Annotated in this window: 97 protein-coding genes, 2 tRNA genes and 3 pseudogenes (2 of these 102 only partly in view); 36 read left to right on the top strand and 66 right to left on the bottom strand. The window is 66.6% G+C overall.

What is annotated here, in order from left to right:
- Both AC5Y4N_RS15020 and AC5Y4N_RS15015 read left to right on the top strand, forming a co-directional pair.
- On the top strand, positions 1-452 hold the 3' portion of the coding sequence (locus tag AC5Y4N_RS15020; RefSeq protein ID WP_499911147.1) for a phosphoadenylyl-sulfate reductase. It extends 250 nt beyond the left edge of the window; 452 of the gene's 702 nt are visible here — the last part of the coding sequence; its start codon lies off the left edge, out of view; it ends in the stop codon at positions 450-452.
- Complete coding sequence (locus AC5Y4N_RS15015; RefSeq protein WP_499911148.1) at positions 449-1159, top strand: sirohydrochlorin chelatase; 711 nt, start codon at positions 449-451, stop codon at positions 1157-1159. Before AC5Y4N_RS15020 ends, AC5Y4N_RS15015 begins: the two co-directional genes overlap by 4 nt.
- Here the strand turns inward: AC5Y4N_RS15015 and AC5Y4N_RS15010 are convergent.
- The 6 genes from AC5Y4N_RS15010 to AC5Y4N_RS14985 all read right to left on the bottom strand — a co-directional run bounded on the left by AC5Y4N_RS15010 (position 1156) and on the right by AC5Y4N_RS14985 (position 5508).
- Complete coding sequence (locus AC5Y4N_RS15010; protein ID WP_499911149.1) at positions 1156-2211, bottom strand: sulfate/molybdate ABC transporter ATP-binding protein; 1056 nt, start codon at positions 2209-2211, stop codon at positions 1156-1158. The two genes, AC5Y4N_RS15015 and AC5Y4N_RS15010, sit on opposite strands and share 4 nt — an antisense overlap.
- A 19-nt stretch (positions 2212-2230) precedes the next feature.
- A complete protein-coding gene (gene cysW / locus AC5Y4N_RS15005; RefSeq protein WP_499911150.1) occupies positions 2231-3043 on the bottom strand; it encodes a sulfate ABC transporter permease subunit CysW in 813 nt (270 codons plus the stop codon).
- The gene (gene cysT, locus AC5Y4N_RS15000; RefSeq protein ID WP_499911151.1) at positions 3040-3912 is read right to left on the bottom strand and encodes a sulfate ABC transporter permease subunit CysT; all 873 of its coding nucleotides are present in this window, start codon (positions 3910-3912) and stop codon (positions 3040-3042) included. The genes cysW and cysT overlap by 4 nt, the downstream gene beginning before the upstream one ends.
- A gap of 31 nt (positions 3913-3943) precedes the next feature.
- The gene (locus tag AC5Y4N_RS14995; protein WP_499911152.1) at positions 3944-4981 is read right to left on the bottom strand and encodes a sulfate ABC transporter substrate-binding protein; all 1038 of its coding nucleotides are present in this window, start codon (positions 4979-4981) and stop codon (positions 3944-3946) included.
- Positions 4982-5093: 112 nt separating this feature from the next.
- Positions 5094-5186, bottom strand: coding sequence for an Ms4533A family Cys-rich leader peptide (locus tag AC5Y4N_RS14990; RefSeq protein ID WP_499911153.1), 93 nt, complete (start codon positions 5184-5186; stop codon positions 5094-5096).
- A gap of 139 nt (positions 5187-5325) precedes the next feature.
- Positions 5326-5508, bottom strand: a complete 183-nt coding sequence (locus tag AC5Y4N_RS14985) for a hypothetical protein (protein WP_499911156.1) — start codon at positions 5506-5508, stop codon at positions 5326-5328.
- 110 nt (positions 5509-5618) lie between these two features.
- Between AC5Y4N_RS14985 and AC5Y4N_RS14980 the strand changes: the two genes are divergently transcribed.
- Both AC5Y4N_RS14980 and AC5Y4N_RS14975 read left to right on the top strand, forming a co-directional pair.
- Positions 5619-6806, top strand: a complete 1188-nt coding sequence (locus tag AC5Y4N_RS14980) for an FAD-dependent oxidoreductase (protein WP_499911268.1) — start codon at positions 5619-5621, stop codon at positions 6804-6806.
- 33 nt (positions 6807-6839) lie between these two features.
- Positions 6840-8831: a glycoside hydrolase family 15 protein gene (locus AC5Y4N_RS14975; RefSeq protein WP_499911159.1), complete on the top strand. Its 1992-nt coding sequence runs from the start codon at positions 6840-6842 to the stop codon at positions 8829-8831.
- Positions 8832-8903: 72 nt separating this feature from the next.
- Here AC5Y4N_RS14975 and lepA read toward each other — a convergent pair whose 3' ends face one another.
- Complete coding sequence (gene lepA, locus AC5Y4N_RS14970) at positions 8904-10739, bottom strand: translation elongation factor 4 (protein ID WP_499911270.1); 1836 nt, start codon at positions 10737-10739, stop codon at positions 8904-8906.
- A 64-nt stretch (positions 10740-10803) separates the two neighbouring features.
- Between lepA and AC5Y4N_RS14965 the strand changes: the two genes are divergently transcribed.
- Entirely contained in the window at positions 10804-11364 is a 561-nt protein-coding gene (locus tag AC5Y4N_RS14965) for a type II toxin-antitoxin system PemK/MazF family toxin (protein ID WP_499911160.1), read from the top strand.
- Positions 11365-11410: 46 nt separating this feature from the next.
- Here AC5Y4N_RS14965 and AC5Y4N_RS14960 read toward each other — a convergent pair whose 3' ends face one another.
- Positions 11411-11839, bottom strand: a complete 429-nt coding sequence (locus AC5Y4N_RS14960; protein ID WP_499911162.1) for a CBS domain-containing protein — start codon at positions 11837-11839, stop codon at positions 11411-11413.
- A 101-nt stretch (positions 11840-11940) separates the two neighbouring features.
- Here AC5Y4N_RS14960 and AC5Y4N_RS14955 point away from each other — a divergent pair, with 101 nt between their 5' ends.
- Positions 11941-12783 carry a ribonuclease Z gene (locus AC5Y4N_RS14955; protein ID WP_499911164.1) on the top strand — a complete coding sequence of 281 codons (843 nt, stop codon included), beginning with the start codon at positions 11941-11943 and terminating at the stop codon, positions 12781-12783.
- On the opposite strand, the gene AC5Y4N_RS14950 is transcribed toward AC5Y4N_RS14955, so the two are convergent.
- The gene (locus AC5Y4N_RS14950) at positions 12776-13642 is read right to left on the bottom strand and encodes a TIGR03560 family F420-dependent LLM class oxidoreductase (RefSeq protein ID WP_499911167.1); all 867 of its coding nucleotides are present in this window, start codon (positions 13640-13642) and stop codon (positions 12776-12778) included. The genes AC5Y4N_RS14955 and AC5Y4N_RS14950 overlap by 8 nt on opposite strands.
- Positions 13639-14328, bottom strand: a complete 690-nt coding sequence (locus AC5Y4N_RS14945; protein WP_499911169.1) for a hypothetical protein — start codon at positions 14326-14328, stop codon at positions 13639-13641. Before AC5Y4N_RS14945 ends, AC5Y4N_RS14950 begins: the two co-directional genes overlap by 4 nt.
- A 78-nt stretch (positions 14329-14406) precedes the next feature.
- Between AC5Y4N_RS14945 and AC5Y4N_RS14940 the strand changes: the two genes are divergently transcribed.
- A complete protein-coding gene (locus tag AC5Y4N_RS14940) occupies positions 14407-14877 on the top strand; it encodes a MarR family winged helix-turn-helix transcriptional regulator (protein WP_499911171.1) in 471 nt (156 codons plus the stop codon).
- On the opposite strand, the gene AC5Y4N_RS14935 is transcribed toward AC5Y4N_RS14940, so the two are convergent.
- The 3 genes and pseudogenes from AC5Y4N_RS14935 to AC5Y4N_RS14925 form a co-directional block, all read right to left on the bottom strand.
- Positions 14874-15713: a transglutaminase family protein gene (locus AC5Y4N_RS14935; protein WP_499911173.1), complete on the bottom strand. Its 840-nt coding sequence runs from the start codon at positions 15711-15713 to the stop codon at positions 14874-14876. The genes AC5Y4N_RS14940 and AC5Y4N_RS14935 overlap by 4 nt on opposite strands.
- 31 nt (positions 15714-15744) lie before the next feature.
- Positions 15745-16722, bottom strand: coding sequence for an alpha-E domain-containing protein (locus tag AC5Y4N_RS14930; RefSeq protein ID WP_499911175.1), 978 nt, complete (start codon positions 16720-16722; stop codon positions 15745-15747).
- A 15-nt stretch (positions 16723-16737) separates the two neighbouring features.
- Positions 16738-18382: pseudogene (locus tag AC5Y4N_RS14925) on the bottom strand (circularly permuted type 2 ATP-grasp protein).
- 151 nt (positions 18383-18533) lie between these two features.
- Here AC5Y4N_RS14925 and rpsT point away from each other — a divergent pair.
- Complete coding sequence (rpsT, locus tag AC5Y4N_RS14920; RefSeq protein WP_499911181.1) at positions 18534-18794, top strand: 30S ribosomal protein S20; 261 nt, start codon at positions 18534-18536, stop codon at positions 18792-18794.
- Between the two features lie 7 nt (positions 18795-18801).
- On the opposite strand, the gene holA is transcribed toward rpsT, so the two are convergent.
- Genes holA through AC5Y4N_RS14905 form a run of 3 tightly spaced genes read right to left on the bottom strand, consistent with a single transcriptional unit; the run spans position 18802 to position 22123 of the window.
- On the bottom strand, positions 18802-19725 hold the full coding sequence (holA, locus tag AC5Y4N_RS14915; RefSeq protein WP_499911272.1) for a DNA polymerase III subunit delta: 924 nt from the start codon (positions 19723-19725) through the stop codon (positions 18802-18804).
- Positions 19616-21265 carry a ComEC/Rec2 family competence protein gene (locus tag AC5Y4N_RS14910; protein WP_499911274.1) on the bottom strand — a complete coding sequence of 550 codons (1650 nt, stop codon included), beginning with the start codon at positions 21263-21265 and terminating at the stop codon, positions 19616-19618. The genes holA and AC5Y4N_RS14910 overlap by 110 nt, the downstream gene beginning before the upstream one ends.
- A gap of 12 nt (positions 21266-21277) precedes the next feature.
- Complete coding sequence (locus AC5Y4N_RS14905) at positions 21278-22123, bottom strand: ComEA family DNA-binding protein (protein ID WP_499911182.1); 846 nt, start codon at positions 22121-22123, stop codon at positions 21278-21280.
- Between the two features lie 141 nt (positions 22124-22264).
- Between AC5Y4N_RS14905 and AC5Y4N_RS14900 the strand changes: the two genes are divergently transcribed.
- A complete protein-coding gene (locus AC5Y4N_RS14900; protein ID WP_499911184.1) occupies positions 22265-23320 on the top strand; it encodes an NAD(P)H-dependent amine dehydrogenase family protein in 1056 nt (351 codons plus the stop codon).
- A gap of 2 nt (positions 23321-23322) precedes the next feature.
- Here AC5Y4N_RS14900 and AC5Y4N_RS14895 read toward each other — a convergent pair whose 3' ends face one another.
- The 5 genes from AC5Y4N_RS14895 to nadD are packed head-to-tail and all read right to left on the bottom strand — an operon-like array spanning position 23323 to position 26566.
- The gene (locus AC5Y4N_RS14895; protein ID WP_499911186.1) at positions 23323-24162 is read right to left on the bottom strand and encodes a DegV family protein; all 840 of its coding nucleotides are present in this window, start codon (positions 24160-24162) and stop codon (positions 23323-23325) included.
- Positions 24163-24167: 5 nt separating this feature from the next.
- Positions 24168-24914 carry a diglucosylglycerate octanoyltransferase gene (gene octT, locus AC5Y4N_RS14890; RefSeq protein ID WP_499911188.1) on the bottom strand — a complete coding sequence of 249 codons (747 nt, stop codon included), beginning with the start codon at positions 24912-24914 and terminating at the stop codon, positions 24168-24170.
- Positions 24904-25572: a glucosyl-3-phosphoglycerate phosphatase gene (gene gpgP / locus AC5Y4N_RS14885; protein ID WP_499911190.1), complete on the bottom strand. Its 669-nt coding sequence runs from the start codon at positions 25570-25572 to the stop codon at positions 24904-24906. Before gpgP ends, octT begins: the two co-directional genes overlap by 11 nt.
- Positions 25569-25937, bottom strand: a complete 369-nt coding sequence (gene rsfS / locus AC5Y4N_RS14880; protein WP_499911191.1) for a ribosome silencing factor — start codon at positions 25935-25937, stop codon at positions 25569-25571. The genes gpgP and rsfS overlap by 4 nt, the downstream gene beginning before the upstream one ends.
- Positions 25934-26566, bottom strand: a complete 633-nt coding sequence (nadD, locus tag AC5Y4N_RS14875) for a nicotinate-nucleotide adenylyltransferase (RefSeq protein WP_499911193.1) — start codon at positions 26564-26566, stop codon at positions 25934-25936. Before nadD ends, rsfS begins: the two co-directional genes overlap by 4 nt.
- Positions 26567-26947: 381 nt before the next feature.
- Here nadD and AC5Y4N_RS14870 point away from each other — a divergent pair, with 381 nt between their 5' ends.
- Positions 26948-29053: an Ig-like domain-containing protein gene (locus AC5Y4N_RS14870; protein ID WP_499911194.1), complete on the top strand. Its 2106-nt coding sequence runs from the start codon at positions 26948-26950 to the stop codon at positions 29051-29053.
- 5 nt (positions 29054-29058) lie between these two features.
- Here AC5Y4N_RS14870 and AC5Y4N_RS14865 read toward each other — a convergent pair whose 3' ends face one another.
- The 3 genes from AC5Y4N_RS14865 to AC5Y4N_RS14855 are packed head-to-tail and all read right to left on the bottom strand — an operon-like array spanning position 29059 to position 32643.
- Positions 29059-30489 (bottom strand): vWA domain-containing protein, encoded by a 1431-nt coding sequence (locus AC5Y4N_RS14865; protein WP_499911196.1) that lies wholly within the window; start codon positions 30487-30489, stop codon positions 29059-29061.
- Positions 30489-31391, bottom strand: coding sequence for an AAA family ATPase (locus AC5Y4N_RS14860; protein WP_499911198.1), 903 nt, complete (start codon positions 31389-31391; stop codon positions 30489-30491). Before AC5Y4N_RS14860 ends, AC5Y4N_RS14865 begins: the two co-directional genes overlap by 1 nt.
- 10 nt (positions 31392-31401) lie before the next feature.
- The gene (locus AC5Y4N_RS14855; RefSeq protein ID WP_499911201.1) at positions 31402-32643 is read right to left on the bottom strand and encodes a glutamate-5-semialdehyde dehydrogenase; all 1242 of its coding nucleotides are present in this window, start codon (positions 32641-32643) and stop codon (positions 31402-31404) included.
- A 23-nt stretch (positions 32644-32666) separates the two neighbouring features.
- Here AC5Y4N_RS14855 and AC5Y4N_RS14850 point away from each other — a divergent pair, with 23 nt between their 5' ends.
- Positions 32667-33515 carry a ribokinase gene (locus AC5Y4N_RS14850; RefSeq protein WP_499911205.1) on the top strand — a complete coding sequence of 283 codons (849 nt, stop codon included), beginning with the start codon at positions 32667-32669 and terminating at the stop codon, positions 33513-33515.
- Between the two features lie 82 nt (positions 33516-33597).
- On the opposite strand, the gene AC5Y4N_RS14845 is transcribed toward AC5Y4N_RS14850, so the two are convergent.
- The gene (locus AC5Y4N_RS14845) at positions 33598-35640 is read right to left on the bottom strand and encodes an NAD(+) synthase (protein WP_499911276.1); all 2043 of its coding nucleotides are present in this window, start codon (positions 35638-35640) and stop codon (positions 33598-33600) included.
- Positions 35641-35698: 58 nt separating this feature from the next.
- Here AC5Y4N_RS14845 and AC5Y4N_RS14840 point away from each other — a divergent pair, with 58 nt between their 5' ends.
- Genes AC5Y4N_RS14840 through AC5Y4N_RS14815 form a run of 6 tightly spaced genes read left to right on the top strand, consistent with a single transcriptional unit; the run spans position 35699 to position 44189 of the window.
- Positions 35699-36238, top strand: coding sequence for a cysteine hydrolase family protein (locus AC5Y4N_RS14840; protein WP_499911206.1), 540 nt, complete (start codon positions 35699-35701; stop codon positions 36236-36238).
- A 40-nt stretch (positions 36239-36278) separates the two neighbouring features.
- Positions 36279-40418, top strand: coding sequence for a SpoIIE family protein phosphatase (locus AC5Y4N_RS14835; protein ID WP_499911209.1), 4140 nt, complete (start codon positions 36279-36281; stop codon positions 40416-40418).
- Positions 40415-40729, top strand: coding sequence for an STAS domain-containing protein (locus AC5Y4N_RS14830; protein ID WP_499911212.1), 315 nt, complete (start codon positions 40415-40417; stop codon positions 40727-40729). Before AC5Y4N_RS14835 ends, AC5Y4N_RS14830 begins: the two co-directional genes overlap by 4 nt.
- A gap of 3 nt (positions 40730-40732) precedes the next feature.
- Positions 40733-41536, top strand: a complete 804-nt coding sequence (locus AC5Y4N_RS14825; protein WP_499911214.1) for an ANTAR domain-containing protein — start codon at positions 40733-40735, stop codon at positions 41534-41536.
- Positions 41533-42357, top strand: coding sequence for an NAD-dependent protein deacetylase (locus tag AC5Y4N_RS14820; protein WP_499911278.1), 825 nt, complete (start codon positions 41533-41535; stop codon positions 42355-42357). The genes AC5Y4N_RS14825 and AC5Y4N_RS14820 overlap by 4 nt, the downstream gene beginning before the upstream one ends.
- Positions 42354-44189: a carboxyl transferase domain-containing protein gene (locus tag AC5Y4N_RS14815; protein WP_499911215.1), complete on the top strand. Its 1836-nt coding sequence runs from the start codon at positions 42354-42356 to the stop codon at positions 44187-44189. Before AC5Y4N_RS14820 ends, AC5Y4N_RS14815 begins: the two co-directional genes overlap by 4 nt.
- Before the next feature lie 4 nt (positions 44190-44193).
- Here AC5Y4N_RS14815 and AC5Y4N_RS14810 read toward each other — a convergent pair whose 3' ends face one another.
- The 3 genes from AC5Y4N_RS14810 to AC5Y4N_RS14800 form a co-directional block, all read right to left on the bottom strand.
- Positions 44194-44643: an ATP-binding protein gene (locus AC5Y4N_RS14810; protein WP_499911217.1), complete on the bottom strand. Its 450-nt coding sequence runs from the start codon at positions 44641-44643 to the stop codon at positions 44194-44196.
- Positions 44644-44689: 46 nt separating this feature from the next.
- On the bottom strand, positions 44690-45058 hold the full coding sequence (locus AC5Y4N_RS14805; RefSeq protein WP_499911218.1) for an STAS domain-containing protein: 369 nt from the start codon (positions 45056-45058) through the stop codon (positions 44690-44692).
- A gap of 339 nt (positions 45059-45397) precedes the next feature.
- Entirely contained in the window at positions 45398-46195 is a 798-nt protein-coding gene (locus AC5Y4N_RS14800) for a DUF8548 family protein (RefSeq protein ID WP_499911221.1), read from the bottom strand.
- 254 nt (positions 46196-46449) lie between these two features.
- On the opposite strand from AC5Y4N_RS14800, the gene AC5Y4N_RS14795 reads away from it, so the two are divergent.
- Positions 46450-47418 carry an Acg family FMN-binding oxidoreductase gene (locus AC5Y4N_RS14795; RefSeq protein WP_499911222.1) on the top strand — a complete coding sequence of 323 codons (969 nt, stop codon included), beginning with the start codon at positions 46450-46452 and terminating at the stop codon, positions 47416-47418.
- A gap of 15 nt (positions 47419-47433) precedes the next feature.
- Positions 47434-47661, top strand: a complete 228-nt coding sequence (locus AC5Y4N_RS14790; RefSeq protein ID WP_499911224.1) for a DUF1918 domain-containing protein — start codon at positions 47434-47436, stop codon at positions 47659-47661.
- Between the two features lie 14 nt (positions 47662-47675).
- Here the strand turns inward: AC5Y4N_RS14790 and AC5Y4N_RS14785 are convergent, their stop codons facing one another.
- A complete protein-coding gene (locus tag AC5Y4N_RS14785) occupies positions 47676-48560 on the bottom strand; it encodes a universal stress protein (protein ID WP_499911226.1) in 885 nt (294 codons plus the stop codon).
- A gap of 88 nt (positions 48561-48648) precedes the next feature.
- Here AC5Y4N_RS14785 and AC5Y4N_RS14780 point away from each other — a divergent pair, with 88 nt between their 5' ends.
- From AC5Y4N_RS14780 to AC5Y4N_RS14765, 4 genes are all read left to right on the top strand, one after another.
- The gene (locus AC5Y4N_RS14780; RefSeq protein WP_499911228.1) at positions 48649-49605 is read left to right on the top strand and encodes a 1-phosphofructokinase family hexose kinase; all 957 of its coding nucleotides are present in this window, start codon (positions 48649-48651) and stop codon (positions 49603-49605) included.
- A 30-nt stretch (positions 49606-49635) separates the two neighbouring features.
- Complete coding sequence (locus tag AC5Y4N_RS14775; RefSeq protein WP_499911230.1) at positions 49636-50472, top strand: universal stress protein; 837 nt, start codon at positions 49636-49638, stop codon at positions 50470-50472.
- A 29-nt stretch (positions 50473-50501) separates the two neighbouring features.
- The gene (gene dosR, locus AC5Y4N_RS14770; protein WP_499911233.1) at positions 50502-51149 is read left to right on the top strand and encodes a hypoxia response regulator transcription factor DosR/DevR; all 648 of its coding nucleotides are present in this window, start codon (positions 50502-50504) and stop codon (positions 51147-51149) included.
- A 70-nt stretch (positions 51150-51219) separates the two neighbouring features.
- A complete protein-coding gene (locus tag AC5Y4N_RS14765; protein WP_499911280.1) occupies positions 51220-52890 on the top strand; it encodes a GAF domain-containing sensor histidine kinase in 1671 nt (556 codons plus the stop codon).
- Positions 52891-52895: 5 nt separating this feature from the next.
- Here AC5Y4N_RS14765 and AC5Y4N_RS14760 read toward each other — a convergent pair whose 3' ends face one another.
- From AC5Y4N_RS14760 to AC5Y4N_RS14710, 11 genes and pseudogenes are all read right to left on the bottom strand, one after another.
- Positions 52896-53891, bottom strand: a complete 996-nt coding sequence (locus AC5Y4N_RS14760; RefSeq protein WP_499911235.1) for an Acg family FMN-binding oxidoreductase — start codon at positions 53889-53891, stop codon at positions 52896-52898.
- Positions 53892-53972: 81 nt separating this feature from the next.
- Positions 53973-55082, bottom strand: coding sequence for a glutamate 5-kinase (gene proB, locus AC5Y4N_RS14755; RefSeq protein WP_499911237.1), 1110 nt, complete (start codon positions 55080-55082; stop codon positions 53973-53975).
- Positions 55079-56527, bottom strand: a complete 1449-nt coding sequence (obgE, locus tag AC5Y4N_RS14750) for a GTPase ObgE (protein WP_499911239.1) — start codon at positions 56525-56527, stop codon at positions 55079-55081. The genes proB and obgE overlap by 4 nt, the downstream gene beginning before the upstream one ends.
- An 83-nt stretch (positions 56528-56610) precedes the next feature.
- Positions 56611-56868 (bottom strand): 50S ribosomal protein L27, encoded by a 258-nt coding sequence (gene rpmA, locus AC5Y4N_RS14745; RefSeq protein WP_499911241.1) that lies wholly within the window; start codon positions 56866-56868, stop codon positions 56611-56613.
- Positions 56869-56884: 16 nt separating this feature from the next.
- Positions 56885-57193: a 50S ribosomal protein L21 gene (rplU, locus tag AC5Y4N_RS14740; RefSeq protein ID WP_499911243.1), complete on the bottom strand. Its 309-nt coding sequence runs from the start codon at positions 57191-57193 to the stop codon at positions 56885-56887.
- A 184-nt stretch (positions 57194-57377) separates the two neighbouring features.
- Positions 57378-59909 (bottom strand): annotated as a pseudogene (rne, locus tag AC5Y4N_RS14735) (ribonuclease E); the annotation flags it as partial.
- Between the two features lie 250 nt (positions 59910-60159).
- Positions 60160-60567 (bottom strand): nucleoside-diphosphate kinase, encoded by a 408-nt coding sequence (ndk, locus tag AC5Y4N_RS14730; protein WP_499911245.1) that lies wholly within the window; start codon positions 60565-60567, stop codon positions 60160-60162.
- A gap of 10 nt (positions 60568-60577) precedes the next feature.
- Positions 60578-60925: a DUF4233 domain-containing protein gene (locus AC5Y4N_RS14725; protein WP_499911282.1), complete on the bottom strand. Its 348-nt coding sequence runs from the start codon at positions 60923-60925 to the stop codon at positions 60578-60580.
- A gap of 35 nt (positions 60926-60960) precedes the next feature.
- Entirely contained in the window at positions 60961-62364 is a 1404-nt protein-coding gene (gene folC, locus AC5Y4N_RS14720) for a bifunctional tetrahydrofolate synthase/dihydrofolate synthase (protein WP_499911248.1), read from the bottom strand.
- Positions 62361-65015, bottom strand: coding sequence for a valine--tRNA ligase (locus tag AC5Y4N_RS14715; RefSeq protein WP_499911250.1), 2655 nt, complete (start codon positions 65013-65015; stop codon positions 62361-62363). Before AC5Y4N_RS14715 ends, folC begins: the two co-directional genes overlap by 4 nt.
- 69 nt (positions 65016-65084) lie before the next feature.
- Positions 65085-66341 (bottom strand): saccharopine dehydrogenase family protein, encoded by a 1257-nt coding sequence (locus tag AC5Y4N_RS14710; RefSeq protein WP_499911251.1) that lies wholly within the window; start codon positions 66339-66341, stop codon positions 65085-65087.
- 23 nt (positions 66342-66364) lie between these two features.
- On the opposite strand from AC5Y4N_RS14710, the gene AC5Y4N_RS14705 reads away from it, so the two are divergent.
- The gene (locus AC5Y4N_RS14705; RefSeq protein ID WP_499911253.1) at positions 66365-67531 is read left to right on the top strand and encodes an FAD-dependent oxidoreductase; all 1167 of its coding nucleotides are present in this window, start codon (positions 66365-66367) and stop codon (positions 67529-67531) included.
- Positions 67532-67580: 49 nt separating this feature from the next.
- Here AC5Y4N_RS14705 and AC5Y4N_RS14700 read toward each other — a convergent pair whose 3' ends face one another.
- The 5 genes and pseudogenes from AC5Y4N_RS14700 to AC5Y4N_RS14680 all read right to left on the bottom strand — a co-directional run bounded on the left by AC5Y4N_RS14700 (position 67581) and on the right by AC5Y4N_RS14680 (position 72793).
- Positions 67581-68066, bottom strand: coding sequence for a transglycosylase family protein (locus tag AC5Y4N_RS14700; protein ID WP_499911284.1), 486 nt, complete (start codon positions 68064-68066; stop codon positions 67581-67583).
- Between the two features lie 179 nt (positions 68067-68245).
- Positions 68246-68479: pseudogene (locus AC5Y4N_RS14695) on the bottom strand (transglycosylase family protein); the annotation flags it as partial.
- A 712-nt stretch (positions 68480-69191) separates the two neighbouring features.
- On the bottom strand, positions 69192-69770 hold the full coding sequence (gene mobA / locus AC5Y4N_RS14690) for a molybdenum cofactor guanylyltransferase (protein ID WP_499908730.1): 579 nt from the start codon (positions 69768-69770) through the stop codon (positions 69192-69194).
- Positions 69763-70860, bottom strand: a complete 1098-nt coding sequence (locus tag AC5Y4N_RS14685) for a 2-oxoacid:ferredoxin oxidoreductase subunit beta (RefSeq protein WP_499908732.1) — start codon at positions 70858-70860, stop codon at positions 69763-69765. The genes mobA and AC5Y4N_RS14685 overlap by 8 nt, the downstream gene beginning before the upstream one ends.
- Positions 70853-72793 (bottom strand): 2-oxoacid:acceptor oxidoreductase subunit alpha, encoded by a 1941-nt coding sequence (locus tag AC5Y4N_RS14680; protein WP_499908734.1) that lies wholly within the window; start codon positions 72791-72793, stop codon positions 70853-70855. The genes AC5Y4N_RS14685 and AC5Y4N_RS14680 overlap by 8 nt, the downstream gene beginning before the upstream one ends.
- Positions 72794-73077: 284 nt before the next feature.
- Between AC5Y4N_RS14680 and AC5Y4N_RS14675 the strand changes: the two genes are divergently transcribed.
- On the top strand, positions 73078-75384 hold the full coding sequence (locus AC5Y4N_RS14675; RefSeq protein WP_499908736.1) for a YVTN family beta-propeller repeat protein: 2307 nt from the start codon (positions 73078-73080) through the stop codon (positions 75382-75384).
- A gap of 4 nt (positions 75385-75388) precedes the next feature.
- Here the strand turns inward: AC5Y4N_RS14675 and AC5Y4N_RS14670 are convergent, their stop codons facing one another.
- A complete protein-coding gene (locus tag AC5Y4N_RS14670; protein ID WP_499908738.1) occupies positions 75389-76522 on the bottom strand; it encodes a YeiH family protein in 1134 nt (377 codons plus the stop codon).
- Between the two features lie 249 nt (positions 76523-76771).
- Here AC5Y4N_RS14670 and AC5Y4N_RS14665 point away from each other — a divergent pair, with 249 nt between their 5' ends.
- From AC5Y4N_RS14665 to AC5Y4N_RS14655, 3 genes are read left to right on the top strand one after another with little or no spacing between them, the layout of a single operon-like run.
- The gene (locus AC5Y4N_RS14665; RefSeq protein WP_499908740.1) at positions 76772-78406 is read left to right on the top strand and encodes a fatty acyl-AMP ligase; all 1635 of its coding nucleotides are present in this window, start codon (positions 76772-76774) and stop codon (positions 78404-78406) included.
- Positions 78407-78427: 21 nt separating this feature from the next.
- On the top strand, positions 78428-79255 hold the full coding sequence (fdhD, locus tag AC5Y4N_RS14660) for a formate dehydrogenase accessory sulfurtransferase FdhD (RefSeq protein ID WP_499908742.1): 828 nt from the start codon (positions 78428-78430) through the stop codon (positions 79253-79255).
- Complete coding sequence (locus AC5Y4N_RS14655) at positions 79252-79713, top strand: pyridoxamine 5'-phosphate oxidase family protein (RefSeq protein ID WP_499908744.1); 462 nt, start codon at positions 79252-79254, stop codon at positions 79711-79713. Before fdhD ends, AC5Y4N_RS14655 begins: the two co-directional genes overlap by 4 nt.
- Before the next feature lie 194 nt (positions 79714-79907).
- On the opposite strand, the gene clpX is transcribed toward AC5Y4N_RS14655, so the two are convergent.
- The 5 genes from clpX to AC5Y4N_RS14630 form a co-directional block, all read right to left on the bottom strand.
- A complete protein-coding gene (clpX, locus tag AC5Y4N_RS14650) occupies positions 79908-81188 on the bottom strand; it encodes an ATP-dependent Clp protease ATP-binding subunit ClpX (protein ID WP_499908746.1) in 1281 nt (426 codons plus the stop codon).
- A 272-nt stretch (positions 81189-81460) separates the two neighbouring features.
- On the bottom strand, positions 81461-82111 hold the full coding sequence (clpP2, locus tag AC5Y4N_RS14645) for an ATP-dependent CLP protease proteolytic subunit ClpP2 (protein WP_499909308.1): 651 nt from the start codon (positions 82109-82111) through the stop codon (positions 81461-81463).
- Between the two features lie 8 nt (positions 82112-82119).
- Entirely contained in the window at positions 82120-82782 is a 663-nt protein-coding gene (locus tag AC5Y4N_RS14640) for an ATP-dependent Clp protease proteolytic subunit (RefSeq protein ID WP_499908748.1), read from the bottom strand.
- Positions 82783-82823: 41 nt separating this feature from the next.
- Positions 82824-84233 carry a trigger factor gene (gene tig / locus AC5Y4N_RS14635; protein ID WP_499908750.1) on the bottom strand — a complete coding sequence of 470 codons (1410 nt, stop codon included), beginning with the start codon at positions 84231-84233 and terminating at the stop codon, positions 82824-82826.
- 36 nt (positions 84234-84269) lie between these two features.
- A tRNA-Pro gene (locus AC5Y4N_RS14630) sits at positions 84270-84343 on the bottom strand.
- 78 nt (positions 84344-84421) lie between these two features.
- On the opposite strand from AC5Y4N_RS14630, the gene AC5Y4N_RS14625 reads away from it, so the two are divergent.
- Positions 84422-84492 (top strand) — tRNA-Gly (locus AC5Y4N_RS14625).
- A 122-nt stretch (positions 84493-84614) separates the two neighbouring features.
- Positions 84615-85412 carry a DUF1542 domain-containing protein gene (locus AC5Y4N_RS14620; protein WP_499908752.1) on the top strand — a complete coding sequence of 266 codons (798 nt, stop codon included), beginning with the start codon at positions 84615-84617 and terminating at the stop codon, positions 85410-85412.
- 7 nt (positions 85413-85419) lie between these two features.
- Here AC5Y4N_RS14620 and AC5Y4N_RS14615 read toward each other — a convergent pair whose 3' ends face one another.
- Positions 85420-86376: a cation diffusion facilitator family transporter gene (locus AC5Y4N_RS14615; protein WP_499908754.1), complete on the bottom strand. Its 957-nt coding sequence runs from the start codon at positions 86374-86376 to the stop codon at positions 85420-85422.
- A gap of 131 nt (positions 86377-86507) precedes the next feature.
- Between AC5Y4N_RS14615 and AC5Y4N_RS14610 the strand changes: the two genes are divergently transcribed.
- Together AC5Y4N_RS14610 and AC5Y4N_RS14605 are read left to right on the top strand one after the other, a co-directional pair.
- Complete coding sequence (locus AC5Y4N_RS14610) at positions 86508-87548, top strand: LamG-like jellyroll fold domain-containing protein (protein ID WP_499908756.1); 1041 nt, start codon at positions 86508-86510, stop codon at positions 87546-87548.
- A gap of 1 nt (position 87549) precedes the next feature.
- Complete coding sequence (locus tag AC5Y4N_RS14605) at positions 87550-89745, top strand: hypothetical protein (protein WP_499908758.1); 2196 nt, start codon at positions 87550-87552, stop codon at positions 89743-89745.
- On the opposite strand, the gene AC5Y4N_RS14600 is transcribed toward AC5Y4N_RS14605, so the two are convergent.
- The 4 genes from AC5Y4N_RS14600 to AC5Y4N_RS14585 form a co-directional block, all read right to left on the bottom strand.
- Entirely contained in the window at positions 89742-90536 is a 795-nt protein-coding gene (locus AC5Y4N_RS14600) for an Fpg/Nei family DNA glycosylase (protein ID WP_499908760.1), read from the bottom strand. The two genes, AC5Y4N_RS14605 and AC5Y4N_RS14600, sit on opposite strands and share 4 nt — an antisense overlap.
- Positions 90536-91009: a ribose-5-phosphate isomerase gene (locus AC5Y4N_RS14595; RefSeq protein WP_499908762.1), complete on the bottom strand. Its 474-nt coding sequence runs from the start codon at positions 91007-91009 to the stop codon at positions 90536-90538. Before AC5Y4N_RS14595 ends, AC5Y4N_RS14600 begins: the two co-directional genes overlap by 1 nt.
- A gap of 17 nt (positions 91010-91026) precedes the next feature.
- Entirely contained in the window at positions 91027-91635 is a 609-nt protein-coding gene (locus AC5Y4N_RS14590) for a mycothiol-dependent nitroreductase Rv2466c family protein (protein ID WP_499908764.1), read from the bottom strand.
- Between the two features lie 201 nt (positions 91636-91836).
- Positions 91837-95661, bottom strand: a complete 3825-nt coding sequence (locus AC5Y4N_RS14585) for an Ig-like domain-containing protein (RefSeq protein WP_499908766.1) — start codon at positions 95659-95661, stop codon at positions 91837-91839.
- A gap of 10 nt (positions 95662-95671) precedes the next feature.
- Here AC5Y4N_RS14585 and AC5Y4N_RS14580 point away from each other — a divergent pair, with 10 nt between their 5' ends.
- Together AC5Y4N_RS14580 and pepN are read left to right on the top strand one after the other, a co-directional pair.
- Positions 95672-96088, top strand: a complete 417-nt coding sequence (locus AC5Y4N_RS14580) for a hypothetical protein (protein WP_499908768.1) — start codon at positions 95672-95674, stop codon at positions 96086-96088.
- 396 nt (positions 96089-96484) lie between these two features.
- A complete protein-coding gene (pepN, locus tag AC5Y4N_RS14575) occupies positions 96485-99058 on the top strand; it encodes an aminopeptidase N (RefSeq protein ID WP_499908770.1) in 2574 nt (857 codons plus the stop codon).
- A gap of 118 nt (positions 99059-99176) precedes the next feature.
- Here the strand turns inward: pepN and AC5Y4N_RS14570 are convergent, their stop codons facing one another.
- Genes AC5Y4N_RS14570 through AC5Y4N_RS14560 form a run of 3 tightly spaced genes read right to left on the bottom strand, consistent with a single transcriptional unit; the run spans position 99177 to position 100451 of the window.
- A complete protein-coding gene (locus AC5Y4N_RS14570) occupies positions 99177-99644 on the bottom strand; it encodes a DUF5130 domain-containing protein (RefSeq protein WP_499908772.1) in 468 nt (155 codons plus the stop codon).
- On the bottom strand, positions 99631-99864 hold the full coding sequence (gene ctaJ, locus AC5Y4N_RS14565) for an aa3-type cytochrome oxidase subunit CtaJ (RefSeq protein WP_499908774.1): 234 nt from the start codon (positions 99862-99864) through the stop codon (positions 99631-99633). Before ctaJ ends, AC5Y4N_RS14570 begins: the two co-directional genes overlap by 14 nt.
- 26 nt (positions 99865-99890) lie before the next feature.
- Positions 99891-100451, bottom strand: coding sequence for an HNH endonuclease (locus AC5Y4N_RS14560; protein ID WP_499909310.1), 561 nt, complete (start codon positions 100449-100451; stop codon positions 99891-99893).
- 149 nt (positions 100452-100600) lie between these two features.
- Here AC5Y4N_RS14560 and AC5Y4N_RS14555 point away from each other — a divergent pair, with 149 nt between their 5' ends.
- Positions 100601-101008, top strand: a complete 408-nt coding sequence (locus AC5Y4N_RS14555) for a globin (protein ID WP_499908776.1) — start codon at positions 100601-100603, stop codon at positions 101006-101008.
- Positions 101009-101012: 4 nt separating this feature from the next.
- The gene (locus tag AC5Y4N_RS14550) at positions 101013-102575 is read left to right on the top strand and encodes a glycoside hydrolase family 13 protein (protein ID WP_499908778.1); all 1563 of its coding nucleotides are present in this window, start codon (positions 101013-101015) and stop codon (positions 102573-102575) included.
- A gap of 13 nt (positions 102576-102588) precedes the next feature.
- Here the strand turns inward: AC5Y4N_RS14550 and AC5Y4N_RS14545 are convergent, their stop codons facing one another.
- From AC5Y4N_RS14545 to AC5Y4N_RS14515, 7 genes are all read right to left on the bottom strand, one after another.
- Positions 102589-103224 (bottom strand): DUF8010 domain-containing protein, encoded by a 636-nt coding sequence (locus AC5Y4N_RS14545; RefSeq protein ID WP_499909312.1) that lies wholly within the window; start codon positions 103222-103224, stop codon positions 102589-102591.
- Positions 103221-103637, bottom strand: a complete 417-nt coding sequence (locus AC5Y4N_RS14540; RefSeq protein WP_499908780.1) for an acyl-CoA thioesterase — start codon at positions 103635-103637, stop codon at positions 103221-103223. The genes AC5Y4N_RS14545 and AC5Y4N_RS14540 overlap by 4 nt, the downstream gene beginning before the upstream one ends.
- Positions 103634-108478 (bottom strand): NAD-glutamate dehydrogenase, encoded by a 4845-nt coding sequence (locus AC5Y4N_RS14535; protein ID WP_499908782.1) that lies wholly within the window; start codon positions 108476-108478, stop codon positions 103634-103636. Before AC5Y4N_RS14535 ends, AC5Y4N_RS14540 begins: the two co-directional genes overlap by 4 nt.
- Positions 108479-108523: 45 nt before the next feature.
- Positions 108524-110200 (bottom strand): energy-dependent translational throttle protein EttA, encoded by a 1677-nt coding sequence (ettA, locus tag AC5Y4N_RS14530; protein ID WP_499908784.1) that lies wholly within the window; start codon positions 110198-110200, stop codon positions 108524-108526.
- A gap of 68 nt (positions 110201-110268) precedes the next feature.
- Positions 110269-110715 carry a single-stranded DNA-binding protein gene (locus AC5Y4N_RS14525; RefSeq protein ID WP_499908786.1) on the bottom strand — a complete coding sequence of 149 codons (447 nt, stop codon included), beginning with the start codon at positions 110713-110715 and terminating at the stop codon, positions 110269-110271.
- Positions 110716-111003: 288 nt separating this feature from the next.
- The gene (locus AC5Y4N_RS14520) at positions 111004-113010 is read right to left on the bottom strand and encodes a bifunctional copper resistance protein CopD/cytochrome c oxidase assembly protein (RefSeq protein WP_499908788.1); all 2007 of its coding nucleotides are present in this window, start codon (positions 113008-113010) and stop codon (positions 111004-111006) included.
- A gap of 324 nt (positions 113011-113334) precedes the next feature.
- Positions 113335-115343: the 3' portion of a glycerol-3-phosphate 1-O-acyltransferase gene (locus tag AC5Y4N_RS14515; protein WP_499908790.1), read on the bottom strand. It continues 340 nt past the right edge of the window; only the last 2009 of its 2349 coding nucleotides appear in the window; its start codon lies beyond the right edge, outside the window; it ends in the stop codon at positions 113335-113337.

Here is a 115343-nt window from a genome sequence, read left to right as displayed (position 1 = left end):
GCGACGCCTACGACATCAACGTGATCAACGTCACCCCCGAGCATTCCGTCGCCGAGCAGGACGCACTGCTGGGCAAGAACCTCTTCGCTCGCGATCCCAACGAGTGCTGCCGACTGCGCAAGGTGGTTCCGCTGGGCAAGGCGCTGCGCGGCTACTCGGCATGGGTCACCGGATTGCGCCGGGTCGAGGCGCCGACGCGCGCGAACGCGCCGCTGGTCACGTTCGACGAGGCCTTCGGGCTGGTGAAGGTCAACCCGTTGGCGGCGTGGACCGACCAGGACATGCAGGACTACATCGAAGCCCACGGCGTGCTGGTGAATCCGCTGGTGTTCGACGGCTATCCGTCGATCGGGTGCGCGCCGTGCACCGCCAAACCGCTCGACGGCTCCGATCCGCGCAGCGGTCGCTGGAAAGGCACCGGCAAGATCGAATGCGGTCTGCACGCCTCATGAGTTCACCGGTTCTGGTTCTCGCTGCACACGGTAGCGCCGACCCCCGCGCGGCGGCGAACACCTATGCCGTCGCCGACGAAATCCGCCGGCAGCGGCGTCGCGTCGACGTGCGGGTGGCGTTCTGTGAACAGTCGACGCCCAACCTTCGCGACGTTGTCGCTGACGTGCCCCGCGCAGTCGTGGCGCCGTTTCTGCTCGCCGACGCGTACCACGCACGCGTCGACATCCCTGCGCTGATTGCCGAGTCCGGTGCATCCCAAGCCGATGTACTGGGTGAAGACGAACGGCTGGTCAACGTGCTGCGCCGGCGCGTGCGCGAACTCGGCGTGTCACGGCGGGACCGCGAGGTGGGTGTGATCGTCGTCGCTGTCGGATCGTCACGGCCGCAGGCCAATTCGCGAACTGCAGCTGTCGCGCCGGCCGTCGCCGCCGGCACCCGCTGGGTGGGAGCCGTCACCGCCTTTGCAACCGGCCCTCAGCCCACCCTCGACGATGCCGCTGAGCAATTGCATGCGATGGGCGCTCGCCGATTGATCATTGCGCCGTGGTTTCTGGCGCACGGCCGGATCACCGACCGTGTCGCCAATTACGCTGCTTCCCAAGGCATCCCGATGGCTGAGCCGCTGGGCGCACACCGACTGGTGGCCGCCACAGTGCTGGACCGCTTTGATGCTGCAGTGGCCGAAGCTGACCGCATCGCGGCCTAGACGTTCTGCGCCTGCGCCAATTCCTCCGCGGCGGGCTGCGGCAACTGGGCGCTTCCCGCGATCTGCGGCACCCGCGTCGCGCGCACGTACACCGTGTCGCCTTCCTTCAACGCCAGCGCCTCCGCGTCGCCGCGGGTGATCTGTGCGGTGAACGGCGCTCCGTTCGATGCGGCCGTCAGCTCCACCCGCACCTCGAAGCCGAGGTAGACGATTCGGTCGATCGTCGCGCGCACCACACCGATGCTCTGCGCGGTGCCATCGCTGGTGGCTACGGCCATCTCCGGGTTGCGGCCCACGCGAATGTCGTGGGGGCGCACCAGGATTCCGTTCAGTGAAGACACTGTACCCAGGAACGACATCACGAACCCGTTCACGGGTTCGTCGTAGACATGGGTCGGCGAGCCGACCTGCTCGATGCGGCCTTTGTTGAGCACGGCGATGCGGTCGGCGACGTCAAGGGCCTCGGACTGGTCGTGCGTCACCAGAACGGTGGTGACGTGAACTTCGTCGTGCAACCGACGCAGCCACGCCCGCAAATCCTCGCGCACTTTCGCGTCCAACGCGCCGAACGGCTCGTCGAGCAGAAGCACTTGCGGATCCACCGCAAGCGCACGCGCCAGGGCCATGCGCTGCCGCTGACCGCCCGACAGCTGACCGGGGTATCGCTTCTGGAAGCCGCTCAGCCCCACGGTCTCCAGAAGTTCGTCGACCTTCTTGTCGATCTCAGCCTTCGGCCGCTTGCGGATTTTCAGGCCGAAGGCGACGTTGTCGCGGACCGTCATGTGTTTGAACGCAGCGTAGTGCTGGAACACGAAGCCGATTCCACGGTGCTGCGGTGGGACGTGAGTGACGTCACGCCCGTTGATCGTGATGGTCCCGGTGTCGGGCCGGTCCAGGCCGGCAATAGCACGCAACAGCGTCGACTTGCCCGAACCGCTCGGGCCCAACAGCGCCGTCAGGGAACCGCCCGGCACGGTGAAGTTGATGTCGTCGAGGGCGGCGAAATCGCCGTAATGCTTGTTCACGTCCCGCAAAACGATTGCGTCGGTCATTCTTTCGCTCCTTGCCGGCCTAAGCTCTCGCCCGCGCTCGCCGGGCGTCCAGGACAACCTGAACGACCAGCACTAGAACCGCGACGGTCATCAACAACGTCGAAATCGCGTATGCGCCATATTCCGCGCCGCGGTTGTAGCGATCCGATACCAACAGTGTCAGGGTCTGCGACGTGCCCGGCAAGTTGGACGACACCATGATCACCGCGCCGTACTCGCCGAGGGTACGTGCAATCGTCAGCACCACGCCGTAGGTCAGGCCCCAGCGGATCGACGGCAGTGTGATCCGCCAGAACGTCTGCCACCATTGGGAGCCGAGCGTCGCGGCAGCTTCCTCCTGCTCCGTGCCGATCTCGTGCAGTACCGGTTCCACCTCGCGAATCACGAACGGCAACGTGACGAAGATGCTGGCCAACACGATCCCGGGCAGCCCGAAGATGATCTTGAAGCCCAAGTCGCGCTCGACGAAACCGAATACGCCCGCCGAACCCCACAGCACGATTAGCGCGACACCCACGACCACCGGCGACACCGCGAACGGCAGGTCGATAATCGCCTGCAGCACACCCTTGCCGCGAAACCTGTTGCGCGCCAACACCAGCGCCGTCGGGATACCGAACAGCACATTGAGCGGCACCACGATCGCCACCACCAACAGCGACAGCTGCAGCGCCGACACCGCTGCCGGCGTGGTGATCTGGCTGAAGAACTCGCCCAGGCCCGGTGAGAACGAGCGCCACAGGATCAAGCCGACGGGCACGATCACCAGCGCGACGAGATACGCGAGCGCGACAAACCGCAGCAAATACTTCACCGGAGGCGCCAGAGTCATGTCGCCAACTCCTCGCGCTTGGCCGCCCGCGAGCCGAGCGCCCGCAGCAGGAACAATACGACGAACGAAATGACAAGCAGCACAATCGAAATCGCAGCGGCACCGGTACGGTCGTCGTTCTCGATCAACGTCCGGATCCACTGCGAGGACACTTCCGTCTTCCCCGGCACCGCGCCGCCGATCAACACCACCGAGCCGAACTCACCGATCGCGCGTGAAAACGCCAGCCCCGCGCCGGAGAACAACGCCGGCGTCAGCGCCGGAAGGATGATCGTGCGGAAGATCGTCCAGCTGCTGGCACCCAGCGACGCCGCCGCCTGCTCAGCTTCCTGGTCGACCTCCAACAGCACCGGCTGGACTGCCCGCACGACGAACGGCAGCGTCACGAACAGCAAGGCCACCGCTACGCCGTATTGGGTGTGCTGGATATGGATGTCGACCGGGCTGTTCGGCCCGTACAGGGCGAGCAGCACCACGCTGGCGACAATCGTGGGCAACGCGAAGGGCAGGTCGATCACGGCGTCCACCAGCCGCTTGCCGCGGAAGTCGTCACGCACCAACACCCAGGCGACCACGATCCCGAAGAACGCGTTGATCACCGTGACGACGGCCGACACCGTCAACGTGACCCGGAAAGAATCGATCGCCGACGGCGACGTCACAGCCGTGACGAACGCATCCCATCCGCCCTTGGCCGACTGCCACACGATCGCCGCCAGTGGCAGCAGCACGATCACCGACAGCCACAGCGTGGCGACGCCGACACGCAGCGACGTCGTGCCGCGGGAGAACAGCCCAGGTGCGGCCGTCTCCGGCTCCGATACCTCCGGCCGGACCGCCTCCGGATTGGGATCGATCGCCGTCGTCATGCGCGATCCGCCTCCGCTTCTCGCTTGCACCTCATCCCGTCGCCTGCTTGTAGATCTTGGTGATCGCGCCGTTGTCTTTGTCGAACAACGCCGGATCAACGCTGCTCCATCCACCTAGTTCGGCGATCGTCCACAACTTCTGCGACGGCTGCGGGAAATCCGCGCTGAACTCCTGAGCTACTCCCGGGTCGACCGGCCGGAAGCCCGCTTGCGCCCACAGCCGCTGGGCGTCCTTGGTGAACTGGAAGTTCTTGAAGTCGGTCGCTTCCTTGAGATGGGCACTTGTGCTCACCACCGCCACCGGGTTCTCGATCTTGAAAGTCTGCGGCGGGATCAGGTGCTGAACGGGCTTGCCCTGCCGTTCGATGTTGATGGCCTCGTTCTCGTAACTGATCAACACGTCGCCGCTGCCCTGCAGGAACACGTCGGTGGCTTCCCGGCCCGAACCCGGCCGAAGCTTGACGTGCTTGCTCACCAGTTCCTGCACGAAATCGATGCCGGCCTGCTGGTCCTTGCCGCCGTTGCTCTTCGCCGCGTAGGGGGCGAGCAGGTTCCATTTCGCCGACCCGGAGCTCAGCGGACTCGGGGTGATCACCTCGATGTCGGGCCGCAGCAAGTCATCCCAGTCCTTGATGTTCTTCGGATTGCCCTGACGCACCACCAGCGCGACCACCGAGCCGAACGGGATGCCCTTGGTGGTGTCGGCGTTCCAGTCCTTGTTGACCTTGTTGGCTTTGACCAGTCGGGTGATGTCGGGCTCGACCGAGAAGTTCACGATGTCCGCGGGCTTGCCGTCGACCACGGAACGCGATTGGTCACCGGATGCGCCGTAGCTCGTGGTGATCGCGATGTCCTTGCCCTGGTCGGTTTGGTTGAACGCCGGTATCACCTTGCTCCAGCCCGGTTCGGGCACGGCATAGGCAACCAGCGTCAGCGTCGCGCGCGCGTTCGACGGGCCCTTGTCGCCCGCGACGTCACTGGACCCGCCGCCGCATGCGGCCAAGACCGCCGCCGTGGCGGCGAGTGCGGCCGCCTGACGCAACCGAAGTACTTTGGTGATGCTCAGCATGGATGACCTTTCGAGGCGGGAACGGAGGGAGAGGGTCCGCTGCGGAAAGGTGACGAATCAAGGCGTGAGCCGATCGACGGCCGCTACCACCAAACCGCACGCGGGCAGGGGCTCATCGACAACAGTGCACGTCTGCGACAGCGCATTCACCGATGGCAATAAGTGCAAGCACGTAGCACTCCTTGCTGCCCCGGGTCGCGTGCATGGCGCGAATGCTAACAGGTTCCGCACCTGGGCGCGCACCGAGCGCGACGGCTACGTCACCGGGTGAGCAGCCACGCGACGAGCACCAGGAGAACCAGGATCACCAGCACCAACGTGACCCGCGACTTGGGCATCTGCGCTCAATCCCTCTGCCGGATCCGCTGAAGCAATTCGATGCCTTTCCCCAGGGCACCGTCGAGCAGTATCGCCACCCCGTAGGCCAGCGCCAGCACCACCGGCATCACGACGATGGTCTGCAGCACGAAGCCCAGCCCGGACAGCCACAACTCGACGCCGTCCCACCAGCTGAGGAAACCGGCCATCAGCTCAGCGTAAGCGTCGGTTCTGCACCGGGCCAACATGCCAAGATTGCCGCGTGCAGCCCAGCGCGGAGTCAGCGAGATGTGTGATCGCCGGCGGTGGCCCCGCGGGCATGGTGCTCGGGCTGCTGCTGGCCCGCGCCGGCGTTCCGGTGGTGGTGATGGAAAAGCACGCCGATTTCCTTCGTGACTTCCGCGGCGACACCGTACACGCGAGCACGCTGCAATTGCTCGACGAACTCGGCCTGGGTGACCGCTTCAACCAGATGCCGCACCGGCTCATCGACAGCATTCACATGCAACTGCAGGACGTCCCGATCGAGATCGTGTTGCGCCGGTTACCCGGCCGCCACAAACACATCGCGTTAGTGCCTCAGTGGGACTTCCTCGAGCTATTGGCAAGCGCCGCAGCCGAAGAGCCCACCTTCACGCTGATGCGCAGCACCGAGGTGCTCGGACCGCTGCTGCACAGCGGCCGGGTGTGTGGGGTGCGGTACCGCAGCGCCGAGGGCCACCCGAGGGAGATGACGGCTGCGCTCACCGTCGCCTGCGACGGCCGCTCGTCGACCCTTCGTTCGTCAATGGGCTTGCACCCCAGAGCTTTTGGCGCTCCGATGGACGTGTGGTGGTTCCGATTGCCCCGACGCGACGACGACCCGCCGGGCCTGAACGGTGTGTTCCGCTCCGGCCACGGCTGCATCGTGATCGACCGGGCCGACTACTACCAGATCGCCTACGTCATCCCGAAGGGTTCGGACGCCGCGCTGCGCGCGGAAGGTATCGACGCACTGCGTGGCCGAGTCGGTGCGCTGATCCCCTGGCTGGGTGACCGCGTCGGCGATCTCGCCTCACTGGACGACGTGAAATTGCTTGACGTGCAGATGAATCGGCTGCACCGCTGGTACACCGACGGCTTGCTGCTGATCGGCGATGCCGCGCATGCGATGTCGCCCGTCGGCGGTGTGGGCATCAACCTTGCGGTGGCCGACGCGGTGGCCGCCGGGACGATGCTGGCCGAGCCGCTGCTCAGTGGCCGCGTCCGCACGACGACACTGGCGAGGGTGCAGGCCCGGCGCTGGCTGCCGACGGTTCTGGTTCAGGCGGTTCAGCGGGCGATCCACGCCCAAGTGGTGGAGACGACGATCACCGACGACACCGCGACCGCGAAAGCGCCGCTGGCCGTGCGGATGATGAGTAAGGCGCCCGCCTTGGGCATGGTCGCCGGATACGGCGTCGCCATCGGGCCGCTGCCCGAGCACGCACCGGCGTTCGCGCGCCGCGGCTCTCCGGCGGTTCAGTAGACGAAAAGTGCGAAAAGAGCCGATGATGAGCAAATGGTTCTGAGCGCCGAGCCGGCTGAAGACGCACACGAGGCACGCTTTTCTGCCACCAGCCCGGTGCCCTACATCCAGAGCAGTTCGACGCGCAACCCGTTCCCGCCGATCGCCGACTACGCGTTCCTGTCCGACTGCGAGAACACCTGTTTGATCAGCTCCAGCGGCTCGGTGGAATGGATGTGTGTGCCCCGGCCCGACTCCCCCAGCGTGTTCGGCGCGATCCTGGACCGCGCGGCCGGCCACTTCCGGCTGGGTCCGTACGGCGTCTCCGTGCCGGCGGCCCGGCGGTACTTGCCCGGCAGCCTGATCCTGGAAACCACATGGCAGACCCACACCGGCTGGCTGATCGTGCGCGACGCGCTGGTGATGGGTCCATGGCATGACATCGAGGCGCGCTCGCGCACCCACCGTCGCACCCCGATGGACTGGGACGCTGAACACATCCTGCTGCGCACGGTGCGTTGCGTCAGCGGCACGGTCGAATTGGTGATGAACTGCGAGCCGTCGTTCGACTACCACCGGATCGGGGCGACCTGGGAGTACTCCGGGCCCGCCTACGGCGAGGCGATTGCGCGCGGGCGGCGAGACCCCGATTCGCACCCGCAGTTGAAGCTCACCACGAACCTGCGGATCGGTCTGGAGGGCCGCGAAGCGCGCGCCCGCACGCGGCTCAAGGAGGGCGACAATGTGTTCGTCGCACTCTCGTGGTCCAAGCACCCGGCGCCGCAGACCTACGACGAGGCCGCCGACAAGATGTGGAAGACCAGCGAGTGCTGGCGCCAGTGGATCAACATCGGTGACTTCCCCGACCACCCCTGGCGGTCCTATCTGCAGCGCAGCGCGTTGACGTTGAAGGGCTTGACGTACTCGCCCACCGGCGCGCTGCTGGCCGCGCCCACCACGTCATTGCCGGAAACGCCTCAGGGCGAACGCAACTGGGACTACCGCTACGCGTGGGTGCGCGACTCCACATTCGCGCTGTGGGGGCTGTACACACTGGGCCTGGACCGCGAGGCCGACGACTTCTTCTCGTTCATCGCCGACGTGTCGGGCGCGAACAACGGTGAGCGACACCCGCTTCAGGTGATGTATGCCGTCGGCGGCGAACGAACACTGGTCGAAGAGGAGTTGCACCACCTGTCCGGCTACGACGGTGCCCGCCCGGTGCGGATAGGCAACGGCGCGTACAACCAACGACAGCACGACATCTGGGGCACCATGCTCGATTCGGTTTACCTACACGCCAGATCGCGCGAGCAGATTCCCGAGACCCTGTGGCCGGTGCTGAAAAACCAAGTGGAAGAGGCGATCAAGCACTGGCGCGAGCCCGACCGTGGCATCTGGGAGGTGCGCGGTGAGCCGCAGCACTTCGTCTCGTCGAAGGTGATGTGCTGGGTGGCGCTGGACCGCGGCGCGAAACTCGCTGAGCTGCAAGGGGAAAAGAGCTACGCCCAGCAGTGGCGGGCAATCGCCGAGGAAATCAAGGCCGACGTGCTCGAGAACGGCGTGGACTCCCGCGGCGTGCTGGTGCAGCGGTACGGCTCCGATGCGCTAGATGCATCGCTGCTGCTGGTGGTGTTGACCCGGTTCCTGCCTCCGGACGACCCGCGGGTGCGCAACACGGTGCTGGCGATCGCCGACGAGCTGACCCAGGACGGGCTGGTGTTGCGCTACCGGGTCGAGGAAACCGACGACGGGCTGTCCGGCGAGGAAGGCACGTTCACTATCTGCTCGTTCTGGCTGGTGTCAGCGCTGGTGGAGATCGGCGAGGTCAGCCGCGCCAAGCACTTGTGCGAGCGGCTGCTGAGCTTCGCGAGCCCGCTGCATCTGTACGCCGAGGAGATCGAGCCGCGCACCGGTCGGCATCTGGGCAACTTCCCGCAGGCGTTCACCCATCTGGCGTTGATCAACGCCGTGGTGCATGTGATCCGCGCGGAGGAAGAGGCCGACAGCACCGGCGTGTTCCAGCCGGCGAACGCGCCGATGTAGCCACGCTACCTGCGAGCAGACACAAAATCGCACTAAATTGCCCGCGGGTATGCGATTCTCTGTCTGGTCGCGCTATTTCTTGGGCTGCTCGGTGGACAGCGCAGCGACGAAAGCCTCCTGCGGAACGTCCACGCGTCCAATGGTCTTCATCCGCTTCTTGCCCTCTTTCTGCTTCTCCAGCAGCTTGCGCTTGCGCGTGATGTCGCCGCCATAGCACTTCGACAGCACGTCTTTGCGGATCGCCCGAATATTCTCCCGCGCAATGATCTTCGAGCCGATTGCCGCCTGCACCGGCACCTCGAACTGCTGACGGGGAATCAGCTCCTTGAGCTTGCCGGTCATCTTGCGGCCGTACTCGGCCGCCTCGTCGCGATGCACGATTGCGCTGAACGCGTCCACGGCCTCGCCCTGCAACAAGATGTCGACCTTGACCAAGTCGGCTTCCTGTTCACCGGCCTCCTCGTAATCCAGACTGGCGTAGCCACGGGTGCGCGACTTGAGCGCGTCGAAGAAGTCGAAGATGATCTCGCCCAGCGGCATCGTGTAGCGCAGTTCTACCCGCTCCGGCGACAGGTAATCCATGCCGCCGAGCTCCCCACGGCGCGACTGACACAACTCCATGATGGTGCCGATGAACTCGCTGGGCGCGATGATCGTCGTCTTGACCACGGGCTCGTACACGGTGCGGATCTTGCCGTCCGGCCAATCCGACGGATTCGTGACGACTATCTCGGTGCCGTCGTCTTTCACCACCCGGTACACCACATTGGGCGACGTCGAGATCAGGTCCAGGCCGAACTCGCGCTCCAACCGTTCACGGGTGATTTCCATGTGCAGGAGGCCCAAAAAGCCGCAGCGGAAACCGAATCCGAGTGCCACCGACGTCTCCGGCTCGTAGGTGAGCGCAGCGTCGTTGAGCTGCAAGCGATCCAGCGCATCGCGCAGATCCGGGTAATCGGAGCCGTCGACCGGATACAGCCCCGAGTAGACCATCGGCTTGGGTTCGCGGTAACCGGTGAGCGCCTCCGTAGCGCCGTGGCGCGCCGTCGTGACCGTGTCGCCCACTTTGGACTGGCGGACGTCTTTTACTCCGGTGATCAGGTAGCCCACTTCTCCGACGCCCAGACCGTCGGCCGGCTTGGGCTCCGGTGAGACGATGCCGACCTCGAGCAATTCGTGGGTGGCACCAGTCGACATCATCCTGATCCGCTCGCGGGGGACGATCTTGCCGTCGACGACGCGTACGTAGGTGACCACACCGCGATAGGTGTCGTAGACGGAGTCGAAAATCATCGCCCGCGTCGGCGCGTCAGGCTGCCCGGTCGGGGCGGGCACCTGGCGCACCACCTCGTCGAGCAGCGCGGCGACGCCTTCCCCGGTTTTGCCGGAGACCCGCAACACATCGGCCGGCTCACAGCCGATGATGTGGGCGATCTCGGCGGCGTAGCGGTCCGGATCGGCGGCCGGCAGGTCGATTTTGTTGAGCACCGGGATGATCACGAGGTCGCGGTCCAGCGCCAAATACAAATTGGCCAGCGTCTGTGCCTCGATGCCCTGGGCGGCGTCGACCAGCAGCACCGCACCTTCGCACGCTTCCAGTGCACGCGACACCTCATACGTGAAGTCGACATGGCCGGGGGTGTCGATCAGATGTAGCACGTAGTCGTCGTCATCGAGGCGCCACGGCAGTCGCACGTTCTGGGCCTTGATCGTGATGCCGCGTTCGCGCTCGATGTCCATGCGGTCCAGGTACTGCGCGCGCATCGAGCGTTCGTCGACCACACCGGTGAGCTGCAGCATCCGATCGGCCAGCGTGGACTTGCCGTGGTCGATGTGGGCGATGATGCAGAAGTTCCGAATCTGCGCCGGCGCGGTGAACGTCTGGTCGGCGAAGCTAGTGATGGGAATCTCCTGGTGAAGGCGTCAACGGGCTCGCTCCAGGGTATCGCTGCGCCTGGCTATCCTCGGAACCATGGCGTCGGCATGGAAGACGTTGCAGAGAACGTTTCAGCGACGGCTGGAAAGTTTCGTGTTCAGCGAGGGCCCCAGAGTGATCTCCCAAGGCCTTCGCATCGGCTTGGACTTGCTTGCGCGCGGGCCGGAACCGGTGCGCGAGATCACCGCTGGGCGGCCGGTGACTAAGAACAGCGTGCCCACCGCCTACCGCGCCCGCAAGATCGTCTACTGCCCGAGTCTGGACGGCCGAGCGGACCCCGGCGAGATCGTCTGGACCTGGGTGGTCTACGAGGACGACCCGTCGAAGGGCAAGGACCGGCCGGTGCTGGTGGTCGGCCGGGACCGCTCCACGCTGCTCGGCCTGATGCTGTCCAGCCAGGAGCATCACGCCGACGATCCCAATTGGATCGGCATCGGGCCGGGCAGTTGGGATTACGACGGCCGGCCCAGTTGGGTGCGGCTGGACCGGGTGCTCGACGTCCCCGAGGAAGGCATCCGCCGCGAGGGCGCCATCCTGGCGCGCGAGACGTTCGAGCGGGTGGCCGCGCGGCTGCGGGCCGAATACTCCTGGAGCTAGCCTCCTCCACCGGCGTCGGGCATTGGCGCGGGCCGGACGCCGATGGTCAGCCGCGGGTGATGTAGGTCTGCAGCTGCTCGCGCTCTGCGTTCAGTTCGTCCATGCGGGTCTTGACCACGTCACCGATGCTGACGATCCCGGCCAGCTGGCCGTTGTCGATTACCGGCACATGCCGTACCCGGTTCTCGGTCATCAACACGGTCAGCGAGTCGACCGCGTCGTGCGGCGTACACGTCACCACGACGCTGGTCATGATCTCCGAAACGGGTTGTGTGAGAAGGTCATTGCCGCGCTCATGAAGCTTGCGCACAACGTCGCGCTCCGAGACGATGCCCAGCACATCGTCGCCCTCGACGACGACCATGGCGCCGATGTTCAACTGCGCCAGCCCGGCCAAGAGCTCGCTGACCGTGCTGTCGGGATTGATAGTGGCCACCGCGGAGCCCTTGCTCCGCAGCACATCCGCGATCCGCATCGCCGCCTCCGCATCTGTGACGTGATTCACATTAGGCTACGGGCGAAGTGCTGCGGTGCGAAAGCCTCGACTTCGTAACGCCTGTATGTCATACCTGACGGATGATCGAGGTCGTCCTGCTCGGCACCGGCGGCCCCATTCCCGACCCGCACCGCGCAGGCCCGTCGACACTCGTCCGCGCAGGCGGTCAGACGATGCTCGTCGACTGCGGGCGCGGTGTGCTGCAACGGGCGGCGGCCGTCGGTGTCCAGGCGAACGAGCTGAGTGCATTGCTGCTGACCCATCTGCACAGCGACCACATCACCGATCTAGGCGACGTGCTGATCACCCGATGGGTGACAACGTTCGCGTCGGATCCGGCGCCGTTGCCGATCATCGGACCGCCGGGCACCGCCGACGTCGTGGACGCGATCCTCAAGGCGTTCGGCCCTGATATCGGTTACCGCATCGCCCACCACGCCGACCTCACCGAACCGCCGGGCGTCGACGTGCACGAGCATGTCGAGGGTCTGGTGTGGGACCGTGAAGGAGTGCGGGTCACCGTGGCGCCCACGGATCATCGGCCGGTAGTACCGACGATCGCGTTCCGCATCAGCTATGAACGCGCCTCGGTGGTGCTGGCCGGTGACACCGTGCCGTGCGCCACCCTCGACGAGCTGGCATCAGGCGCAGATGCTTTGGTGCACACGGTGATTCGCAAGGATCTGCTGGAAGGCGTTGCGCAGCAGCGGATTCGTGACATCTGCGACTACCACTCATCGGTGGAAGAGGCCGCGGCCACCGCGGCGCGGGCGGGAATCGGCACGCTGGTGCTCACGCATTACGTGCCGCCGCTGGCGCCCGGGCAGGAGGACGACTGGCGCACCAAGGCGGCGTCGGTGTTCCACGGGCGAATCGAGATCGGCCCGGACCTGCACCGCGTGGAAGTGCACGCTACTAGCTGACAGTCGCCAACTGCTCCGCCGCCGCAGCAACGACATCAAAGTCCTCGAGAGTCCAGGGGCGACCACGGGTGATCAGCACGGCGTGTTGCATGCCGAGCGTGTGGAGGCGGCGGCAGCGATCGACCAGCGACCGGACGGTGTCGCCGTCGAATGCAGTAGTGACCGTGCGCTCGATTTGCTCATACGGACGACCAGCCTGAGCGCAATGCTGTTGCAGCACATCGACTTTGCGCTGCAGCGTCTGACCGCCGTCGGGGACGTCGAATAGGTTGCAGGCGTCGGCATATTCGGCGACCAACCGCAACGTGCGATGCTCCCCCGCCCCGCCGATCAGAACCGGAAGCCGTCCGTTCGCCGGTTGCGGTTGTCCGACCGGGTGCTCTGCCTGCACGTGGCGGCCGTGAAACGCCGACTCGTTTCCCCGCCACATCTGAGAGGCGAGTTGCAGTAGGTCCGTCAGCCATTCGAACCGCGCCGCTGTCGAAGGCAGGTGAAGACCCATCGCCCGGGCCTCGTCGTGGTTGTAGCCGGCGCCGACGCCGAACCACATGCGGCCGCGTGACAGCACGTCGAGTGTGGTGACGGCCTTTACCAGCAGAGCCGGCGCGCGGAACGTCACCGGCGTTACCAGCGTGCCGAGCCGCAACCGCGTGGTCTGGGCCGCCAGGAACCCGAGGGTGGCGTACGCCTCGAGCATCGGATCGCTGAGATCGGCGGCCGGGTCGGCTTGTATGAGATGGTCGGCGACCCACAACGTGTCCACCGCGGCGTCGTCGAGGCGTCGCGCCAATGCGGCGATGTGTTCGGGGATTGCCACGACCGGCCACGAGTAGTTGGTAAGGCTCACGCTGAGTTTCACGACGCGACCGTCCTGTGAGGGCGCCGCAGCGGAAGCAGCGCGCCGGCGGCGACCAGCCACAGCAGCCCGGGAACGCGGGCAATCGGCAAGAGAACCATGAGCGGAGGCCAGATCAGCACCAGCGCGGTGACCTCCGCCAGCGCAGCGATGACGACGCCTGTCCCGGCCACCGCTCTGGGCAGCAGGTCCAGGATCAGGCTGGGGACAGCGATGCCGGCGATGAGCAGGCCGAGCAGCATCACGTGGGCCGGTCCGCCGGTGAGGAAGACCAGGTAGTAGACCGTTCGCGCCAGCGGCTCCTCGGCGCTCACCTCGTGGCGCGATAGCAGCCAAAGCACGAGGCCGCCAAGGCCGAGCGCACCGGCGGCCAGGATGCCGGCCGCCAGCGCGATCGTCGCGCCAGCGACGGTGACCCCCAACCGGCGCAAGCGGGCACTGGCCGTCGCGGCGTATATGGCCAGTGTCACCGAGGAACCGAAAACGCCCACCGCGGCAGTCTGCGCTGCCGCCGAATGTGTGGTGAAAAAGTCGCTGACCGAGGTGCCCGGCGCGAACGGCGACGGCGGCACGCCGGCTAGCGCAACGCCGATGGCGATGCCGCCGACCAAAAGCACGAAGGATAAGACCGCCAGCACCGCCAACGGCGGGCCGCCTTCTAGTGGCCGGGATCGAGTCGAATCGTTCATATCTTGAACGATAGGCCGCATTGTGCGGAAGGCGCAACGTTCAGCATGTGAATGATTTACTCGATGTACTATGGTGGCATGTCGTCGGCCAGTGATCATGGCGGCGTGGCGTTCCTGCTGGCGCAGTTGGGCGCGCACGCTGCCGAGCAGTTCAGCAAGCGCGCCGCGGCGCTCGACCTGACCCCGCCACAGGTGGGCATCCTGCGGGCGATCGCTGCTGCCCCCGGCCGAAGCCAGCAAGCTTTGAGCATAGAGCTGCAAATGCTGCCTAGCCGAGTGGTCGCGTTCGTCGACCAGCTCGAGGATCGCGGCTATGTCGAGCGGCGCCCCAACCCCGACGACCGTCGGCAATATGCGCTGTATCTCACGGCCGCGGGAAAAGAGTTGATGCACAAGCTTTCCCGCATCATCGGCCAGCATGAGCGTGCGATCACCCAAGGCCTCGACGAGTCGCAGCGGACACAGCTGCGCGAGCTGCTGATTGCGCTCGCCGAACAGCAAGGCTTACAGCCCGGTGTACATCCCGGGTACCGGCTCATCGGCCGCTAGGCCAGCCTGGTGATCTCCACGATGACGTCGAGGTCGGTGGACCCGCCGCCGGAGTAGATGCCTTTGAGTGGAGTGACGTCGGCGTAGTCACGGCCGACCCCGACGGTCACGTACTGCTCGTTGATCTCCTTGTCGTTGGTGGGGTCGAAGTTCCACCAGGCGCCGGTCCACGCCTGGATCCAGGCGTGACTCTGCCCGTCGACCGTCTCGCCGACGGTCGCCTTGCGGCGCGGATGCAGATAACCGGAGACGTAGCGGGACGGAATTCCCATGCTGCGCAACAAAACAAGCGTCAGATGGGCGAAATCCTGACACACCCCTTTACCTTCGCGCAGCGCGTCGAGCGCCGACGAATGCACACCAGTGCTGCCCGCGACGTAATCGAGTTCGCTTTGCACCCACTCCGCTGCGGCGATCACCGCTTCCTGCGGATCGTGGTACTTGGCGATCCGCTCCCCCACCCGCTGCAGCCTTTTGCTTCTCGGGGTGTAGCGCGTTGGACTGAGCACTTCGTCGAACCTGTCGATCACCGTCTCGCTTCTGAGCTCGTCCCACGTGACCTTCTCCGACGGCGGCTCGGCCTTCTCGGTTTCGACGACGCTCGAGGCGGTGACCTCGAGCTCGGTGTGCGGCGCGTGCAGATCGAACGCCGTCACCGCGGTTCCCCAGTAGTCGATATAGCGGTACGACCTTGTCGCAGGGACGGTTTCGACGCGGCTGAGGATCACGTTCTGCCGGTTGTCGGATCGTGGGGTCAGTCGGGCCTCGTTGAACGACGCGGTGGCCGGTGACTTGTACGCATAACCGGTCGAGTGCACCACCCGAAGCCGCCACATCAGCCGCTCCTCTTCGCCATAGCGCTCGTCACTAGATTTCCCCGTCTTCGATCACCAGCGCACCGTTACGGCCCGCGTCGCTCCACGCGACCCACGGTGCGGCGTGAAAGTACTGCAGCGCCAACGCCTCTCCGAGCTCCCGGCAGGTCTTCTGCAAACCTGCGAGGCGTTCTTCCAGCGAGTCGAGCAGCACGCCGGGCCGCAGGAACTCCAGCTCGCTTCGAGCCCGGCCAAGCAGCCGCTGAGCCTCCGCCGTCGCGCCCACGCGACTGTGCGGGCGGTGGTCGAGTTCGTCGAGATTGTGCTCGGCCAGCTTCAGCGAGTAGAACACCGACCGGGGGAAGAGCCGGTCCAGCAGCATGAATTCGACCACCCGGCTGGCGTCGAGCACGCCGCGGTAGGTCCGCAGATAGGTGTCGTGGGCGCCGGCTGAGCGCAGCAGCGTAACCCACGCCGGCGAGTCTGCGCTGTCGCCCACCCGCGACAGCAGCAACCGCACCGTCATGTCGACGCGTTCGATGGCTCGGCCCAGCACCATGAACCGGTAGCCGTCGTCGCGGGACAGCGTCGAGTCGGCAAGCCCGGCGAACATCGCGGCGCGCCCCTCGACGAACGAGAAAAACTCGTGCGGCCCAAGGCGTTTCGCCGCGCGTTCACGTTCCGGCAAGGCGTTGTAGGTGGAGTTGAGGCATTCCCACAGCTCTGTCGAGGTCACCTCACGTGCGGACCGGGCGTTCTCGCGCGCCGCCGAGATCGCGTCGACGATCGAGCAGCCACCTTCGAGATTGCGGGTGAACGCGACGAGGTCGGTGAGCGACCAGACGTTGAGCGGCGCATCGGGCGGGTTGACGCCCAAGACCCGCAACAGCACGCGCGAGGTGTGGTCTGGGTCCACGCTGGAGTCCTCGAGCAGCTGATGCACGGTGACGTCGAGGATGCGGGCGGTGTCGTCGGCGCGTTCGACGTAACGGCCGATCCAGTACAGGGCTTCGGCATTGCGCGCCAACATGACTGGCTCCTCCCGCTACTGCTGCTGTTGTTGCTGCTGCTGTTGTGACGATGTGAGGCCCGGCCCCATCTCCGTGGGTGACGGCACCTGAGCGTCGCGCGGCAGCTTGCGCAGCACTTCCGCAGCGGCCAATTCACGGTCGGCGCCGGAGGTGCGTGAGGCCAGCACCCAGGTGTCCTTCGAACCGCCGCCCTGGCTGGAGTTCACCACCAACGACCCTTCGGTGAGCGCGACGCGGGTCAGCCCGCCCGGCAGCACCCACACGTCGTCGCCGTCGTTGACCGCGAACGGGCGCAGGTCGACGTGCCGGGGCGCGAGGTGATCGCCGACCTGGGTGGGCACCGTCGACAGCTGCACCACGGGCTGGGCGATCCAGCCGCGGGGGTCGTTGCGGATCTTCTTCGCCGCTGCGGCGAGCTCACGCTCGGTCGCGTCGGGGCCAAACACAATCCCGTAGCCGCCTGACCCCTCGACGGGTTTGACCACCAGCTCGTGGATGCGGTCGAGCACCTCTTCACGTTCGTCGTCGAGCCAACACCGGTACGTGTCGACGTTGGCCAGCAACGGTTTTTCGCCGAGGTAGTAGTCGATGATGGTCGGCACGTAGGTGTAGATGAGCTTGTCGTCGCCCACGCCGTTGCCCACCGCGCTGGAGATCGCCACGTTGCCGGCGCGTGCGGCGTTGAGCAGTCCGGCGACACCCAGCACCGAATCGGGCCGGAACTGCATCGGGTCGAGGAAGTCGTCGTCGATGCGCCGGTAGATGACGTCGACCTGCCGCTCGCCTTCGGTGGTGCGCATGTACACCTGGTTGTCGCGGCAGAACAGGTCGCGGCCCTCGACGAGTTCGACGCCCATCTGCCGGGCGAGCAGCGAGTGCTCGAAGTAGGCGGAGTTGTAGACGCCGGGGGTGAGCACGACGATGGTCGGGTCGGCTTCGTTGGTGGCGGCCGACTTGCGCAATGCCCGCAGCAGATGTGACGAGTAATCACCGACCGAGCGAACCCTGTTGGTAGCGAACAGTTTTGGGAACACCCGGGCCATCGTGCGGCGGTTCTCCATCACGTAGGACACCCCGGACGGCGAGCGCAGGTTGTCTTCGAGTACGCGGAAGGTACCCGTCTCGTCGCGAACCAGGTCGATGCCGGCGACGTGGATGCGCACCCCGTTGGGTGGGTTGATGCCCGCGGCCTCGCGGTGGAAGTGTTTGCAGGACGTGACGAGCCGGCGCGGGATCACCCCGTCGCGCAGGATGTTCTGCTCGCCGTAGATGTCGTCGAGGTAGAGCTCCAGCGCCTTGACGCGCTGAGTGATGCCGCGTTCCAGCCGCGACCATTCCGCGGCGGAGATGACGCGCGGAACGAGATCGAGCGGAAACGGCCGCTCCTGGCCGGACAAAGAAAAGGTGATGCCCTGGTCGATGAACGCCCGGCCGAGCGCCTCAGAGCGGGCGGCCAGCTCTGATGCGTCCGACGGCGCGAGCTCGGCGTAGATGCCCCGGTAGGGCGCACGCACCGCGCCGCTGCTGTCGAACATCTCGTCGAACGCCGCCGCGTACGGTCCCGCGTTTGCGGTAGCCCTGGAAGATTCCTTCGAATCTCCTCGCCGACTGGGTGCGGGCGGCGTGCCCGTTGGTGCTTGTCCTCTCCTTCGTCGGCACATTGCTCACCTTTGACATGCTGCCGCACTCCCGTCGTTTTCGCAGGCCAGCGCCCCGCGCTTTGTTGTGGACGTGCGCTGGCTGATATTCTGGGCTCTCGCTGCCGGCTCGGCGGCACATCCAGACTCTAGGAATACGAAGGAACTCACGCGTGGCCAACATCAAGTCGCAGGAGAAGCGCAATCGCACCAATGAGCGCCGCAGACTGCGCAACAAGTCGGTGAAGTCCTCACTTCACACGGCGATCCGTGCGTTCCGGGAGGCTGCCGAGGCTGGTGACAAGGACAAGGCCACGGAGCTGGCCCGCGCCGCCAGCCGCAAGTTGGACAAGGCCGCCAGCAAGGGCGTCATCCACAAGAATCAGGCCGCCAACCGCAAGTCGGCGCTCTCGTTGGCGCTGAACAAGCTCTGAATCGGCGTTAGCGGCGCGCCGGCCGCGCCAGCTCGGCGACGCGCCGAGTCGCAGCTTCCAACACGTAGTCGGCGTCAGCCGCCGCTCCCTTGACGTCCGCGTTCAGCGCGGCGACCAGTTGCAACGCTTCCGCGACGGATTCCGTCGACCATCCGCGGGCCTGCCGCTGCGCCTTCTTCACCCGCCACGGCGGCATCCCGAGCTCGCCGGCCAGCCGGAACGGATCACCGGACAGCGGCCCCACCCGGGCGATGCAGTGCACCGCCTCGGCCAGGGCGTCCGCGAGCACGACCCGAGGTTCGCCGCGGATCATCGCCCAGCGCAGGGCCTCGACCGCCCCGGCCACGTCGCCGACCACCGCCTTGTCTGCGATGTCGAAACCCTTCACTTCAGCGCGGCCGCTGTAGTAGCGGCGCACGGCGGCCACGTCGACGTCACCGCCGGTGTCGGCGATCAACTGCGAGCAGGCCGCGGCGAGCTCGCGCAGGTCCGAGCCCACCGCGTCGATGATCGCGGCGACCACGTCATCGTCGGCGTCGACTCGTTGGGCGCGGAATTCGCGGCGGACGAAGTCGACGCGCTCGCCTGCCTTGGTGATCCGCGGGCACGGGTGCACCGCGGCGCCGAGTTTGCGCAGCTGGTCCGCCAGCGCCTTGGCGCGGCCGCCCCCGGAGTGGACGACGACGAGAACGGTGCCGGCGGGCAACTCGGCCGCGGCGTTCGCGATCAGCGTCACCGCGTCCTTGCCCGCCTCGGCCGCGGCCTCGAGGACGATTACCCGTTCGTCGGCGAACAGCGACGGGCTCAGCAGCTCCGCCAGTTCACTGGTGGTGACCTCCCCGGCGCGCAGCCGGCTTTCCGGCACCTCGGCCGTGCCGGCCTGGGCGCGGACCTCCCGCAGCACCGCCGCGATTGCCCGCTCGACGAGCAGTTCTTCGTCCCCCAGCACCAGATGCAGACCGGGTCTCACGCTCACTCGACGATCGTGCCACGGCTGCCCGACACCCCCGCTTCCACCGTGCGACGAGCCACCACAAGGCCACCGCGCCGAGCGCGCCGGCGGTGACGACGATCGCGCCGGGCAGTTGAGAGGGCACGGCTACAGTCGCGCCCGGCAGCCCGCCGGCCCACCGCGCGACGCTGAGCAGCCACCACAATTCAGGCCCGGTGAACCGGATCAGCAGCTGCGCTGCGCCAGGCCACACAAGGGCTAGCACGGCGGCGGCGGTGCCCGCGACGGTGATCGGTGGGATCACGGCGGTGACCGCGATGTTGGCCAGCACCGATATGACGCTGACCCGGCCGCTGATCGCGGCGATCAACGGGGCAGTCACCAGCTGCGCGGCCGTCGCGACGCACAATGCGTCGGCCAACAGCTTCGGCCACCCTCTGGCGACAAGCCGCCGAGACCACACCGGCGCGACGACGATCAGCGCCGCGGTTGCCGTCACCGACAGCGCAAAGCCCAAGTCGACCGCCATTTCCGGCGCGGCGATCATCAGCACGATGACGGTTGCCGACAGCGCGGGCATCGCGTGGCGCCGCCGGTGGGTGAGCACGCCGAGCAGCCCGATCGCGCCCATCACCGCCGCACGCAGCACGCTGGCGGACGGCTGCACCACGACCACGAAGCCCACGAGCGCGACTGCCGCCAGCGCGACGGCCGCCCGCGGCCCGACGAGCCTTGCCAGGAGGAGAACCGCGCCGCAGACGATCGTCACGTTCGCTCCCGACACCGCGGTCAGGTGCGTCAGCCCTGCGGCCCGAAACGACGCCACGGTCTCCGGCGGCAGGGTCGACGTGTCGCCGAGCACCAGCGCCGGTAGTGCGGCGGCTTGCTCGGCCGGCAGCTGGGATCGCGCGGCGTCGGCGAATTGCCGGCGCACTGAGTGGGCGGCACGCTGCGCCGGCGACGCTTCACCCAGCGTCGGCGTGCCTTCCGCCGAGAGCACCGCGACGCTCAAGTCCCGCCGCTTGGGTCGCCCGACGACCGCACGGAAACTGGCCGGCCGGCCCGCGGTCAGCTCGGCGAAGGCGCGGGCCGACGCGAACACCGTGACGCGGCCTGACACGTCGTCGTCACCGATTCGCCTGAGGGCACCGCGGAACACCACCCGTCCGCCGTCACGCACTGGGCGGGGTTGCTCGCTGGCGGTGACTGTGACCATCGCAGATCGCCCGTACAACTCGGTGAGCGGATGGTGCTCGACCGCGTCGACCCGGACCGCGGCCGCCCAGCTGAAACCGGCACCGACCACCGCGGCGCCCAGAACCACCGCCGAAACCGTCGACGGGCGGACGTCACGGCGGCGAGCGCGCCAGCCCACCACGGCAGCAGCGATCGCGACAAGAGTGCACACCAGCGCCGCAACGTTTCCACCGCGCCAGACGATCGCGATCGCTGTCACCGCCCAGCACGTCAAGGCCGCCGGCGCGAGCCTCAGGTCGAGGGGCGCAGTGTCCACGCGAATCGCCGGCCCGGCTCATACCCGCACCAGATTCCGCAGTTTCTCCAAGCGCGCAGGGCCGATGCCGTCGACCTCCCCCAACTGGTCGACGCTGGTGAACTTCCCGTTGGCGTCGCGCCACGCCACGATGGCCGCCGCAGTCACCGGGCCGACCCCGGGCAGGGCGTCGAGTTGTTCCACCGTGGCGGTGTTGAGGTCGACCGGGCCCGCCGACGGTCCGCTTGCCGGTCCACGTGATGGCCCGCTCGCTGGTTTGGATGGACTCGGCGACGCTGATGTGCCAGACGCGGGTGTCACGCCGCTGCCCAGCTTGGTCGGCTGGCCGGGTGCCGGCGCGATTCCGACGACAATCTGCTGGCCGTCGGTCACCCGCTGAGCCATGTTGAGACCGATGAGGTCGGCGCCGTCGAGCGTGCCGCCGGCGGCTGTCACCGCATCGGCGATCCGAGCGCCGGGCTGCAGCGTGACCAGGCCCGGTTTGTGCACAAGTCCCACGACGCTGACGACCGCCGGCGCATCGGGCGCGGGACTCGGCGCGCTGGAGCTCGGTTTGGGCGCGGCCGACGAAACCATCTGCACCGGCGGCAGTTTCGCCGACACGACTGGCGGCGGCTTGTCCCGCATCATCGCGAACACAGTGACCATCACGGCGATCACCGCGACTGCCGCCAGCGCGAACAACCCCGCACGTCCGGGGTCGGCTCTGATGGCAGCCAGCCAGGCGGGGCCGGTGTCCGGCGCGGTCGCCGGCAACCACCTCGACAGGGACTCATTGGCCTCGGCACCGTCGTCGTCGCTGTCGGATTCGGGTGCCGTACCCAGCCGCCGGTGCAGCCGCTCTGCGGGCAGTTCGGTTCGCATGCCGCAACGGTAGGAATCGACGGCGACACGTGCCGTGCCGCCGAGGCCGCACGATGCCGCGCTGTGGATGAAATGCAGGCTGTGGACAAAGCTCACGGAGCAGTAGCAGATCGCCGCGACCGACCACGCATACTCGCAGTCATGACGAATCTGCCGAGCCGCCCCCTTCGCGTCATCCAATGGACCACCGGCAACATCGGGCGACGTTCGTTGCACGCGATCATCGGTCGCCCGGACATGGAGCTTGTGGGGGTGTATGCGCATGGAGCGGACAAGGTGGGCAAGGACGCGGCGGAGTTGTGCGGCTGGCCGCAACCGACAGGAGTCGCGGCCACCAACGACATCGAGACGCTCATCAGACTCGAACCCGACGCGTGCTGCTACAACCCGCTGTGGCCCAACATCGACGAGCTGGTTCGGCTACTCGAAGCGGGCATCAATGTGTGCTCGAGCGCGGCGTGGATCACCGGTGGCAAGCAGACGCCCGAGGATCGTGACCGCATCAGAAGGGCTTGTCTGCAAGGCAATTCGACGATGTTCGGTAGCGGTGCCCACCCCGGGATGAGCAATCTGGTGGGCATGGTCCTCAGCGGCTCGTGTGAACGCGTCGACGAGATCAGGATCACCGAGTCGGTGGACTGCTCGACGTACGAATCCGCCGAGACCCAGAAGGCGATGGGTTTCTCGCAGTCGCCCGATACGCCCGGACTGGCCGAGAGCGTGCGCAGAGAAAGCGAGGTGTTCGCGGAGTCGGCCGCGATGATGGCCGACGCGATGGGCGTCAGGCTCGACAGGATGACGTTCGACGTGACGTTCACTGCCGCGACCGGCGACTCGGACTTGGGCTTCATGCAGATTCCCGAAGGCACCGTCGCCGGAGTGTTCGGCTATCACCGCGGCTGGGTCGGTGAGCGCAACATCGTCAGCGTCGGGTTCAACTGGATCATGGGATCGCATGTGACCCCGCCCAAGCCGCTCGAGCACGGCCACGTCGTGCAGGTCTTCGGGCTGCCCAACATGCGGACCGTCATCCACTGCCTGCCGCCGAAGGACTGGACAGAACCCGGCTTCATGGGCCTGGGCATGGTCTACACCGCGATGCCGGTGACAAACGCAGTGCCGAAAGTCGTTGCCGCCGAACCGGGCATCGTCACTCTGGCCGATCTGCCACCGATCACCGGTCGGCCGGCGGTGTGAGCTCAGAAATCGGCGATCTCGACGCACACGCCGACCGCGCCCGACCCGACATGCACACCCAGCACCGGGCCCATCGGTGTCACCGTCGGCGGCTCGGCCGGATGCAGCCGGGCGATCAATTCGTGCGCGACATCATTGGCTGCGCTGACGTTGTCCATGTGATGTACGGCGACGACCACCGGCCGGTCGCCGACCTCCGCGACCACCTGGCCGACGAGAGCGTCCAGCGCCTTGCTTGCCGTGCGGACCCGTTGCGCCAGTACCAACCGCCCGTCCCGATCGATACGCAGCACTGGTTTGATGGCCAGCGCCGTGCTGAGCCACGACGCCGCGGTACCGATCCGACCGCTGCGCCGCAGGTTGTCCAAACGGTGCACCACCACGTAGCCGCGTACTCGGGAAACCGCTGAAATAGTCTGTGCCTCAACAGTATTCAGGTCAGAGCCGGAAGCTGCGGCACGCGCCGCCGCCAGCGCCACGAAACCTGTCGCCGACGCCACCGCCCGGGAATTCACCACTCGCACCGCCCCGCTGAATTGGCGGGCCACCTGCTCCGCTGACGTGACCGTGGACGACAACGCGGCCGACACGTGCACCGCCACCACGCCGTCGCCGCCACTGTCCTCGAGCGCCTGCCGGTAGGCGTTGCTCAACTCCGCAGGCGTGGCCCCCGCGGTGGTCGCCTTGGGCCGGGTGTGGATGTCGGCAGGGATCGCGTCGACGCCGTCACGGAAATCCTCACCGTCGCACAGGATGTGCAGGGGTACCTGCCGAATCCGCCATCGTTCCCGGTCGTCGTCGCACAACAGCGACGACGAGTCCGTCACCACCACCACAGCCATTGCTGTCAGCCGCGCCGCTTGTCTTGGGGCACACCGGCTTCAGCCAACGCCTTGAGCATCAACTCGGCCACCGCCTGATGGGCTTCGAAGTTCCAGTGGATGCCGTCCGGATTGCCGCGGCCCGACAACACATGTTCGGCCACCGCGGCTTTGAGGTCGACGACCGCGACACCGTGTTGGGCTGCCCATTCGGCGATCGCCGCCGCGGTGGCTTCTCGGCCGTGGTGGGCGCGGCCATAGGTGTCGGCGATGTGCACCGACGGCAGCGACGCGACGATCGGGATACCGGGGCGGTTGAAATCGATGGCGCCGCGGGTCATTTCGAGGTATTCCACCGACACGTGCGGAGGTAGGGCTGAACGCGCGATCGGTGACAGCCGGGGCTGCACCCAGCAGTAGCCGTCGCGCACCCAGCGCCGCAGCCACGACGGGCGGACGTACCGGATCATTTCGCGCAGCGCGGTGGGCAGCGGCGAAGGAAGCGAATCCATACCGCCCGTCGCAAAGATCACCGCTCCGGCCCGCGGCAGCGCCGCCCATGCCCGCGGGTCCTGGGTGGCGGCCCACCACACGTCGCGGCATGTCCATCCGATCCGGCCGATCAGCTCGACATCCCAACCCAGTTGAGCAGCAACGAGGTTGGGCCATATCCGCGGGTCGTCAGCGGGAAGCCCGCCAGAGGGGCCGTAGTAGGCCAGCGAGTCGGCGAAGATCAGCAACACGGGTCGCTGCTGCGGGGGTTCAGAGGACATCGCCGGCCACCTGGGCAGAGGCGTTCCACACGTCCAGCCGCCACCGGATGTCCTCGAACGGGGCGTCCGCAGCGGAGTGCCCGGACAGCTGTGTCCAGCTGGCGTTGCCCATCCCTCCCAGGGCCGGCCAATTCTCGACGGGCAAGTCGAGCAGCTGGGCTGTCAACGCGGCTATCAGCCCGCCGTGAGCCACCAGCACCACGGCGCGATCCGGCTCGTCGACACCCCAATCACGTTGCGTGGCAACCAATTCAGCGACCAGAGGCGTGCCGCGCTGTGCCACGTCGACTCGGCTCTCACCACCGCGCGGCGCCCACGTCGCGTCGTCGCGCCAATGCATCCGGGCACCCGGCGCCACCGCGTCGACCTCGCTGTGCGTCATCCCCTGCCAGTCGCCCAGGTGCGTTTCGCGCAGCCGTTCGTCGACCAGCAGCGGTGAGCCCGTGCGCTCGGCTAGCACGGTGGCGGTGTCGTAAGCGCGGCGAAGATCCGACGACACGATGAGCAGCGGCTGAGGCTTCGCCAGTACCTCTGCCACCGCCGCTGCCTGCGCCCGACCCAGCTCGGACAGTTCGGTGTCGAGCTGACCTTGCATGCGGCTGCCGGCGTTGTACTCGGTTTGTCCGTGCCGCAGCATCACCAGCCGCCGCACCCTCACGGCGCACCGTCCAGATCAATACCGATTTGTGGGCAGTCGCGCCACAATCGGTCGAGCGCGTAGAAGTCGCGTTCGTCCTCGTGCTGGATGTGCACAACGACCTCGAGGTAATCGAGCAGTGTCCAGCGACCTTCCCGGGCACCTTCGCGGCGGGCTGGCTTGTATCCGGCGCGGCGCATCTTCTCCTCGACCTCGTCGACGATTGCGTTGACCTGCCGTTCGTTGGACGCCGAGGCGATCACGAAAGCGTCGGTGATCACCAGTTGTTCGGAGACGTCGATCACCACCACGTTGTTGGCCAGCTTCGCGGCTGCGGCGCGAGCGGCGATCGTGGCCATTTCGACGGCCTCGGGGGCTGCGGTCATGGATCACCCTCACTGCGGGAGTACAGGCCTCGCTTGGCGACGTACTGCACCACCCCGTCGGGCACGAGGTACCAGATCGGGCGGTGCTCGGCAGCCCGAGCGCGGCAGTCGGTGGAGGAAATGGCCAGCGCCGGCACCTCGAGCAGCGTGAGCGCCTCGGACGGCAGCGAGTCGAACGCTGCGATCACATGACCGCCGTCGAGCTCGTAGCCGGGCCGGCTCACCCCGATGAACCGTGCCAGCGAGAACAGCTCTTCGGCGTCCTGCCAGGTCAAGATCGATGCCAGTGCGTCCGCGCCTGTGATGAAGTACAGCTCGGTGTCGGGAAACCGGGCGTGCAGGTCTCGAAGCGTGTCTTTGGTGTAGGTGCGCCCGCCGCGGTCGATGTCGACGCGGCTGACCCAGAACCTCGGATTGCTGGCGGTTGCGATCACTGTCATCAAGTACCGGTCCTCGGCCGGCGTCACGTCACGGCCATGCTTCTGCCACGGCTCGCCGGTGGGCACGAACACCACCTCGTCGAGACCGAATCGGTCTGCGACCTCACTGGCAGCAACGAGGTGGCCGTTGTGGATGGGATCGAACGTCCCACCCATCACTCCGAGCCGCTTCGGGCCTGTCGACGCCACGTTTCGGCAGCTTACTTGCCGGGCCGGCGGACGTGAGCGCAGTGCGCCGTCAGCCCGGGCGCCATTGCCGTAGCAAACCAATTGCATTCTCAACAAATTGAAGTAACGCAATAGCGCGCCAACTACACGCGAAGGTTCGGACCGAACCAATTCAAGGCCGGCCGCCTCTCCCTTTAGAGAGCGCAAGCTGCCGAAAAGCCCGAAATACTCCTTGCTGTCGACAACAATCAGAAACGAGTTGAATCGAAAATCACTCGATTGCTTTCGGCTTTCTGTTAAGAATGTGCCCGTCTTGCGGTTCGGGATGAGGAGGCTGCGGTGAAAGCCGAGCACTGGAGAGCGAATTCAGGTTGTGTCCAGGCTCGAAGGTGGCTCGGCGCCATGGCCGTGCTGCTCGGCGTCTGCGCCGCCTTCGTCAACGGGACAGCGATAGCCTCCGCGGACGGCACCGCATCGGCGGGCTCGTCCTCCTCGTCGACCGGCGGCCCGGCCAAGCCTTCCGGCAGCGACACGAACACCAAGTCGTCAACGTCGGCAGGCGCCGATGCCAACGCGCCGACCGCCCCCGCCAAGGTGAACCCGGCCACGAAGACCAAGCCTTCGTCGTCGTGGGGGCGCAGCGACAAGTTGGCCGGTATCGGCACCCTGCCGTCGTCGACCACCAAGAAGAGCAAGCTGCCCAAGATCGGCGACCAGCCAGCGCCGACCGGTATCGCCGACAATCAGGCGACGCCGCAGCGCGATGCGACGGGTTCGACGCCGGTCGCGTCGTCTGCTGGCGCGGCCGGCGCTGAGCCCGCGGCCTCGGCCGCCTCCGGCACCCCGGAGACGGGCACCTCGGCCGCGGAGGGTACGACCCCGCAGGGCGATGCAACGACGGTGCAGAACGGACAGAGCGGCGCCCAGAACACGGACACGCTGCGCCGAAGCGCGGCGAAGACGGCTGCGGTTCCGCACTTCCGGCGGCTGACCCTGCCGTCCTCGCCCGCGACGAAGACCGCACCGGCGACCGGCAATACCACGACGAGTGCGTTGCGCAGCGTCGACGTCGGCACCGCCCTGGCCAGCGCGGGAACCGCCACGAAGGCCGCACTCGCGTCCGAAACGGCAACTGCGGCAACCGAACTAGGCGAGCCCGCGACCATGCCGGTAGCAGTTGCGACCGCGCCGGCTCCGGCAAAACCCGGCGTCGCAACGTCGATCCGCAACCTTGTGGCTTCGATCACCACCTCTCTGACCGGGACGCCGTCCAACCCGATCTCCGATGTCTTGCAGGGCGCCTACCTGTGGATCCGGCGCAGTTTCTACAACCAGGCACCCACCCTCAAGCCGGTGCAGACCACCGGCCAGGTCAGCGGTCCGATCACGGGCACACTGGGGGCAGCCGACGCCGAAAACGACCCGCTGAAGTACCGCATCGTCCACCAACCACTGCACGGCACCGTAGCGATCAACCCCGACGGGACCTTCACCTATACCCCGGGCTCCGGCTTCGACGGCACCGATGTGTTCACCGTTTCGGCCACCGACACTCGATCTCACGTGAACCTCGCCAACCTGAAGCAATCCCACACCGTCGAGGCGAACGTCGACATCCAGCAAGGGCCGGACCTGCACCAGCTCGATTACTCGTTCACCTACGGAAAAGGCGCGAAGTACTGGACTCCGCAGGCAAGAACGGAATTGGAATACGCGGCCAAAGTGCTTTCGACCTACTTCACGGTGACGTCGCCGGTGACGCTCAACTACGACGTCACGGGCAGCTACTGGCTGAAATACATTCGCAAGACCAAGTGCGACTTCGCGGACTGCTCGGAGCTCGCCTCCGCCTTGAGTCCGCCGGTCCGCGAAGCCCCCGGCTTCTACGACACCGTCGTCCAGAACAAGATCACCACCGGCGTGGACGCCAACGGTTCCGCTCCCGACGGCGAAATAGACTTCAACTTCGCATACCGCTGGGGCATGGGTGACACAGTCAGTCGGACTCAGTACGATTTCGTGTCCACAGCGATGCACGAAATGTTGCACACCTTCGGATTCGCATCGAAGGTATCGGAGCCGGGCGAGAACACCGGCCAAACGTGGAATATCTTCGACCAGTACATTTCGGACTCGACCGGTAACCGGGCGATCGACAGCACTGATTACAAGTGGAACTCCACTTTCGATCCGAACTTGGAGGGCGACAACGGCGGCCTCTACTTCGCCGGACAAAACGCAGAAGCCGCATATGGCGGACCAGTCCCGATCTACACACCGAAACCGTTCTCGGCCGGCAGCTCGATATCACACCTGGACGACGACACTTTCACCAACAAAGACCCGGACGCCGCCAACGCCATGAAGCTGATGAACTCCGCGACGCCCAAAGGGCTGGGTGTGCGCACCCTCAGCGCCGTCGAGATCGGGATCCTCGAAGACCTCGGCTACACCATGGGTGCCCCGGTGGCGTCATCACCGCAGCAAGACGTGCAAGACGTCGCGTAGCAGCCTCAGACCGGCAGCAGCCCGTCGATGACCTCGGCAAGCTGCTTGGCGTTGCGGCACTCGTGCATCGGGATCACGTCCTGATAGCGCGGCACCGCGGAATCGCCGCTGCCCCACAGGTGCCGCGGCTCTGGATTCAGCCAGTGCGCGTGCCGGCTCTCGGTCACCATCCGGTGCAGCACGTCGACCTCGGGATTGCGGTAGTTGTTGCGCCCGTCGCCCAGCACCAGCAACGAGCTGCGCGGTGACAGCACCGTCGGGTACTTCTCGGTGAACGAGGTGAACGCGTGGCCGTAGTCGCTGTGCCCGTCGCGGGTGTAGACGCCCGACTCCCGGGTGATCTGCTGTACGGCCATCGCGAGGTCCGCCTCGGGACCGAACAGGTGAGTCACCTCGTCGGTGGTGTCGATGAACGCGAACACCCGCACCCGCGAAAACTGCTGTCGCAGAGCGTGAACGAGCAGCAGGGTGAAGTGGCTGAAGCCCGCCACCGAGCCGGACACGTCGCACAGCACCACGAGTTCCGGACGCGCCGGACGCGGCTTGCGCAACACCACGTCGATCGGCACACCACCGGTGTTCATCGACTTGCGCAGCGTCTTGCGCAGATCGATCTCACCGGCTCGGGAGCGACGACGCCGCGCCGCCAGCCGGGTGGCCAGAGTCCGCGCCAGCGGTGCAACCACACGTCGCATCTGGCGCAGCTGCTCGCCGGACGCACGTAAGAACTCGACGTTCTCCGACAACTGCGGGATGCCGTACATCGCCACGTGGTCGCGACCCAGCTGCTCGGCGGTGCGCCGCTTGGTCTCGGCTTCCACCATCTTGCGTAGCCGCGAGATCCGCTGTGACGCAATCGCTTTGGCGATCTGCTCTTGTGAGGGACTCGGCTCTTCGCCGTACGGCGCGAGCAGCCCGGCCAGCAGCCGGCCCTCCAATTGGTCCAGCGCCATCGCCTTGAGCGCCTGATACGACGAGTACGACGGCCCGCGGCTCGATGTGTACCGACCGTAGGCCTCGACGATGTGCGCGACGAGCGCCGCCATCCGCTCGTCGCGACCTTCCGGATCTCCGGTGCCCTTGAGCAGTTCGACGAGCTGGGCCCGCAACTCGTCGATGTCGTCAGGTGACGGGGCGTCGTCGTCTTCGACAACGACCGCGGCACGGGTGCCCAGCGCCGCCGGGAACCACAGGTCGAACATCGCGTCATAGGTGTCGCGGTGATCCGGCCGGCGCAGCACCGCGCAGGCGATGCCCTCACGAAGCGCATCGCGGTCACCCAGTCCCAGCACACTCATCACCCGGCCGGCGTCGACCGTCTCCGACGGACCGACCGAAATACCTTGTGCCCGAAGCGCTTCGACGAACCCGACGAGATGGCCGGGGATGCCGTGCGGCGCGAGCGGCTGCGGCGGGCGGGTCCGGCGAGCGGCCATCAGTTCAGCCTCAACTCCCCCGCCGCGCGGTTCAGGTCGGACTGGTGCTTGAGCACCACGCCCAGCGTCGACGCGATGGTCGCGTCGTCGATGGTGTCCAGTCCCAGTGCCAGCAGCGTGCGGCCCCAGTCGATGGTCTCGGCCACCGACGGCAACTTCTTCAGCTGCATGCCGCGCATCACGCCGATGATGCGCACCAGCTCCTCGGCGAGATGTTCGGGAAGCTCGGGAACCCGCGACAACAGGATCCTCCGCTCGAGATCGGGGTCGGGAAAGTCGATGTGCAAGAACAGGCATCGGCGCTTGAGCGCTTCGGACAGCTCGCGGGTGGCGTTGGAGGTCAGCACGACGAACGGCGGCCGCTCGGCGACGATGGTGCCCAGTTCGGGAACGGTGACCGCGAAGTCGGACAGCACCTCCAGCAGCAGGCCTTCGATTTCGATGTCGGCCTTGTCGGTCTCGTCGACCAGCAGCACCGTCGGCTCGGTGCGGCGGATCGCGGTCAGCAGCGGACGCGACAGCAGGAACTCCTCCGAGAACACGTCTGTCTTGGTGTGCTCCCAGTCGCCACCGCCGGCTGAGCCGGCAATCCCATCACGGCCAGCTTGGATGCGCAGGATCTGCTTGGCGTGGTTCCACTCGTACAGTGCCCGAGACTCGTCGACGCCCTCATAGCACTGCAGCCGCACCAGCCCGGAGCCGGTGGCCTGCGCCACCGCCCGCGCCAGTTCGGTCTTGCCCACACCGGCGGGACCTTCGACCAGCAGCGGCTTGCCCAGCCGGTCGGCGAGGAAAACCGCTGTGGCGGTTGCGGTATCGGGCAGATACCCGGTCTCGGCGAGCCGACGTGCCACGTCGTCGATGTCGGCGAACAGCGGCGCGGGCCGCGCTGGGACGCTCATTCTTCTCCTGTCAGGCGGGGCGGGTATGACCGTCGCCCCACACGATCCATTTGGTCGAGGTCAGTTCGGGCAAGCCCATCGGACCTCGCGCGTGCAGCTTCTGCGTCGAGATGCCGATCTCGGCACCGAAGCCGAACTGCTCGCCGTCGGTGAACGCGGTCGACGCGTTGACCATCACCGCGGCCGCATCCACCTCTTCGGTGAAGCGTTGCGCCGCAGCCAGATCCCGCGTCACGATCGCCTCGGTGTGGCCGGTGCCGTACTCGTTGACGTGGCCGATCGCGGCGTCGAGTCCCTCCACCACCGCGACCGCGATGTCCAGCGACAGGTATTCGCGGCGTAGGTCGTCTTCGCCCGAGTGAATGGTCACACCGGCCGCTTCCAGCGCGCCCTTCAGCCGCGGCAGCGCCGCGTCCGCGATCGCCGCGTCCACCAGAAGTGTCTCGGCGGCATTGCAGACGCTGGGCCGACGGGTCTTGGCGTTCAACAGAATTCGTTCCGCGACGTCGAGATCGGCGGCCTCGTGGACGTACACGTGGCAGTTGCCGACGCCTGTCTCGATGGTGGGCACCTGCGCATCACGCACCACCGCGTCGATCAATCCGGCGCCGCCACGCGGAATCACGACGTCGACCAGCCCGCGGGCCTGAATCAAATGCGTCACGGTGGACCTGTCTTCGGCGGACAACAGCTGCACGGCATCAGCGGGCAGGTTCTCCGTGGCCAGCGCGGCGCGCAGGATGTTCACCAGCGCGGTGTTGGAATGCGACGCCGACGAGCTGCCGCGCAGCAGCACCGCGTTGCCGGACTTCAGCGTGAGGCCGAACGCGTCGACGGTCACATTGGGCCGGCTCTCGTAGACGATGCCGACCACCCCGAACGGCACCCGCTGCTGGCGCAGTTGCAGCCCGTTGGGCAGGGTGCGCCCACGCAGCACCTCACCGATCGGGTCGGCCAGACCAGCGACCTGTCGCAGGCCGGCAGCGATGCCGTCGACGCGCTGCGGGTTCAGCGCCAGCCGGTCTAGCAGCGCCTCCGAGGTGCCCGCGGCCCGCGCCGTTTCGAGATCCTCTGCGTTGGCCGCCAGAATCTGATGCATGTGCGACAGAAGCGCGTCGGCCGCGGCGTGCAGCGCGCGGTCCTTGTCAGCGGTGGACAGGGTGGCCAGCACGCGAGAAGCGACCCGCGCGCGCCGGGCCGCGTCGTGAACATGCTGGCGCAGGTCGCGCAGTGTTTCTGCCTGCACAGTCATTGATCCAGGTTAACCTGGCTGCCGTGACCCGCCTGTGCGTGGTCGGCAGCATCAATACCGATCTGACGTTCACTGTCGATGCACTACCTCGGCCAGGCGAAACCGTGCTGGCGTCGGCGCTGACGTCCGCCCCGGGCGGCAAGGGCGCCAATCAGGCGGTGGCCGCGGCCCGTGCGGGTGCCGATGTGCAGTTCGTCGGTGCGGTGGGCACCGATCCTGCGGGCGCGGTGTTAATTAACCACCTGCGCGACAACGGCGTGGGCACCGACGGTGTGATCAGGGTGCCCGGGCCCAGCGGCACAGCCGCGATCACCGTCGGCGCCGACGCGGAGAACATGATCGTTGTCGCCCCCGGCGCCAACGCCCACCTGGTGCTGGACTCTGCAGAGATGCGCGACGTCGTCGCCAACGCCGACGTGGTATTGGTGCAGCTGGAGATTCCGAGCGCGACGGCCGTGGCAGCGGCCCGCATCGCTCGCTCGGCCGGGGCCACTGTGATCGTCAACGCGTCGCCGCCCAGCATGTCGCCGGCGGTGGCGGAGCTGTCCACGTTCGCCGACGTGGTCGTCGTCAACGAGTCCGAAGCTCGCGCTTGGCAATGGCCGGTGCCTCACTTGGTGATCACCCGCGGCGCACGCGGCGCACGCCACGTCGCCGACGGGACGCAGGTCGATGTCTCCGCGCCGTCCGTCGAGCCGGTCGACACCACCGGGGCGGGCGATGTGTTCGCGGGTGTGCTGGCCGCGGACTGGGCGGCCGGCCCTGATCGCGCGCTCAGGCGAGCGTGCGCCGCCGGTGCGCTCGCGACGTTGGTGCCCGGTGCGGGCGACTGCGCGCCGTCCGCTGAGACAATCGACGACGCGGTGCACTGAGCTGAGCCGGCCGCGAGCGTGAACTCATTGCGACGACACGCCGGGCGGGTGCGCAATGGTTTCACGTTCGCGGACGAAGAAGCTAGTCCTCTGGCACTTCGCGTTCGATCTCGTCGAGCCAGGTGCGCGCTGACATGTCCGACGGCGCGCGCCAGTCGCCGCGCGGCGACAACGACCCGCCATGAGACACCTTCGGGCCGTTCGGCAGCGCCGAGCGCTTGAATTGGCTGAACGAATAGAACCGTTCACAGAACACCTGCAGCCAGTGCCGAATCTCCTTGAGCGAGTACGACGGCCGCTTGTCCGGCGGGAAGCCGGGGGGCCAGTCTCCGCGCTCGGGATCGCTCCACGCGTGGTATGCGAGGAAAGCGATCTTCGACGGCCGAAAGCCGTACCGCAGCACCTGAAACAGTGAAAAGTCCTGCAGCGAGTACGGTCCCACCTTGTCCTCGGTGCTTTGCAGTTCCTCTTCCTCGCCGCTGGGCACGAGCTCCGGACTGATCTCGGTATCGAGCACGGACTGCAGCACGTCGCACACCTCGGCGTCGAACTGGCCCGACGAGATGACCCAGCGAATCAGGTGCTGTATCAACGTCTTCGGCACACCGCCGTTGACGTTGTAGTGCGACATCTGGTCGCCCACCCCGTAGGTGCACCAGCCCAGTGCCAGCTCCGACAGGTCGCCGGTGCCCAGCACAATGCCGCCGCGTTGGTTGGCGAGCCGGAACAGGTAGTCGGTGCGCAGACCCGCCTGCACGTTCTCGAACGTGACGTCGTAGATTTTTTCGCCGCGCGCGAACGGATGGTCCATCTCCTTGAGCATCTGTTCTGCCGTCCCGCGGATGTCGATCTCCTCGAACGTCACACCCAGTGCACGACACAGCCGAATCGCGTTGTTCTTGGTCCTTTCACCAGTCGCGAAACCGGGCAGCGTGAACGCGAGAATGTCGCTGCGCGGCCGGTTTTCGCGGTCCATCGCCCGGGCGGCGACGATCAGCGCGTGCGTCGAGTCGAGACCCCCCGATACGCCGATCACCACCTTGGGGTAGTCCAGCGCACGCAGCCGCTGCTCCAAGCCGGCCACCTGGATGTTGTAGCCCTCGTAGCAATCCTGTTCCAGCCGTTCGGCATTCGACGGCACGAACGGGAACCGCTCGACGCGCCTGCGCAGGCCGATGTCACCGCCCGGAGGGTCGAGCCGAAACTCCAGACGGCGGAACGCATCTGACACCGACGCGTGATGCCGCCGGTTGTCGTCGAACGTGCCCATACGCAGGCGCTCGTTGCGCAACAGCTCCAGGTCGACGTCGGCGACCGAGTGCTGCGGCCCCTTGGGGAAGCGCTCGGTGTCAGCCAGCAACCGACCGTTCTCCCAGATCATCGTCTGCCCGTCCCACGCCAGGTCAGTGCTGGATTCCCCCTGCCCCGCCGCGGCGTAGACGTACGCGGCCAAGCAGCGCGCCGATGCCGAACGCGCAAGCAGGCAGCGGTCTTCGGCGCGTGCGATCGTGATCGGGCTGCCGGACAGGTTGGTCAGCACGGTCGCACCGGCCAGCGCGGCCTGAGCGCTCGGCGGCACCGGCACGAACATGTCCTCGCACACCTCGACATGCACCACGAAGCCGGGCACGTCTGACGCCGCGAACAACAGGTCGGGGCCGAACGGTACCTCTGCGCCGCCCACCCGGATGACCCCGCGCACGTCGTCACCCGGCGCCAATTGACGACGCTCGTAGAACTCCCGGTAGGTCGGCAGGTACGACTTGGGCACCACACCCAGCACCCGGCCGCGGTGAACCACGACCGCGGTGTTGTAGACCCGGTTGCGGTAGCGCAGCGGTGCGCCCACCACGAGCATGGGCAGCAACTCCGACGACGCGTCCACCACCGCGGCCAGCGCGTCCTCGACCGCGTCCAGCAGCGCGTCTTGCAGCAGGATGTCCTCGATCGAGTACCCGCACAGGGTCAGTTCCGGGAAAACCGCCAGGGCGACGGCCTCGTCGTGACATTCCCGTGCCATCTGTAGCACCGACTCGGCGTTGGCGGCCGGGTCCGCGATCGCAGTGCTGATGGTGCAGGCGGCCACGCGGACGAACCCGTGCCGGTACGCCGAGTAGAAGTCCATGACCACATTGTTGCCCCCAACCGTGCGCGGATAACCCACGACTGGGTAAGCAGATGCCATGACCAACACCGCCCTGCTCGTGATCGACATGATGAACACCTACGAGCATGCGGATGCGGAGAAGCTGACGCGGAACGTGGAAAACGTGATCGATCCGCTGGCCGAGCTGATTTCGCGAGTCCGTGAGCGCGAGGACATCGACCTGATCTACGTCAACGACAACTACGGTGACTTCACCGCCACCCAGCGCGACATCGTTCAGTCTGCGCTGGAGGGAAAGCGGCCCGACCTGGTCAAGCCAATCGCACCTGACCCGGGGTGCCGCTTTTTGACCAAGGTGCGCCACAGCGCGTTCTACTCCACTCCGCTGGAATATCTTCTTGGCGGCCTCGACATCGATCGGGTGATCCTCACCGGCCAAGTGACCGAGCAGTGCATTCTCTACAGCGCGCTTGACGCCTATTTGCGCCATTTCTCCGTGGTCGTCCCGAAAGACGCCGTCGCGCACATCGACAGTGAACTCGGCGAGGCCGCCCTGCAGATGATGGCGCAAAACATGAGCGCGGAAATCGTCACCGCGGCCGACTGCCTCGAATAGTTCGCCGACGTCGGAGCCCCCGACGTGGTATGAGGAGGTAGTGACGCACGGTCCCGGCACCGATCCGGGCGGTCATCGCACCACACAGGTGCTGCCATTCGTCGGCGACGGCGAGATGGCGGCGCGCATGCGTGCGTTCAATTGGGCGGCAAGTCCTCTCGGGCCCGCAGCGAAGTGGCCACAGAGCCTCAAGACCGCGGTCGGGATCTGTCTGAGCTCGCGGTATCCGATGGTGATTTGGTGGGGCCCCGACCTTGTGCTGCTGTACAACGACGCGTGGGTGCCGATCCTCGGTCCCGAGAAGCACCCGGCGCTGGGGCTGCCAGGGATGCGGGTGTGGCCTGAACTGTGGCACATCATCGGCGCCCAACTGCACAGCGTTCTTGCCACGGGCCAGGCCACCTTCTCCGCCGACCAACTGCTGGCCCCGATGCGCTTCGGCCATCTCGAGGAGTCGTATTTCACGTACTCCTACAGCGCGATCCGCAACGAGCTCGGTGCGGTCGCCGGAGTGTTCACCGCGGTCACCGAGACGACGCAGCGGGTGCTGTCGGACCGGCGGCTGCGCACGCTGCGGACGCTGGGCGAGAAGACCGCCATGGCGGCGACCAAAGGCGCGGCGTCCGTGGTAAACGTCTGTGCGGCGGCCATGGAGGCGTTGGCCGGCGACCGCGCCGACATCCCGTTCGCCGCGATATACATGCTGCATCCCGGCGACCCGGTGGCACACGTGGTCAGTTCGATGGGAATCGCCGACGAAACGGTGCTGTCGGCCGCGGTGTACGGATCGACCGCCGGGCTGGTGTTGCGCGACATCGTCAACACCGGAGCCTCTACGGTTTTAGACACCATGCCCGAATCCTGGGCGGCGGCGATGACGCCCGGTGCAAGTCCGGTGGGTGACGCGCCGCCGGAGATCGCGCTGATCCTGCCGGTGCAGGCCGGGGGCGACGACATGCCGGCGATCGTGATGGTGGCGGGCGTGACGCCGTACCGCCGCCTCGACGACGACTTCCGCGGCTTCTTCGATCTGGCCACCGCACAGATCAGCCGCGCAATCGTCGACGCGCAGGCATACGAAACAGAACGCCGCCGCGCCGAGGCGCTGACCGAACTCGACCGCGCCAGAAGCGAATTCTTCGCCAACGTCAGCCATGAGCTGCGCACCCCGCTCACGCTGATCGCCGGTCCCGCCGAGGATGCTCTCGCCGATGTCGACCAGCCGCTCACCGGCACACAGCGCGAGCGCCTGGAAGTGATACGACGCAACGCCGGTCGGTTGCGCCACCTGGTCGACGACCTGCTGGACCTGTCGCGGCTCGAGGCCAACCAGCGCCAGCCTGAGTTGGAGCCCGTCGACCTCGCGGCCGCCACCCGCGAACTCGTCGCGTCGTTCGCGCCGGCGGTGGCACGGGCCGGTCTGGGCTTGCGGGCTGAAATCGAACCGCTGCCGCGACCGTTCCCGGTGGACGTCGCCATGTGGGAGAAGATCGTCCTGAACCTCCTGTCCAATGCGGTCAAGTACACGCTGGCCGGCCACATCCAGGTGCGGCTGCACCACGACGACGGCCGCGTGGTGCTGTCGGTCCGCGACACGGGCATCGGTATCCCGGCCGACGAGCTGCCGCGGCTCTTCGAACGGTTCCACCGGATCCGTGGGCGCACCGGACGCAGTCACGAAGGCGCAGGCATCGGGTTGGCGCTGGTGGCTGAACTCGTGCGGCTGCATGGCGGCACCGTCGACGTCGACTCCCGCGAAGACCAGGGCAGCGCATTCACTGTCACACTGCCCTATCCAGTGGCGTCCGACCCCGCCGTCACCGACTCGTCACCGCGGCTGGCGCGCGCGTACGTCGACGAGGCGCTGCAATGGTCCAGTGACAGCGCGCAACCCGCCGACGCTGACAGGGCCGAGGCCGACGCCACGGTGCTGGTGGTCGAGGACAACGCCGATATGCGCACGTTCATCACAAAGGTGCTCTCGCCGCACTGGCGCGTGCTGCAAGCCGTCGACGGCGCCGAGGGCCTCGAGATTGCCCGGGCTCATCGCCCCGACCTGGTGTTGACCGACGTGATGATGCCGCGGCTGGACGGGTTCGAGCTGCTGTCGGCCCTGCGGGCCGAGCCGCGAACCGCGTCGCTGCCGGTGGTCTTCCTGTCGGCCCGTGCCGGCGAGGAGGCCGCCGTCGGGGGTCTGGCCGCAGGCGCCGACGACTACTTGCCCAAGCCGTTCTCGACTGCCGAGCTGCTGGCCCGCGTCCGCTCGAACCTCGAGATGGCCCGGCTGCGCAACCGCGAGTCGGCGTTTCTGCGCACACTGATCGATTCCATGCAGGAGGGCTTCTTCCTGTGCGACGACAACGGAACCATTGTCGAAGCCAACCACGCGTTCTTCGCGCTCACCGGCTATGACGCCGCAGACCTGCCGTATCCGTGGCCGCAGCCGTGGGTGCCACCGCAGGACGCGGACCCGGCCGGTTGGACCGCCAACGCGACCGCGTTCGAACAATGCCAGCGCGACGGCCGCGGCCACTTCATGCTGCCGTTCCGGCACAGAGACGGCCACACGGTGTGGGTTGCCTGCTCCGCGGGCAGCGTCGGTGACCCACACACCGCGGAGCGGCTGTTCGTCGGCACCGCACGCGACGTCACCGACGAATGGCTGAAAAGCCGTCGAGACGCGGCACTTTCCCGCTTCGCCGCCGCAATCGCCGGAGTCGAGTCGTCCACCGAACTGCTAAAGGTGGCGGCCAAGCAGCTGGGCACCGAGTTGGCCGCGCGCCGGGTACTGGTGGCCCAGTGGAGCCGCGGCATCGACCGGCCGGCGGTGCTCGGCTGGCCGGACGCGCAGGCCGAGCGCACAACGCTGAACGTGCTGGACAGTGCACGGCGCCGACAACCTTCGGCCGCGACCATCGTTCCCGGCGACCACGACACCGTGCTCCTCGCCGCCCCGCTCGGCAGCAGCGGCTCAGCGGCGATTGCCGTGGAGTTCGGCGCGGCGCGTGACATCCGCCCCGAGCATCGCGCCTTGTTCGACCTGCTGACAGCTCAGCTGGCTCAGGCGCTGATCACCGCGCGCGAATACGAGCAGACCCGTGCCGTGGCCCTCACGCTGCAGCACGCGATCCTCGGGCCTACGCAGCTGCCGCACGGGTTCGCCGTGCGCTACACCCCGGCCGTCGAGCCGTTGGAGGTCGGCGGCGACTGGTACGACGTGATCACTCTCGACGAGAACCGCATCGGGCTGGTCGTCGGCGATTCCGTCGGCCGCGGGTTGCCCGCCGCTGCCGTGATGGGTCAGCTGCGGTCGGCGGCGCAGGCGCTGCTGCTGCGCACGCCTCGACCCGCGCAGGCGCTCAGCGACCTGGACAGTTTCGCCCGCCGGCTTCCGGCGGCCCGCTGCACCACGGTGTTCTGCGCGGTGATCGACCTGGCGAATGCGACCGTGCGCTACAGCAGTGCCGGCCATCCCCCGCCGGTGCTCGTGGACCGCACCGGCTCCCGGCTGCTCGACCACGCGCAATCGGTGCCGCTGGCCGCCACCGAGAGGGTGTGGTCACGGCCCGAGGCCGAACTGTCGCTGCTGCCGGGTGCGACGCTTCTCCTCTACACCGACGGGCTGATCGAGCGCAGACACGAGTCACTGCAGGTGGGTATCGATCGGGCGGCCACCGCGCTGGATCGCTACCGGCACAGCCACCCGGACTTCGTCGCCGATCATGTGGTGACCGAGCTGGCGCCCCCGGGCGGGTTCGACGACGACGTGGCCGTGTTGCTGTACCGGCACCCGCCGGCGTCGCTGCGTCTGCGGTCTCCGGCGCAACCGGCGAGCCTGGCCACCATCCGCGACCAGCTTCGCCGCTGGCTGCCCGCCGCGGCTGTCAACGCCGAAACCGCTGAGGAGGTTCTGCTAGCTGTGGGAGAAGCCGCGGCGAACGCCACCGAACACGCGAGCCGGGCGGCGGATCATCAGGTTCAGCTGACCGTCACCGCACAGCTGTCAGACGCCCATCTGGCGCTGACCGTCGCCGACGACGGGCACTGGCACGAGCCGCCCGCATCGCAGGCTCACCGCGGACACGGCATCGCGCTGATGAACGCTTTCGTCGACACCGTCGAGATCACGCAGACGGGACACGGCACAACCGTGAGGATGCTCAAGGAGCTGCACTCATGACCGAGGGGCAATTTCGGCTGGCGGTCAGCGCCAACGGACAACCGCCCGTCGTCGTCGCGACCGGAGACATCGACCTCGCCAACGTCAACCAGTTCGAGGACGTGCTGGCCAAGGCCGCCGCCGACTCGTCCGCAATCACCGTGGACCTGTCCGAGGTGTCCTACTGCGACAGCGCCGCGGTGCGCGCGCTGTTCACCGTCGCGGCCAGCACCGATCTCGCGCTCATCGTCCGTGCGACAGGTCCGATCAAGACCCTGCTGTCGGTATCGGGCCTCGATCGCGTCGCCACCGTCACCACGGCTGCCGAGTAGCCGATGTCCGGCGCCGAATTTCACCCGCGCAAGTACCCCCAACTGTTCGCGTTGCTGCATCGCATCCTGGACCGAGTGCACCGCGACATCCCCGAGGCGATCGGGCTGGCCATCACCGTGCACGGCAGGCGCTACAGCGACGGGCCGGTGGTGGCGGCGGCCTCCGGCGGGGGGTCCGACATTGTCAGCGCGCAACTGTCGGGCCTCGGCGGCCCGCTGGCCGATGCGCTTCGGTACGAGGTACCGGTGCTCAGCCTCGACCTGTGGACGGATGACCGCTGGCCGGAGCTGACACTGGAGGCGATGACGATGCGGGCGCCGCAGGACCGTGAGACCTGGGAGCGGGTTCGCGGCGCCGCGGTGGTTCCGGGGCTATGGGAAGACGGCGGCAACATCGTGATCTCGTGTCTTCTCGACCAGCCGGCGACGGCAGCGACGGTAGCGACGCTGATCAGCTACGAACGCCTAGTCAACGCGGCGTTTGTGACCAACGCCGTCCAGAACGCCGCCGGCATCGAGGACATGCTGGCCATCCTGCAGTCCCGCGGGGTGATCGAACAGGCCAAGGGCGCGATCATGGGATGCATGGGGTGTGACGCCGACCAGGCCTGGAACGTTCTGCGCCGCGCGAGCCAGGACTTCAACGTGAAGGTCCGTGGGCTGGCCGTCGCGCTCGTCGAGCACATCAGCGGCGCACCCGCCGAGCAGCCCGCATTCAGCGCGCCGATCGTCCCCGACCGGCGCACGCGCCACGCCGCTGAGATGACGTGGGCGGCGCTGTCACGGCCGGCCCGGCCGGTGCCATGAACGCACCGGAGCTCTTGGCGGCGTTGCAGGGACGCCGGATCGCGGTGCTGACGGGTGCGGGACTCTCCACCGATTCGGGCATCCCCGACTACCGAGGGCCGGACTCGCCGCCCAGCAACCCCATGACGATCCAGCAGTTCAGGTCGGATCCGGAGTACCGGCAACGGTATTGGGCCCGCAATCACGTCGGCTGGCGGCACATGGACCGGACGGCTCCCAACGCCGGCCATCGTGCGCTGGCCACACTGGAGCGCGCCGGCGTCGTCACCGCAGTGATCACTCAAAACGTGGATCTTCTGCACACGAAGGCAGGCAGCCGCAGAGTGGTCAATCTCCACGGCACCTACGCGCAGGTGGTGTGTCTGGATTGCAGGCACACGATGACGCGCGCGCATCTCGCCGAGGTGCTGGAGGCGCTGAACCCCGCGTTCGACTCGGCCGCCGACGGGCTGGCGGTGGCACCCGACGCCGATGCAGTCGTGGCCGACACGTCCTCGTTCGTGATCGCCGACTGTCCAGCATGTGGCGGCATGCTCAAACCCGACATCGTCTACTTCGGCGAGAGCGTGCCGAAAGACCGTGTGGCGCAGGCGTATTCGTTCGTCGACGAGGCCGATGCGCTGCTGGTCGCCGGATCGTCGCTGACCGTGTTCTCCGGATACCGGTTCGTCCGGCATGCCGCCGCGCGAGGCATTCCGATCGCGATCGTCAACCGCGGCCGCACCCGCGGCGACGACCTGGCGACGGTGAAGGTGGACGCCGGATGCTCGCCGCTGTTGACGCTGCTTGCCGACGAGCTGGCCGTGGGCGCAGTGGCGTGACGGAACAGATCCGCTCGCCGATGGCCGGCACGGTGATTGCCGTCGACGCCGAGATCGGCCAGACCGTGGCCGCCGGCGCGGTACTGGTGGTGGTCGAGGCGATGAAGATGCATCACTCGCTGCGTGCGCAGCACAGCGGACGAGTCGAGGACATCCGCGTCAAGCAAGGCGACATCGTCGCCGCGGACGACGTGGTGGTGGTGCTGGAGCCCGCCCACTCCCCCGCGGCCGCCGGAGCACCGACGCGCCAGGCCGATCCCGGCGCAATCCGCCCCGATCTGGCGGAGGTGCATCGGCGCCGCGGCAAGCTGCTCGACGAGAACCGGCCTGAGGCCGTGGCGCGCCGCCACTCCCGCGGCATGCGTACCGCGCGCGAGAACATCGCCGATCTGACCGACGGCGGGCTGCTTGTGGAATACGGCGGCTTGGCCGTCGCGGCGCAGCGGGGACGGCGCCCCGTCGCCGAGCTCGAGGACGCGACGCCGGCCGACGGCGTGATCACCGGGCTCGGTCGCGTGAACGGCGCGGTGTTTCCGCCGGAACGGTCCACCTGTGCGATCGTCGCCTACGACTACACCGTGCTGTCGGGCACGCAGGGCCACTTCGGTCACCGCAAGACGGATCGGATTTTGCAGCTGGCCCGTCGGCATCGCTATCCGGTGGTGTTGTTCGCCGAGGGTGCCGGTGGCCGACCGGGCGACACCGACGCTCCGAACGTCGCAGGGCTGCACTACACCACGTTCGCCGAGATGGGTGCGCTGTCCGGGGTGGTGCCGCTGGTCGGGGTGGTGGCCGGCCGCTGTTTCGCTGGTAACGCGGCACTGCTGGGCACCTGCGATGTCATCATCGCCACCGCCGACGCGACCATCGGCATGGCCGGTCCGGTGATGATCGAGGGCGGCGGCCTGGGCAGCTTCACCCCGGAAGAGGTAGGCCCTATCGACGTGCAGACCCGCAACGGCGTGGTGGACATCGCGGTGGCCGACGAGGCGGAGGCGGTGGCCGCCGCGAAGCGCTACCTCGCGTATTTCCAAGGCGCAGTTGAGGATTACGAGGTGGCCGACCAGCGGGCGCTTCGCCACCTCGTGCCGGAGGACCGCCAGGCTGCTTATGACGTCCGCGCGGTGGTGAACGGGCTGTTCGACGTGGGGTCGGTGCTCGAGTTGCGGCCTCGGTTCGGACGCTGCGTCGTCACCGCGCTGGCGCGCATCGAGGGCCGCGCCGTCGGGGTGATTGCCAACGATCCCGCCGTGCTGGGCGGCGCGATCGATGCCGACGGCGCCGACAAGCTGGCCCGGTTCCTGTCACTGTGTGACGGCTTCGGCCTTCCTGTTGTATCTCTGTGCGACACACCGGGATTCATGGTTGGGCCGGAGGCGGAGAAGAGAGCGACGGTGCGGCACTTCGCTCGGCTGTTCGTGATCGGCGGCCACCTCAGCGTGCCGATGGTGACGATCGTGCTGCGCAAGGGGTACGGACTGGGTGCGATGGCGATGACGGCCGGATGCTTCCACAGCCCCGCGGCCACCGTGGCGTGGCCGACCGGCGAGTTCGGCGGCATGAATCTCGAAGGCGCGGTGCGCATCGCAGCGCGCGACACGCTGGCCGCGATCGCCGACGAGGCGCAGCGGCAGAAGACCTACGACGAACTGCTGGCCGCTGCGTACCGGCAGGGCAGTGCGTTGAACACCGCGGCGCACTTGGAGATCGACGACGTGATCGATCCGGCTGACACCCGGGCGGTGATCGCGGCGACCCTACTGTCGGCGCCGGCGCCGACCGCGGATGGCTGGGCCAATCCGGATCGAAGGCCCGGCATCGACACGTGGTGATGCCTCAGGCGCCGCCGCTGACGTGGTCCCAGCGCATCTGCACTTGCGTTCCGGCGCTTGACGTCTCGATGCTGACGTGGTCAGCGAGGGCTTTCATCAACGGAAGGCCGCGGCCGCGCGAGCTGCTGGGCGCTCTGGAAGCCGGTGGGCGCCAGATCCCTTGGTCGGCGATAGTGACCGTCATGGTGTCGGCGCCGGCGTCGTAGTGCGCGCGCAGATCCATCGTCCTGGGCCGATTGTTGTTGAGGTAGGCGAACTCTGCGGCGTTGGCCAGCGCTTCGTTGATGGCCAGCACGAGATCGCTGGAGCGGATCGGGTCCAGATTGAAGAAGCGCTCCAGCCAGCCCGCGAACTCTTCCCGGATGCGACAAGCACTTTCAGGATCGGCCGTGACGCCAACACGCTCGAAACACTGAGCGTTAGCGACGTCGGCGCGTGACACGGATTCGATCATGGCAGACGCTTGACTACCCGATCATGTCGCTTTCTACGCCGGCTTCTTACGCACTCAAGGCCGACAGCGCTTCGTCGCGGGTGGCGTACAGCTTGATCAGGTCGGCGATGCCGACGAGCTTGAGGGGGCGGCTGGTTGCCGGACCGTCTGCGACCACGCAAAACCGGACGTCCGGTGTCACTTCGTCGTGCACAGCGACCAGCACGCCCATGCCTGCGGAGGCCAAGAAATCGATGTCAGTGAAATCGATCACCAGCCCCGCTGGCTTCTGCTCGAGAGCCGCGCGAATCGCCTGCTCCAACTGCGGCGCCGTCAGCATGTCCACTACGCCGGAGGCCGACACGACAGCCACGCGGCCGACCCATTCCTCATTGACAATGCAGCTCGTCGCCTTAGTTGCCTGTTGTTCGTCCACAGTCGAATTCTCCTGATGTCCCGGACGCTCGCGCGGCTGCGGTCTGAACCTGCACGTTCATGTGTTTCGGCCTGCACCGATGATGGTGCACCTAGAAACAGGGTAACGCAGACGCCTGCGGTTATCGTCTTGCTGGCCTGTCAGAAGGGTAAGGGGGACTATTTGCGGGGTTGGTCAGTGCATCTTGCGAGGCCTCATCCGGTGGTCGCTGCTCCGCCACCGGCGGTGGAGGCTTGGTGGCCGCCGCCTGTTGGCTTGATAGTCACCCAGGATGGCCTTGCTCAGCTTGCGCTCGTCGTCAACGGTGGGCTCATGCATTCGATGCTCCGGCTCGTTTACTTACTCCTCGTCGACCGAATCCTCATGTGGGCGCCCGGACTGAAAACGCCAAATCGCGTGATCGAGTGCGATCACGTCCCACTTCTTGAACTCAGCGGCGGCCTTGACCAAGGCAGCTGCCTTCCTCTCCCCGACGGCGGTCTCTGTCGCCTTTATCGCCGACGCGATGTAGCGCTTGATCATCCGATCCGGTTTCACGCCGCTGACTGTGGCATCAGGGTCGTCATCGCGAATCGGCGGCGAGGGGTAATCGGTCGAATCATCGGTGCCACCGTTGCCAGGGAGGACTTGGGCGAGCATTAGGAAGTAGGTCCATGAGATGCCGGATTTCTGGCCAGGAACGGACTGCCAATCTGCCTTGATGTTGGCCAGCCGCCGTTCGCGTTCAGCCATACGCAGGTCATGAGCGGTCCACACATTGTGTTTAGCAAGAATGTGTGCCTCGAGCAGAACGGCTTCGGACTTGAGGATCCCGCTACGAGTAGACGTGCGCTGACTGTTTCCGAGCTTCGCCGCCCACCCCTCGGGCCCGCCGAGGTGTTCGAACGTACCCATAAGCTCAAGAACGCTATCGGCGTCTGCGTTGCCTGCCTGCCCGACGCGGTACGACCGATAGCGCTTAACCAGATTGGCGACGCCCTGGTATTTAACGCCGATCGAAAACACGGAATCAATGACACACAACGCCAAACTTCCCGGATAGCCGTCGGGCGAGTACCAAAGGGCAGGTTCTCCAAGGTCCCTTTCAAGCGCGGCGATGACAGCGACTAACTCCTCGTCTGTGTAGTCGTTAGCCACTCCTCGCCCCCATATAATTGTCGCCGCGCATGTTACTCGAACCGATTAAAGCATCGACCTCTGTAGCCCGAATACTTTCGCCTCGGATGACTAAGACGGTCGATCACAGAGGCAGTAGTCTCACCCGTAACCGCGTCTGCGGTCTCAGCCGTAGGTGGTGCGGGCGGGTATCCGATTTCAACCACGTTTGCGCTCATCCTAATTGCGGAAGAAGACCTCTGGCGCGCAGCCTGATTTCGCCTACTGTCGAAAGTGTGGACAGCGAGGTGATCACCAAGGCGGTACAGCTCGCGTGCCGGGCTCCGTCTCTCCACAACACCCAGCCCTGGCGCTGGCTGGTCGGGGTCAACAAGGTCGACCTCTTCGAGGACCCCACGCGCGTCGTCCGGTCCACCGACAGCTCGGGGCGGGAAGCGGTGATCAGTTGCGGTGCCGCACTCGGACACTTCCGCGTCGCGATGGCCGCTGCGGGCTGGAACACGCACGTCGACCGCTTCCCCAACCCCAACGAGCTCGACCACTTGGCCGCAGTTGAGTTCTCGCCCGCCCAGTTCGTCACCGCCGCCCAGCGGGACCGCGCCGACGCCATTCTGCGCCGCCGCACAGACCGGCTGCCGTTCGCCGCGCCCGAAAGCTGGGACGCATTCGAGGAGCTGTTGCGGCCCACGGTCGATCCCACGATGGCCAAGCTGGACGTGTTGCCCGACGATGCCCGTCCGGCGCTGGCCGAGGCCTCGCGACTGACTGAATCGCTGCGTCGATACGACCAGTACTACCACGATGAATTACATTGGTGGACACAGCCTTTCAGCCTCTTCGAGGGTCTGCCCCACAGTGCTCTGGTGTCCGAGGAAGAGAACGCCCGGGTGGAAGTGAACCGGCACTTCCCGGCCGCGGGCCACGGTGAACGCCGCCCGGACCTGCCGGTCGACCAAGCCAAGATTCTGGTGCTGTCGACACCCGAGAACACCCGCACCGACGCCCTCAATTGCGGCGAGGTGCTGTCCACCGTGCTGCTGGAGGCGACGATGGCCGGCCTGGCCACCTGCACGCTGACCCACATCACTGAAGTACCGGAGAGCCGCGAGATCATCACCGGCCTCACCGGCGGTACCGGCTTTCCACAGGTGTTGATCCGCGTCGGCATGGTGCCGGCGCTCGAAGAGACTCCGGCGCCCACGCCGAGGCGCCCGTTGAGCGAAGTCATGCAAATTCGCCGCTGATTTCGGGAGGTAGTCATGAAGGCGCGAGTTGGTGACTGGCTGGTGATCAAGGGCACCACTGTCGACAAGCCCGACCAGCGGGGGCGCATCGAAGAGGTGCACTCCGACGACGGCTCGCCACCCTACGTGGTGCGCTGGGTCGCCACCGACCATGTTGCGACGGTCTTTCCGGGTCCCGACGCGCTGATCGTCACACCCGAGGAACAGGAGGCCGCCGAGCAGCGGGCCAGATCCCGCGGATAGCGCTGTCGCGCAAGCTAACTGGACCGAGCGACGATCACCGGCGTGTGCGCGGCGTGCACCACGGCGCTACTGACCGAGCCGAGCAGCATCCCCGTGAAGCCGCCGCGGCCGCGGCTGCCCACGACCACCAGCTGAGCGGTCTCCGAGCGCTCGATCAGATGGCGTGCGGGATGGTCCCACACCACCACCCGCCGGACCGCGACGTCGGGATAGCGCTCCTCCCAGCCGGCCAGCCGCTCGGCCAACGTCTTGTCGGCCGCTGATTCGAGCGCTGACCACTCCAGGCTGGACAGGTTGGCCGCGTCCGTGTCGTTCCAGGCGTGCAGCGCCAGCAGATCGGCACCGCGCCACGACGCCTGATCGAACGCGATGGCCGTCGCCGCTTCGGATGCGGGTGAACCGTCGACGCCCACCAGCACGGGCCACTCGGATCGGGCCGCGACTTCGTCGTGGATCACGGCCACCGGGCAATGGGCGTGTTGGATCAAGCCGCTGCTGACCGAGCCCAGCAACGTCCGCCGCATCGCGCCTTGACCACGACAGCCCACGACCACCATGTCGGCTGCGGCGGACAACTCGACGAGCGTCGGGACGGCCGCCGCGAACACCGTCTTGGTATGCACTTGCGGTCGGCGCACGGTCTCGGTGCGTTCGACGATCTTGGCGGCGTCGTCGAGCACCTGGCTGGCTTCCTCTTGTTGCCACTGCTCGACGGAATCGGGAACCGGGGCCACCGGCCATGCCAATGCGGCCGCACCGGCCATCGTGGTGCCTCGCACGTGGACGAGCGTGAGCGGCAGTTTGCGCATCGCCGCTTGCTGCGTGCCCCAGCGCACCGCGGCGTTGGAAGGCGCCGAACCGTCGACACCGACGAGGATTCCCAACCGCGTGGGGGTCATGGGGCGCACCTCCCTGTGAAAGGCATTCTGTCAGCGACTCTAGGAGCTCTACCGCAGCGGCGGAGTGGTCGGATTAGATGGGAGCACAGTGCAAACCACCATCGTCACACTCACCATGAACCCGGCGCTCGACATCACGACAAGCGCCGACGAAGTCCGACCGACCAGCAAGGTGCGGTGCAGCGGCCTGCGGTACGACGCCGGCGGCGGCGGCATCAATGTGGCCAGAGTCGCCCAGGTGCTCGGGGGCTCGGTGTCCGCGGTGTTTCCCGCAGGCGGCTACACCGGTGACATGGTGACCGGACTCCTCCGCCAGGCCGGGGTGCCATACCGGCGCGTCGACATCCGCGACTCGACGCGCGAGAGCTTCACCATCGACGAGCAGAGCAGCGGCCAGCAGTACCGGTTCGTGCTACCGGGGCCGCGGCTGTCGTTCGTCGAACAAGCGAAATGCATTGACCAGCTGCGAGAAGTGGCGCAGTCGGCCGAATTCGTGGTGGCCAGCGGCAGTTTGCCGCCGGGCGTTCCTGACGACTTCTATCAGCGCGTCGCCGACATGTGCCAAGAGTTGGGCGTGCCGCTGATTCTCGACAGCTCGGGAGGCGGGCTGCGGCACATCAGCTCTGGAGTGTTCCTGCTCAAACCCAGCGTGCGAGAACTGCGAGATTATTGCGGCCGTGAACTGGCCACCGAAGCCGAGCAGGTGGCCGCCGCCCGTGAGCTCGTCGACTCCGGAATAGCCCAGAGCGTGGTGGTGTCCCTCGGCGCCAGCGGTGCCCTACTGGTGACATTGCAAGGCAATCAACGCTTTTCACCGGTGCCCGTGAAAGCGGTGAGCGGTGTGGGCGCGGGAGATGCGATGGTGGCCGCGATCACGGTCGGCCTGTCGCGCGGCTGGCCGTTGAGCAAGGCCGTACGGTTCGGGATCGCCACCGGCAGCGCGATGTTGATGACGCCCGGCACGGCGCCGTGCCACCGCGACGACGCGGAGCGGATCTTCGAGATGGCCGCCGAACCCGTGGACGTCAGCTCGTCATACCCCTGAGCAACGGCTGACTCCACTACGGTAGAGGCGATGTCCGAGCAGTCCGCACCTCGGTCGATAGTCGTCGGCGTCGACGGCTCGAAGGCTGCTGTGCGTGCGGCACTGTGGGCGGTCGACGAAGCGCTCGCTCGCGACATCCCGCTACGCCTGCTCTATGCCGCCGATCCCGGCGAGGCCTCGCAGACTCCCGAACGAGTCCCACGTGAAGCGATCGCAGCGATCGACGCGACCGGTAAGCCTGTCAAGACTGAGGTCCAGATCGACCATGACCGCCCCGTGAGCGCACTCGTGCGGGCGTCGCGTGGCGCCGCGATGCTCTGCGTCGGCGCGGTCGGCTCGAAGCACTTTCAGCCGGGCAGAGTCGGCTCCACGGCCGCCGCGGTGGCCACTGCGGCGCGCTGTCCGGTCGCAATCATTCACGGCCACAACGGCCTTCATTCTCGCGATGACGCGGGCTGGATCGTCGTGCAAGCCGACACCGCCCCGCACACCGGCGTGCTGCTCGAGGCCGCCGTGGCCGAAGCCCACTTGCGCGGGGCAGGGCTGCGGGTGGTGACGTGCTGGCGATCCAGCGGCGAAGACACTCACCGCGTCCGCGACGTCGCCGACGCCAACCGGCAGGTGCAGGGCGACCTCGAACGCCGACTGGCCCGCTGGACCCGCCACCACCCCGACCTCGACGTCCAGACGGTGGCGATGCACGGCAGCCTGCTCGACTATCTGAGCCAGAACGCGGAGTCGGTGCAGATGGTTGTTGTCGGCCCGCGCGACCGGCACAACGTCGCACAACTGGCCAGCCCGTCGGGAAATGCCACCCTGCGCCACACGAACTGTTCCGTGCTCGTCGTCGATCATCAACACTTGTGACGTGGTGACCGCCATGAAAGGGGTTGGCCGTGGTTAGGGTTTTTCTGGTCGACGACCACGAAGTTGTCCGACGTGGGCTGTTCGACCTGCTCGACGCCGACCCCGACCTCGAAGTGGTGGGCGAAGCAGCGTCGGTCGGTGAGGCGCTGGCCAAGATCCCGGCCGTGGCGCCCGATGTTGCCGTGCTCGACGTCCGATTGCCCGACGGCAACGGCATCGAACTGTGCCGGGAGTTGCTGTCGGACATGCCGGACCTGCGCTGCCTGATGCTGACGTCCTACACCTCCGACGAAGCGATGCTCGACGCCATCCTGGCCGGCGCCAGCGGATACGTGGTCAAAGACATCAAGGGCATGGAACTGGCCCAGGCGATCAAGGACGTCGGCGCAGGAAAGTCGCTGCTCGACAACCGCGCGGCGGCCGCGTTGATGGCCAAGCTGCGCGGCTCGGCCGAGCAGGCGGACCCGTTGTCCGGGCTGACCGCCCAAGAGCGCACGCTTCTGGGTCTGTTGGGCGAAGGCCTGACCAACAAGCAGATCGCGGCACGGATGTTTCTGGCCGAGAAGACCGTGAAGAACTACGTCTCGCGGCTCCTGGCCAAGCTGGGAATGGAACGACGCACCCAGGCTGCGGTGTTCGCCAGCAAACTCGGCCCCCGCCAGCGGATCACCGAATAACCGAAAGGCCTCCCGCACTCAGCAACCTCGATGCCAACATAAAGGCGTGCCAGAGCACGCAAACCGCGGCATGAGTCCGCTGCGTGACACCCTTTCCCAGCTCCGGCTGCGCGAGCTGCTCAAAGAGGTGCAAGACCGCGTCGAGCAGATCGTCGAAGGCAGAGACCGGCTCGACGGTCTGGTCGAGGCCATGCTCGTGGTCAACTCCAACCTCGAGCTCGACTACACGCTGCGCACGATCGTGCACACCGCGATCAATCTGGTGGATGCGAAGTACGGGGCGCTGGGCGTGCGAGGCCACGACGATCAACTCCGCGAGTTCGTCTACGAAGGCATCGACGAAGCGACCCGCAGGCAAATCGGGCCGTTGCCGGAGGGACGCGGTGTGCTCGGTGTGCTGATCGACGACCCCAAGCCGATCCGGTTGGACAACATCACGCAGCACCCTGCCTCGGTGGGGTTTCCGCCCAACCATCCGCCGATGCGGACGTTTCTCGGGGTGCCGGTGCGCATCCGCGACGAGGTTTACGGAAACCTCTACCTCACGGAGAAGGCCGACGGACAGCCATTCAGCGAAGACGACGAGGTGCTGGCGCAGGCATTGGCTGCCGCGGCTGGCATCGCGATTGACAATGCGCGCCTCTACGAGCAGTCCCGCGCCCGTCAATCGTGGATCGAGGCAACCCGCGACATCGCCACCGAGCTGCTCTCCAGCACCGACCCCGCGCGGGTGTTCCGGCTCATTGCGGACGAGGCGCTGAAGCTCTCGGAAGCCACCGCGACGTTGGTCGCGGTTCCGGCCGATCCCGAATCCCTGGTCACCGAGGTGTCCGAGCTCTTGGTGGTGGAGACGGCCGGTGAGGCGAATCTGCTTGTCCCTCAGAGGATTCCAGTCGCCGGTACACAGATCGGCGCCGTCTTCACGCAGCGCGCGCCCTGCCGGCTGGACGACCTGAAGATCAACGGCACGGAAGGCCCCGCGCTGGTGCTGCCACTTCGAACCACCGACACCGTGGCTGGCGTGCTGGTGGCACTGCGTCGCACGGGCGAGCATCGGTTCGACAGCGAACAACTCGACATGCTTGCCGCTTTCGCCGACCAGGCCGCATTGGCGTGGCAGCTCGCCACCACCCAACGCCACCTGCGGGAGCTGGACGTCCTCACCGACCGCGACCGCATTGCCCGCGATTTGCACGATCATGTGATTCAGCGATTGTTCGCCGTCGGGCTCACGCTGCAGGGCACGATCCCGCGAGCCCAGTCGACCGACGTGCAGGAGCGGCTGACCAATTGCGTCGACGACCTGCAAGCGGTGATCCAGGAGATCAGGACCGCGATTTTCGACCTGCACGGGGCGTCGTCGGGAATCACCCGGCTGCGGCAGCGGCTGGAAGAGGCCGTCACGCGGTTCTCCACGCCAGATGTGCGGACCTCGATTCAGTTGGTGGGTCCACTGTCCGTCGTCAGCACGACTCTGGCGGAGCACGCGGAAGCCGTTGTGCGCGAAGCGGTTTCGAATGCGGTTCGGCATGCCGATGCGTCCGCGGTGACCGTCTGCGTCACCGTCGAGGATGACTTGGCCATCGAGGTCACCGACAACGGCCGCGGCATCTCAGCAGACATCACCGGCAGCGGGTTGACCAATCTGACCCGACGCGCCGACGACGTCGGCGGCAGGTTCGCGGTGGCGCCGAATCCCGACGGCGGCACCGTGTTGCGGTGGACCGCTCCGCTGGAGTAGCGGCGTCAGACCGCCGGCGCCTCGCTGTCCAGCCACTCGACCACGTCGGACAGGGGGCGGCGCGGGGTGGCCGGCAGCGGTTCGGCGTTGACCGCCGCCCAGCCGACGCGAAGCAACATCTGCGGATAGCCGCTGTCGCCGAAGACGTCCTCCTGCACCGCAGCCCGAGTCGCCGGAATCTCCAGCGGTTCGGTGACCGGGCAACTCGCCAGGCCCTGCGCAGTGGCCGTCAGCAACACCAGGCTCGTGGCCTCGCCGGCGCGCAGGCGCGACAGCTGGCTGTCGTCCTTGGTGCCCAGCGCCAGCACCACGGCGTTGTCCTCGGCGGGCGCCACGCCGTCGGGCTGAGCCAGCCCCGGCCCGGCGAAGAAGCGGCCCGGGATCACGGCAGCCGGATCCGACGGCGGCGTACTGCGGGCCGGCACACCGGCCACCGACCCGTACCGCCCGCTCCAGGCCGTCAATTCAGTCAGGTACTCGCGGTCGGTGGCGTGCTCGCTAACCGCTTGTGCCACAACGCTTTGCAGCTTCGGCAGCGATTCCACCTGACGCAGCATCACGCCGGCCCGCGCGGCTCGCGCACCCATCAGACCGATGTCGGCGATCGGCACCGGCCAGGAGCTGTAATGGCGCCGGTCGGTCCGGCGCCGCGGGATGGCGGCAGCCAGCATGATGTCCAGCTCGTTGGCGGGCTGCCGCCAGACATGGATCGCGGCAAGGTGGTTCGGGTCAGCCGGGTTCGGCAGCCGCTGCACCTTGGCTTGCCAGCCCAGAGCCCCCAGAGCGACCACACAGTGATGCAGCGATGCACCGCAGGACAGCATCAGATCGCGGCGGTCCGGGTCCGTCTTCCGCAGATGCCGGCTGGGGTCGGCATACAGGTGCAAACTGCGGTGACCCACCCGCCAGCGCCACGGCTGGGAGTTGTGCACCGACGGCGCGCGCGTGGCAAGCTCCATCACCGAACCGATCGTCCCGGTGTCGGGAAACTGCGCGCTCATGGACTGGACTCCCTGCTCCTGCCGTTGAACCTGCTCATAGGCTGCCGTCCGGCGGTCGCGGCGGGTAGGGAAGAAAGACCCTTATTGACGAGGCTGAAGGGCGACCAAGTCGTCGGCGTGCACCACCGGGCGGCGCAGCTCCGGTGCCAGCTCCGAGGTGGAGCGCCCGATCATCGCGGCCAGCTCGGTGGCGTCGTAGGCCACGACGCCGCGCCCCACCACGGTTCCGTCGGGACCTTGTAGCTCCACTACGTCGCCGCCGAAGAACCGGCCCGCCACCGCGGTGATGCCCGCCGGCAGCAACGAGCGGCGCTGTTGGACCACCGCCCGCACCGCCCCGTGGTCCAGAGTGAGCGCGCCCGTGGTCTCGGCGGCGTAGCGCACCCAGAACCGGCGGGCTGACATTCGCGACCCGCGCGGCGCGAACACCGTGCCCACCGACGCGTCGGTGAGCGCCGTGCCGGCGTCGTCGGCGGCGGCCAGCAGCACCGGCACCCCAGCGTCCGACGCCAACAGCGCCGAGGACAATTTGGACGCCATGCCGCCGGTGCCGAAGTGGTGGCCGCGGCCGGCCACCACGCCCTCGAGGTCGCCCGGCCCGGTGACTTCGGGGATGAACCGCGCGTTGCCTTTGCGAGGGTCCGAGTCGTATAGGCCGTCGACATCGGACAGCAGCACCAGCGCGTCGGCCCCGACCAGGTGCGCGACGAGCGCCGACAGCCGGTCGTTGTCGCCGAAGCGGATCTCGTTGGTGGCGACGGTGTCGTTCTCGTTGACGATCGCCACCGCGTGCAATGCCCGCAGCCTGTCCAGCGTTCGCTGGGCGTTGGTGTGTTGTACCCGCTGGGCGATGTCGTGGGCGGTGAGCAGCACTTGGCCCACGGTGCGGTTGTAGCGGGCGAACGCAGCGCTCCACGAGTTCACCAGCGCCACCTGACCGACGCTGGCCGCCGCCTGCTTAGTCGCCAAATCCGTTGGCCGCCTGGTCAATCCGAGCGGCTCCAGGCCGGCGGCGATGGCGCCCGAGGACACGATGACGACGTCGGAGCCGGCCTTCATCCGGGTTTCGATCGCGTCGGCGAGCCGGTCCAGCCGCGCCACGTCGAACATCCCGGTGGGCGTGGTCAGCGCCGTGGTGCCGATCTTGACGACGACGCGGCGCGCGGTGCGCACCGCCTCGCGGGCGCTCACGACGGTTCGCCCTGCCGGCGCTCACGCCGCGCGGCTTTGCGTTCGGCGGCCGAGATGCGCTCGGTCCTGTCGAGCCGGGCGTCGGTGCCGCGTCCGGAGGGCGTCACGTCGACGCCGGCCGGGGTTTGCGGTTCCCAGTCGAACGTCACGTCGCCGATGGTCACCTCGCAACCCGGGGTGGCGCCCAGCCGCAGCAGCTCGTCCTCGACGCCCAGCCGGGCCAGCCGGTCGCCGAGGTAGCCGACGGCCTCGTCGTTGTCGAAGTCGGTCTGGTTCACCCAGCGCTCGGGCCGGGCGCCGTGGACGACGAACGCTCCCGGGTGTTCGGGATCTCGTTCGACGGTGAAGCCGCTGTCGTCGACGGGCACCGGCCTGATCACCGGCCGCCGGGCAGGTGCGGCGGGATGGGCGGCACGGTACGCCGAAATCATGTCCCACAACGCAAACACCAACGGCCGCAGACCTTCTCGAGTAAGCGTGGACACTTCGAACACCGGCCAGCCGAAGCGGCGCTTGACTTCGTCGCGGACGAAGTCCGCCAGTTCCCGCGCCTCCGGCACGTCGATCTTGTTCAGCACCACCGCACGCGGTCGCTCGGACAAGTCAACGAGTGCCGAATCCACTTGCAGCGTAGGCGAATACGCGGCAAGCTCGGCTTCCAGTGCCTCGATGTCGGACACCGGATCACGGCCGGGTTCCAAAGTGGCGCAGTCGACCACGTGAACCAGTACCGCGCAGCGCTCGATGTGCCGCAGGAATTCCAGGCCGAGTCCCCGGCCTTGCGACGCGCCGGGGATCAGCCCGGGCACGTCGGCGACGGTGAAGGAATGCTCACCGGCCGACACCACGCCGAGGTTGGGAGTCAGCGTGGTGAACGGGTAGTCGGCGATCTTGGGTTTGGCCGCCGACAGCACCGATACCAGCGACGACTTGCCCGCGGACGGGAAGCCGATCAGACCGACGTCGGCGACAGTCTTGAGCTCCAGCGTCAGGTCGCGGGCCTGTCCCTTCTCGCCGAGCAACGCGAAGCCGGGCGCCTTCCGGGCGCGGGACGCCAGTGCCGCGTTGCCCAGCCCGCCGCGGCCGCCCTTGGCCGCCTCGAAAGTGGTGCCCGCGCCCACGAGGTCGGCCAACAGCCGGCCGTGCTCGTCGAGCACCACGGTGCCGTCGGGCACCTTCAGGTAGAGGTCGTCGCCGTGCGCGCCGTCGCGGTTGCCGCCTTGACCCTGCTTGCCGTTCGGAGCGGTGACGTGCGGGTGGAAATGGAAGTCCAGCAGCGTGTGCACTTGCGGATCGACCCGCAGATAGACACTGCCGCCGCGGCCGCCGTTGCCGCCGTCAGGTCCGCCGAGGGGCTTGAACTTCTCCCGGTGCACCGACGCACAGCCGTTGCCGCCGTTGCCGGCCCGCACATGGATCACGACGCGGTCGACAAACCTGGGCATCGGTGGTTCCTTTCACCGAGAAGTGACGTTCTGAAGAGGAAGCGCGCAAGGGCGGACCTGCAAAACGTCGCTCTCGGCGCGCGTCACTCCCCCGCGGGGACGATGCTGACCGTCTTGCGGCCGCGCTTCTCGCCGAACTGGACCGCACCCGCGGCCTTGGCGAACAGCGTGTCGTCGCCGCCGCGCCCGACGTTGACGCCGGGATGGAAGTGAGTGCCGCGCTGGCGGACCAGAATCTCGCCGGCCTTGACGATCTGGCCGCCGAACCGCTTGACGCCGAGCCGCTGTGCGGCTGAGTCACGACCGTTGCGTGAGCTGGAAGCGCCCTTCTTGTGTGCCATCTGTCGTCGCCTCCTGCTAGTTGATCCCGGTGACTTTTACGACGGTCAGCTGCTGGCGATGACCCTGCCGCTTGTGGTAGCCGGTCTTGTTCTTGAACTTGTGGATGCGGATCTTGGGGCCTTTGGTGTGCTCGAGCACCTCGCCGGTGACGGCGACGTTCGCGAGCTTGGCCGCGTCGGTGGTGACGTCTGAGCCGTCGACCACCAGCGCGACGGGCAGGCTCACCGTGGCGCCCGGCTCGGCATCCAGCTTCTCGACCTTGACCACGTCACCGGCCGACACCTTGTACTGCTTGCCACCGGTCTTCACGATCGCGTACGTCATCGGTCCTCTTTCTGGGCGCGCGCTACCCGTGGGGCGCGCGGGTCTGGGTTTCTGCCACCGCCCCGTGTGCTGACAGGGCCTGGCGACAACCCGTCAAGGGTACGTGACCAGCGAGTAAAGGGTCAAACCGCGTCGTTACGTCCGCTGAGGTTGTCGTAGCGACAGAATCGGGCTCTACGACAGCTCACCCATCGTGACTCGGCGGACCGGCGGGACGCGCCGCGGCCCGACGGGGCCTGCGGGCCACCGCACCTGACACCGGCGTGACGGCCGGGGAGTCGTCGCGGCCCTCCGAGTCCACGTCCGAATCCGCCCGCGAAACCTCGATCTCCAGATCATCGTCGAGGTCTTCGTCGTCCTCGTCGAGATCGACGTCGATATCGTCGTCCTCGTCCTCGTCGTCCTCGTCGTCTTCGTCCGACCCGTCCAGATCCTCGTCTTCGAGGTCTTCATCGGCGAGTTCGACCACGGCTTCTTCCAGCTCAGCGACCGATTCCGCGCTCTGCGAACCCTCGTCGTCGTCGCCGTCTTCGCTGCGGGCCGCCGCCATCGCCTTGAACAGCGGGTGCTCGCCCGGCGCATGCGCGGGCACCTTCGCGATCGCGGGCTCGTCGGCGCGGGCCTTGCGGGAACGCTTGCCACGCCGGCCGCCGCCTTCCTTGCGCGCCGGACTGGACTCCACCGGGTCCGTGTGCAGCAGGATCCCGCGGCCGCCGCAGTGCGGACAGGGCGTCGAGAACGCTTCGATCAGCCCGGTGCCCAACCGCTTTCGGGTCAGCTGCACCAGCCCCAGCGACGTCACCTCCGACACCTGGTGCCGGGTGCGGTCGCGGGCCAGCGCCTCGGTGAGCCGGCGCAGCACCAGGTCGCGGTTGGACTCCAGCACCATGTCGATGAAGTCGATCACCACGATGCCGCCGATGTCGCGCAGCCGCAGCTGTCGCACGATCTCCTCGGCCGCCTCCAGGTTGTTGCGGGTGACGGTCTCCTCCAGGTTGCCGCCCGAGCCGGTGAACTTGCCAGTGTTGACGTCGACGACCGTCATTGCCTCTGTCCGGTCGATCACCAGAGTGCCGCCCGAGGGCAACCACACCTTGCGGTCCATCGCCTTGGTCAGCTGCTCGTCGATGCGGTGCACGGCGAACACGTCAGGCCCGTCCGGCGACGCGGGCTCGTACTTGGTCAACCGCGGAAGTAAATCTGGCGCAACGGAATTGACGTAAGAATTGATGGTGTTCCAGGCCTCGTCGCCGGATACGACCAGCCTCGAGAAGTCTTCGTTGAACAGGTCGCGGATCACCTTGACCAGCACGTCGGGCTCTTCGTAGAGCGCCACCGCGGCGCCGGCGGCGTTGGCTTTGACCTCCTGGGCCTGGGCCTCGATCTGCTTCCAGCGCTCCTGCAGCCGGTTCACGTCCGCGCGGATGTCCTCTTCCTTGACGCCCTCCGACGCGGTGCGGATGATCACGCCCGCATCAGAGGGCACCACCTCGCGCAGGATCTCCTTGAGCCGCTGCCGTTCGGTGTCGGGCAGCTTGCGGCTGATCCCCGTCGACGACGCGCCCGGCACATAGACCAGGTAGCGGCCGGCCAGCGACACCTGCGTGGTCAGCCGTGCGCCCTTGTGCCCCACCGGATCCTTGCTGACCTGGACGACGACGTAGTCACCGGGCCGCAGCGCCTGCTCGATCTTGCGGTTGGTGCCGCCCAAACCCGCTGCATCCCAATTGACTTCGCCCGCATACAGCACCCCGTTGCGGCCGCGGCCGATGTCGACGAACGCGGCCTCCATCGACGGCAGCACGTTCTGCACGATGCCGAGGTAGATGTTGCCGACCAACGAGACCGACGCCGCGGACGTGACGAAGTGCTCGACGAGCACGCCGTCCTCGAGCACAGCGATCTGCGTGTAGCGGGCGCCTTCATGAGGCGGCTCCGTGCGCACCTTGTCGCGCACCACCATCACCCGCTCGACGGCTTCGCGGCGGGCCAGGAACTCGGCCTCGGAAAGGATCGGTGGGCGACGGCGGCCCGCGTCGCGGCCGTCGCGGCGGCGCTGCCGCTTGGCCTCGAGCCGAGTGGACCCGGTGATGCCCTGGATCTCGTTGTCGTCCTGGTCAGATTTGCCGGAACTGCGGGGAACACGTTCGTGGACAACGGTATTCGGCGGGTCGTCGGACGAGCCGTTGCCGGCGGAATCGTCGCCGGGTCCTGACCCGGCCTTGCGGCGGCGGCGACGGCGACGCCGCCGGGTCGTCCCCTCGGCCGCCGTCGACTCGTCGTCGCCGTTCTCGTCGTCGCCCTCGTCGGACTCCTCCCCGTCGGCCTCAGCCTCGGCCTCGCCGGAATCGCCGTCGTCGTCGGAATCCTCACCGCTGCCCTGCTCGCCGCGCCCACGTCCACGTCCGCGCCGCCCGCGGCGGCGCCGCCGGCTGGACGGCCGCTCGGACGGCTCGCCGTCGGCCGAGTCGACGTCGTCAGACTCGTCGTCGTCCTCGTCGTCGTCCTGGTCGTCGGTGTCCTCGCGCTCGATGGGCTGCGGAGCGACGAACAGCGGCATGTAATCCGGCGGATCGTGCTGCCCGTCGTCGGGCACCGGAGTCAGCGCATCGACGCTGGACGGGTCCGGTGACACCTCCGGCGGTGCGCTGCTGTCGGGCTGATCAAGGATTTGGTCATCGTCGGCCACGTAATCTCCTAGAAGCCCCCGGGCGCGTCCACAGACGCGGCCACGCGAGGGCTATCGCTATGAACCCGGGCGCTGGTCCCGAGTGTTGTAGGTCTTCGCGCCGAGTGGCCCGGAAGCTCTCGGCACCTGGTGCGAATGACGGCTGTGACGGTCCGCGCCGCATCGCAGAGGCCGCGATCGTCGCGCTCGTCTAAGTCTTCATTCGGGTCGTCAGCACCGTGTGGCGCCGGCTACCCGCGCCCAGTATCCCATACGACCGCCAGCACACGGCCAACTGCTATCGATCCGGGAACCACAACGCGATTTCGCGGGCCGCGGACTCCGCGGAATCGGACCCGTGGACCAGGTTGTACTGCGTCTCCAGCGCGAAGTCGGCGCGGATACTGCCCGGTGCGGCCTTCTCGACCGGATCCGTGCCGCCGGCGATCTGCCGGAACGCCGCCACCGCCCGCGGGCCTTCGACGACCGCGGCCACCACGGGCCCCGAGGTGATGAACTCCAGCAGCGAATCGAAGAACGGTTTGCCGTCGTGTTCGGCGTAGTGCTGGCGGGCCAGCTCGTCGCTCACAGACCTCAGCTCCAACGCCGCCAGCGACAGACCCTTGCGCTCGATGCGGCCGATGATCTCCCCCACCAGCCCGCGCTGGACACCGTCGGGCTTGATCAACACAAGGGTGCGCTCCACGGCGGCCAGATTAGTCGAGCCCGTCGGGCGGGGGCTGCTGGCCGGGCAGCAGCCCCCGCTGCTGGCGGCGCAACACCTCGGCGCGCAGGTAAGCCAGCAGCAGCCACACCGCGGTGAACAGCACGCCGATGAACCCGATTGCCGGATCCACGAAGAACCCGGCCAGCAGCACCAGCTGCACCCCCAGGTTCAGCCAGATCGCCCAGCTGTGGCGCTGCAGCGCGGGCAACACCACGAGCACGGCCGCTACCGCGATCAAATACGTGCCGGTGCTTTCCAGCACCGAATGGCCCACCACCAGCACCACCGGAAGCGCGAGCAAGACCACCACCGCCTCAAGCAGCAGCACACCGGCCATCACGCCACGGAAGCTCTTCCACGGGTCGGGCTGCGTCACGCCGGGTCCTTTCCGAACAGCGTCCGGGCGGCACCCGCGGTGACCACCGATCCGGTGATCACAATGCCTGCCCCGGCGAAGCCGTCGCCTGTACCGGCCTCCTCCACCAGCGCAGTGGCCGTCTCGATCGCGTCGACGAGTGTGGCCGCCCGCACCACGCGGTCGGGCCCGAAGCGCTCGACGGCCGCGTCGGTGAGCACGTCGATGTCAAGACCGCGCGGGGATCCGTTGTGGGTGACGACGATCTGGTCGAACACCGGTTCCAGCGCCCCGAGAATGCCGGCGACGTCCTTGTCGGCCATCACTGCGACCACCCCGACCAGATAGCGGAAGTCGAACTCGCTCTGCAGCGTGTGCGCCAGTGCCGCTGCGCCGGCCGGGTTGTGCGCCGCGTCCAGCAATACAGTCGGCGCCGAGCGGACACGTTCCAGCCGCCCGGGGCTCTTGACCGCGGCGAAGCCGGCGCGCACGGCGTCGACGTCGAGTTGGCGCTGCGCTCCGGCACCGAAAAACGCCTCCACCGCGGCCAGCGCGATCGCCGCGTTGTGTGCCTGATGCTCGCCGTGCAGCGGCAAGAAGATGTCGGAGTACACCCCACCCAAGCCCTGCAACGTCAGCAGCTGGCCCCCAACGGCGATTTGGCGCTCCAGCACCGCGAACTCCGAATCCTCCCGCGCCACAGCGGCATCCGCGCGCACGGTCTGCGCCAGCAGCACCTCCATTGCTGCAGGAAGTTGACGGCCGATCACGGCGACGGTGTCGGTGGGATCCAACGATTCCGGCTGGCGGGTGATGATGCCGGCCTTCTCGCTGGCGATCTCGGCGACGGAGTGACCCAGATAGTCGGTGTGGTCGATGCTGATCGGGGTGATGACGGCGACCGGCGCGTTGACCACATTGGTGGCGTCCCAGCGCCCGCCCATCCCCACTTCGATGACGGCGACGTCGACGGGCGCGTCGGCGAACGCGGCGAACGCCATCGCGGTGACCACCTCGAACTTGCTCATCGCCGGCCCGCCCGCCGCTTGCGACTGCGCGTCCACCATCTGCACGAACGGCTCGATCTCGCGGTACACCTCCACGTAGCGCGCCGGGGTGATCGGCTCGCCGTCGATCGCGATGCGTTCCACCGCCGACTGCAGATGCGGACTGGTGGTGCGGCCGGTGCGCCGGTTCAGCGCAGTCAACAACGCGTCGACGATCCTGGCCACCGATGTCTTGCCGTTGGTGCCGGCGATGTGAATCGACGGGTAGCTGCGTTGCGGCGAGCCCAGCAGATCCATCAGCGCACTGATGCGGGCGAGACTGGGCTCGATCTTGGTCTCCGGCCAGCGCTGGTCCAGCAGATGCTCGACTTGAAGCAGTGCGGCAGCCTCGTCGGGGGTGGGATCGAGGCTCATCCGAGCGATGCGAGCCGGTTCGTAATGCGCTCGACCTCTTCCCGCGCGAATTGCTGACGGTTGCGGATCTTGTCGACGATGTCAGCCGGCGCCTTCGACAGGAACTGCTTGTTGTCGAGCTTGGCCGAGGTCTGCGTCAGCTCCTTTTGCGCTGCGGCCAAATCTTTTTCGAGCCTGCGCCGCTCGGCCTCGACGTCGACGGTCCCCGAGGTGTCCACTTCGACGGTCACGGTGCCGCCCGCGAGTCGCACCTCGACCGACGCTGAGGGCGTGAAGTCGCCCTTCGCCTCGGTCAGCCATGCCAGCGACGACACCGCCGACACTTGACCGGTCAGGTCGGCGGCGTCCACGCCCACCAGCCGCGCGGGCACCTTCTGGCGGTCGGCCAGCCCCTGGTCGCTGCGGAACCGGCGCACCTCAGTCACAAGCTTCTGCATGTCCGAAATCCGGCCTGCAGCAGAGGGATTCAGCACCCGGCCGGACGGCTTCGGCCACTCCGCAATCACCAGCGATTCGCCACCGGTGAGCGCCTTCCACAATGCCTCGGTAACGAACGGCATCACCGGATGCAGCAACCGCAGCAGCGTGTCGAGCACTTCCGCCAGCACGGCGGTGGTGTGGTAGATGCCTTCGGCCAGTTGGACTTTGGCCAATTCGACATACCAGTCGCAGAACTCGTCCCACGCAAAGTGGTACAGCGCTTCGCAGGCGCGGTTGAACTCGTAGCCGTCCAGCGCCGAATCGACCTCGGCGCGAACCTCTTCCATGCGGCCGAGAATCCAGCGGTCGGCGTCGGTGAGCCAGCCGTCGTCGGGCAGAGCAGCCGGGCCAGCACCATTGATCAACGCGAACCGGGTGGCATTGAACAACTTGGTGACGAAGTTGCGGGACGCCCTGGCATGGTCCTCGCCGATCGACAGGTCACCGCCCGGACTGGCACCGCGCGCCAGCGTGAACCGCAGCGCGTCGGCGCCGAACATCTCCACCCAATCCAGCGGATCGATGCCGTTGCCGCGCGACTTGCTCATCTTGCGGCCGTACTCGTCGCGAATCAGCCCGTGCAGGAAGACATTCTCGAATGGGACCTGCGGACCGCGTTCGCCGCCGAGCGTGATCGCGTCGTCGTCGGCGACGAACATTCCGAACATCACCATCCGCGCAACCCAGAAGAACAGGATGTCGTAGCCGGTGACCAGCACGTCGGTGGGATAGAACGTGCGCAATTCGGGGGTGTGGTCGGGCCAGCCCATCGTCGAGAACGGCCACAGCGCAGAGCTGAACCAGGTATCGAGCACGTCGGGGTCCTGGTCCCAGCCCTGCGGCGGAGTCTCGTCGGGCCCCACGCACACCATTTGCCCCTCGGGCCCGTGCCAGATCGGGATGCGGTGACCCCACCACAGCTGGCGCGAGATGCACCAGTCGTGCATGTTGTCGATCCACGCGAACCAGCGGGATTCGAGGCTGGCCGGGTGAATCACGATGTCGCCGTTGCGAACTGCGTCACCGGCGGCTTTGGCCAGCGACTCGACCTTCACCCACCATTGCATCGACAGGCGCGGCTCGATCGGTTCGCCGCTGCGCTCGGAATGCCCGACGCTGTGGATGTAGGGCCGCTTCTCCTCGACGATGCGGCCCTGCTCGGCCAGCGCCTCGCGCACCTTGACCCTGGCCTCGAACCGGTCCATCCCGTCGAAAACCGTTCCGGTGTCGGCAATTCGGCCACGCGTGTCCATGATCGTCGGCATCGGCAGCTTGTGCCGCAGGCCGATCTCGAAGTCGTTGGGGTCGTGAGCCGGGGTGACTTTGACTGCGCCCGTGCCGAATTCGGGGTCGACGTGCTCGTCGGCGACGATCACCAGCTTGCGGTCGAGGAACGGGTGCGGCAGCGTGGTGCCCACCAGATCGCGGTAGCGCTCGTCGTCGGGATGCACCGCGATTGCGGTGTCGCCCAGCATTGTCTCGACCCGAGTGGTGGCGACGACGATGTGCGGCTCGTCGTCGCGAAGCGAGCCGTACCTGAACGAAACCAGCTCGCCCGGAATGTCTTCGTACTTGACCTCTAAGTCCGAGATCGCTGTCTGCAGCACCGGCGACCAGTTCACCAGCCGCTCGGCCCGGTAGATCAGGCCCGCGTCGTAGAGCCGCTTGAAGATCGTGCGCACCGCCCGCGACAGGCCCTCGTCCATCGTGAACCGGTCGCGGGTCCAGTCGACACCGTCGCCCAGCCGCCGCATCTGCGCGCCGATGGTGCCGCCCGAGTCGTGCTTCCAGTCCCACACCTTCTGGATGAACAGCTCGCGGCCGAAGTCCTCTTTGGTCTTGCCGTCCGCCGCGAGCTGCTTTTCGACCACGCTTTGGGTGGCGATACCCGCGTGATCCATACCGGGTAGCCACAGGACCTCGTAGCCCTGCATGCGCTTGCGCCGGGTGAGCGCGTCCATCAGCGTGTGATCCAGCGCATGGCCCATGTGCAGGCTGCCCGTGACGTTAGGTGGCGGCAGCACGATCGAGTACGCGGGCTTTTTGCTGTGGGGGTCGGCGGTGAAGTACCCGGCGTCGACCCAGCTCTGGTACAGCTCGCTTTCAGCAGCGGCCGGGTCCCATGCCTTGGGCAGGGCGTCGGCAGCCGGCGAAGTGGGTCGGGGGGTCACCGGTCAATTCTAGGAATGCCCGGTGACCCGGCGCGAAAGCGGCTACTGGGCGCGCAGGTGAAACCGCTGTCAGGCCAGGCGGACGGTCTCCAGTGACACACCCGCGCCCGGGAAGCGCGCCAGCAGCGCGTCACCCATCGCGGCGGCCGGCGTCAGCACACCGCGCAGCTCCGACAGCTTGTCGCGGTCGAATGCGAGCGCCAGAGCGCTCTCACCCAGCAGCACCGAGGTGGCCTTGTAGCCGGGGTCACCCTGCTGCGTCATCCTCGCCACGTACCGGGCGCCCGTCGTCGTGGTGCTGTAGGTCTCCACCTTGTAGTAGCCGCGTTCTCGGGCGGTCTCGCTGGGCCCGGTGCCCGGCTTCGGGACCACTCGCTCGACGAGCCGCTGCGGAAGGAATCGGAAGAACCGGCTGCCGAGGCCGGTTGCGACCGCCGTACCGCCCGTCGCGACCGCTGCCAGAACCGGCGCGACCGGCGACGTCCCGACGCTCATCACCTCGGAGTATCGGAACCGCCGGCCGTACGGCCAGCCCATCAGCGCGTTACTGCGCCGCACAGTTCGGGTGTTGGGCAGCGCCATCACGAAGCCGGTGGTCCACAGGCCGGCGAGTTCGGGAGCGATGTCGCGGCCTCGGCGCAACGTGTTGTCCGGTTGTGCTCCCAGATCTGGTTCTGCGGGCCGGTCGGGCGAGAGCAGATACGGGTCGGCAAGCATGCGCCGCACTTCGGGGTTGGTCGACGAGTCGCGCATCACCTCGAGTATCGAGGCGATCGTTCCCCCCGACAGCCCCCCGGACATCCCGCGCAGCACGAACGTGGTGTCAGTCAATTCGCCGGTGCCGTCCTCGGCCGCCTTGCGGTAGAGGGCGTACACGGTCAGATCGGACGGTATCGAGTCGAAACCGCACGCGTGCACAATGCGCGCGCCGGTGTCGACGGCCTGCTTGTGGAACAGGTCGATGCTCTTGCGGATGAACTGCGGCTCGCCGGTGAGGTCGGCGTAGTCGGTGCCGGCTTCGGCGCAGGCTTCGACCAGCGGAAGGCCGTACTTCGCGTAAGGCCCGACAGTGGTGACGACGACGCGGGTGCGCGCGGCCATCGCTTTCAGAGTGGACGGCTGCGACGCGTCGGCAGTCACCAGCGGCCACTCCTTCGCCGCTTCGCCGAGCGAGTCTCGGACCGCACGCAGCTTGTCGGTGGAGCGGCCCGCCAGCCCGATGCGAGCCCCCGAACCGGCGCTGGCCAGATACTGCGCGGTCAGCTTTCCGACGAACCCGGTGGCGCCGTACACGACGATGTCTAGTTCACGCTCCGCTGCGGTCATGTGTTGAAACTACAGTCGTGCCCATGCCGAGACGGGTCGTGGTGGTGGGAGCGGGCATCGCAGGGCTGGGGGCCGCGGTGGCGCTGCAGCGGCGCGGCTTTGACGTCACGGTGATCGAGGAACGCACTGACACCTCCAGCGGCGCCGGCATCAGCATCTGGCCCAACGCCCTTGCAGCGCTCGACCAGATAGGCCTCGGCGACGCAGTCCGTGCCGCCGGCGGCCGCGTCACCGCCGGCGCGATGCGCTGGCGCGACGGCACATGGGTGCGCCGCCCACATCGGGATCGGATGATCCGGGCGCTCGGCGAGCCGCTGGTGGTGATCCAGCGCGCTGCGCTCACACGCATCCTGGAGAACGCGCTGACCGAGGGCACGGTGCGCCGCGGCGTAGCGCTCACCGGTATTGAAGAAACCGCAGGTGGTGTCCGGTTGGCGCTGTCCGGCGGGACGGAGGACGCCGACGCGCTCGTCGGCGCCGACGGCACCCGCTCGCTGACCGCGCGCCACCTCAACGGTCCGCTCGCCGACACCTACACCGGGTACACCGCCTGGCGCGGGGTGGCGGACTGCTCTATCGACCCGGATCTGGCAGGCGAGACCATGGGCCCCGGCGTCGAATTCGGGCATGTTCCGATGGGCTCCGCGCACACGTACTGGTTCGCCACCGAACGCGCTACCGAAGGCGCGGCGGCCGCCGAGGGCGAGCTGGCCTATCTGCGCCGCAGATATTCGTCATGGGCGCAACCCATCCCGGACATCCTCGCCACCACGGATCCCGCGGTGGTGCTGCGCCACGACCTCTACGACCGCACCCCAGCGAAAGTATGGGCGAAAGGCCCGATCGTGCTCGTCGGCGACGCTGCGCATCCGATGCGCCCGCATCTGGGCCAGGGCGGCTGCCAAGGGCTGGAGGACGCCGCGATCCTCGCCGCGTTCGCCGGCAACGCCGACGATCTGACCGTCGCGTTCGCCCAATTCGCCGCGTTCCGCAAGCCGCGCGTCACGCCGCTGATCCGGGAATCGGCGGTGCTCGGGCGGATCGTCAACCTGCGCCCACCCATGCTCTCGGCCGTCGCGACGCGTGCCAGCGTGCTGGTGCCCGAGGCCCTGGTGACCCGCCATCTCGCCGGGATCGCCTCCAGGGGCGCGTTCGCCATGCCCACCGACCGCGACGCGCAGCCGGCATGACGCACGCCGAAATGGGGCGTCCGTGTGGTCGGGGCGGCGGACCCCGGTGTCAGCGAACGGGGCCGCCCAAGACCTGCAATGGAGCGGTGAGTGTGGTGCACAGCAGATCGAGCCTGATCCCGGCCAGGCTGCCGACATTCTGGCAGCCGGTGGTCGCAGACACGGTGCGGACGGCCGGCGCCTGAGCGGTGCGATTCACGGCAGGCATGGGGCTGCCGGCGTAGGCGCCGCACTTCGGCCACGCACCGAGCCCCTGCGTGCGCAGCACGTTCTCGGCGACCCGGATCTGCTCTTCGCGGCTGGCGCCGGCCGGTGAGCCGACACCGCCGTTTGCCGTCCAGGTTGCCTGCTTGAACTGGAGACCGCCGAAGTGGCCGTTGCCGGAGTTGCTGGCCCAGTTGCCGCCCGACTCGCACTGCGCGATCGCGTCCCAGTTGACGGTGTCGGCGTGAGCGGTGGCGGAGGACAGTGCCAGCGGCGCGCTCAGTAGTGCACCGGCGAAGGCGGCCATTGTGATCGTCTTGCGGATCCCCATCATCGCGGTCCCTTTCCCAAAGCCCCCGAAACATTGGTCGATGGGGTGATCGGGACCACATGGGCAGGTGTTACTCAGGAGACCGCTGATAAGAAATGTTTTTAGAGTTAAGAGATTTGCAAAAGAGGCGGGCGGTGTCGAAACTCTTCGACACCGCCCGCCTCTACATCAGCGTTTTCTCAGCCGCGCTTGCCGCACACCGGCCACGCGCCGAGCCCCTGCGAGCGCAGAACGTTCTCCGCGACCCGGATCTGCTCCTCGCGCGAGGCCTGCGCCGACGAGCCGGTGCCGCCGTTGGCCCGCCAGGTGCTCGGCGTGAACTGCAGGCCGCCGGCATAGCCGTTGCCGGTGTTGATCGACCAGTTGCCGCCCGACTCACAAGCCGCGATGGCGTCCCAGTTCACGCTGTCCGCCTGCGCGGTCGCCGTCGACATCGCCAACGGTGCAGCGACGAGCCCGCCGGTGACGGCGGCCCCTGTAATCACCTTCGTGATCACCTTGCGGAGGTTGTTCACATCATTCCTTTCGCCAAGCGCGCGCCAAGGACGCCCGCCGAAGCGGACGTAAGCGCCCCAGGAGGGGCGGGGTGCTTCCTCGAATCGCGCCGTCTCGGTCAGGCGCGACAGGGAGACAAGATTCGTCTCACCGGGCCACGGTGTCCCGGTGGCCGACGGAGGCGACGCGATCAGTCGCAAGCCTCCCAGTGGCCCCACACACGCAGGTTCTGGTTTGAAATTGTTTTGCTCCGGTTACGAAGACAAATGGAAGTTACAAACGATCCGACAAAAAGTCACATCGCGAAATCGCCAATCTCGAACCGATAACGACGCGGTCACGGGAAGTGGCTCTCAGCGTCCTGCCACGTCAGCCCGGCGTGTCTTAGGAACTCTCAGCCTCGGGTTCGCCCGTCGATTGGTGATCCGAATCACCAGCATTTTGTGAACTGGCTCACCGAATTCGGGGGTCGATATCCCCGTGAGATGCGGCCTGACGTGCTGTGATCCAAACCGGCGCTGTCGCATCAGGTGATATTGGTAACACTATTACTCGGGCGGCAAAGACCGGACCATTGACGAATATGTCAATAAATGGCGGGCCCAGATAGGGCGCATAGATCGGTGCGTATCAGCGCAGCAGACGCAAATCCGCAGCGGAATTCACGTTGGTCAGCGGCCGGCTGTCGGCGACCACAATTCGCTGCGCGTCAACGGAATTCACCAACGCCGCCATACTGCGCTCGCCCGCGGCTACCAACTCGTTGATCCGCTCGACCAGCGACGTCCGGTACAGAGCCGCGAGAAAGTGGTCGCGGCCGTCCCACGGCAACACCACCTCCGCGGGAAGATTCTTCGACGACTCGATCAGCACGTCGATGAGCGCCGCGTCCAAGAAAGGCATGTCCACGGCGCAGACGAACGCCCACGGCACCCCGGCTTCGGCTGCGGCACGCAGTCCCCGGCCAGTGGCGAGGAGCGGGCCCACGCCGCGTACGTCGTCGCGTAACACGTCGGCGTCCACGTCCGGGATGCGCTGCCCCGGAGCGGCGATCACGAACACCGGCGAGCAGCGCTGCTTGACCACACTCACCACATGCTGCACCAGCGTGGTGCCCATGTACGGCAGTGTGGCCTTGTCGCGGCCCATCCGGCGGGAAGCGCCACCGGCCAGCACCACACCGGCCAGCGGCGAACCGAGATCAGTCAACAGTCCAGGTGTCGCGTCCCCGCAGCAGCGATTGCAGTGCTGCGGTGTCGTGCGGGGTGGCCGCCTTCGCGTCGCGTACCTGAGTTCGGACGCCGTCGTCGTAGGTGGGTCGCTGCACCTGCCGGAAGACACCCATCACGGTGTGTTCCAGGTCCTGGTCGCTCAGGCGCGACAGCGCGAAGGCGTAGCTGGGATCTTCGATGGACGGGTCGTGCACGACGATCTGGTCGACGGCCACATCGGCGGTCTTGGCCACCTCGAGGCCGAAGCCTGATTGCACGACGCAGTATTCGCCGTTGTTGCCGAAGGTGATCGGCTGGCCTGCCGTGAGGTTGATCAGCCGCTCCTCGGCGCCCTCTTTACGCAACAGGTCGAATGAGCCGTCGTTGAAGATCGGGCAGTCCTGCAGAATCTCGACGAACGAAGCGCCTCGATGCTGGGCCGCAGCCCGCAACACCGCGGAGAGCCCCTTGCGGTCGGAATCCAACGCGCGGCCCACGAACGTGGCTTCTGCTCCCAGTGCCACCGACACCGGGTTGAACGGCTGATCCAGCGAGCCCATCGGCGTGGACTTGGTGATCTTGCCGACTTCTGACGTGGGCGAATACTGGCCCTTGGTCAGCCCGTAGATCCGGTTGTTGAACAGCAGGATCGTGATGTTGACGTTGCGGCGCAGCGCGTGGATCAGGTGGTTTCCGCCGATCGACAGGGCGTCGCCGTCACCGGTGACCACCCAGACCGACAGGTCGTCACGGGCCAAAGCCAGCCCGGTGGCCAGCGTCGGCGCGCGGCCGTGAATCGAGTGCAGACCGTAGGTTTCCAGGTAATACGGGAAGCGGCTGGAGCAGCCGATGCCGCTGACGAACACCATGTTCTCGCGGCGCAGCCCCAGCTCCGGCAAGAAGTTGCGGATCGTGTTGAGGATGACGTAGTCGCCGCACCCCGGGCACCAGCGCACTTCTTGGTCGCTGGTGAAGTCCTTGGCCTTCTGCGGAACGTCGGTGGTGGGCACACCGCTGATCGCGGTCAGCCCCAGGTCTACACCGATCCCGGCCGGAGCCGCTCGGCCGGCGACATCCAAATCAGTCATGCACTAGCTCCCGCTTACTCACCGACACGCTACCGTCAAACTTCGCGAATCTGGTCTTGTCTCTTTCTTTTTCAGCCAGTGACCCGTCGAGGGCGGAGTCGATGACGTCCTCGATTTCGTCGGCGAGGAACGCCATGCCCTGCACTTTGGTGACCGACTGCACGTCGACCAGGTACTTGCCGCGTAGCAGCAGCGCCAGCTGCCCGAGGTTCATCTCCGGGCAGACCACGGTGCGGTACCGGCGCAGCACATCGCCGAGATTGGCTGGGAACGGGTTGAGGTGGCGAAGGTGGGCTTGGGCAACCTTGATGCCGTTGCGACGAGCGCGCCTGCACGCCTCACCGATGGGCCCATAGCTGCTGCCCCAGCCGATCAGGAGCAACTCGGCGTCGCCGGTCGGGTCGTCCACTTCGACGTCGGGCACCGGGATGCCGTCGATCTTCGCCTGGCGCAACCGCACCATCAGGTCGTGGTTGGCCGGGTCGTAGGAGATGTTGCCCGACCCGTTCGCCGACTCCAGACCGCCGATACGGTGCTCGAGCCCGGGAGTGCCCGGAATCGCGAACTGGCGCGCCAACGTCTCGGGGTCGCGAGCGTAGGGCTGGAAGTCCTCGCCCGGCTGCGCCAGGTTGCGCTCGATCGGTGCGAAAGTGCTGACGTCTGGAATACGCCACGGTTCAGAGCCATTCGCGATCGCGCCGTCCGAGAGCAACAGCACCGGCGTGCGGTAGGTCAGCGCGATCCGCGCGGCCTCGATCGCGACGTCGAAGCAGTCCGATGGGGAGCGCGCGGCCAGCACTGCAACCGGCGACTCGCCGTTGCGCCCGAACAGCGCCTGCAGCAGGTCGGCCTGCTCGGTCTTCGTGGGCAAGCCCGTGGACGGACCGCCGCGCTGCACGTCGATGACCAGCAGCGGCAGCTCGGTCATCACCGCCAACCCGATCGCCTCTGACTTCAGCGAGATGCCGGGGCCCGAGGTGCTGGTGACGCCCAAGGCGCCGCCATACGATGCGCCGATTGCGGCACCGATTCCGGCGATCTCGTCTTCGGCCTGGAACGTGATGACGTCGAAGTTCTTGTGCTTGGAAAGTTCGTGCAGGATGTCCGACGCGGGCGTGATCGGATAGCTGCCCAGCACCACTTTGGTGCCGGCCAGCTGGCCGGCGACGATGATCCCGTAGGCCAACGCGGTATTGCCCGAAATCTGGCGGTACTCCCCTGGCTGGAGTTTGGCGGGCGCCACCTCGAAGGTGGTGCCGAAGGCCTCGGTGGTTTCGCCGTAGTTCCAACCGGCGCGCAGCGCCAGCACGTTGGCCTCTGCAACGTCGGGCTTGCGGGCGAACTTCTCGCGGATGAAGGTTTCCTGCGGCTCGATCTCGCGGCCGTACATCCAGGACAACAGGCCCAACGCGAACATGTTCTTTGCCCGCTGGCCGTCCTTCTTCGACGCGCCGATCTGTTCGACGGCCCCCAGCGTCAGCGTGGTCATCGGGACGGCATGCACAACGTAGTCGGACAGTTCCCCGGACTCCAGCGGATTCGCCTCGTAGCCGACCTTGGCGAGGTTGCGTTTGGTGAACTCGTCGGAGTTGGCAATCACCAGGCCGCCGCGCGGGAGGTCGCCGATGTTGGCTTTCAGCGCCGCCGGGTTCATCGCGACGAGAACATCGGGCCGGTCACCGGCGGTCAGGATGTCGTAGTCGGCGATCTGGATCTGGAACGACGAAACGCCGGGAAGCGTGCCTTGGGGTGCACGGATCTCGGCGGGGTAATTCGGTTGGGTGGCAAGGTCGTTGCCGAAGAGCGCGGCCTCAGAGGTGAACCGGTCACCGGTGAGCTGCATGCCGTCGCCGGAATCGCCGGCGAATCGGATGACGACCCTCTCGAGTTTTTGTCGCCCGTGAGGGCTGGCGCCGTTGCCGGTCGGCGTCACGACAGACCACCTTTCGCCCCAAGCCGCAAGGTTGATGTCACTGCTAGTACCGATTATGCACTTTCTTAGTGAACCCTTTACCTACGACGCACGCGTAATCGCCCATTGTGCTCACAAAAAAAGCAGCTCACGGGGTGCGACACTCGCGCAGCCACGAGAAAGTGTGGTTTTCGTCACGTCGCGTTTGAACGGTTTCTAAGAGATGTGCTTACTTGCGCAAGCACCCGAGCCGGGTCTGCGATAACGCCTTCCCGGCAGCGCCGCCAAACCTATGCTCATCGGTGATGAACCGGAACCTCCCGCTGTGGCGGGTCAGCATCGCTGGCCTGGTTCCGATGGCAACGGCCTCCGCCGCGTCGCCAGGTATCCCCGGGACACTGTTCGGCTCCGTCCGAGCGGCGCTGCGGCGACCCCGCGCCCGCGTCCCGGCACTCGTCGACGTGTCCGACGCGGCCTACGACATCCCGTTGAACACCCCGGCGCCGCCGCTCGAGACGGCGCCGAAGCAGGCGCTGGGCAGCGCTTCGGTGGGTGCGTTCCCCACCGGAGTCGCGGTCAGTCCGGACGGTAACCGCGTATACGTCGTCAACACCGGTGACGACTCCGTGTCGGTGATCGACGCCGAAAGCGGAATGGCGGCCCTGACGATCGCCGTCGGGCGCGCACCCTACGGGATCGCGCTGAGCGCCGACGGCCGGAATGCTTACGTGGCCAACGCGGCAAGCGATTCCGTGTCGGTCATCGACACGCAGATCCAGGCGGTGACGGCGACGATCGCGGTGGGCTCGAACCCCTACGGCGTCGCGGTGTCCCCCGACTCCGAGCGGGTGTTCGTGACGAACCAGGGTGACGGCACGCTGACGGTCATCGATCCCGCCAGCTCGACGATTCGCCTGGGCGGCGCACCGACCGGCGTGGCCGTCAGCCCGGACAGCCGCGAGCTGTATGTGGTCGACAACGCCCGTGACCGGTTACTGGTCGTGGATGCGGACGTGGGGAGCGTGGTCGGGACCATTCCGGTGGGCAAGCATCCCGCGCAGGTCGCCGTCACTCCTGACGGCAGCCAGGCTTTCGTCACCAACGCCGGCGGCGGTTCGGTGTCGGTGATCGACCTCAGAAGGCCGGCGGTGACAGAAACCATTCCCGTCGAGGCGCACCCGATCGGGGTGGCGGTGGACGCCTGCGGGCGATTCGCCTACGTGACCGCGCTCGACGCTTCCCGGCTCACCGGCACGGTGACGATCGTCGACATCGCGACCGGCGCGACGAACGTCGTGAGTGCGGGCGCGCCCTACGGTGTCGCGCCCGACCCGTCCGGTGACTACGCGTACGTCACCGACATCCGTTGCCACACCGTGTCATTGATCGACGTCGCCGAATCCGGCGGTCCCGGCAGTACGCGGGTCGAGCGAACGGCGCCGTCGCGGCGCGACGGCAAGGTTCGCGTGATCGAGTTCGACCGCGGCAGGTGCGGCGTCACCACCGACCCGAATGCGGGGCGCGCGTTCGTGGTTCGCAGTGACGACGACCTCGTCGAGGTGGTGGGGGCCTGCGGCACCACCGCGGTGGTGCCGGTGGGCCGCTACCCGTCGGCGCTGGTGCTGAGCCGCGACCGCAGCCGCGCGTACGTCACCAACCACCAGGACGGCACGCTGTCGGTCGTCGACACCGTCAGCGACAGCGACAGGTGCCACACGGTCGTCGCCACACTCGACGTCGGCCGGTGCTGGTCCACCGGCGTGGTGCTCAGCACTGACGGCAGTCGCGCCTACGCGGTCGACGAAGTGGACGGCCGCCTGTCGGTGATCGACACCGACGCCCAAAGCCCCACCCGCGACTCAGTGATCGGCCACATCGAGCTCGGCTGTCCGCCCACGGCACTTCAGGTCGCTCCGAACCAGCGATGGGTGTATGCGATCAACCAGTTCGACCGTGCGGTATGGGCTCTGCATATCGCCACCGGCCGAGTCGCGGCCATCCCGCTGCCGTCTCAACCGTATCGAATCACCATGGCGCCCAACGGGTTACGCCTGTATGTGAGCCTGCACGACGACGGATCGGCCTGTGTTGTCGACACCGACCCGACAAGCGCCGGCTACCACCAGGTGATCGCCCGCCTGCGGCTCGGCGGCCATCTGCCCGACCCGGTGTTCACCCCCGCGGGTTCGCGCGCCTACATCGTGAAGTCCGACGCAAATGCGGTGGCGGTCATCGACACTGTAACCAGTTCTGTCAAAGACGTTGCGGTGGGCCAGTATCCGTGGGACGTGGCGGCCAGCCCCGATGGCCGTCGCGCGTACGTCGCCAACTATCTCGACGACTCGCTGGCGGTCATCGGCTCGGCAACGGATGCCGTCGCCCGAACGTTGTCCGTCGGTGCGCGCCCGTGCCGTGTTGCGGTCGACGCCGACGGGACCCGGGCGTTCGTCGTCAACAGCCGGGACAACTCCCTGTCGGTGATCGATACGGGCAGAACCGCGGTCGCCACCACAATCGCGGTGGGCCGCAGACCATTCGACGTCGACGTGAGCGCTGACGGCAGGCGTGCGTTCGTGCATCACCGCGACGGCGTGTCACTGCTGTCGCTCTAGGCGCTCAGCCCAGGTGCACGCCCCAGCCGAACACCCGCGACGTCAGCAGCACCAGTCCCAGCGACACCGACGCGACCACCACCAGCCCGATCACCGCCACCACCAGTGGCCGCCAGCCGGTGCGGGCCAGTTCCCGCAAGTTCGTGTTGAGCCCGACACCGGCGAACGTCAGCAGGAAGGCCCACTTGGACACGTTGGCCAGGTTGGTGGTCTGCCCTTTGGTCAACCAGCCCGCGGTGGCGATCGCCGACACCGCCAGGAAGCCGAGCACGAACTTCGGGAACTTCTTCCAGACGAACAGCGCCTTGGCCTTGACGCCCGGAGCGAGTTCGTCGGCCTCGCCGCGCGACGCCCAGTAGAGGGCGAATCCTAGGACCACAAACCCGATCAGCGCGTTGCGGGTGGATTTCACCAGCACCGCGATCTTGCCGGCCTCGTCGGAGAACAGGTATCCGGTGGCGGTGGTTTCGGCGGTGTTGTCGACCGCTAAGCCCGCCCACAGCCCGAATTCCTGGTCGGTCAGTCCGAGCGCATGCCCCAGCGGCGGCAGCGTGAACAGTGCGACGGCGCCCAGGGCCAGGATCGCTGCGATCGCATATCCGGCCTCGGTGTTGCGGGCCCGGATGGCGCCTTTGGACGCGATGATCGCCGACACCCCGCAGATCGAAGTGCCGACGGCAAGCAGCGAACCGAGCTTGCCGGACAGTCCGAATAGCCGGGCCGCGGCCAGGATGATGCCGCCGGCGACCGTCATGTCGACCAGGATCTGGATCAAGCTCAGACCGCCGAGTTTGACGACGTCGCCGAGGACGAAACGCGCGCCCAGCGCGACGATGCCGATCTTGAGCCAGAACTCGTAGGTCGCCACACCCGGCCGGAAGATGCGGTGCAGGCCGACAGTGTTGGTGATCAACAGCCCAAAGACGATGGCCCACAACACGTATTCGATGTCAGGCACGGTCCAGTGCTGGTGGCGCGCGAGCGCGTTCCACCCCACCTGGGCGTATTTGCCCAGCAGGCCGATCGCGATCAGCAGCAGCACCCCGGGCACGTAGTCGAGCACATTGCGAGCCGGGAAGGTCGGCTCCGGTGTCTCGGTGTCGGGTTCGGTGTGGACGGCGCTCATCTCGCTCACCACGGGATCTTCGGCAGCACGTCGGCGACCGCCAGGATCACGATCACGCCGGCCCCGATCGTCGCGCACCAGTCGACGCCGAGTTTCTTCACCCTATGCTCACTCATGGCCGACATGCTGACCCCGGTCAGCGCTGGTTGCCTAGAGATTCGATCCGCCTGAGCGCAGCATCGGCGCGTTTGCCCGCGAAACAACCCGCCGGAGGGCATGCTGAGCGCCGATGCTCGTTTCAGGCGAAGGAAGGCCGCTCCGATGAGTCGATTCACCACGACGATGTACCGGAATGCTCGCCTCAGCTCGCACGGGCTGGTCACCGGGGAACCGCACGCACCGCTTCGGCAAAGCTGGTGGCAGGTGCACGAACGCGCCCGCCGAATAGCCGGCGGCCTCGCCGCCGCCGGGGTGAGCCGTGGCGACGCCGTGGGTGTACTCGCCGGCGCTCCGGTCGAGATCGCGCCGACTGCCCCGGGCGTATGGATGCGCGGTGCCAGCTTGACGATGCTGCACCAGCCGACGCCCCGCACCGATCTCGCACTGTGGGCACAGGACACCACCCGGGTCATCGACATGATCGCCGCCAAGGTCGTAGTGATCTCCGAGCCGTTTTTGGCCGCGGCACCGGTGCTGACGGCTCACGGCGTCACCGTGCTGACCATCGAGGAGCTACTCGCTGCCGATCCGATCGACCCCGTCGACACCGACGAAGACGACATCGCGCTGATGCAACTGACGTCCGGCTCGACGGGCCATCCGAAGGCCGTTCAGATCAGCCACCGCAACATCTACTCCAACGCCGAGGCCATGTTCGTCGCCGCGGAATACGACCTCGACCACGACGTGATCGTCAGCTGGCTGCCGCTGTTCCACGACATGGGCATGACTGGATTCCTTGCAGTGCCAATGTATTTCGGCGCCGAACTAGTCGTGGTCACCCCGATGGACTTCCTGCGCGACATCTTGTTGTGGGCACGGCTCATCGACAAGTACAAGGGCACGATGACGGCTGCGCCGAACTTCGCCTACGTGCTGCTGGCCAAGCGGCTGCGCAAACAGGCCAAGCCCGGCGACTTCGACCTGTCCTCGCTGCGGTGGGCGCTGTCGGGCTCCGAGCCTGTCGAACCTGCCGACGTCGAAGACCTGATCGACGCGGGCAAACCGTTCGGCCTGCGTCCGGAGGCGATCCTGCCCGCGTACGGGATGGCCGAGTCGACGGTCGCGGTGTCGTTCTCCGAGTGTGGCGGCGGCCTGGTGGTCGACGAGGTCGATGCGGATCTGCTCGCCGTGCTGCGTCGCGCCGTTCCCGCCAGCGGCGGCCGCACCGTCCGTTTGGCCACGCTCGGCCCGCTGCTAAAGGGATTGGAGGCCCGGGTCGTCGACGAAGACGCCAATCTGCTGCCGCCACGAGCGGTCGGCGTCATCGAATTGCGCGGCGAGCCGCTGACTACCGGCTACATCACGACGGCGGGCTTCGTGTCGGCCCAGGACGATCAGGGCTGGTACAACACCGGCGATCTCGGTTACCTGACGGAAAACGGCCACATCGTCGTCTGCGGGCGAGTCAAGGACGTCATCATCATGGCGGGCCGCAGCGTCTACCCCACGGACGTGGAGCGTGCGGCCTGCCGCGTCGACGGCGTCCGCCCGGGCTGCGCGGTGGCGGTACGGCTGGACGCCGGCCGCTCCCGGGAGACGTTCGCGGTGGCCGTCGAGTCCAACGCCTGGGAGGACGCCGCGGAGGTCCGCCGCATCAAGCATGCGGTGGCTCATGCCGTGGTAGCCGCAATCGGCGTGCGTCCCCGCAACGTCGTCGTGCTCGCGCCCGGCATGATCCCGAAGACGCCGTCGGGCAAGCTGCGTCGTGCGCACGCGCTCGCGCTGGTGAACTGAGCTGTTCGTTAGATTGAGACGATGGGGCGGGTGACTGCGCGCCGGCGCGCACAGCATCTCAAGGGCGGCGATATCGTCGACCGCCCCGAGACGCTGGCAATCGAAGAGCCGCTAGAGATCCGGGTGAACGGCGAGCCGGTGAGCGTGACAATGCGTACGCCTGGCTCGGATTTTGAACTGGCGCAAGGGTTTTTGCTCACCGAGGGGGTGATCACGCGCCGCGACGACGTGCTCACCGTGCGCTACTGCCGCGGCGCCGACGACGGACCCAACACCTACAACGTGCTCGACGTGACGCTGGCCGACGGCGTCGCGGTCCCCACTTTCAGCGTCACGCGCAACTTCTACACGACCTCGTCGTGCGGTGTGTGCGGTAAGGCGTCCCTGGAGGCGGTGCGACTGATCAGTCGTCACGGCCCGGGCGACGACCCCGCCACCGTCACCACCGACGCTCTGACCGCGATGCCCGGCCAATTGCGAAGAGCCCAGCGGGTTTTCGCGAGCACCGGCGGACTGCACGGGGCCGCGTTGTTCGAGGTGGACGGCACCATGCTGGCGGTGCGCGAAGACATCGGCCGCCACAACGCCGTGGACAAGGTGATCGGCTGGGCAACCGAACAGCGACGGATACCGCTGAGCGGGACGGTGTTGCTGGTCAGCGGCCGCGCCTCGTTCGAGCTCACGCAGAAGGCGGTGATGGCTGGGGTGCCGGTGCTGGCGGCGGTTTCGGCGCCGTCGTCGCTGGCGGTCGATCTGGCCAGCCAGTCCGGGGTCACGCTGGTCGCGTTCCTGCGCGGCGACTCGATGAATGTCTACACCCGTCCGGACCGCGTGGTGAGCCCGCGGTGAGGCTTTCGCCGGAGATGCAGCAGACCGTTCTCGAGCAGCGGTTGGGCTTCGTCGCAACCGTCACCGCGGATGGGCGGCCCAACCTCTCACCCAAAGGCACCACCACGGTGTGGGACGACGAGCGGTTGATGTTCGCCGACGTGGCGTCGCCGGGAACCGTCGCCAACCTGAAAGCGAATCCCTACGTCGAGGTCAACGTCGTCGACCCGATCTTGCGAAAAGGCTTCCGGTTCAAGGGAACAGCCGCGGTGTACACATCCGGTGAGATGTTCGAGCGGGGTATCCGCATACTGCGCGGGCGCGGTTCCGCGCTGTCGCTGGACCGAATCCGCTCGATCGTCGTGATCGACGTGACGTCAGCGGCGCCGCTGATCTCACCGGTGTACGACGGCGGGACCACCGAAGAAGTCATCGTCCGGCGCTGGCTGGACTACTACGGGGATCTGTACCCGCGGTAGCTACGCGCCGAGCGTGCAGTCACCGCGAAAATTCCGCCCGGAATCCGCAGTGGGCTCACGCTCGGCGACGGGTCAGGCGAGTACTTGATTGCCTGACTCCTCAACGCGGCTCGTCCCTCGCCGCTTGATCGTCGTCAGGCGGTCTTGATTGCCTGACTCCTCAACGCGGCTCGTCCCTCGCCGCTTGATCGTCGTCAGGCGGTCTTGTCGCGACGTTCTTGTCGCGACGGCTTGCGCGGCACGATCGTCGGCAACACGTTGTCCTGCACGGTTTCCTTGGTGACGACCACCTTCGCGACGTCGTCGCGGCTGGGGATGTCGTACATCACCGGCAGCAGCACTTCTTCCATGATCGCGCGCAGCCCGCGAGCACCGGTGCCGCGGTGGATGGCCTGATCCGCGATGGCCTCGAGCGCGTCCTGGGTGAACTCCAGCTCGACGCCGTCCATCTCGAAGAGCTTGGTGTACTGCTTCACCAACGCGTTCTTCGGCTTGGACAGGATCTGCACCAGCGAGTCCTTGTCCAGGTTGGTCACCGAGGCCACCACCGGGAGGCGGCCGATGAACTCGGGAATCAGCCCGTACTTGATCAGGTCCTCGGGCATGACTTCGGCGAAGTGATCCTGGGTGTCGATCTCGGCCTTGGATTTGACCTCGGCGCCGAACCCGAGCCCGCGTTTGCCCACCCGATCGGAGACGATCTTCTCCAGCCCCGCGAATGCGCCGGCCACGATGAACAACACGTTGGTCGTGTCGATCTGGATGAACTCCTGGTGCGGATGCTTGCGTCCGCCCTGGGGCGGCACCGACGCCTGGGTACCTTCCAGAATCTTGAGCAGCGCCTGCTGTACGCCCTCACCGGAGACGTCGCGCGTGATCGACGGGTTCTCGCTCTTGCGCGCGATCTTGTCGACCTCGTCGATGTAGATGATCCCGGTTTCGGCGCGCTTGACGTCGTAGTCGGCGGCTTGGATGAGCTTGAGCAGAATGTTCTCGACGTCCTCGCCGACGTAGCCGGCCTCGGTCAGCGCGGTGGCGTCGGCGATCGCGAACGGCACGTTGAGCATTTTGGCCAGCGTCTGCGCCAGATACGTCTTGCCACAACCGGTGGGGCCCAGCATGAGAATGTTGGACTTGGCCAGTTCGACGGGCTCGGAGCGGGAGTCGCGACTCTTCTCCCCGGCCTGGATGCGCTTGTAGTGGTTGTACACGGCGACGGCCAGCGTCCGTTTGGCGTTGTCTTGGCCGATCACGTAGCCCTCGAGGAACTCGCGGATTTCGGCCGGTTTGGGTAGCTCGTCGAGCTTGACGTCGTCGGCGTCGGCCAGTTCCTCTTCGATGATCTCGTTACACAGGTCGATGCACTCGTCGCAGATGTACACGCCAGGGCCAGCGATCAGCTTCTTGACCTGTTTTTGGCTCTTGCCACAGAACGAGCACTTCAGCAGGTCACCGCCGTCTCCAATGCGCGCCATGGTGGTCGGGTCCTACTTCCTGTCGCCGTCGTCAGTTCTCTATGTTCCGTGTCGTTTCGACGTCGTATCGGACGTCTGCTCCGACGCTACCCGCTTGATCGGCCGGGGTGCGACCCATCGAGCGAATCGCGTCAGTGGTATTTGTTACGCGGGCGGGGGCCGGCGCTGCACTGAAACATATCCTCTGTCCGGGCGGACGGCGCGTTGTACCGCAGACCGTGTCCTGGGCGTGTCGTGGCCGCAACCCGCGCGCGACGTCACGACGCAGAAAGTCAGGCCGTCTGCGCCGACAGTTTGCGGTATTCCAGCACCGTGTCGATGATCCCGTAGTCCTTCGCATCTTCGGCAGTCAGGATCTTGTCGCGGTCGGTGTCCTTGCGGATCACTTCTGGATCTTTGCCGGTGTGACGCGCCAGCGTGTGCTCCATCAGCTTGCGCATCCGCTCGATCTCCGCAGCTTGGATCTCCAAGTCGGAGAACTGACCCTGGATCACCCCGGCCAGCGCCGGCTGGTGGATCAGCACCCGCGCATTGGGCAGAGCCATCCGCTTGCCGGGCGTGCCGGCGGCCAACAGCACTGCGGCCGCCGACGCGGCCTGGCCCAGGCACACCGTCTGGATGTCGGCGCGCACGTACTGCATCGTGTCGTAGATCGCCATCAGTGACGTGAAGGAGCCGCCTGGCGAATTGATGTACATGGTGATGTCGCGGTCGGGATCCAGCGATTCCAGCACCAACAGCTGGGCCATGATGTCGTTGGCCGACGCGTCGTCAACCTGCACGCCGAGGAAGATGATGCGTTCCTCGAACAGCTTGTTGTACGGGTTGGATTCCTTGATGCCGAAGCTCGAGTGCTCGATGAACGACGGGAGGATGTAGCGAGCTTGCGGCTGATTCACGGCTCCGCCGTGGGCCGGCTGCATGTGCGATGTCATTTGTCTAGTCCTGCTCCCGGTCCTGACCCGTTGACTTCGGCGCGGGTGATGATGTGGTCGACGAAGCCGTACTCCAGCGCCTCTTGGGCGGTGAACCAGCGGTCGCGGTCGGAGTCGGCGTAGATGCGCTCGATCGGCTGGCCGGTGAACTCCGCGTTGAGGCGGAACATCTCCTTTTTGATCACCGCGAACTGCTCGGCCTGGATTGCGATGTCCGCGGCGCTGCCGGTGACACCGCCGAGGGGCTGATGCATCAGGATCCGGGCGTGCGGCAGCGCGTAACGCTTGCCCTTGGTGCCCGCGGCGAGCAGGAACTGTCCCATCGAGGCGGCCATGCCCATCGCGTAGGTGGCGACGTCGCAGGGGGCCAGCACCATGGTGTCGTAGATCGCCATGCCGGCACTGATCGAGCCACCTGGTGAGTTGATGTAGAGGTGGATGTCCTTGGTCGGGTCCTCGGCGGCGAGCAGCAGAATCTGCGCGCACAACCGGTTGGCGATGTCGTCGTCGACCTGCGAGCCGAGGAAGATGATGCGCTCGGTCAGCAATCGCTCGTAGACCGAGTCCACCAGGTTGAGCCCCGGCGCGCTCGAACGCATGTCCGTCACAGCTGGTACCTGCTTTCTCGCTGCTCTGCTTGTTTCCTCGACACTAACCAACTCGCCGCGCCCCGCACTCCCGGCAAGGCGCCGGTTCGCTCTCAGCGTGACTGGTCGTCGTCGGCCGCGTCGTCTTCGTCGTCTTCTGCTTCACCGGCGCCGGCCTCGTCCGCCTCCGATTCTGCCTGCTGGCGCGGACCGAAGAACTCGTCGGTGTCGATGACGTTGCCGTCGCTGTCTTTGACGGTCGCGCTGTGCACTATCGCGGCGAGCGCCTTGCCCCGCCGCACGTCGGCGTACATCGCCGGCAGCTGGTTGTTCTGCTGGAGGAACTGAAGCAACTGCTGCGGCTCGACGCCGTACTGACGGGCCTGCAGCACCAGCCGCTCGGTGAGGTCCTCCTGGCCGACCTCGATGCCGAGCTGATCGGCGATCGCGTCAATGAGCAGTTGGGTCTTGATCCCCTTTTCGGCGTTCTGGCGTGCTTCCGCTTCGAACTGCTCGCGGCTGCTGCCCTGCTCGGCCAGCGCCTCGGCCAGCCGGTCCTCGTCGTGGTCCAGGCCGTGCAGCGCATTGTGCACTGCCTCGTCGACCTGAGCTTGGACGATGTTCTCCGGCAGCGGCACCTCCACCTGCCCCAGCAGCGTCTCGATCGCGGCGTCGCGGATCTTCTCCGCCTGCTGAATACGCTTCACCCGCGCCACCTGCTCGCGCAGGCTGGCCTTCAGCTCGTCGATCGTGTCGAATTCGCTTGCCAGTTGCGCGAATTCGTCGTTGGGCTCGGGCAGCTCGCGCTCCTTGACCGACTTCACGGTCACGGTCACCTGCGCTTCCTTGCCCGCGTGCTCGCCCGCGGCCAGCGTGGTGGTGAACACGCGCGACTCACCGGCCGTCAATCCGACGATCGCCTCGTCCAGCCCCTCGATCAGCTGCCCGGAGCCGACCTCATGCGACAGGCCCTCGGTGGCGGCTTCCGGAACCTCCTCGCCGTCGACGGTGGCGGTCAGGTCGATGGAGACGAAGTCGCCGTTCTGCGCCGGGCGGTCGACACCGGTGAGCGTGCCGAAGCGGGTCCGCAGCGACTGCAACTCGGCGTCGACGTCCTCGTCGGTCACTTCGAACGGGTCGACGGTGATGGTCAGCGTGCTCAAATCGGGCAACTCGATCTTGGGCCGCACGTCCACCTCTGCGGTGAACACCAGTTCGTCGCCGTCCTCGATCTTCGTGATCTCGATTTCGGGCTGGCCGATCGGCTGCACGTCCGAGGACGTGACGGCCTCGCTGTAGCGACTGGGCAGCACGTCGTTGACCACCTGCTCGAGGATCGCGCCCCGGCCGATGCGTGCCTCCAGCAACTTCGCGGGCGCCTTACCGGGCCGGAAGCCGGGTAGCCGAACTTGCTGCGCGAGCTGCTTGTAGGCACGGTCGAAGTCGGGCTGCAGCTCGGTGAACGGCACCTCCACGTTGATCTTGACCCGGGTGGGGCTCAGCTGCTCGACGGTGCTCTTCACGTGCTCATGGCTCCTTGATTGGGTAGTCAGCTCCAGTCGGGGTGACAGGATTTGAACCTGCGGCCTTCCGCTCCCAAAGCGGATGCGCTACCAAGCTGCGCTACACCCCGAATCCAGTAACCAGGCGATCCTACGGCTCGCTTGGCGTGGTGCGCGAAGGCACCGTACAGTGCCATCGTTGCTGCACTGCGGGTGTAGCTCAGTGGTAGAGCCCTAGCCTTCCAAGCTAGTTACGCGGGTTCGATTCCCGTCACCCGCTCCGAACGCCGGGCCCGGTGATCGTCCAGAGCGACGTTTCGCAGAAGAAGTGCGAGAAGAGCCCTGCAAAACGTCGCTTTCGGCGCAGCCTTGCGCTGGGGCATCGTCGGTACTGTGGACGCCATGAACGCCGCGCTACTCGTCATCCTCGTCTTGGTGATCGCGGCGATCGCCTGGGCGGTCATCGGCTCCTCGCGAGCGTCGCGCCGTCGCACCGAAGCCACGCTGGCCGACGCCAAAGCAGACGCGCGCCGGCTCATCGAGCGGCTCGGTGGCCAGGTGCTCAACCTGACGGCCACCGACGATGCAGCCAAGCAGGCCCTGGCTGACGCGTCGGAGCGCTACACCGCAGCCTCGTCGCAGATCGAGCAGGCCACCACTGTGAAGCAGGCCCAACTGGCAAAGGAGAGCGCGCTCGAAGGGCTCTACTATGTGCGCGCCGCGCGGCAGGCGATGGGCATGGACCCGGGCCCCGAGCTCGAGTCACTGAACGGGCAGCGCGCCGCCGGCGCGGTCACCGAAGACCGTCGGGTGCAGGTGGAAGGCCGCGAGATCGAAGCATCGCCCACGCCGTCTCCGCGCACGCCGAACTACTACCCCGGCGGCACCGTCGCCGGCCATCCGGTGCCGGCAGGCTGGTACTCCGAGCCGTGGTGGAAGACGGCGCTGGTGGCCGGCGCGTGGGGTGTCGGCTCGATGCTGGTGTTCGATGCGCTGTTCTCCGGGATGCACGGCGTCGGCTACGACAACGCGTACGACAGCGGATACGACGCCGGCTTCGACGCCGCTGAGGCCCAGGACGCCGGCAACTGGGACAACAGCGGCTGGGACAGCGGGGTCGGTGACAGCAGCGGCTGGGGCGACTTCGGCGGCGGCGATTTCGGGGGCGGAGACTTCGGCGGCGGCTTCGGCGACTTCTGAGCCGGTTTCACTTCACGTCGCCGGTTTCCGGGTCGGCGATTGTCAGCACCGCGTCGGCGATGTGCGGGTCGGATTCCAGTTCCCGCTCCAGGCGTCGAAGAGTATGGGCGACGCTCGATTCCACGTCGTTGCCGACGAGATCCACACTGGCGACGACAAACAGGCGCTTCGGTCCGACGAACACCAGACGGATGAACCGGACATCGACGACCTGGGGCAGGTCCTTGATGCGCGCCACGACGGCGTCGCGCAGTTGATCAGAGGCCGGCTCGCCGGTGATGAATCGGCGGTTGCGGTCGATCAGCACCACGGCGATCACACCCAGCAGCACACCGACGAGGATCGAACCGATCGCGTCCCACATTGCGTTGCCGGTCAACTGGTGCAGTCCGATGCCGGCGAAGGCGATCACGATCCCGATCACCGCAGCGCTGTCCTCGGCGAACACCGCCCGCGTCGTCGGATCGGACGTGGCAAGCGCATGCTGCAGGAGGTCGCGGTGGTACAGCCGCGCCTCACCCCGCAGTTGCCGCACGGCCTGAAGGAACGAAATGCCCTTCAGCACAAGCGCAATGGCCAACACGACGTAGGCAGGAAGGTAGTCACCCCGCTCGGATTCGCCGCGGAGAAGTTCGGTGATCCCGTGCCAGATCGACACCGAAGCCCCCACCACGAACAGGCCCACAGCCGCTAGCAGCGACCAGACATAGGCTTCACGGCCGAAGCCCAGCGGATGACGGGCGTCGGGAGGCCGCCTGCTGCGGCGGTCGGCGACCAACAGAAACACCTGGTTTCCGGTGTCAGCCCAGGAGTGCGCCGCCTCGGCCATCATCGATGCCGAACCGGAAAGCCCGGTGGCGATCGTCTTGGCAGCCGCGATCAAGCCGTTGGCCACAAGTGCGATGATCACGGTGCGGGTGCTCTCGTTGGAGTCCGCCGCAGGGGCGATCTGATCGTTCGTCACCGGCGCCGAATTCCCAATTGCCTGTCCTTCCAATCAGCGTGCGCCATGGTCGTCGCTGCCGCGTTTCGCCGAAAAGCGGTACTGATGTGCGATACCGTCTGCCTACCTTCCGCGCGGCCCTGAGGGGACCAATGGACTATCCCTGGGAATTGGTGCTCGACCACAGCTATAAGGGCGTGCCCGGTGTGATATTCGACCAGTCTCCCGCGCGGGCTGGCCATGACACAGCACACCGCATCGCCGACACGGATTTCCTTGTCGACGGCAGTGCGCCGCGTTCGGGCGCGGTTCGCATGCGCGGCGCGGACAGCGCGATCGCCGTCCACCTGCCGTTCCAGTGGAGAGTGGTCGGTGGTGTGGCGGTCGACATCGTCTGCTCCCGAGATGTTCTCGATCAGCCCGGCACGCTGATCGAAAGCGAGTCGTTCAATCTGGCGGTAAGGGCTCCGCGAAAATTCGACGGGTTTGTCCAAACCCAAGACCGCAGCGTCGGTTTCGGTGGGGATGAGCCGGTCAGCGTCGACGTCGGCGACTGGGTCACTGTCAGCTTGTTCTACGACGGCTGGCAGTTCCTCGACGTCTCGATCGATGGCCAGCTGGTCCTCAGTTTTCCGGACCGGGGCGGATATACCCCACTGATCGCCGGCCAGCGGATCGCTATTGGCAACCGGCTCAACGGATCCGATGGCGTCCGCACGGTGATCGACGACGTCAAGATCTGGCGGCTGAACCCACGGGCAATCGACGAGAACGTGCGACGCCGACCGGTGTTTGGAACGGTGAGCCACTGCTGGGCGGACTGGGGCAGGCAACTTGTGCTGGCACTCAAAGACGATCGGGAGTGTGCTCTGGAATTGCGTCGCCTGATAGAGGCAGCGACGAATGCGCTTCGCGGTGTGGTGCACACGGACGAGGCCTTCGACCGTTGGGAGTCAGGCGCTCGTGATTACGCGACGGCATGGTCGACCAACAAGCTCCACAAGATTCCGCCGATAGCCACGGCCATGTTGGGTTGGCTGCGCGAGCAGGGAGTCGAGCCGATGGACCTGCCGGAAATTCAAGCGCTGCTCGCAAGCAAGTGCTTGAAGAAGGTGATCGACCGTACGTTTTCGCCGCTCGCTTGTGACCCGGCATTTGGCAACATGATCGTCGGAATCGCACAGGGCTACTGACATGCCGAGTATCAGTATCACCTCGGGCAGCGGCACCGGGGACGCCGCGATCTTCCTTACCGACACCGCCCATGTCGACGCCGACACCGTGGTGTTCGTCTTCGTCACCAGCGCCCGGGCGGCCCTCCTGCCGGCCGTTCCGGCCAAGCCGACCGTGACATTCGCTGGCGTGACACTCAAAGAGATCCAGACCGCCAATACCGACGACCGTCGGCTGACGTGCTACCAGCTCGTCCCGGTAGGGGCCGAAACATCGCAATTCACAATCGATTTCGGCGGCGAGAAGCAAGATTACTGCGCCTGGTCGGCCTTCGCCTTTGTCAACGCCGCTCTCGCGGATCCTGTCGTGCAGGCAATTGCCGCGAGCGATCAAGCCACCACTGCCGCTACCGTCGCGTTGCCTCCCCCGACACCGGCCGACCACCAACTCTGCGCCGCCGCGATCGCGTTGTCGTCGAGCCAAACTGTCGCCGTCGCAGGCACTTTGACTCAAGTTCACCAGCTACCTGTGACACAGGGGGTGCTCGCCAAATCGGCAGTCCTGCAATCGGCCGCCGCCGACGACGTACCGCCGAGTGTCAGCTGGACATGGCCCACCCCGGCCGACGTGGCCGCCATCGCGCTCGAAATCAAGGTTCGCACTGGTGATCCCGGCGCGACGCATCCCGACGAGCCGCTGATCCGCCGCTTCGAGCCGATCCTGGTGCTGCATCCCAGGGAGAAGTACGTGCCGGTCAACGTCAAGCGCTTCGTGGAAAGTGCCGCTCTGTGGTCAGCCGGATCTCCGGCCGACGACAAGTCGCGTTGGGGTGGTGCCGCGAGTGCTGCGTTCCCACGCGAACCCAAAGTCGTTGCGGGTCAGCTCACCGCCGTGCCGGAAGCGAGCGGCACCTTCCTGGGCAACGCGCTCGCCGGCGAGAACCAGGAGCACTTCCTGGAACTCGGCGGCTGGAAAGACGTGGCGGGGTCGCACGAGAGCGGCGTGACGAGCACCAGTGTCAACGTCTACTCCGATCGCGACGCCATCAAGACCGCCTACGACGGCGCGCTCGAGGACTCTCGCTTTTGGTACCACGCTGAGGTTTTCGACCAGAATCGACTGACCAGGCTGGCCTCGCGCAGCGCCGCGCCGAATCTGAAACCGATCGTGAACAAGCTGCACAATCCGAAGCTGTTGTGCTATTACTTCTTCTTCCCCGCCCACGAGCAGTCGGTCGCATGCAGCGAGATGTCCGGCGCCGAGGTGTCCAGCCACGCCGGGGACTGGCAGTGCATCGCCGTCATGCTCGAGGGCGACGGCACCGGCGACCTGGAAGGCTACACGCCAAAATACCTGGGGCTCACCGGGTCTCGGCCGGCGCCAGGTGACAGCGGCTACCCCGCTCATCAGTTCGACGACGAAAACCGGACCGCCATGACGGTGCGCACATGGAGCGGATCAGACACCCCGGATACCGTTCGGGGCCACCCGAGATTCTATGTTGCACTGGGTACGCATAGCCTCAACCTGCAGCCGGGCAACCACGACGTCGACCCGTATCCGGCATCGGAAGAACCTCAGGGCTGCGGCGCATTCGACGGACCGGGCCTGGTGCCACCACCGCCGCCGCCGGGACCGGACCCGTCTGGAGACGACGGCAGTCCCGGTCGGGTCCTCGAGGGACTGGCCGCATGGCTCGCCAAGATTGTGGCCGGCGCGAAGGCCGGTGCGGCGGTGGGCGGAATCCCCGGTTCGGCAGCGGCCGGCTGGGCCGGGTTCGCCTCAGGGATCTATGAATTCATCGATGCCGCCAGCGGCTCGTTCGCCGGTCCGGATATCCCACGCCCCTCTGCGGACACCCCGACACCGGACAACGGCCCCGACGAGCCGACGTCGGGACGGACGATCCGCCCGAAAGACCTGCCGATACCCGGCATCACCGACGTAGTCGACTGGAACTCGGCGCAAGCAGCGACCGTCCTGTCCCAGCCCGGCCGCACCTACGACTACATCGTCGACCGCTCCATCCAGACCTGGTGGCCCAGCGACGACGAGGAGGGCGGTTTTCACGGCCGGTGGGGCCAGCGCGTCACCAACGACAGTCTTGGCCGCCGCGCGGGGCCACGCTTCCCCGATTACGTTCGGATGATGCTGTTGGCGCTGGCCGATGGTGCCAACCGCGACATCTTCCCGGAGCTGCACACCGCTGACGGCTAGCTCTGACAGGCCGGGCACCAGAACACGTTGCGGCCCTCGACCACGGCCGTGTGTACCTTTTCGCCGCATACCCTGCACGCCTCACCGGCGCGGCGATACACGTACGTCCGCGGCCGGCCCGGCCGATACGACGGTGCACCATGGTCATGTTCCGGACGCACGACGTGGATCTTGCCGCGCCGGTATCCGACTTTCATCAGCTCCACCAGGTCGGCCCACATCGACTCGAACTCACTCGCGTCGATGGTCCGGCCCGGACGGTAAGGATCGATGCCGTGCCGATACAGCAGCTCGTTGCGGTACACGTTGCCCACGCCGGCGATCACCGCTTGATCCATCAGCAGGGCACCAATTGGCCGCTGCGACTTGGTGATTCGGCTCCACGCGCGGGCGGGGTCGGCGTCGCGTTGCAACGGGTCGGGACCGAGCCGGGCGATCACCGCGTCCATCTGTGCCTCGTCGATCACCTCACATGCCGTCGGCCCGCGAAGATCGGTGCCGAAGTCGACGCCCACCATGCGCATCCGCACTTCGCCCACCGGCAGCGGCATCGGCACCTCCGACTCGGAAAACGACCCGTAGAGACCGAGGTGCACATGCACGATCGGCCCCCCGGCGTAGTGGTGGAACAGGTGCTTGCCGTAGGCGGTGGCCCGCTTGAGCACGCGGCCGTCGACAATCGCTGCGCCGTCGGCGAATCGGCCCTGCGGGCTGGATACCGCGACGGGGCGCCCGCCGAGTTTGCGTTGGTGCAACCGGGCCAGCCGGTGCAGCGTGTGGCCTTCGGGCACTAGGCCCCCGGCACGGGCGGCGCCTCGTGCGTGCGCTCGTACTCGGCCAGAATGTCGATACGGCGTTGGTGCCGTTCGGCTTTCGACCACGGGGTGGACAAGAACGCGTCGACGATTGCCAGCGCCTGCTCGACGGTGTGCATGCGCGCGCCGATCCCGATCAGCTGGGCGTCGTTGTGCTCGCGGGCCAGCGACGCCGTCTCGGTGCTCCAGGCCAGTGCGCAGCGCACACCAGGCACCTTGTTGGCGGCGATCTGCTCGCCGTTGCCTGAGCCGCCGATCACGATGCCGAGGCTGCCCGGGTCGTTGACGGTGCGTTCGGCCGCCGCGATGCAAAACGCCGGGTAGTCGTCGTCGGCGTCGTACGAGTAGGCGCCGCAGTCGATCGGCTCGTGGCCGCTGCGTTTCAAGTGGTCGACGATCGCCTGCTTGAGTTCGAATCCGGCATGGTCACAGCCGAGGTAGACGCGCATGGCGCCGAGCCTATCGGTCAGTCGAACTGCGGCGGCTCGGTGCGGGTGCGCTTCAGTTCCCAGAAGTGGGGGTAAGAGGCGAACGTCACCGATGCGTCCCACAGCTTGCCCGCGTCCTCGCCGCGAGGAATGCGCGACAGCACTGGGCCGAAGAACGCGACGCCGTTGACGTGGATGGTCGGGGTGCCGACGTCTTCGCCGACCGCGTCCATGCCGGCGTGGTGGCTCTTGCGCAGCGCCTCGTCGTAGCGGTCGGTGGTGGCGGCTTCGGCGAGTTCGGCGGGCAGGCCGACTTCGGCGAGCGACTCGGAGATGACGGCGTCGAGGTGTTTGTTGCCTTGATTGTGAATGCGGGTGCCCATCGCGGTGTACAGCGGCGCGAGCACCTCGGAGCCCTTGGCCTGCTCGGCAGCGATGAGCACGCGCACCGGCTTGAACGCATCCTTGAGCTTCTCCCGATACTCGTCCGGCACGTCCTTCTTCTCGTTGAGCACCGCGAGGCTCATCACGTGGAAGTTGGCCTCGATGTCGCGGACCTTCTCCACCTCGAGGATCCAGCGCGAGGTGATCCAGCACCACGGGCACAGCGGGTCGAACCAGAAATCGGCAACAGACTTCTCGGGCATAGCGGTCCTCTCGGATAGGCGTGATCCAAGTCTTCCACCGACACAACCGTGAGCCGACGGAGCCTGTTCCCGACCGCCGACCCAGTACGGTGGTGCGGCGCCACCGCCGGCCAACCGCCGGCAGATGGCGAGTGTGCCGGTCGATCGAGCCGCGTTCTACTCGCTTCGTTATTGCCTCTGTATGACGACGCGAGGCACAGCTCAAACCGTGGAAGGCGAATTCGCAATTGCAATCACCGTGACGGTCGCGTCATCGAAATTTGTGACGTAGAGCCGATTGCCGCTGGCGGCGATCCTGTACGGGCTCAAGCCCGTAGCCACCGTGTCGGTGCTACTGGTCGTCGGGTCGACATCTACTACCATGTTGGTCGCCGTGTCGATGACTGTCACGCTGTTGTCGTTCAAGCTGGTCACGTAGAGCCGGTCTCCGACGAGCGCCATGCCGCCTGCGGAGGGGACGCTGATTGAGTCGATTGCGCCGGTGGATGAATCGATGTCTATGACGGTGTTGTATCCGACGCTAGCGGGGTCGATGTCAACCACTGTCACACTGTTGTCGGCGTAATCGCTGATGTACAGACGAGTCGCGGTGGCGACCATGTCCTGCGTGTTTCTGACGTTTGCGTCGGCACCGTACTTGATCGACGCGACTACCGTGCGGTAGTTAGGGCTGTCGGGGTTGACATCGATCACACTGACCGCCCGCTCGAATTCATCGCCGACATACAGGCGATCTCCGCTCGACGTTATGGAGTTCGCGAGCCGAGCGTCGCCTGGCTGGCTCAGGAAAATAGTGCCGACGTCGGTGTTGTAGGTCGGGCTCGCAGGATTGATGTCGAAGACCTCAACCGCGCCGTTTTCCCCCGCGTAGAGGTAGTCCCCAACCGCATGTATCGACCCCATGAACCCTCCTGTGTTTGGCTCATCGAGGAGGGTCTCGACTGCAGGGTCCCCGGGATTGTTGGGGTCGGTGTCGACCACCCAAACGTTGTACCCGCCAGCGACATAAACGCGGTTGCCCACCGCCACGACGCCGTCGGGGAAGCCTCCGCTGGGACCGTCCACTCGCACAGTCCCAACGACCGTCCCGTAGGTCGGACTAGATGGGTCGACGTCAACAATTGCAACCTGGTCCAAGCCGTCGGACACATACAGTCGGTTGTCGACCACCACCGCATTCCTTGCGCGATCCTGAGCGTCAGTCAGATCCAAGGTGTCCACGACGACAGCGGCGCTTGGGCTGATGTTGACCGTGCCTTCGCGTGTCACTTGGTTCTTGCCATCGCTCACGGTAACGGTGAATGTGTCCGCGTCAGGCCCCGTGCCGTACGCCGCGATGCGCGCGTCTGGGGTTGGTGTGTACGTAGCGATGTACACGCCGCTGTTCAGGTAGTCCGGATTCGAGATCGTTCCTGTTGTCGGTTGCTGTGTGATCGAGACGGTAATGGGGTCGCCGTTCGGCGGCTCCACGCCATTGCGGTCTCTGACGGTTATGAAGACAGTCACCGCGCCGTCCTGGTTCGGCGCCGTCGAATCGACCGACACCTCCGGTGCGACGTTCAGCGCACTGATCGGCACAGTCACCGGGACCTCGGCGACGCGGTAGCCGTCGTTGACGAAGACCGTGAAGCTGTCCTGCGTCGGCCCGGTGTGGTAGTCGATGCGGCTCTGTTCAGTCGGCGTATAGGTGACGCTGTAGGTGCCATCGCCGTTCGCGACCACCGCCACGTCGCCATGTTGTGCTTTGCTGGTCGTGACGATCGCCGAATTGCCCTCGGGATCTCCCACTGTCACCGTCACGGGGACGGCGCCCGTCGCATCGCTGATGTGTGCCTGGTCGACTACCGCTGTGGGTTGCGGCGCCTTCGCGTTCTCCCCCGCTACGAGAGAGATCACCGTGACATTGTTGTCCGCCGCATCGTCGACGAACAGGCGCTTGCCATCGGCGCTGATCGCGGCGAGGTTGAGCGACGACGGAGTGGAAGGGTCGGGCGGGGCATCGAAATGAATTGTCGTGATGACCTGATTGGACGTGGTGTCTACCACTGACACAGTGTCGTCGCTCGAATTCGTGACATACGCCACCGTGCCGTCCGGGCTGAATACGATGGAGGAGGGGCTGGCGCCGACGGCCACCGTGCCGACGACGTGATAGTTGGTGCTGTCGATCACTGTCACCGAGCCGTCTGTGCTGTTGGAGACATAGATGCGGTCGCCGCTTGCCGCCACTGCGAACGGGGCGCCGCCCACGGAGATCCCTTGGACGCCAGGCGTATTCGTGTCAGTGTCGACGACTTGGTGCGTCTGGAGATTGATCACGCTCACAGTGTTGTCGCCTGAGTTCGCCACGAAGAGCTTGTCGCCGTTGACGGCCAGTCCCAGAGGTCGGGCGCCCACCGGAATCGGGGCGATGCCGGCGGCCGGGCTGTCGGCGGGGGTGTCGATCACCGTCACCGTATTATCGCTGACGTTGCTGATGTAGGCCTTATTGCCGGCGGCAGCGATTTGTACCGAGTTGGTGGCTACCGGAATACGCGCCACTTCTTTATTCGTCGTTGTGTCGACGACCCCGACATAACCGGCTGGCGAGGCGACGTAGAGCTTCGTGCCGTTGACAGCGATGAATCCCGGGTATTGGGTGACCGAGATGGGAGTGGCGCCAGCAACGGAATCGTCCGTGTCGACCGGCTCCAGAGTGTCGGCATTGAACACAGACACTGTGCCGCTCAACTGGTTCGCGACATACAGCCTGTCGCCAACCGTAACGATTCCTATCGGCTGGTTTCCAGTCGACGCAGTCGCAGGAGAAACCTCGAAATGCGTTGGCGTCACGACGATCTGGTCGACGACCACCGGCACCGGAGGGTGCTGCGGGTCGGCGACCGAGAAGGTGAAGCTGTCGGTCTCATCGGCCTCAGTGAGTCCTGCCTTGATGCTTCCCGCTTGCGTCGGCGTGTAGGTGTAGTTGACCTGTCGGGTTGTCGCGTCCACCTGGGAGACGGTGTAATCGAGTCTGCCGTAGTCCGGCTGGTCCGCCACAGCGACCGTCACGTCGTTCACGTGGGGATCACTGACGCGGAATGATCCGCCAAATGACCCGTCGGCGTTCGGAGTTCCGCGAACTGGCTGGCCCACAGCCGGAGCTGTATCGGCCGCCGGCAGCGTCACTGTCACGGTTTTCGTGGAAACGTGGCCGCCGTTGGGCTTGAGGAAACCTAAGAGCCCGTGCAGGTGAAAGTTCGTGTTGTCGTTGGCCTTCACGGTGAACGTGTCTGTGCCGGTGGCACCAGGATCGGGCTTGTAGGTCAAGCTGTGCCCGTCGGAATTGACCGTGACCGTGCCTTTGGCACCGTTTGTAGCGCTGTATATCAAGCGGTCGCCGTCGGTGTCGGTCTCGTTCAGCGTTATCTTGATGTTGCCCAAGGCATCTGGCGTACCGACAGTCGGCGAGATGTTCGGCGACTGGTTGTTGAACGAGCGGCGCACCCAACCAAGAACCGCCCACAACAGCGGATGCTGGGGTGCAGGAGCGGCCGGTGACGGCGCGAGCAGCGGCGACAGCACCGCGCTCATCAGCGTCCCCATGACTCCAGTGGCTCCGGGGGTCGCCAGCGTCGGCTGGGTTGCCTGCGCTTGTGTCACAGGCGTTGCGGCGGCCGTCGCGAACGACGTCGGCACAACTGCTGAAGTGGCCGTCGCCGAGGAGGACGGCGACTGTGGTGCGGCGAACTTCAGCACTCCCGGCTCGGCGCTTCGGGCGTTGCCGGCCAGGGTCGTCTGCGTCGTAAGAGCGTCGACGTCGGCTGCGGGCTTGGACGGGTCTGATGACCCGGTGAGCGCAACAGCAGGGCCGCGGTTGAATTGCCTCTGCCTCGCTGGCTGTTCGTGGGTTCGGTTCAATTTAGGAAGCGCCGCCGTCGGGAGCACTGGCTCGGCAAGCGAATCATCCGTCGACACAGGCGGATTCGGCAAGGACACCGGTGACTGCAGTGACGAAGGAGGTTGTGCGCCGACGTCGAACGCCACGACGGGCTGCTTGTCCTTTTCGGAGGCGGTGACGTCGGGACCTGTTGGGGCGTTGGCGGCAGGAGCGCCTGCTTTTCCGTCGGTGTCGTGGTCGTCGACTGAGGTGTTCAGAGCACCCGGGCTGCTGACCGCGGTCCCGGAGTCGGGTGTATTGGTCGGGCCTGACGGCGACTGCCTCGGGGGTTTCTTGTGCGGGTTCCACTTGCCGGGCTTCTGCAGCGGGGGAAGCGACCGGTGCTTCTGGCTCGGCGGCGTGTTGGCAGCCGGCCCGGGCGAGGTGCCCGGGCTGGAGTCCTCGCCACCCGGCGAGGCCGGCGAGGTCGAGTTCTCGGGGCTGGCCCAGGCCACACCAGGTGTGCTGGCAATCGCCGCCCCAACGCCGAGCGCGACGGCCAATGCGCCGACTCGACCGATGTACCGCGCATAAGTTGTGCCGCCCGCGCTGCGGTGAGCTTTGCTAGAGACGGCCCGGTGCGACCCCTTTGTCGATGCCATGCTGAACTCCCAAGATTCTGCGACGCGACCTGCCAACCACTGTTTGGGCACGCGCGCAGGCAATGAGCAGCGTATGTCCAGGAAAGACAGAGATCCTGGAAATTGACGCATACGTAATGATGTGCTTTCTCATGCAAATAGTTGCTTGGTCTTCCGGCGCGCGGAATCGGCCGAACCCGCTGCTCAACTATCAACAGAAGTTTGCTGCTCGAATCGCTCGTAGCGCGAAATGATCATGACAGTCTCGTTTGCTGGATGAATCAGCTGTTGATGCCAGCCCGCCTGAGCCGCCCGGCGCCCCGCGCACTGCGGCGATATGTTGGACGGCGTGGCACTTCCGAACCTGACTCGCGACCAGGCCATCGAGCGCGCCGCGCTGGTGACCGTCGACAACTACAAGATCGAGCTGGACCTCACCGATGGTGACGGCGCACCGGGCGAACGGACCTTCCGGTCGGTGACCACGGTGACGTTCAATGCGCTGCCGGGCGCCGACACGTTCATCGACATAGCCGCAGAGACGGTGCGCAGCGCCACCCTCAACGGCATCGACATCGACGTGTCGGGCTACGACGAGTCCACCGGCATTCCGCTCACCATCGTCGACGAACACAACGTATTGGTCGTCGACGCCGACTGCCTCTACTCCCACACCGGCGAGGGGCTGCACCGATTCGTCGACCCCGTCGACAACGAGGTGTATCTGTATTCGCAGTTCGAGACCGCCGACGCCAAGCGGATGTTCGTGTGCTTCGACCAGCCCGATCTCAAGGCCACGTTCGACGTCGTCGTCACTGCTCCCGCGCACTGGCAGGTGGTGTCCAACGGCGCGACGGTCAGCGTCGACAACGGTGTGCACACGTTCGCGACCACGCCTCGGATGAGCACCTACCTCGTCGCGTTGATCGCCGGACCCTACGCCCGCTGGGACGACGAATACACCGACGAACACGGGTCGATTCCGCTGGGACTGTTCTGCCGCGCCTCGTTGGCCGAATTCATGGACGCTGAAAGGCTTTTCACGCAGACCAAGCAAGGCTTCGGCTTTTACCACCAGAACTTCGGCGTGCCGTATGCGTTCGGCAAGTACGACCAGTTGTTCGTGCCGGAATTCAACGCCGGCGCTATGGAAAACGCCGGCGCGGTAACGTTTTTGGAGGACTACGTGTTCCGGAGCAAGGTCACCCGGGCGTCCTACGAGCGGCGCTGCGAAACGGTGTTGCACGAGATGGCGCACATGTGGTTCGGCGACCTGGTCACCATGCGATGGTGGGACGATTTGTGGCTCAACGAGTCGTTCGCGACGTTCGCGTCGGTGTTGTGCCAAAGCCGCGCGACCGAGTTCACCGAGGCGTGGACGACGTTCGCCAACGCCGAGAAATCATGGGCGTATCGGCAGGACCAGCTGCCATCGACACATCCCGTGGCCGCCGACATCCCGGATCTGGCCGCGGTGGAGGTGAACTTCGACGGCATCACCTACGCCAAGGGCGCCAGTGTGCTCAAGCAACTGGTGGCTTACGTCGGGCTGGAGAACTTCCTGGCGGGCCTGCGTGACTACTTCCGCGCCCACGCCTTCGACAACGCGACGTTCGACGACCTCCTGTCGGCGCTGGAGAAGGCGTCCGGCCGCGACCTGTCGGACTGGGGCAACCAATGGCTGAAGACCACGGGCCTCAACACATTGCGCGCTGACTTCGAGGTGGATGCCGACGGCCGGTTCACGCGCTTCGCGATCCGGCAGGGCGGGGCGGCTCCCGGCGCCGGTGAGACTCGTGTGCACCGGCTCGCTGTGGGCATCTATGACGACGACGGCGCGGGAAAGCTGGTGCGGGCGCATCGCGAAGAGCTTGACGTCTCCGGCGAGGTCACGGAAGTGCCTGCGCTGCAGGGGGTTTCGCGCGGCAAGCTGATTCTGGTCAATGACGACGACTTGACGTACTGCTCGCTGCGGCTCGACGACGAGTCGCTGTCGACCGCGCTGAGCCGCATCGCCGACATCGCGGAGCCACTGCCGCGCACACTGGTGTGGTCCGCGGCATGGGAGATGACCCGCGACGCGGAGTTGCGCGGCCGCGACTTCGTGGCGCTGGTGTGCCGGGGCGTGCAGGCGGAGACCGAGGTCGGTGTGGCGCAGCGGCTGCTGCTGCAGGCGCAGACCGCGTTGGGCTCCTACGCGGACCCGGGCTGGGCGTGTGAACACGGCTGGCCGATGTTTGCCGACCGGCTGCTGGAGCTGGCCCGGGCCGCTGAGCCGGGCTCCGACCATCAGCTTGCGTACGTCAACGCGCTGTGTTCGTCGGTGCTCAAAGTGCGCCACATCGAGGTGCTGTCGGCGCTGCTGGACACCGCGCCGGAGGAAAAGGGACTGCCCGGTCTCGTCGTCGACACCGACCTGCGGTGGCGAATCGTCACCGCACTGGCCCGTTCGGGTGTCATCGACGCCGACGGCCCGGAGACACCGGTGATCGACGCGGAGGTGCAGCGCGATCCGACAGCTGCGGGCAAGCGGCACGCCGCGGCGGCGTCGGCGGCTCGCCCGCAGGTCGACGTCAAAGAGCAGGCGTGGGCCAAAGTGATCGAAGACGACACGCTGCCCAACATCGTCGGGCGCGCGATCATCGGCGGACTCGTCTCGCCCGGGCAGGCGGAGTTGTTACGGCGGTTCACCACCCGCTACTTCGAAGACATCCCCGGGGTCTGGGCACGACGGTCCAGTGAGGTCGCGCAGACCGTGGTGGTCGGTCTCTACCCGTCGTGGGACATCAGCGAAGAAGGCCTTGCGGCCGCCGATGCGTTTCTGGCGGGAGAGTTGCCGCCGGCGCTACGACGCCTGGTGGTGGAAGGCAAGGCCGGTGTCGAGCGTGCGTTGCGCGCTCGGCGCTTCGACGCGACGGCTTAGCGGGCGGATTGTCGCTAAGAGCCGGGCACGACGACTCCAGTCTGCGCTCGGGAGTTGTGTGAGTAAGAGACAGATGTGGTCTCATTGGTCACTTCTGCCTCAGACAAACCGCGACGCGCTACGGCGGAGAGATCGCGGCGCTCATCACCCGCACGGCGCTGACGAGCCCGTCGATCAGATTGCCTTCTTTGAAAGCCGACGCCGCAGCAGCGACACCGAGCGGAGCGGCGGATTCCGCGCCGCGGCCGCGCACGCCGGCGCCGTAGACCACCTCGATCGCCCGCTGGTTGGGCGACACGGCCAACAGCACGGCGTCGTTGGGGGTAGGCACTTGGGCCAGGATCTCGCGGGCGCGAGCCGCCGTGTCCTCCCCGAGGTCGCCGATGTAGACGGCCATGCGGGCCTTCGACGTGCGCGACCCGTAGGTCAGGGCGTCGTCGAGTTTGACCAGATCCATCGTGGAGAACGGATACTGCAGCGACAGCTCGCCGGGCTCGGTGACACTGGAGATGCGCCCGCTGGCGGTGATGACCGAGCCGCGCGGTAGGCCGGTTTCCGGAATCGTCGCGAGCTCACCACTTGCCACTGGCGCCACCTCCGATCGTCAGCTGATCCGAACCGTGACCGTGCCCGTCGCCGATGCGCTCGTCGACCGCTGCCCACAGGATCGGCTCGTGCGTCCACGGCTCCGACATCTTGTACGCCGGAGGATGCGGATTCTTCCCCGACCAGATCAACGCGACGAGAATCAAAACCAGCAACAGCGGAATACCCACGAACAGGGCGTGGACCTCGAAAGCGTTCACGAGGCAAACCGTATCTCAGCGCTCAATTACGCCGCGCCCTCACCCAGGTATCGCATCCATGCCGGGTCGAGTTCCTTCACGGTGGACAACAGCCGCCAGTGTTGGCCCTTGGGTGTGGTCGGTACCAGCCGCAAGGTCCAGCCGAGCTCGCTGAGCAGCCGGTCGGCCTTGCGGTGGTTACAGGTCGAGCAACTTGCGACGCAGTTCTCCCACGTGTGGCTGCCACCGCGGCTGCGCGGGACAACGTGGTCGACGGTGTCGGCCTTCGCCCCGCAGTACGCGCACCGAAAGCGGTCGCGGTGCATCAGCGCCGCGCGGGTCATCGGAATGCGGGCCCGGTAGGGCACCCGCACGTAAGAACGCAGTCGGATCACCGACGGCACGACGATGGTGCGGCTCGCGGAATGGATCACTGGCCCGGCGGGGTCGTCGTGTACCACGTCGGCCTTGCCACAGAGCAGCATCACCACGGCGCGACGAATCGGCAGCGCAGTCAGCGGCTCGTAAGTGGAGTTCAGCAGCAAAACCCGGCGGCGGCCCCACAGCGAGGTGGATTCGGGGGCGGCGTGGTCTTCGACGCTGTGCATGACGCGCTCAGCCACGCGGCTCTTCCTGCGCTGCGCCATGTCACCTCCGCCGATCAGTTCACCACGGATAGGGCCATAGTGCACGACATTTCTGATCAAGTTCGCAGGTCAGTCGGTGAACATCGGGTGACGGTCGGCTATGGCCCACAATGGAGGGGATGGATTCCACAACCCAGCAGTCGTTCTACGACGCCGTCGGCGGCGCGCCAACGTTTCACAAGATCGTGTCGACGTTCTACGCGCTCGTACGAGACGACGAAATCTTGCGGCCGCTGTACCCGGAGGAAGACCTGCACGGCGCCGAGGAGCGGCTACGAATGTTCCTCGAGCAGTATTGGGGCGGTCCGCGGACCTACTCAGAACAGCGCGGCCACCCAAGGCTGCGGATGCGGCACGCACCGTTTCGGATCGGCCCGTTCGAGCGCGACGCATGGTTGAGATGCATGCATACGGCGGTGGCGTCGGTCGACCCAGAGACGCTTGACGACGAGCACCGCCAGGAGTTGCTGAACTACCTCGAGATGGCAGCGCACTCGATGGTGAATTCGCCGTTCTGACGCCATGACGAGTACTGACCCGTGGTGGGCGCGCGCGGTGTTCTACCAGGTGTATCCCCGCTCGTTTGCCGACAGCAACGGCGACGGCGTCGGCGACCTCGACGGCGTCGCCGCAAGACTCGACTATCTGAACCTGCTTGGCGTCGACGCGATCTGGCTCAATCCCGTCACGGTGTCCCCGATGGCCGACCATGGCTACGACGTCGCCGACCCGCGCGACGTCGACCCGCTTTTCGGCGGCCTCGACGCGCTCGACCGCGTCGTCGCAGCCGCACACCAGCGCGGCCTCAAGGTGACCATGGATCTCGTTCCCAACCACACCAGCTCGGCGCACCCGTGGTTTCAGGCCGCACTGTCCGCCGGACCAGGCTCCGTGGAACGTGACCGCTACATCTTCCGCGACGGCCGCGGCCCGAGCGGCGAACTGCCCCCGAACAATTGGGTCTCGGTGTTCGGTGGCCCGGCATGGACACGGGTGACCGAGTCCGACGGCACTGCCGGTCAGTGGTACCTGCACCTGTTCGACGCCGAGCAGCCCGACCTCAACTGGGACAACCCGGAGGTCTTCGCCGACTTCGAGAAGACGCTGCGGTTTTGGCTCGACCGCGGCGTGGACGGGTTCCGCCTCGACGTCGCGCACGGTATGGCCAAACCGCCTGGCTTGCCGGACATGGCGGACCCCGGCGCCAAAATGCTGCTGACCGGCAATCGGGATCCGCGGTTCAACCACGACACCGTGCACGACATCCACCGCGCCATCCGCGCCGTCCTCGACGACTACCCGCACGCTGTCGCCGTCGGCGAAGTCTGGGTGTTCGACAACGAGGAGTTCGCCAAGTACTTGCGTCCCGACGAGCTGCATCTCGGCTTCAACTTCCGGCTTGTGCGGGCCGAGTTCGACGCAACCGAGATCCGCGACGCCATCGAGAACTCGCTGGCGGCCGCCGCACTAGAGAACGCGACGCCGACGTGGACGCTGGCCAACCATGACGTCGATCGCGAAGTCACCCGCTACGGCGGCGGAGAGGTCGGGCTTGCGCGGGCACGGGCCATGGCATTGGTGATGCTCGCCCTACCCGGCACCGTGTTCGTCTACAACGGCGAAGAGCTCGGGCTGCCGAACGTCGACCTGCCCGACGAGGTGCTGCAGGACCCGGTGTGGTTCCGCTCGGGCGGCGCCGAACGCGGTCGCGACGCCTGTCGGGTGCCAATACCGTGGACGGGTGACGCGCCGCCGTTCGGGTTTTCCGACAACCCCGACACATGGCTGCCCATGCCGCCAGAGTGGGCGATGTTGACCGTGGAACGCCAACTGGCCGAACCGAATTCGACGTTGAACTTCTTTCGTCGCGCCCTGCACTTGCGGCGCGGATTGTCCGGCGCACAGTTGCACTGGGACGACGACGCGCCGAGGGGCGCGCTGATCTTTCGGGTCGACGCGCTGGTGTGCGCGCTCAACGTCGACGCCGATTCCGTCGAGCTACCGCAGGGCGAATTGCTGCTCAGCAGCGGTCCGCTCGCCGACGGCCGGCTCCCCCGCAACACCGCCGCCTGGCTGCTCCGCTGACCCGGGCGCAGCGTCACACGATCCGCAGCAGCTGACGGCGGTAATACACCGAACCATAGGGCGCATCGATGCGCAGCCACGGCCCTACCGTGCGCACCCGGATCATGCCTGAAGCCGGATCGACGAAGCTCATTGCCGTCAAAGCGAATACGCACCGAAGCGGAATTCCGACAGTCACGCCGGCTCCGCTGACGTGCAGTACTTCCTGATCCAGCAGCGACACCGGCGGACCCTGGGCCCCCTGCTCTTTGGATACCTCTGCCCCGCGCTCAGCCAGTTCGAGCACCACCCCAGCCGGCACGTCGTCGACGTGGACGAATCCCGAATCCGGTGGCAGCGGCCCGCGCCACGCCGAATCCAGCGGAAAGCCGGTGTCGACGAATCCCGAAGCATCCGCCGCGGCCAGTCCGCGAAGAAGCGCGTCGGTGCCGACGCAGACGTCGACAGGCCGCACACTGCCGACGGCTACCCGGCTCGCGAGAACATCGAATCCTGTTGCGGCCCAAGCCACGACCGTGCGCTCAGAGCGCTGCCGCAGCCGGATCACCGCAGCGTCGTCGAGTCGACGTACACGTTCGGCGAAGGCGGTGAGGTTCGCTCGCTCGGCGGGGTCAGCCACCCACAAGCCCTGCTCGGGAGCCGGGTTCATCGCATCCAAGCCCGCAAATAGTCCTGCTGTGACGGTGAAAGCCGTTGCAGCCGCTGCTCTTTGATGTGCACCGCAGCCAACTGCGTCTCGGCGACCACCGCCGGCTTCGAGTGTAGGTCGGCGTGCACCGACCGCACTTCGTAGCCGAGCGTGAAGTCGACCGCGCGCACGCGCTTGGTCCAGATGGTGACCTGCAGCGGCGAGTCGACGAGCCGCAGCTGGCCCTTGTAGAGCACCCGCACCTCGTGGATCAGCAGACCGATCGTGGTGATCTCCGCTTCGAAAGGCTCACGCAAAAAGGGCACTCGGGCCTCTTCGAGGATCGTCACCATCGTCGCATGGTTGATGTGCTGGTACATGTCGATGTCGCTCCACCGCACCGGCACCGGTGTGGTGAATCCCCGGACACTCATGCAGACGTTCCGGTTCCGGTTCGCGTCATCGTGCGGATCTGGCGAGCCGCCACTGACAGCGTCGCCAGGTCGTGCTCGTCGCTCTCATATATCTCCGTCAGAATGCGTCGCGCCCGCTCGATTCGCGACGTGTTCGTGTGCTCCCATTCCGAAATCTTCTCTTCCCCGCTCTCCTCCGGCTCTCCGACTGCGAGCACATCGAAGCACAAAGACCGCAACGATCCGTAAATGTCGTCGCGAAGTGCCAACCGCGCCAACGCGTGCCAGTGGTCATGCCGGTCGAGCTCCGACACCGCCGACAGCAAGCCGTCGATGCCTAGGTGACCCATCAGCGCGAAATATGTGTCGGCCACCTCCACGGTGTCGCGGTCGAGGATGTCGGCGATGTCGATCACGTCGAGCAGGCTGTAGCTGTAGAGGCCCGCAGCCACTGTGCCCGCCAAATCCTCTGTGGCGCCGTGGGACACCAGGTCCATCGCCCTGCTGGTGACGATCTGCCGGTCGTCGGCGCGGAGCCATTCCGCGATCCGCGGTGCCAGCCCCCTGACCTTGGACTGGAAGCGGTTGATCTCCGCGCCTACCGCCAGCGGCTGGGGCCGGTAGTTGATCAGCCACCGCGAAGCGCGGTCCAGCAGCCGGCGCAGATCGAGTGTCATCCGATCCGAGAGGCTGACGGGGATCGCACCCTCTTCGCCGGCGGTCTTGATCCGGCGCCAGGTTTCGCCGATTCCGAAGATCGCGTCGGTGGCCACAAACGTGCGTACGGCGTCAATCGGGCTGACGCCGGCTTCCTCCACCACGCGGTACGCGTACGTGATGCCGCCGCAGTCCACGACGTCGTTGACCAACATCGTGGTGATGATCTCCCGCCGCAGCTGGTGGGAGCGGATGTCACTGGTGAAGTTCTCGCGCAGCTTGGCGGGAAAGTACATCGGAAGCCGCGATGCGAACACCTCCTGGTCGGGAAGCTCACTGGCCAGCACCCGGTCTTTGAGATCGAGCTTCACATGCGCCATCAACGTCGCCAATTCGGGTGAAGTCAGCCCCAATCCCTGGTCCATCCGCCGCCGTATCTCCTTGTCCGACGGCAACGCTTCCAGTTCGCGATTGAGCCCGCGGTTGCTTTCGAGGTCACGGATTTGGCGGGCATGTACGGTCAGCAAGCTTGCCGCGTTGGCGCGGCTGGTGCCCATCAGGTCGTTCTGCTCAGAGTTGTTGGACAGCACCAGATGTGCTACGTCGTCGGTCATCGACTCCAGCAGCTGCGTGCGTTCCCCCTCGTCGACCTTGCCGGCAGTGATCAACGAATCGACCAGGATCTTGATGTTGACCTCGTGGTCTGAACAGTCGACGCCGGCCGAATTGTCCAACGCATCGGTGTTGATGCGCCCGCCCGCCAGGTCGTACTCGACGCGTCCCAACTGTGTGACACCCAGATTGCCGCCTTCGCCAATCACTTTGGCGCGCACCTGATTCCCGTTCACGCGAACCAGGTCGTTCGAGCGGTCGCCGACGTCGGCGTTGGACTCGGACTCGGCCTTGACGTAGGTGCCGATGCCGCCGTTGAACAGCAGGTCCACCGGTGCACACAGCACCGCACGCACCAGCTCCGGTGGCGTCATCTCGCTCACGTCGTCGGTGATTCCCAGCGCCTGGCGCACTTGAGGGCTCACCTCGATCGATTTCTGCTCGCGGCTGAACACGCCGCCGCCCTCGCTGATCAACGACTTGTCGTAGTCGTCCCAGTTGCTGCGCGGCTGCTCGAACAGGCGCTTGCGTTCCTCCCACGACCGTTGCGCGTCCGGGTCGGGGTCCAAGAAGATGTGGCGGTGGTCGAATGCGGCGATCAGCCGGATGTGTTTGGACAGCAACATTGCGTTGCCGAACACGTCGCCGCTCATGTCGCCGATCCCGACGACGGTGAAGTCCTCGGTTTGGGTGTTGACGCCCATTTCCCGAAAGTGCCGTTTGACAGCTTCCCAGGCGCCTTTGGCCGTGATGCCCATGGCCTTGTGGTCGTAGCCCACCGAGCCGCCCGACGCGAATGCGTCACCGAGCCAGAAGCCGTAGGACTTGGCGATCTCGTTGGCGATGTCCGAGAACGTCGCTGTGCCTTTGTCGGCGGCGACGACGAGATACGCGTCGTCGCCGTCGCGGCGCACCACCCGCTGCGGCGGTGTGATCTTGCCGGACGAGCGGTCGACGTTGTCGGTGACGTCCAGCAGCCCGGCGATGAACATCTTGTAGCAGGCGACGCCTTCGTCGCGGACCGCTTCGCGGTCGGCGCCGGGGTCACCGATGGCCATCGGCGGCTGCTTGACGACGAACCCGCCCTTGGCCCCGACCGGGACGATGACGGCGTTCTTCACCGCCTGCGCCTTGACCAGACCGAGGATTTCGGTACGGAAGTCTTCACGGCGATCCGACCAGCGCAACCCGCCGCGGGCGACCGGGCCGAACCGCAGATGCACCCCTTCCACCCGCGGCGAGTGCACGAAGATCTCGAATTTCGGCCTGGGCAACGGTAATTCGTCGATCAGGCCGGGGTCGAGCTTCAGCGACAGCACACCCTGCTCGCGGGCTGACCCTTCGCGCGTCACGAAGAAATTGGTTCTCAGTGTCGCCTGCACCAACGACGCGAACGCCCGCATGACGCGGTCGGTGTCGAGGCTGACCAGCGCGTCGATGTCCTTCGCGACGGCCGCAGCCGCCGCCTGCGCGTCCCGTTTGCCGGAGTCCGACGGGTCGAACAGCGCCTCGAACAGTTCGACCAGCGAGCGTGCGGTGTGCGGGTTGTCGTTGACCACCGATTCGATGTGCGACTGGCTGTACGGAAAACCGGCCTGGCGCAGATATTTCGCGTAGGCCCGCAGGATCACCACCTGCTGCCACGTCATGTCGGCCCGCAGCACGAGCTCGTTGAACCGGTCGATCTCGGCCTGTTCGCGCCAGATCGCCGTCACGGCGTCGGCGAAGCGCTGCGCCCGCTCCTCGGGGTCGGTGTCTTCGGACGGCTCCGGAATCGTGGGGTGCAGGGCAATTTTGAACTGGTAGATCCACACCTGAAGGCCGTCGGCGCGGGTCACCGTGAATGGCCGCTCCTCGAGCACGATCACGCCCATGCTCTGCAGCATTGGAAGCAACCGGCTGAGCGACGCCGACTGGCCGCCGAGGAACCAGGTCAGTTGCGCGACCCGGTCTTCGCCGTCGTCGGCTTGGGTGAAGACGAGTTTTACCGAATCATCTTGCAGCTCTTCGATGATCGCGATGTGGCCGATCGCGTCCTCGGGTGTCACCGCCTGCTTGTAGACCTCGGGAAATGCCTCGGCGTAGTGCTCGGCCTGTTCTTGTCCGATGAAGCCGGACCGAACCTCACCCAGCAGCCGGTCGGCCCACGTGCGCGCCGCCTCGGTGAGCAACGACTGAATCCGCTGACGATTCTCCGTGGAGGTGTCGACGGCTCCGGGCGGCGCATCGTCCGGCAGCCTGATCGTGAAATGCACTGCAGCCCAGGGTGATTCGCTTACCCGCGCGGTGTAGTCGATGCTGCTGCCGCCGAGTTCGTGAACCAGAATGTCCATCATATGCAGTCGCACGGCTGTGGTGTAGCGGTCACGCGGTAGATACACCAGCGCCGACACGAAGTGCCCGAGCTGGTCGGTGCGCATGAACAACAGGGTCCGGCGGCGCGATCCCACGTCGGTGATCGCTGTGGCCATGTCCAGGATGGCGTCGACGTCGAGCGCGAAAAGCTCTGAGCGCGGGAAGGTCTGGATGACGTCGAGCAGCAGTTGTCCGGACAGCGAGTCGGGGTCGCGGCCGGACTTGGTGAGCGCCTCCTTGACCCGATGCGAGATGATGGGGATCTCCAAGACATTGGCGGTGGACGCGGCCGCGGTGAACAAACCGACCAGCCGGTGCTCGACCGCCTCGCCCTTCGAATTGTCGCGAACCACAACGATATACGGGTGGGCGCCGTACCGAAGATATGTCGGCATCGTCGCTTGCGTGACCACCAGCAGCTCGTCCGACTCCGTCAGCTGCGGGAACACGTCCTGGCGGCGCCGCAGCACACCGAGCCGGCTCGATTCGTCGACCTCGGCCTGTCCCTCCGACACCGAACAGCGCTGATAACCCAGCAGCACGAAGTGGGCGTCGTCCAACCAGCGCAGCAGTTCTGCGACGCGGTGGCGCTCGGCGGGGAACCGACCGGAGGTGTCGCGGTCCAGCGCGTCGGCCAGTGTGTGCAGCGCATCTCGCATGGCGTCGGTGTCGTGCGCTACGCGTTGGGCGTCGGTGATCACCGACGGCAGCTGACGTTCGACTTGGTCGAGCGCCTTGCGGTCGACGCCGGGGGCGAGCTCGACATGGACCCACGCTTCGTCGATCTCGCCGGACCCGGCGCGGCCATTGTCGGGTCGGGGCCGGATGTCTTCGAGCACGCCCTCGGGGCTGCGGCGCACCCGGAACACGGGACTCAAGATCGCGACGTAGGCCACGCCGAGGCGATTCAGCAGCACGGTCAGCGACTCCAGCAGCATCGGCGTCTCGTCGGTGATCACCTGAAGCGCCGGCCCGAAGCCGTGACTGTTGTCGTCGCCGAAGGCGGCGACGTTGGTGGCGCCGGGCTTGCGCGAGAATCCCAAGCGGCCATGGGCGGCCAGCAGCGCGGGCGTCACCACCTGTTGCGCGCGGACTTGGATCGGTGCGGTCAGCCCGCGGTCGCCGATGACCGGAGCATCACCTTGAGGCCCGCGGTAACTGCCGACGTAGGCGTGCAAAAGCCCCGGTGCGAATTTGTCCCACCCGTCGACGCTCGCGGCCTCAGGCTTCACCGTCATAGGGCTCCTCGTTGAGCGCGGCGTGCCGGCGAGAGCACCCGCAGCCTAGTCGCGTGTCAGTCTCCGGTGCGTGACGCGATGCGGACGAGCGGCGTCGGGGCCGAGCCTATCGACCTTGTTCTCCTCGTAAGCCGCGAAATTGCCCTCGAACCAGAACCATTTCGCTTCGTTGGTGGCATCGCCCTCCCACGCCAAAATGTGCGTGCAGGTGCGGTCGAGGAACCAGCGGTCGTGGGAGATCACCACCGCGCATCCGGGGAACTTCTCCAACGCGTTCTCCAGCGAACTCAGCGTCTCGACGTCGAGGTCGTTGGTCGGTTCGTCGAGCAGCAGCAGGTTGCCGCCTTGCTTGAGCGTGAGCGCGAGGTTGAGCCGGTTGCGTTCACCACCGGACAGCACACCCGCGGGCTTCTGCTGGTCGGGGCCCTTGAACCCGAACGCCGACACATAGGCCCGCGACGGGATCTCGTTCTGGCCCACCTCGATGTAGTCGAGGCCGTCGGACACCACTTCCCACACGGTCTTCTTCGGATCGATGCCTGATCTGGTCTGGTCGACGTAGCTGAGCTTGACGGTGTCGCCGATCTTCACCGTGCCGCTGTCAGGCTTCTCGAGGCCGACGATGGTCTTGAACAGGGTGGTCTTGCCGACGCCGTTGGGTCCGATGACGCCGACGATCCCATTGCGCGGCAGCGAGAACGACAGGTCCTTGATCAGCACGCGTCCGTCGTAGCCCTTGTCGAGGTGCTCGACCTCCACCACGACATTGCCCAGCCGCGGGCCGGTCGGAATCTGGATCTCCTCGAAGTCGAGCTTGCGTGTCTTCTCCGCCTCGGCGGCCATCTCCTCGTAGCGCTGCAGCCGCGCTTTGCTCTTGGCCTGCCGCGCTTTGGCGCCGGAGCGCACCCACGCCAGCTCTTCTTGCAGCCGCTTTTGCAGCTTGGCGTCCTTGCGTCCCTGGACGGCCAACCGCTCGGCCTTCTTCTCCAGGTAGGTGGAGTAGTTGCCTTCGTAGGGGTAGGCGCGGCCGCGGTCCAGCTCGAGAATCCATTGCGCCACGTTGTCGAGGAAGTAGCGGTCGTGAGTGACGGCCAGGATCGCGCCTTTGTAGCTGGCAAGGTGCTGCTCCAACCACTGCACGCTCTCGGCGTCCAAGTGGTTCGTCGGCTCGTCGAGCAGCAGGAGATCGGGCTTGGACAGCAGCAGCTTGCACAGCGCCACGCGGCGTCGCTCGCCGCCGGACAGGTGGGTCACCGGTTCGTCGGGCGGCGGGCAGCGCAGCGCATCCATGGCCTGCTCGAGCTGGCTGTCGATATCCCACGCATCGGCGTGATCCAGCTCCTCCTGCAGGCGGCCCATCTCTTCCATCAGCTCGTCGGAGTAGTCGGTGGCCATCAGTTCGGCCACCTCGTTGAAGCGGTCGAGCTTGACCTTGATCTCGCCGAGGCCCTCTTCGACGTTGCCGCGTACCGTCTTCTCCTCATTCAGCGGCGGCTCCTGCTGCAGGATGCCGACCGTTGCGCCGTTGGCCAGGAACGCGTCGCCGTTGTTGGGCTGATCCAATCCGGCCATGATCCGCAAGACGCTCGACTTGCCTGCCCCGTTGGGCCCGACGACGCCGATCTTGGCTCCCGGCAAGAAGCTCAGCGTGACGTCGTCAAGGATGACCTTGTCGCCGTGCGCCTTGCGGACCTTCCGCATCGTGTAGATGTATTCGGCCATGCCGTCGGTGATGCCTTTCGTAGATCGGCTCGAGTGCTCCCGACCATCCTAGGCACCACCGAGCAGGGCTAAGCCGACAGAGGCAGCGCCTCCTTGCGCGACTCGGCGTCCGTCTGCTCTTCGGCGTCGGTTGCAGGCTCGGCCTCCTTGGCCACTGGAGGCACCGGTTCGATGACCCGTACCAGCGTCTGCGACAGGTCAGGGCCGACTGAGGTGGCCCGCATTTCCAGCGACGAGCGGCGCACGCCGTTGCTGTCGTCGTACTCGCTGGTGTAGACGTGACCGACAGCGATTACCGCGCGGCCCTTGCCCAGCGCGGCACCAACTCCAGTGACCAGCTTGCCCCAGCAGTTCACGGTGATGTAGAGCGTGTTGCCGGGCTCCCAGCTGCCGTCGGCGCCGCGCCGGCGCGAATTGCTGGCCATCCGGAAGCTGATGACTTCCTGGTTGCCGACCTGGCGGCGTCGTAGATCGGTGATGATGCGGCCGACCACGGTCATTGGCGTCTCGAACATGTTGTTTCCTCTCATCCGGTTCACGCTCACGGCGTGCAGCACCATTGACGCCAACGGCACCGACGCCGCCCGGCCGATCGGTCGTGTCGAACGCCGCGCCTGTGGATGAAGCGGCTGTTGGGGATAACGAGTGCCATGTTGTCGGGCGAGGCCACACCTCGCGCGATCCACACGTCTCGAACGTGAAGCTGTGAAGGCGACACGCCGACGAGCACCGCAACAGGTTCACGTTGGCGGGCGAAGCCAGCGGCCCCGAGCGGCCAGGCCCCGGGCGGGCGGGGTGCGCGGTTAGCGTGACCGCGCGTCGCGGCGCGCGAGTTCGGCCAGCATTGCGTTGTAGGCGGCCAGCTCCGCGTCCTCGTCGCGGTCGGCCGCCCGGTCCAGCCTCTTGGCGGTGCGCTGATCGCTGCGACTCCATTGGATCAACAGCGCGATCATGACCACCGCCAGTGGTATTTCACCTGCGGCCCAAGCGATTCCGCCTCCGAGCCGCTGATCCCCGAGCAGGTCTGTGTGCCAGCTCAAATGCAGCGACCGGTAGAACCCCTCAGCGAGCACCGTGCGGGTGCCCATGAGCACGACCCCGAAGAAAGCGTGCAGCGGCAGTGACGCGAACACCGTGGCCAGCTTGGCCACGGGCGGAATGGGCCGCGGTGTGGGATCGATGCCGATCACCACCCAGTAGAACAAGTAGCCGCTGAGCAAAAAATGGACGTTCATCAGGACGTGTGCGGCGTGGTTTCCGGCGGCCGCGTCGAAGATGCCGCCGAAGTACAGGCCATAGAAGCCGACGACGAATATGAGCGTCGCGACGATCGGGTGCGTGAAGAAGCGAGATAGCTTGCTGTGCAAGGCAATTAGTAACCATTCGCGCGGCCCGGGCGGCTCGCCCCGACCAGCCGCCGGCAGCGCGCGCAACGCCAGGGTCAACGGGCCGCCGAGCGCCAGCAAGATCGGCGCGAGCATCGACAACAGCATGTGCGCGGCCATGTGCATCGAGAACATCGCCGGCATGTACCGGCCCACCCCCGAGGACGTCGCGAACAGCAGCACCGTGCAACCGCACAACCACGCGAAAGTCCGCCCCGCAGGCCACGCGTCGCCGCGACGGCGGAGTCGGCGCACACCAGCCAGATACAGCAGCGCCAACACGATGGCCGCCGTGCCGAAGATCAGGTCGAACCGCCAGTCGAAGAGAACCCGGGTCACAGTGGGCGGACCGGAAAAGTCGTAGCCGATCTTCACCTGCGGGATCGAGGGATAACCGATAGGCGACGAGGGCGGCGGAGTGCGCCCTAGGCCGACCGCGATACCGAAAGTGAGACCAAAGACCACGGCCTCGATCAGGGCAAGCCGCACCAGCGGCCTACGCGCAGCAGGATCCCGGCCCAGCGCGGCCAGCCCGACGCGGCGCTGGCGCCATCCGAGCACACCGAGCACACACAAGGCTGTCGCCTTGGCCAGCACCAGTCCGCCGTACGTGGTGCCGACCAGGTCGCTCAGCCGGATGCGGACCAGCGCGTTGATCACCCCGCTGAGTGCCATCGCCACGAAACACCAGCCCGCCAGCCTGGAGAACCGGCGCGCGGCGAGGTCGCCGTGTTCCCCGCCGCGCAGCGCATGGACCGCCAAGGCGAGCAACCCGCCAGCCCACAAAGCGCCCGCGAACAGGTGGATGACCAGGCTGTTGGTGGCCAGGTCATGGGAGCCGCCGGCCGAGGAGTGACCGGTCAGGCCCAGCGGCAACAACGTCACCAGCGACCCGGCCAGCAGGAACGGCGTCAGCGACCACCGCAAAACGGGCATGCTCGCGACGGTCACGATGGCCGCGAAGAGAGCGGTCCACCGCCATGCGTCGGCAATGTTGATCACGCCGGCGGTTGTCCAGACCGTCGCCGGGTTCAGGATGTCGACCACGGGCCGGCCAGACACATCGGAGATGGTCAACGGCACCAGCAACACCGCGCACACTGTCCATGCACCGGAGGCCACGGTCCCGATGCGAAGCGCGCGGTACCCGTCTGCGTCCAGCACGCCACTTTCTTGCGGAGGCACGAGGAACGCGGCGAACAAGAAGGAGCCGACAGCGATCACCGCGGTGACTTCGCCTGCCGCGCGGACGAACGGCAGCCCGTAGGCGGTCAGGGATCCTGGATCTGGCAGACCTGTTGCGCTCAGCGCGGCCGCCAGCGACAGCGCCCCGATCGCGGCCGCCGTCGCTCCGGCCAACACCGCCACCCCAACGAGCACCGGCCAAATGGGTGCCCGTCGAGCGGTGCGTGGCTCTGCGGTCATGACCTCAGCGTATGGCCGCGGGAGGATGACCTACCAATGCCAGAGCGTCGCTCTCGATACGAACGGCGGGCGTGTGTCGGAAAACACAGTTGATTCGGTGAACGCGATCGCGGCGGTCTCGTTTGAATATGCATCAGCGGAAACCGTGTCGGTCCCAAGGCATACGTTCGCCTGGACGTACGCTCCGGGCAGGAGAACATCATGAATCTTGTTGTGATAGCGATGTTATCGGTCGGTGTTCCGCTCGTGGCCTTTGCCTTACACCTGGCACAAGAGCGGTTGGAACGCTGGGATCAGCGCCGCCACGCCGACGACTAAACCCGATCAGCCCGCTTCCAGACGCTGACGACGCCGCTGGGCCTCCCGCTCGTTGAACTGCGCAACCGACGCCATCTCGATGCGATCCATGTCGCTCAAAATCGCACGCAGCTCCGCCAGGAACGCTTTGCGCCGCTCCATCAAATCGGCTGCGGGCTGCAGCAATCCCTGGTCGGCCGCCACCTGCCGGGCGGTGCCGAACAGCAGCGCCGACACCGACTCGTTGCTGCGCACTCGGCCCTGCGCTAGGTACTGCTCACCGACACCGAGCGCCAGCTTCGTCAGCTCCTTCTCGCCGATCTCCGCGGGAGCGTCGCGCAGCACGTCGGCGACGATCTCGTAGGCCTGAAAGAACGGACGCAGCATCGCGTGCGCCATCAACGGCTTCTTGTCGTGCAGCAGTGTGTCGATGTCGCGGCCCCCGGCCCGCACACGCGCTTCCCAGTCGTCCTGCCACGCCATCTCCTCGGCGATGTGCTCACGAAACGCCGCGGAGTCAGCGAAGTAAAACTCGAATTTGAGCAGATCACGCAACCGCATCGCCTGCGCCCAGAACGCTTCGACGCGGTCGCCGTCGGCCCGCGCTGCGCCTGCCAGGGCCAGTTCGACGATCGACGTCTCCAGGAACGCGTCGATCATGGTGTTGCGGTAGAACGCCGCCTCGTGCTCGTGCTCCGGCGCGATGCGCCACACCGGCTCCCGGCCCCTGTCCACCCGAGTGACGGGATGGCCGTTCGACAACGCGTCGGCCGCAGTCCGCACTCCTTCCCGGGTGCGAAGCCGTAAAGCGCTGTTGGTCATCGGGATCTTTTTGCGCTCGAGGTAGTCGAGCGAATCCTGCAGCGTGTGATGGATCTGGTCGAGCGTCAGCGCTCGGCCACGGGTGGTCAGGAGCAGCGCAGACACCAGCGCGGTGGCGTTCACCGGTGTCGCCCGAAGGATCCGCCATGCCACTTCGAACGCCATCTTCTGTAAAGCGAGGCGTTTGGCAGCTTCATCGGTGGCCATCGGCCCGTGCGGTTCGCCAAGGTATTCACGCATCGACACCGCTTCCGGGAACCGGACGTAGATCTTGCCGTAGTTGCGCTCCCCTTGCGCCTTGATGAAGTTGTACAGCCAGGACAGGCCCTCAGGGGTTTTCTCACCGCCGCGCGCATAGGCGGCGTACTCGGCGGTCTCGTGAAGCTGGTCGAAACTGATCGACACCGGCTGCAGCAGAATGTCTTCACTGCGACCGTCGAGGTAGGCGTCGGCAACGAATGCCAGCAGACCGAGCTTGGGCGGCAACATCTTTCCGGTTCGGGATCGGGTGCCCTCGATCGACCAGCTGAGGTTGAACCGCTTTTCGACGATGTAGCCCACGAACTCTTTCAGCACGTACTTGTAGAGCGGATCGTCGATCTTGCGGCGGATGAAGATCACCCCTGAGCGCCGCATCAACGGGCCCATGAACCCGAACGACAGGTTGATACCGGCGAACGTGTGCACCGGCGGCAGCCGGTTCTCCTGCATCGCGACGGGCACAATCACGCCGTCGAGATAGGACCGGTGCGAGAACAGCAGGACCGCGGGATGGGTTTCCAGCGCCCGCCGCATTCTTTCGACTTCCTCGCGGTCGTAGTCGATGTTGGGGTCGAACCCCCGGCTGAAAATCGCGCGGCCCAGCGCCGGGATGAGGTCGACCGAGAACCGGCTCCAGCCGGTCGCGAGTTCGTCGAGCATCTGGCCGGCCTTCTCGACCGATGCGCCCGGAATCTGTTGCAGCCCTTCGACAAAGCGTGCCGACGCCAACATCTCCGGTTTGACCAACCGCGGCGACTTGTACGCCGGGCCGAGCAGCCGCAGTTCCACCCGTTCAATCGCGAGTGCGGCGCGGCGCAGCACGAATCGCGCGAAGTCGCGCGGATTGTCGCCGACGGTCGTGTCTTGCCACTGCTGCCGGAGTTCGGAGACCTTGGCGGGTTCGCCCGCGACGATCCGAGCTCTGGACGGGTCCCGGTGCAGGATGCGCTTCT

It is taken from the genome of Mycobacterium sp. NGS19, from assembly GCF_059813155.1.
The sequence above is the reverse complement of the archived record's forward strand: the minus strand, read 5'-3'. Positions and strand labels throughout refer to the sequence as shown.

Coding starts and splice junctions, on each gene's coding strand:
- AC5Y4N_RS14555 (WP_499908776.1), top strand. CDS start 100,601: ATGGAGGGGATGGATTCCACAACCCAGCAGTCGTTCTACGACGCCGTC.
- AC5Y4N_RS15010 (WP_499911149.1), bottom strand. CDS start 2,211: ATGACCGACGCAATCGTTTTGCGGGACGTGAACAAGCATTACGGCGAT.
- folC (WP_499911248.1), bottom strand. CDS start 62,364: ATGAGCCTCGATCCCACCCCCGACGAGGCTGCCGCACTGCTTCAAGTC.
- AC5Y4N_RS14870 (WP_499911194.1), top strand. CDS start 26,948: ATGGCCGTGCTGCTCGGCGTCTGCGCCGCCTTCGTCAACGGGACAGCG.
- AC5Y4N_RS14905 (WP_499911182.1), bottom strand. CDS start 22,123: ATGCGAACCGAACTGCCCGCAGAGCGGCTGCACCGGCGGCTGGGTACG.
- AC5Y4N_RS14980 (WP_499911268.1), top strand. CDS start 5,619: ATGGTGCTCGGGCTGCTGCTGGCCCGCGCCGGCGTTCCGGTGGTGGTG.
- cysT (WP_499911151.1), bottom strand. CDS start 3,912: ATGACGACGGCGATCGATCCCAATCCGGAGGCGGTCCGGCCGGAGGTA.
- AC5Y4N_RS14990 (WP_499911153.1), bottom strand. CDS start 5,186: ATGCACGCGACCCGGGGCAGCAAGGAGTGCTACGTGCTTGCACTTATT.
- AC5Y4N_RS14595 (WP_499908762.1), bottom strand. CDS start 91,009: ATGCGCGTCTACCTCGGCTGTGACCATGCCGGATTCGAACTCAAGCAG.
- clpP2 (WP_499909308.1), bottom strand. CDS start 82,111: ATGCAGCCGGCCCACGGCGGAGCCGTGAATCAGCCGCAAGCTCGCTAC.
- clpX (WP_499908746.1), bottom strand. CDS start 81,188: ATGGCGCGCATTGGAGACGGCGGTGACCTGCTGAAGTGCTCGTTCTGT.
- rpmA (WP_499911241.1), bottom strand. CDS start 56,868: ATGGCACACAAGAAGGGCGCTTCCAGCTCACGCAACGGTCGTGACTCA.
- AC5Y4N_RS14940 (WP_499911171.1), top strand. CDS start 14,407: ATGTCGTCGGCCAGTGATCATGGCGGCGTGGCGTTCCTGCTGGCGCAG.
- AC5Y4N_RS14710 (WP_499911251.1), bottom strand. CDS start 66,341: ATGACCGCAGCGGAGCGTGAACTAGACATCGTCGTGTACGGCGCCACC.
- octT (WP_499911188.1), bottom strand. CDS start 24,914: ATGTCCTCTGAACCCCCGCAGCAGCGACCCGTGTTGCTGATCTTCGCC.
- AC5Y4N_RS14960 (WP_499911162.1), bottom strand. CDS start 11,839: ATGCGGATCGCGGATGTGCTGCGGAGCAAGGGCTCCGCGGTGGCCACT.
- obgE (WP_499911239.1), bottom strand. CDS start 56,527: ATGCCCAGGTTTGTCGACCGCGTCGTGATCCATGTGCGGGCCGGCAAC.
- AC5Y4N_RS14840 (WP_499911206.1), top strand. CDS start 35,699: ATGACCAACACCGCCCTGCTCGTGATCGACATGATGAACACCTACGAG.
- AC5Y4N_RS14900 (WP_499911184.1), top strand. CDS start 22,265: ATGACGAATCTGCCGAGCCGCCCCCTTCGCGTCATCCAATGGACCACC.
- AC5Y4N_RS14535 (WP_499908782.1), bottom strand. CDS start 108,478: ATGACGGTGAAGCCTGAGGCCGCGAGCGTCGACGGGTGGGACAAATTC.
- AC5Y4N_RS14935 (WP_499911173.1), bottom strand. CDS start 15,713: ATGTGGCGGCTTCGGGTGGTGCACTCGACCGGTTATGCGTACAAGTCA.
- AC5Y4N_RS14985 (WP_499911156.1), bottom strand. CDS start 5,508: ATGGCCGGTTTCCTCAGCTGGTGGGACGGCGTCGAGTTGTGGCTGTCC.
- AC5Y4N_RS14930 (WP_499911175.1), bottom strand. CDS start 16,722: ATGTTGGCGCGCAATGCCGAAGCCCTGTACTGGATCGGCCGTTACGTC.
- AC5Y4N_RS14525 (WP_499908786.1), bottom strand. CDS start 110,715: ATGTTCGAGACGCCAATGACCGTGGTCGGCCGCATCATCACCGATCTA.
- AC5Y4N_RS14975 (WP_499911159.1), top strand. CDS start 6,840: ATGGTTCTGAGCGCCGAGCCGGCTGAAGACGCACACGAGGCACGCTTT.
- AC5Y4N_RS14705 (WP_499911253.1), top strand. CDS start 66,365: ATGCCGAGACGGGTCGTGGTGGTGGGAGCGGGCATCGCAGGGCTGGGG.
- AC5Y4N_RS14620 (WP_499908752.1), top strand. CDS start 84,615: ATGAACGCCGCGCTACTCGTCATCCTCGTCTTGGTGATCGCGGCGATC.
- AC5Y4N_RS14590 (WP_499908764.1), bottom strand. CDS start 91,635: ATGCCCGAGAAGTCTGTTGCCGATTTCTGGTTCGACCCGCTGTGCCCG.
- AC5Y4N_RS14520 (WP_499908788.1), bottom strand. CDS start 113,010: ATGACCGCAGAGCCACGCACCGCTCGACGGGCACCCATTTGGCCGGTG.
- fdhD (WP_499908742.1), top strand. CDS start 78,428: ATGGGGCGGGTGACTGCGCGCCGGCGCGCACAGCATCTCAAGGGCGGC.
- AC5Y4N_RS14700 (WP_499911284.1), bottom strand. CDS start 68,066: ATGGGGATCCGCAAGACGATCACAATGGCCGCCTTCGCCGGTGCACTA.
- AC5Y4N_RS14825 (WP_499911214.1), top strand. CDS start 40,733: ATGTCCGGCGCCGAATTTCACCCGCGCAAGTACCCCCAACTGTTCGCG.
- cysW (WP_499911150.1), bottom strand. CDS start 3,043: ATGACTCTGGCGCCTCCGGTGAAGTATTTGCTGCGGTTTGTCGCGCTC.
- AC5Y4N_RS15015 (WP_499911148.1), top strand. CDS start 449: ATGAGTTCACCGGTTCTGGTTCTCGCTGCACACGGTAGCGCCGACCCC.
- AC5Y4N_RS14865 (WP_499911196.1), bottom strand. CDS start 30,489: ATGGCCGCTCGCCGGACCCGCCCGCCGCAGCCGCTCGCGCCGCACGGC.
- AC5Y4N_RS14845 (WP_499911276.1), bottom strand. CDS start 35,640: ATGGACTTCTACTCGGCGTACCGGCACGGGTTCGTCCGCGTGGCCGCC.
- AC5Y4N_RS14830 (WP_499911212.1), top strand. CDS start 40,415: ATGACCGAGGGGCAATTTCGGCTGGCGGTCAGCGCCAACGGACAACCG.
- AC5Y4N_RS14775 (WP_499911230.1), top strand. CDS start 49,636: ATGTCCGAGCAGTCCGCACCTCGGTCGATAGTCGTCGGCGTCGACGGC.
- AC5Y4N_RS14685 (WP_499908732.1), bottom strand. CDS start 70,860: ATGACTGATTTGGATGTCGCCGGCCGAGCGGCTCCGGCCGGGATCGGT.
- AC5Y4N_RS14725 (WP_499911282.1), bottom strand. CDS start 60,925: ATGGCCGGTGTGCTGCTGCTTGAGGCGGTGGTGGTCTTGCTCGCGCTT.
- AC5Y4N_RS14550 (WP_499908778.1), top strand. CDS start 101,013: ATGACGAGTACTGACCCGTGGTGGGCGCGCGCGGTGTTCTACCAGGTG.
- AC5Y4N_RS14610 (WP_499908756.1), top strand. CDS start 86,508: ATGGACTATCCCTGGGAATTGGTGCTCGACCACAGCTATAAGGGCGTG.
- rsfS (WP_499911191.1), bottom strand. CDS start 25,937: ATGACCGCAGCCCCCGAGGCCGTCGAAATGGCCACGATCGCCGCTCGC.
- AC5Y4N_RS14945 (WP_499911169.1), bottom strand. CDS start 14,328: ATGAACGATTCGACTCGATCCCGGCCACTAGAAGGCGGCCCGCCGTTG.
- rplU (WP_499911243.1), bottom strand. CDS start 57,193: ATGACGTACGCGATCGTGAAGACCGGTGGCAAGCAGTACAAGGTGTCG.
- AC5Y4N_RS14995 (WP_499911152.1), bottom strand. CDS start 4,981: ATGCTGAGCATCACCAAAGTACTTCGGTTGCGTCAGGCGGCCGCACTC.
- AC5Y4N_RS14675 (WP_499908736.1), top strand. CDS start 73,078: ATGAACCGGAACCTCCCGCTGTGGCGGGTCAGCATCGCTGGCCTGGTT.
- AC5Y4N_RS14955 (WP_499911164.1), top strand. CDS start 11,941: ATGATCGAGGTCGTCCTGCTCGGCACCGGCGGCCCCATTCCCGACCCG.
- AC5Y4N_RS14965 (WP_499911160.1), top strand. CDS start 10,804: ATGGCGTCGGCATGGAAGACGTTGCAGAGAACGTTTCAGCGACGGCTG.
- AC5Y4N_RS14760 (WP_499911235.1), bottom strand. CDS start 53,891: ATGAGCGCGCAGTTTCCCGACACCGGGACGATCGGTTCGGTGATGGAG.
- AC5Y4N_RS14605 (WP_499908758.1), top strand. CDS start 87,550: ATGCCGAGTATCAGTATCACCTCGGGCAGCGGCACCGGGGACGCCGCG.
- AC5Y4N_RS14860 (WP_499911198.1), bottom strand. CDS start 31,391: ATGAGCGTCCCAGCGCGGCCCGCGCCGCTGTTCGCCGACATCGACGAC.
- AC5Y4N_RS14820 (WP_499911278.1), top strand. CDS start 41,533: ATGAACGCACCGGAGCTCTTGGCGGCGTTGCAGGGACGCCGGATCGCG.
- AC5Y4N_RS14765 (WP_499911280.1), top strand. CDS start 51,220: ATGAGTCCGCTGCGTGACACCCTTTCCCAGCTCCGGCTGCGCGAGCTG.
- AC5Y4N_RS14810 (WP_499911217.1), bottom strand. CDS start 44,643: ATGATCGAATCCGTGTCACGCGCCGACGTCGCTAACGCTCAGTGTTTC.
- AC5Y4N_RS14665 (WP_499908740.1), top strand. CDS start 76,772: ATGAGTCGATTCACCACGACGATGTACCGGAATGCTCGCCTCAGCTCG.
- ettA (WP_499908784.1), bottom strand. CDS start 110,200: ATGGCCGAATACATCTACACGATGCGGAAGGTCCGCAAGGCGCACGGC.
- AC5Y4N_RS14855 (WP_499911201.1), bottom strand. CDS start 32,643: ATGACTGTGCAGGCAGAAACACTGCGCGACCTGCGCCAGCATGTTCAC.
- AC5Y4N_RS14540 (WP_499908780.1), bottom strand. CDS start 103,637: ATGAGTGTCCGGGGATTCACCACACCGGTGCCGGTGCGGTGGAGCGAC.
- AC5Y4N_RS14895 (WP_499911186.1), bottom strand. CDS start 24,162: ATGGCTGTGGTGGTGGTGACGGACTCGTCGTCGCTGTTGTGCGACGAC.
- AC5Y4N_RS14790 (WP_499911224.1), top strand. CDS start 47,434: ATGAAGGCGCGAGTTGGTGACTGGCTGGTGATCAAGGGCACCACTGTC.
- AC5Y4N_RS14785 (WP_499911226.1), bottom strand. CDS start 48,560: ATGACCCCCACGCGGTTGGGAATCCTCGTCGGTGTCGACGGTTCGGCG.
- AC5Y4N_RS14560 (WP_499909310.1), bottom strand. CDS start 100,451: ATGCACAGCGTCGAAGACCACGCCGCCCCCGAATCCACCTCGCTGTGG.
- AC5Y4N_RS14545 (WP_499909312.1), bottom strand. CDS start 103,224: ATGAACCCGGCTCCCGAGCAGGGCTTGTGGGTGGCTGACCCCGCCGAG.